The organism is Pandoraea sp. NPDC087047, from assembly GCF_044745225.1.
Taxonomy (GTDB): domain Bacteria; phylum Pseudomonadota; class Gammaproteobacteria; order Burkholderiales; family Burkholderiaceae; genus Pandoraea.
On record NZ_JBIUZU010000002.1, the window covers coordinates 402,299 to 516,136 of the forward strand.

General features: G+C 62.9%; 107 protein-coding genes and 1 pseudogene (2 of these 108 only partly in view). 34 read left to right on the top strand and 74 right to left on the bottom strand.

The annotated features are described in order from the left end of the window. Positions 1–698, top strand: the 3' portion of a protein-coding gene (locus tag ACIPHM_RS04500; protein ID WP_400324926.1) for a JmjC domain-containing protein. It extends 523 nt beyond the left edge of the window; 698 of the gene's 1,221 nt are visible here — the last part of the coding sequence; the start codon falls outside the window, past its left edge; its stop codon occupies positions 696–698. A 179-nt stretch (positions 699–877) separates the two neighbouring features. Then, the gene (locus ACIPHM_RS04505; protein ID WP_072617452.1) at positions 878–1,135 is read left to right on the top strand and encodes a hypothetical protein; all 258 of its coding nucleotides are present in this window, start codon (positions 878–880) and stop codon (positions 1,133–1,135) included. Between the two features lie 122 nt (positions 1,136–1,257). On the opposite strand, the gene ACIPHM_RS04510 is transcribed toward ACIPHM_RS04505, so the two are convergent. The 10 genes and pseudogenes from ACIPHM_RS04510 to ACIPHM_RS04555 form a co-directional block, all read right to left on the bottom strand. Beyond that, positions 1,258–2,052, bottom strand: a complete 795-nt coding sequence (locus ACIPHM_RS04510) for an MBL fold metallo-hydrolase (RefSeq protein ID WP_400324929.1) — start codon at positions 2,050–2,052, stop codon at positions 1,258–1,260. A gap of 8 nt (positions 2,053–2,060) precedes the next feature. Then, on the bottom strand, positions 2,061–3,203 hold the full coding sequence (gene bamC, locus ACIPHM_RS04515; protein ID WP_400324931.1) for an outer membrane protein assembly factor BamC: 1,143 nt from the start codon (positions 3,201–3,203) through the stop codon (positions 2,061–2,063). Positions 3,204–3,254: 51 nt separating this feature from the next. Then, the gene (gene dapA / locus ACIPHM_RS04520) at positions 3,255–4,172 is read right to left on the bottom strand and encodes a 4-hydroxy-tetrahydrodipicolinate synthase (protein WP_400324933.1); all 918 of its coding nucleotides are present in this window, start codon (positions 4,170–4,172) and stop codon (positions 3,255–3,257) included. Positions 4,173–4,214: 42 nt separating this feature from the next. Next, positions 4,215–4,814 carry a class I SAM-dependent methyltransferase gene (locus ACIPHM_RS04525; protein WP_400324935.1) on the bottom strand — a complete coding sequence of 200 codons (600 nt, stop codon included), beginning with the start codon at positions 4,812–4,814 and terminating at the stop codon, positions 4,215–4,217. Next, the gene (locus ACIPHM_RS04530) at positions 4,811–6,013 is read right to left on the bottom strand and encodes a tryptophan--tRNA ligase (RefSeq protein WP_400324937.1); all 1,203 of its coding nucleotides are present in this window, start codon (positions 6,011–6,013) and stop codon (positions 4,811–4,813) included. The genes ACIPHM_RS04525 and ACIPHM_RS04530 overlap by 4 nt, the downstream gene beginning before the upstream one ends. 25 nt (positions 6,014–6,038) lie before the next feature. Further along, positions 6,039–6,704, bottom strand: coding sequence for a site-2 protease family protein (locus ACIPHM_RS04535; RefSeq protein WP_400324939.1), 666 nt, complete (start codon positions 6,702–6,704; stop codon positions 6,039–6,041). Positions 6,705–6,777: 73 nt separating this feature from the next. Beyond that, the gene (locus tag ACIPHM_RS04540; RefSeq protein ID WP_400324941.1) at positions 6,778–7,404 is read right to left on the bottom strand and encodes an L-threonylcarbamoyladenylate synthase; all 627 of its coding nucleotides are present in this window, start codon (positions 7,402–7,404) and stop codon (positions 6,778–6,780) included. A gap of 12 nt (positions 7,405–7,416) precedes the next feature. Next, complete coding sequence (locus ACIPHM_RS04545) at positions 7,417–8,250, bottom strand: 3',5'-nucleoside bisphosphate phosphatase (protein WP_400324943.1); 834 nt, start codon at positions 8,248–8,250, stop codon at positions 7,417–7,419. Positions 8,251–8,385: 135 nt separating this feature from the next. After that, a complete protein-coding gene (locus tag ACIPHM_RS04550) occupies positions 8,386–9,276 on the bottom strand; it encodes an alpha/beta fold hydrolase (protein WP_400324945.1) in 891 nt (296 codons plus the stop codon). A 233-nt stretch (positions 9,277–9,509) separates the two neighbouring features. After that, positions 9,510–10,465: pseudogene (locus ACIPHM_RS04555) on the bottom strand (ferritin-like domain-containing protein). Between the two features lie 49 nt (positions 10,466–10,514). Here ACIPHM_RS04555 and ACIPHM_RS04560 point away from each other — a divergent pair. The 3 genes from ACIPHM_RS04560 to ACIPHM_RS04570 all read left to right on the top strand — a co-directional run bounded on the left by ACIPHM_RS04560 (position 10,515) and on the right by ACIPHM_RS04570 (position 12,826). Then, entirely contained in the window at positions 10,515–11,039 is a 525-nt protein-coding gene (locus tag ACIPHM_RS04560) for a gamma carbonic anhydrase family protein (RefSeq protein WP_400324947.1), read from the top strand. A 258-nt stretch (positions 11,040–11,297) separates the two neighbouring features. Next, positions 11,298–12,233, top strand: a complete 936-nt coding sequence (gene hslO, locus ACIPHM_RS04565) for an Hsp33 family molecular chaperone HslO (RefSeq protein WP_400324948.1) — start codon at positions 11,298–11,300, stop codon at positions 12,231–12,233. A gap of 233 nt (positions 12,234–12,466) precedes the next feature. Further along, positions 12,467–12,826 (top strand): hypothetical protein, encoded by a 360-nt coding sequence (locus tag ACIPHM_RS04570; RefSeq protein ID WP_400324950.1) that lies wholly within the window; start codon positions 12,467–12,469, stop codon positions 12,824–12,826. A 152-nt stretch (positions 12,827–12,978) separates the two neighbouring features. On the opposite strand, the gene ftsB is transcribed toward ACIPHM_RS04570, so the two are convergent. The 9 genes from ftsB to ACIPHM_RS04615 form a co-directional block, all read right to left on the bottom strand. After that, positions 12,979–13,410 (bottom strand): cell division protein FtsB, encoded by a 432-nt coding sequence (gene ftsB / locus ACIPHM_RS04575; protein ID WP_400324952.1) that lies wholly within the window; start codon positions 13,408–13,410, stop codon positions 12,979–12,981. Between the two features lie 73 nt (positions 13,411–13,483). Beyond that, the gene (gene eno / locus ACIPHM_RS04580; RefSeq protein WP_400324954.1) at positions 13,484–14,767 is read right to left on the bottom strand and encodes a phosphopyruvate hydratase; all 1,284 of its coding nucleotides are present in this window, start codon (positions 14,765–14,767) and stop codon (positions 13,484–13,486) included. A gap of 411 nt (positions 14,768–15,178) precedes the next feature. After that, positions 15,179–16,033, bottom strand: a complete 855-nt coding sequence (gene kdsA / locus ACIPHM_RS04585; RefSeq protein ID WP_400324956.1) for a 3-deoxy-8-phosphooctulonate synthase — start codon at positions 16,031–16,033, stop codon at positions 15,179–15,181. Between the two features lie 31 nt (positions 16,034–16,064). After that, entirely contained in the window at positions 16,065–17,723 is a 1,659-nt protein-coding gene (locus ACIPHM_RS04590; RefSeq protein WP_400324958.1) for a CTP synthase, read from the bottom strand. A 299-nt stretch (positions 17,724–18,022) separates the two neighbouring features. After that, complete coding sequence (locus tag ACIPHM_RS04595) at positions 18,023–18,853, bottom strand: alpha/beta fold hydrolase (protein WP_400324959.1); 831 nt, start codon at positions 18,851–18,853, stop codon at positions 18,023–18,025. A gap of 167 nt (positions 18,854–19,020) precedes the next feature. After that, on the bottom strand, positions 19,021–22,020 hold the full coding sequence (locus tag ACIPHM_RS04600) for a DNA internalization-related competence protein ComEC/Rec2 (RefSeq protein ID WP_400324960.1): 3,000 nt from the start codon (positions 22,018–22,020) through the stop codon (positions 19,021–19,023). A 44-nt stretch (positions 22,021–22,064) separates the two neighbouring features. Continuing rightward, entirely contained in the window at positions 22,065–22,940 is an 876-nt protein-coding gene (locus ACIPHM_RS04605) for a TatD family hydrolase (protein ID WP_400324962.1), read from the bottom strand. A 199-nt stretch (positions 22,941–23,139) separates the two neighbouring features. Continuing rightward, positions 23,140–23,844 carry a lipoprotein-releasing ABC transporter ATP-binding protein LolD gene (lolD, locus tag ACIPHM_RS04610; RefSeq protein ID WP_400325336.1) on the bottom strand — a complete coding sequence of 235 codons (705 nt, stop codon included), beginning with the start codon at positions 23,842–23,844 and terminating at the stop codon, positions 23,140–23,142. 22 nt (positions 23,845–23,866) lie between these two features. Next, positions 23,867–25,120: a lipoprotein-releasing ABC transporter permease subunit gene (locus ACIPHM_RS04615; protein ID WP_400324964.1), complete on the bottom strand. Its 1,254-nt coding sequence runs from the start codon at positions 25,118–25,120 to the stop codon at positions 23,867–23,869. Between the two features lie 182 nt (positions 25,121–25,302). Here ACIPHM_RS04615 and ACIPHM_RS04620 point away from each other — a divergent pair, with 182 nt between their 5' ends. Both ACIPHM_RS04620 and recJ read left to right on the top strand, forming a co-directional pair. After that, positions 25,303–26,382: a regulator gene (locus ACIPHM_RS04620; protein WP_400324966.1), complete on the top strand. Its 1,080-nt coding sequence runs from the start codon at positions 25,303–25,305 to the stop codon at positions 26,380–26,382. Further along, positions 26,379–28,076 (top strand): single-stranded-DNA-specific exonuclease RecJ, encoded by a 1,698-nt coding sequence (gene recJ, locus ACIPHM_RS04625; protein ID WP_400324968.1) that lies wholly within the window; start codon positions 26,379–26,381, stop codon positions 28,074–28,076. Before ACIPHM_RS04620 ends, recJ begins: the two co-directional genes overlap by 4 nt. A 205-nt stretch (positions 28,077–28,281) precedes the next feature. On the opposite strand, the gene ACIPHM_RS04630 is transcribed toward recJ, so the two are convergent. Next, complete coding sequence (locus ACIPHM_RS04630; RefSeq protein ID WP_400324970.1) at positions 28,282–29,178, bottom strand: LysR family transcriptional regulator; 897 nt, start codon at positions 29,176–29,178, stop codon at positions 28,282–28,284. Positions 29,179–29,424: 246 nt separating this feature from the next. On the opposite strand from ACIPHM_RS04630, the gene ACIPHM_RS04635 reads away from it, so the two are divergent. The 4 genes from ACIPHM_RS04635 to lysS all read left to right on the top strand — a co-directional run bounded on the left by ACIPHM_RS04635 (position 29,425) and on the right by lysS (position 32,887). Continuing rightward, positions 29,425–29,646: a hypothetical protein gene (locus ACIPHM_RS04635; protein ID WP_400324972.1), complete on the top strand. Its 222-nt coding sequence runs from the start codon at positions 29,425–29,427 to the stop codon at positions 29,644–29,646. A 100-nt stretch (positions 29,647–29,746) separates the two neighbouring features. After that, positions 29,747–30,851 (top strand): peptide chain release factor 2 gene (gene prfB, locus ACIPHM_RS04640; protein WP_400324974.1). Its coding sequence is split into 2 segments (ribosomal slippage): positions 29,747–29,818 and positions 29,820–30,851, totalling 1,104 coding nucleotides; the frame shifts between segments, so codons are not numbered across the junction. A 3-nt stretch (positions 30,852–30,854) separates the two neighbouring features. Next, positions 30,855–31,334 carry an Ivy family c-type lysozyme inhibitor gene (locus ACIPHM_RS04645; RefSeq protein WP_400324976.1) on the top strand — a complete coding sequence of 160 codons (480 nt, stop codon included), beginning with the start codon at positions 30,855–30,857 and terminating at the stop codon, positions 31,332–31,334. Between the two features lie 14 nt (positions 31,335–31,348). Beyond that, positions 31,349–32,887 (top strand): lysine--tRNA ligase, encoded by a 1,539-nt coding sequence (lysS, locus tag ACIPHM_RS04650; protein ID WP_400324978.1) that lies wholly within the window; start codon positions 31,349–31,351, stop codon positions 32,885–32,887. 80 nt (positions 32,888–32,967) lie between these two features. Here lysS and ACIPHM_RS04655 read toward each other — a convergent pair whose 3' ends face one another. The 3 genes from ACIPHM_RS04655 to ACIPHM_RS04665 all read right to left on the bottom strand — a co-directional run bounded on the left by ACIPHM_RS04655 (position 32,968) and on the right by ACIPHM_RS04665 (position 36,137). Further along, the gene (locus ACIPHM_RS04655) at positions 32,968–34,068 is read right to left on the bottom strand and encodes a hypothetical protein (RefSeq protein WP_400324980.1); all 1,101 of its coding nucleotides are present in this window, start codon (positions 34,066–34,068) and stop codon (positions 32,968–32,970) included. Positions 34,069–34,187: 119 nt separating this feature from the next. Next, a complete protein-coding gene (locus ACIPHM_RS04660; RefSeq protein ID WP_400324982.1) occupies positions 34,188–34,790 on the bottom strand; it encodes a hypothetical protein in 603 nt (200 codons plus the stop codon). Positions 34,791–34,838: 48 nt separating this feature from the next. Then, positions 34,839–36,137, bottom strand: a complete 1,299-nt coding sequence (locus ACIPHM_RS04665) for a glycosyltransferase family 87 protein (RefSeq protein WP_400324984.1) — start codon at positions 36,135–36,137, stop codon at positions 34,839–34,841. Between the two features lie 279 nt (positions 36,138–36,416). Here ACIPHM_RS04665 and ACIPHM_RS04670 point away from each other — a divergent pair, with 279 nt between their 5' ends. After that, entirely contained in the window at positions 36,417–37,109 is a 693-nt protein-coding gene (locus ACIPHM_RS04670) for a glycine zipper 2TM domain-containing protein (protein ID WP_400324986.1), read from the top strand. 161 nt (positions 37,110–37,270) lie between these two features. On the opposite strand, the gene iscX is transcribed toward ACIPHM_RS04670, so the two are convergent. The 13 genes from iscX to uvrB all read right to left on the bottom strand — a co-directional run bounded on the left by iscX (position 37,271) and on the right by uvrB (position 48,669). Beyond that, positions 37,271–37,471 carry a Fe-S cluster assembly protein IscX gene (iscX, locus tag ACIPHM_RS04675; protein WP_400324988.1) on the bottom strand — a complete coding sequence of 67 codons (201 nt, stop codon included), beginning with the start codon at positions 37,469–37,471 and terminating at the stop codon, positions 37,271–37,273. A 46-nt stretch (positions 37,472–37,517) separates the two neighbouring features. Beyond that, positions 37,518–37,859, bottom strand: a complete 342-nt coding sequence (fdx, locus tag ACIPHM_RS04680) for an ISC system 2Fe-2S type ferredoxin (RefSeq protein ID WP_400324990.1) — start codon at positions 37,857–37,859, stop codon at positions 37,518–37,520. A 21-nt stretch (positions 37,860–37,880) separates the two neighbouring features. Further along, positions 37,881–39,758: a Fe-S protein assembly chaperone HscA gene (gene hscA, locus ACIPHM_RS04685; RefSeq protein ID WP_400324992.1), complete on the bottom strand. Its 1,878-nt coding sequence runs from the start codon at positions 39,756–39,758 to the stop codon at positions 37,881–37,883. A gap of 86 nt (positions 39,759–39,844) precedes the next feature. Continuing rightward, a complete protein-coding gene (hscB, locus tag ACIPHM_RS04690) occupies positions 39,845–40,375 on the bottom strand; it encodes a Fe-S protein assembly co-chaperone HscB (RefSeq protein ID WP_400324994.1) in 531 nt (176 codons plus the stop codon). Positions 40,376–40,493: 118 nt separating this feature from the next. Further along, the gene (locus tag ACIPHM_RS04695) at positions 40,494–40,703 is read right to left on the bottom strand and encodes a DUF3565 domain-containing protein (RefSeq protein ID WP_400325338.1); all 210 of its coding nucleotides are present in this window, start codon (positions 40,701–40,703) and stop codon (positions 40,494–40,496) included. Between the two features lie 34 nt (positions 40,704–40,737). Beyond that, a complete protein-coding gene (iscA, locus tag ACIPHM_RS04700; protein ID WP_400324996.1) occupies positions 40,738–41,061 on the bottom strand; it encodes an iron-sulfur cluster assembly protein IscA in 324 nt (107 codons plus the stop codon). A 31-nt stretch (positions 41,062–41,092) separates the two neighbouring features. Then, on the bottom strand, positions 41,093–41,500 hold the full coding sequence (iscU, locus tag ACIPHM_RS04705; RefSeq protein ID WP_400324998.1) for a Fe-S cluster assembly scaffold IscU: 408 nt from the start codon (positions 41,498–41,500) through the stop codon (positions 41,093–41,095). An 18-nt stretch (positions 41,501–41,518) separates the two neighbouring features. After that, positions 41,519–42,742: an IscS subfamily cysteine desulfurase gene (locus ACIPHM_RS04710; protein WP_400325000.1), complete on the bottom strand. Its 1,224-nt coding sequence runs from the start codon at positions 42,740–42,742 to the stop codon at positions 41,519–41,521. Positions 42,743–42,773: 31 nt separating this feature from the next. Further along, complete coding sequence (iscR, locus tag ACIPHM_RS04715; RefSeq protein WP_400325002.1) at positions 42,774–43,298, bottom strand: Fe-S cluster assembly transcriptional regulator IscR; 525 nt, start codon at positions 43,296–43,298, stop codon at positions 42,774–42,776. Positions 43,299–43,414: 116 nt separating this feature from the next. Continuing rightward, positions 43,415–45,529: a site-specific recombinase gene (locus tag ACIPHM_RS04720; RefSeq protein ID WP_400325004.1), complete on the bottom strand. Its 2,115-nt coding sequence runs from the start codon at positions 45,527–45,529 to the stop codon at positions 43,415–43,417. A 200-nt stretch (positions 45,530–45,729) separates the two neighbouring features. Continuing rightward, positions 45,730–46,206, bottom strand: a complete 477-nt coding sequence (locus ACIPHM_RS04725) for a low molecular weight protein-tyrosine-phosphatase (RefSeq protein ID WP_400325006.1) — start codon at positions 46,204–46,206, stop codon at positions 45,730–45,732. A 54-nt stretch (positions 46,207–46,260) separates the two neighbouring features. Next, a complete protein-coding gene (locus ACIPHM_RS04730; RefSeq protein WP_400325008.1) occupies positions 46,261–46,386 on the bottom strand; it encodes a hypothetical protein in 126 nt (41 codons plus the stop codon). Between the two features lie 195 nt (positions 46,387–46,581). Continuing rightward, positions 46,582–48,669, bottom strand: coding sequence for an excinuclease ABC subunit UvrB (gene uvrB, locus ACIPHM_RS04735; RefSeq protein ID WP_400325010.1), 2,088 nt, complete (start codon positions 48,667–48,669; stop codon positions 46,582–46,584). 319 nt (positions 48,670–48,988) lie between these two features. Here uvrB and ACIPHM_RS04740 point away from each other — a divergent pair, with 319 nt between their 5' ends. Further along, entirely contained in the window at positions 48,989–50,188 is a 1,200-nt protein-coding gene (locus tag ACIPHM_RS04740; RefSeq protein ID WP_400325011.1) for an amino acid aminotransferase, read from the top strand. Positions 50,189–50,407: 219 nt separating this feature from the next. Then, positions 50,408–51,649 carry a polyhydroxyalkanoate depolymerase gene (locus tag ACIPHM_RS04745; RefSeq protein WP_400325013.1) on the top strand — a complete coding sequence of 414 codons (1,242 nt, stop codon included), beginning with the start codon at positions 50,408–50,410 and terminating at the stop codon, positions 51,647–51,649. 112 nt (positions 51,650–51,761) lie between these two features. Here the strand turns inward: ACIPHM_RS04745 and ACIPHM_RS04750 are convergent, their stop codons facing one another. Beyond that, a complete protein-coding gene (locus ACIPHM_RS04750; protein ID WP_400325015.1) occupies positions 51,762–52,400 on the bottom strand; it encodes a TetR family transcriptional regulator in 639 nt (212 codons plus the stop codon). A 104-nt stretch (positions 52,401–52,504) separates the two neighbouring features. On the opposite strand from ACIPHM_RS04750, the gene rsxB reads away from it, so the two are divergent. Together rsxB and nth are read left to right on the top strand one after the other, a co-directional pair. Continuing rightward, positions 52,505–53,440 carry an electron transport complex subunit RsxB gene (rsxB, locus tag ACIPHM_RS04755; protein ID WP_400325017.1) on the top strand — a complete coding sequence of 312 codons (936 nt, stop codon included), beginning with the start codon at positions 52,505–52,507 and terminating at the stop codon, positions 53,438–53,440. 89 nt (positions 53,441–53,529) lie between these two features. Then, complete coding sequence (gene nth, locus ACIPHM_RS04760; RefSeq protein WP_400325019.1) at positions 53,530–54,174, top strand: endonuclease III; 645 nt, start codon at positions 53,530–53,532, stop codon at positions 54,172–54,174. 115 nt (positions 54,175–54,289) lie between these two features. Here the strand turns inward: nth and ACIPHM_RS04765 are convergent, their stop codons facing one another. Both ACIPHM_RS04765 and ACIPHM_RS04770 read right to left on the bottom strand, forming a co-directional pair. Further along, positions 54,290–54,883 carry a malonic semialdehyde reductase gene (locus ACIPHM_RS04765; protein WP_400325021.1) on the bottom strand — a complete coding sequence of 198 codons (594 nt, stop codon included), beginning with the start codon at positions 54,881–54,883 and terminating at the stop codon, positions 54,290–54,292. 124 nt (positions 54,884–55,007) lie between these two features. Then, the gene (locus ACIPHM_RS04770) at positions 55,008–55,961 is read right to left on the bottom strand and encodes a DMT family transporter (protein ID WP_400325023.1); all 954 of its coding nucleotides are present in this window, start codon (positions 55,959–55,961) and stop codon (positions 55,008–55,010) included. 159 nt (positions 55,962–56,120) lie between these two features. Here ACIPHM_RS04770 and ACIPHM_RS04775 point away from each other — a divergent pair, with 159 nt between their 5' ends. After that, positions 56,121–56,552 (top strand): DUF1841 family protein, encoded by a 432-nt coding sequence (locus ACIPHM_RS04775; RefSeq protein ID WP_400325025.1) that lies wholly within the window; start codon positions 56,121–56,123, stop codon positions 56,550–56,552. Between the two features lie 105 nt (positions 56,553–56,657). Here the strand turns inward: ACIPHM_RS04775 and ACIPHM_RS04780 are convergent, their stop codons facing one another. Next, complete coding sequence (locus ACIPHM_RS04780; protein ID WP_400325339.1) at positions 56,658–57,059, bottom strand: c-type cytochrome; 402 nt, start codon at positions 57,057–57,059, stop codon at positions 56,658–56,660. 47 nt (positions 57,060–57,106) lie between these two features. Then, positions 57,107–57,472 (bottom strand): c-type cytochrome, encoded by a 366-nt coding sequence (locus ACIPHM_RS04785; protein ID WP_400325026.1) that lies wholly within the window; start codon positions 57,470–57,472, stop codon positions 57,107–57,109. A 281-nt stretch (positions 57,473–57,753) separates the two neighbouring features. Between ACIPHM_RS04785 and ACIPHM_RS04790 the strand changes: the two genes are divergently transcribed. From ACIPHM_RS04790 to ACIPHM_RS04805, 4 genes are all read left to right on the top strand, one after another. Next, on the top strand, positions 57,754–58,596 hold the full coding sequence (locus ACIPHM_RS04790; protein ID WP_400325028.1) for an AAA family ATPase: 843 nt from the start codon (positions 57,754–57,756) through the stop codon (positions 58,594–58,596). A gap of 13 nt (positions 58,597–58,609) precedes the next feature. Then, on the top strand, positions 58,610–59,785 hold the full coding sequence (locus tag ACIPHM_RS04795) for a VWA domain-containing protein (protein ID WP_400325030.1): 1,176 nt from the start codon (positions 58,610–58,612) through the stop codon (positions 59,783–59,785). Positions 59,786–59,872: 87 nt separating this feature from the next. Next, positions 59,873–61,069, top strand: a complete 1,197-nt coding sequence (locus ACIPHM_RS04800; protein WP_400325032.1) for a benzoate/H(+) symporter BenE family transporter — start codon at positions 59,873–59,875, stop codon at positions 61,067–61,069. Between the two features lie 110 nt (positions 61,070–61,179). Then, positions 61,180–61,518, top strand: coding sequence for a DUF2322 family protein (locus ACIPHM_RS04805; RefSeq protein ID WP_400325341.1), 339 nt, complete (start codon positions 61,180–61,182; stop codon positions 61,516–61,518). A 110-nt stretch (positions 61,519–61,628) separates the two neighbouring features. On the opposite strand, the gene ACIPHM_RS04810 is transcribed toward ACIPHM_RS04805, so the two are convergent. The 5 genes from ACIPHM_RS04810 to ACIPHM_RS04830 form a co-directional block, all read right to left on the bottom strand. After that, positions 61,629–62,471, bottom strand: coding sequence for a spermidine synthase (locus ACIPHM_RS04810; protein ID WP_400325034.1), 843 nt, complete (start codon positions 62,469–62,471; stop codon positions 61,629–61,631). A 117-nt stretch (positions 62,472–62,588) separates the two neighbouring features. Then, positions 62,589–63,122, bottom strand: coding sequence for a DNA-deoxyinosine glycosylase (locus ACIPHM_RS04815; protein ID WP_400325036.1), 534 nt, complete (start codon positions 63,120–63,122; stop codon positions 62,589–62,591). A gap of 5 nt (positions 63,123–63,127) precedes the next feature. Further along, positions 63,128–63,730: a chorismate--pyruvate lyase family protein gene (locus tag ACIPHM_RS04820; protein ID WP_400325038.1), complete on the bottom strand. Its 603-nt coding sequence runs from the start codon at positions 63,728–63,730 to the stop codon at positions 63,128–63,130. A 216-nt stretch (positions 63,731–63,946) separates the two neighbouring features. After that, the gene (gene htpG / locus ACIPHM_RS04825; RefSeq protein ID WP_400325040.1) at positions 63,947–65,833 is read right to left on the bottom strand and encodes a molecular chaperone HtpG; all 1,887 of its coding nucleotides are present in this window, start codon (positions 65,831–65,833) and stop codon (positions 63,947–63,949) included. Positions 65,834–66,019: 186 nt separating this feature from the next. Beyond that, on the bottom strand, positions 66,020–67,465 hold the full coding sequence (locus ACIPHM_RS04830; RefSeq protein WP_400325042.1) for a PLP-dependent aminotransferase family protein: 1,446 nt from the start codon (positions 67,463–67,465) through the stop codon (positions 66,020–66,022). A 191-nt stretch (positions 67,466–67,656) separates the two neighbouring features. Between ACIPHM_RS04830 and ACIPHM_RS04835 the strand changes: the two genes are divergently transcribed. The 5 genes from ACIPHM_RS04835 (at position 67,657) to ACIPHM_RS04855 (ending at position 71,761) form a co-directional block, all read left to right on the top strand. Beyond that, a complete protein-coding gene (locus ACIPHM_RS04835; RefSeq protein WP_400325044.1) occupies positions 67,657–68,013 on the top strand; it encodes a DUF2917 domain-containing protein in 357 nt (118 codons plus the stop codon). Positions 68,014–68,164: 151 nt separating this feature from the next. Further along, the gene (locus ACIPHM_RS04840; protein WP_400325046.1) at positions 68,165–68,851 is read left to right on the top strand and encodes a VOC family protein; all 687 of its coding nucleotides are present in this window, start codon (positions 68,165–68,167) and stop codon (positions 68,849–68,851) included. 75 nt (positions 68,852–68,926) lie between these two features. Continuing rightward, positions 68,927–69,823 (top strand): DMT family transporter, encoded by an 897-nt coding sequence (locus ACIPHM_RS04845; RefSeq protein WP_400325048.1) that lies wholly within the window; start codon positions 68,927–68,929, stop codon positions 69,821–69,823. 141 nt (positions 69,824–69,964) lie between these two features. Then, the gene (locus ACIPHM_RS04850) at positions 69,965–71,155 is read left to right on the top strand and encodes a PLP-dependent aminotransferase family protein (RefSeq protein WP_400325050.1); all 1,191 of its coding nucleotides are present in this window, start codon (positions 69,965–69,967) and stop codon (positions 71,153–71,155) included. A 150-nt stretch (positions 71,156–71,305) separates the two neighbouring features. Next, entirely contained in the window at positions 71,306–71,761 is a 456-nt protein-coding gene (locus ACIPHM_RS04855; RefSeq protein ID WP_400325052.1) for a RidA family protein, read from the top strand. A gap of 249 nt (positions 71,762–72,010) precedes the next feature. Here ACIPHM_RS04855 and ACIPHM_RS04860 read toward each other — a convergent pair whose 3' ends face one another. After that, positions 72,011–73,279, bottom strand: a complete 1,269-nt coding sequence (locus ACIPHM_RS04860) for an MFS transporter (RefSeq protein ID WP_400325054.1) — start codon at positions 73,277–73,279, stop codon at positions 72,011–72,013. Positions 73,280–73,410: 131 nt separating this feature from the next. On the opposite strand from ACIPHM_RS04860, the gene ACIPHM_RS04865 reads away from it, so the two are divergent. Then, a complete protein-coding gene (locus ACIPHM_RS04865) occupies positions 73,411–74,334 on the top strand; it encodes a LysR substrate-binding domain-containing protein (RefSeq protein ID WP_400325056.1) in 924 nt (307 codons plus the stop codon). Between the two features lie 119 nt (positions 74,335–74,453). On the opposite strand, the gene ACIPHM_RS04870 is transcribed toward ACIPHM_RS04865, so the two are convergent. The 9 genes from ACIPHM_RS04870 to ACIPHM_RS04910 all read right to left on the bottom strand — a co-directional run bounded on the left by ACIPHM_RS04870 (position 74,454) and on the right by ACIPHM_RS04910 (position 85,190). After that, positions 74,454–74,906, bottom strand: a complete 453-nt coding sequence (locus ACIPHM_RS04870; protein WP_400325057.1) for a CopD family protein — start codon at positions 74,904–74,906, stop codon at positions 74,454–74,456. Between the two features lie 12 nt (positions 74,907–74,918). Further along, positions 74,919–77,255: a DNA topoisomerase IV subunit A gene (gene parC, locus ACIPHM_RS04875; RefSeq protein ID WP_400325059.1), complete on the bottom strand. Its 2,337-nt coding sequence runs from the start codon at positions 77,253–77,255 to the stop codon at positions 74,919–74,921. A 258-nt stretch (positions 77,256–77,513) separates the two neighbouring features. Then, a complete protein-coding gene (locus ACIPHM_RS04880; protein ID WP_400325061.1) occupies positions 77,514–78,461 on the bottom strand; it encodes a lytic transglycosylase domain-containing protein in 948 nt (315 codons plus the stop codon). Continuing rightward, positions 78,442–78,861 carry a DUF4399 domain-containing protein gene (locus ACIPHM_RS04885; RefSeq protein ID WP_400325063.1) on the bottom strand — a complete coding sequence of 140 codons (420 nt, stop codon included), beginning with the start codon at positions 78,859–78,861 and terminating at the stop codon, positions 78,442–78,444. Before ACIPHM_RS04885 ends, ACIPHM_RS04880 begins: the two co-directional genes overlap by 20 nt. Before the next feature lie 140 nt (positions 78,862–79,001). Then, complete coding sequence (locus tag ACIPHM_RS04890) at positions 79,002–80,981, bottom strand: DNA topoisomerase IV subunit B (RefSeq protein WP_400325065.1); 1,980 nt, start codon at positions 80,979–80,981, stop codon at positions 79,002–79,004. Between the two features lie 324 nt (positions 80,982–81,305). Further along, complete coding sequence (locus ACIPHM_RS04895; protein ID WP_400325066.1) at positions 81,306–83,237, bottom strand: ATP-binding cassette domain-containing protein; 1,932 nt, start codon at positions 83,235–83,237, stop codon at positions 81,306–81,308. A gap of 90 nt (positions 83,238–83,327) precedes the next feature. Continuing rightward, positions 83,328–83,807, bottom strand: coding sequence for a GNAT family N-acetyltransferase (locus ACIPHM_RS04900; protein ID WP_400325067.1), 480 nt, complete (start codon positions 83,805–83,807; stop codon positions 83,328–83,330). Between the two features lie 100 nt (positions 83,808–83,907). After that, positions 83,908–84,141, bottom strand: coding sequence for a hypothetical protein (locus tag ACIPHM_RS04905; protein ID WP_400325069.1), 234 nt, complete (start codon positions 84,139–84,141; stop codon positions 83,908–83,910). 533 nt (positions 84,142–84,674) lie between these two features. Further along, complete coding sequence (locus ACIPHM_RS04910) at positions 84,675–85,190, bottom strand: hypothetical protein (protein WP_400325070.1); 516 nt, start codon at positions 85,188–85,190, stop codon at positions 84,675–84,677. Positions 85,191–85,347: 157 nt separating this feature from the next. On the opposite strand from ACIPHM_RS04910, the gene ACIPHM_RS04915 reads away from it, so the two are divergent. The 3 genes from ACIPHM_RS04915 to ACIPHM_RS04925 all read left to right on the top strand — a co-directional run bounded on the left by ACIPHM_RS04915 (position 85,348) and on the right by ACIPHM_RS04925 (position 88,640). After that, positions 85,348–85,539: a hypothetical protein gene (locus tag ACIPHM_RS04915; RefSeq protein ID WP_400325071.1), complete on the top strand. Its 192-nt coding sequence runs from the start codon at positions 85,348–85,350 to the stop codon at positions 85,537–85,539. Positions 85,540–85,696: 157 nt separating this feature from the next. Next, positions 85,697–87,415, top strand: a complete 1,719-nt coding sequence (locus tag ACIPHM_RS04920; RefSeq protein WP_400325073.1) for a glutamine--tRNA ligase/YqeY domain fusion protein — start codon at positions 85,697–85,699, stop codon at positions 87,413–87,415. 307 nt (positions 87,416–87,722) lie between these two features. Next, complete coding sequence (locus ACIPHM_RS04925) at positions 87,723–88,640, top strand: urea transporter (RefSeq protein ID WP_400325075.1); 918 nt, start codon at positions 87,723–87,725, stop codon at positions 88,638–88,640. Positions 88,641–89,095: 455 nt separating this feature from the next. Here ACIPHM_RS04925 and ACIPHM_RS04930 read toward each other — a convergent pair whose 3' ends face one another. Beyond that, positions 89,096–90,592: a cryptochrome/photolyase family protein gene (locus tag ACIPHM_RS04930; RefSeq protein ID WP_400325077.1), complete on the bottom strand. Its 1,497-nt coding sequence runs from the start codon at positions 90,590–90,592 to the stop codon at positions 89,096–89,098. 145 nt (positions 90,593–90,737) lie between these two features. Here ACIPHM_RS04930 and ACIPHM_RS04935 point away from each other — a divergent pair, with 145 nt between their 5' ends. Beyond that, a complete protein-coding gene (locus tag ACIPHM_RS04935) occupies positions 90,738–91,193 on the top strand; it encodes a hypothetical protein (RefSeq protein WP_400325079.1) in 456 nt (151 codons plus the stop codon). A gap of 264 nt (positions 91,194–91,457) precedes the next feature. On the opposite strand, the gene ACIPHM_RS04940 is transcribed toward ACIPHM_RS04935, so the two are convergent. From ACIPHM_RS04940 to ACIPHM_RS04985, 10 genes are all read right to left on the bottom strand, one after another. Then, the gene (locus ACIPHM_RS04940) at positions 91,458–91,967 is read right to left on the bottom strand and encodes an MgtC/SapB family protein (protein WP_400325081.1); all 510 of its coding nucleotides are present in this window, start codon (positions 91,965–91,967) and stop codon (positions 91,458–91,460) included. Positions 91,968–91,992: 25 nt separating this feature from the next. Continuing rightward, entirely contained in the window at positions 91,993–93,123 is a 1,131-nt protein-coding gene (dinB, locus tag ACIPHM_RS04945; protein ID WP_400325083.1) for a DNA polymerase IV, read from the bottom strand. Positions 93,124–93,216: 93 nt separating this feature from the next. Continuing rightward, the gene (locus ACIPHM_RS04950) at positions 93,217–94,011 is read right to left on the bottom strand and encodes a hypothetical protein (protein WP_400325085.1); all 795 of its coding nucleotides are present in this window, start codon (positions 94,009–94,011) and stop codon (positions 93,217–93,219) included. A gap of 136 nt (positions 94,012–94,147) precedes the next feature. Beyond that, positions 94,148–95,248 (bottom strand): CaiB/BaiF CoA transferase family protein, encoded by a 1,101-nt coding sequence (locus tag ACIPHM_RS04955; RefSeq protein WP_400325087.1) that lies wholly within the window; start codon positions 95,246–95,248, stop codon positions 94,148–94,150. Between the two features lie 107 nt (positions 95,249–95,355). Further along, the gene (locus ACIPHM_RS04960) at positions 95,356–96,639 is read right to left on the bottom strand and encodes a CaiB/BaiF CoA transferase family protein (protein ID WP_400325089.1); all 1,284 of its coding nucleotides are present in this window, start codon (positions 96,637–96,639) and stop codon (positions 95,356–95,358) included. 3 nt (positions 96,640–96,642) lie between these two features. Beyond that, positions 96,643–98,670 (bottom strand): aconitase family protein, encoded by a 2,028-nt coding sequence (locus ACIPHM_RS04965; RefSeq protein WP_400325091.1) that lies wholly within the window; start codon positions 98,668–98,670, stop codon positions 96,643–96,645. 128 nt (positions 98,671–98,798) lie between these two features. After that, complete coding sequence (locus ACIPHM_RS04970) at positions 98,799–99,875, bottom strand: ABC transporter substrate-binding protein (protein WP_400325092.1); 1,077 nt, start codon at positions 99,873–99,875, stop codon at positions 98,799–98,801. Between the two features lie 209 nt (positions 99,876–100,084). Beyond that, positions 100,085–101,008: a LysR substrate-binding domain-containing protein gene (locus tag ACIPHM_RS04975; protein ID WP_400325094.1), complete on the bottom strand. Its 924-nt coding sequence runs from the start codon at positions 101,006–101,008 to the stop codon at positions 100,085–100,087. Between the two features lie 306 nt (positions 101,009–101,314). Next, entirely contained in the window at positions 101,315–101,443 is a 129-nt protein-coding gene (locus ACIPHM_RS04980; protein ID WP_400325096.1) for a hypothetical protein, read from the bottom strand. A 248-nt stretch (positions 101,444–101,691) separates the two neighbouring features. Next, a complete protein-coding gene (locus ACIPHM_RS04985; protein ID WP_400325098.1) occupies positions 101,692–103,263 on the bottom strand; it encodes an ABC transporter permease in 1,572 nt (523 codons plus the stop codon). A gap of 503 nt (positions 103,264–103,766) precedes the next feature. Between ACIPHM_RS04985 and ACIPHM_RS04990 the strand changes: the two genes are divergently transcribed. From ACIPHM_RS04990 to ACIPHM_RS05000, 3 genes are read left to right on the top strand one after another with little or no spacing between them, the layout of a single operon-like run. Continuing rightward, a complete protein-coding gene (locus ACIPHM_RS04990) occupies positions 103,767–104,876 on the top strand; it encodes an ABC transporter ATP-binding protein (RefSeq protein ID WP_400325100.1) in 1,110 nt (369 codons plus the stop codon). Between the two features lie 59 nt (positions 104,877–104,935). Next, positions 104,936–105,730, top strand: a complete 795-nt coding sequence (locus ACIPHM_RS04995; protein WP_400325102.1) for a thymidylate synthase — start codon at positions 104,936–104,938, stop codon at positions 105,728–105,730. Further along, entirely contained in the window at positions 105,727–106,215 is a 489-nt protein-coding gene (locus ACIPHM_RS05000) for a dihydrofolate reductase (RefSeq protein ID WP_400325104.1), read from the top strand. The genes ACIPHM_RS04995 and ACIPHM_RS05000 overlap by 4 nt, the downstream gene beginning before the upstream one ends. 30 nt (positions 106,216–106,245) lie before the next feature. Here ACIPHM_RS05000 and ACIPHM_RS05005 read toward each other — a convergent pair whose 3' ends face one another. The 7 genes from ACIPHM_RS05005 to pmbA form a co-directional block, all read right to left on the bottom strand. Next, the gene (locus ACIPHM_RS05005) at positions 106,246–107,694 is read right to left on the bottom strand and encodes a GGDEF domain-containing protein (protein WP_400325106.1); all 1,449 of its coding nucleotides are present in this window, start codon (positions 107,692–107,694) and stop codon (positions 106,246–106,248) included. A gap of 419 nt (positions 107,695–108,113) precedes the next feature. Continuing rightward, positions 108,114–108,827 carry an ABC transporter ATP-binding protein gene (locus tag ACIPHM_RS05010; RefSeq protein WP_400325108.1) on the bottom strand — a complete coding sequence of 238 codons (714 nt, stop codon included), beginning with the start codon at positions 108,825–108,827 and terminating at the stop codon, positions 108,114–108,116. Then, positions 108,824–109,624 (bottom strand): ABC transporter ATP-binding protein, encoded by an 801-nt coding sequence (locus ACIPHM_RS05015; protein WP_400325110.1) that lies wholly within the window; start codon positions 109,622–109,624, stop codon positions 108,824–108,826. The genes ACIPHM_RS05010 and ACIPHM_RS05015 overlap by 4 nt, the downstream gene beginning before the upstream one ends. 18 nt (positions 109,625–109,642) lie before the next feature. Beyond that, on the bottom strand, positions 109,643–110,518 hold the full coding sequence (locus ACIPHM_RS05020) for a branched-chain amino acid ABC transporter permease (protein ID WP_400325112.1): 876 nt from the start codon (positions 110,516–110,518) through the stop codon (positions 109,643–109,645). A 13-nt stretch (positions 110,519–110,531) separates the two neighbouring features. Beyond that, positions 110,532–111,413, bottom strand: a complete 882-nt coding sequence (locus tag ACIPHM_RS05025) for a branched-chain amino acid ABC transporter permease (protein WP_400325114.1) — start codon at positions 111,411–111,413, stop codon at positions 110,532–110,534. A gap of 129 nt (positions 111,414–111,542) precedes the next feature. Further along, positions 111,543–112,694, bottom strand: a complete 1,152-nt coding sequence (locus ACIPHM_RS05030; protein WP_400325116.1) for an ABC transporter substrate-binding protein — start codon at positions 112,692–112,694, stop codon at positions 111,543–111,545. Positions 112,695–112,912: 218 nt separating this feature from the next. Next, positions 112,913–113,838: the 3' portion of a metalloprotease PmbA gene (gene pmbA, locus ACIPHM_RS05035; RefSeq protein ID WP_400325118.1), read on the bottom strand. 433 nt of this gene lie beyond the right edge of the window; 926 of the gene's 1,359 nt are visible here — the last part of the coding sequence; the start codon falls outside the window, past its right edge — the gene reads right to left on this strand; its stop codon occupies positions 112,913–112,915.

Here is a 113,838-nt window from a genome sequence, read left to right on the forward strand (position 1 = left end):
CCGAAGAGGAATGGGTGCTGGAGCCGGGCGACATGCTGTATCTGCCGCCGGGTTATGCCCACGATGGCGTGGCCGAGGGCGAGTGCATGACATATTCCATCGGTTTTCGTGCACCGCTCGAACAGGAGATGCTTCAGAACTTCCTGTACTACCTCGCAGAAAACGCTGCGGAGTTGCCGTTCGCACGTCATTTCGCTGGCCGATACGCGGACCCGGGACAGTCGGCGGTCAAACACCCCGCGGCACTCCCCGAGGCCATGATCGACGCGCTCGTCTCACAGCTCGAGCGAGTGCGTTGGGGACAGAAGGAGGTGGAAGATTTTCTCGGGCGCTGGCTGAGCGAACCGAAGTCTCACGTGTTCTTCGACTCGCCGGAAAAGCCACTGTCGATGTCACGTTTCGTGCACGAAGCATCTTCTAGAGGTGTCGCGCTCTCAGCAAAGTCCCAATTGTTGTATCGACGCAACCGATGCTACGTCAACGGCGAGCCGCTCGAAGTCCCTGTCACCGCACGCTCGACGTTACGGCGACTCGCCGACCAACGTGAGCTGAACGCAGAGGAATGTGCGAATTTCGAGCAAAAAGGCCAAGAAATCGTTGAAATTCTGTACGATTGGTATGCTTCGGGATGGCTGCAACTCGGACCAGACTCGAAGTCGGTGCGAAAGTTGCGCACCGTAAGGAAAAAAGCGGGGTAATTACGCGAGATTGACGTGACGCGTTGGGGAAAACCCAATATAATTTCTCGCCAAGCAGCTTGCATGACCAAGGGTAATCCTCAATTGCCAATGTCTCGCAATCGGCTTTGCGCTGGCAAGAGCGTATTACCGTAACTAATTATTCATTCGCTTGTCTTCTACCATAAAAGGACGTGATCATGAAGAAGTCTCTCCTCGTCGCTTCGTTGTTGGCTATCGCCCTGACCGCCTGCGGCAAGAAGGAAGAAGCCGCTGCTCCGGCTGCTGACGCTGCCGCTTCGGCTGCTACGGCTGCTTCGGACGCCGCTTCGGCTGCTGGCGCTGCTGCTGATTCGGCTGCTTCGGCTGCTGGTGCTGCTGCTGACACGGCCGCTTCGGCTGCTGGTGCTGCTGCTGACGCCGTTGCTTCGGCTGCTGACGCTGCTGCCAGCAAGTAAGCTCTCGCTGCCGCAAGGCAGTTGAGCAAAAAAAGCCGGTCTTCTGACCGGCTTTTTTGCGTCTGCACCACGGACACCTTTCGTATCGTGCTCCGCATCGAGACAGTGCCGCCTTCACGCCGCTAGCACATCAACCAATCGAACCCACCCGCCTGCGTTGCCACGAGAATCTCCGTCGCTTCGCTGCCGATCACGGCTGACATCGCCGCCATCGCCAATTCCGGCGTATTGTTCTGCTCGCTCAGATGCGCACAAACCACGCGCTGAAGTCTTGCCCTATCGATCCCGCCCAGAATCTCGGCCGCCGCATCGTTCGCCAAATGTCCATAAGTCCCACCAATACGCGCCTTAAGTGATGCCGGGTACCTGCTGTTCGCCAGCATCTCTCGATCATGGTTGCATTCGAGCACCAGGGCGTCGCACCCGCCGAGCGTGGCGATCAAATGTGCCGTCGGACATCCCGCGTCTGTGAGCACACCCAGCCGGCGCGCGCCGTCGGAAAACACGAACTGCAGCGGCTCGCGCGCGTCGTGAGGCACGGTATAGGGATGAAGTTCGATGCCGCCCACGCTCAGCCGCTCGTCGGAGCGGCACCAGCGCACGAGCGTATCGTCACCCTCGGTGATTTTGAGCGTGGCATGGGCCTTGACCGCCTGCCCCGTCCCCCAGCTCATGATGAGCGGGATTCGATACTTGCGAGCAAGAGAGAGTGCACTGCCGATGTGGTCGGCGTGTTCATGCGTGATCACAATGGCGTCGAGTGACGCCACGTCGACCGAGCGCGCCGTCAGGCGACGCTCGATCTCTCGCATCGAGAATCCGCAATCGAGGAGAATGCGTGTCGTGGAGGCGCCTTCCGACGCCTCCACCAGCAGGGCGTTACCTTCGCTGCCGCTGCCTAGACTGGCGAACCGCACACCCCGCCTTAACGGAGCTGGTTGCCGATCACGCTGATGATCGTCTGAGCGATCTGCGAGTTGTCGACGTTACCCTTGTCGTCGAGCACCTGCACACGCGTCTGGCTATCGCCACGCCCCTGCACGTTCACGCTGTACTTCTTGGCCTTCTTCTGGTCCTGCACTTCCTTCGCATGGAACAGGCTGTAGAAAAAGCCATTGTCCTTGGCAAGCGATGCCGGATCGACATAACTCACAAAGTACAGACCCTTCGCGCGGTCACGATCGTCCACGGTGAAGTTACCGCGATCGAGCGCCACGCCCACACGGCGCCATGCACGGTCGAACGGCTCGTTGATGTCGAGGTACGAAGCGTCAGCCGTTTTCACGACCTGGCTCGTCGGACCGCCGGCACGAGCGTTCTCCACTTGCGCCTTAGCCTGATCGGCCTGCGCACCGAAGCGCTGCATCAGCTTGGTCAGCATGATCGCTTCGAGACCCGGATCGTTCGGCGCCGGCTCCCACTTGGTCGTGTCCTTCTGCGAGTTCGTGAACACTTCCACCATGCGACGGTGCGTGATGTAGATGTCCGTGCCGCCGTTCGGATCGCGCTCCACACGGGTGCGGAAGCGGTCGCGTTCGCCGGTGGAATACAGACCGTCGAGCACCTTGCCAAGCAGATCGCGGATGATGTCCTGATTCAGCTTGGCGCGGTTTTCCGCCCAGTCGGTTTCCATCACGCCCGTGTCCGACGAGTCGATCGTCAGCACGAAGCCGTTTTCCTGCCAGAACTCACGCAGTGTCGGCCACAGGTCGCCGGCCGGCTTCTGAATCACGAGCCAACGCTCGTTGCCGTCGCGCACGACCTTCATGCCCGGCACGTCCGGCAGCACCGTGTCGGCCGGATTCGCCGCCACGACCTTCTGCTGGTTTTCGTAAGTCGACAGGGTGGCGGTGCCGCCCGGCGTCACATACTTGCGGTCGGCGGCCTGAACATTCGTCAGATCCGGCGGAACGTCGAGCGAGGGGCCGGTCTTCGAGCTTTTGTAGTCGACCTTATCGGACGACAGGGCGCTCGACAGCGAGCTACATCCGGCGACGAGCGCCAACGAGGCAATAGCGGCCCATGCCAGCACGGGACGAGCTACGGAATTACTGACGATTCGTTTCATGAGTCGCAAAAAAATGGGTGGGCAATCGAACCCGGGTGCCTTAACGACAGCTTAGACAACGGCGATATTGGCCGACTTGAGGGCTTCGAGCACCGTGTCCTGATACGGCTGCGCAAGGGGCGTAAGCGGCAGGCGGATGCCCGACGCGATCATGCCCATCTTTTGCAGCGCCCACTTCACGGGGATCGGATTGGCTTCGACGAACATGGCACGGTGCAGTTCGAACAACTTGAATTGCAGTTCCCGTGCCTTGGCCACGTCGCCGGCCAGCGCAGCCGCGCACAACTCGTGCATCGCACGCGGCGCCACGTTGGCGGTGACCGAGATATTACCCTGACCGCCCATGAGCATGAGCGCAACAGCCGTCAGGTCGTCGCCGCTGTACACGGCGAAGTGCTTCGGGGCGCGCCGGATCAGGTCGATGCCCCGATCCAGATTGCCCGTAGCATCTTTCACGCCAACGATGCCCGGCACTTGCGCCAGGCGCAGCAGCGTTTCGTTGCTGGCGTCTGCCACGGTACGGCCGGGCACATTATAGAGAATGACCGGAAGCTCGACGGCTTCGGCAATGGCGCGGAAGTGTTGGTACTGACCTTCCTGCGTCGGCTTGTTGTAGTACGGCACGACTTGCAGCGATGCATCGGCGCCTACCTGCTTCGCGTGCTTCGTCAGCTCGATGGCTTCGGCCGTCGAATTGCCGCCGGTGCCGGCGATCACGTGCACCTTGCGTCCGCGCGACTCACCGGCTTCTGCGGTTTGCTTGACGGCGATCTCGATGAGTTCGCAGTGCTCTTCGACGTTGACCGTCGGCGATTCACCCGACGTACCGACGATCACGATACCGTCCGTGCCTTCGTCGACGTGCCAGTTGATCAGGTTACGCAGTGCTTCGCGGTCAAGGCTGCCATCCTCTGCCATCGGCGTGACAATCGCGACGATACTGCCTTGAATCGGAGTTTGGGTAGTCATGGTTGATCGAACAATTCAGCGATAAGGGTGGATTGTAGCGGATTACGCCGCCGGCTCGTACAGGGCGGCGGTGCCGGGGTTTTCCCCGGGGACAGCAGCACGTGCGGCACACAGACGCTGCACGCATGCCGCACGCGGTGCCGGCAGCGTCACGTCTTCGAAGCCCGCAACGCGCAAACCCGCCTCGCGCGCCACGTCCAGCAATTCCCCCGGCGCCAGCAGAAACAGCGGATTTGACGGCTTCCCGTACCTTTCGTTTCCCTGCGCAAAGGTTTCGTAAATCAACACACCGCCCGGCGCCACGCTCGCGGCAATTCGCGGGAACAGCGGCCGGTGCAGATAGTTTGTGACGATGACCGCATCGAACACGACATCGACCGGAAACGGCCAGGCCGCGCCCTCCAGGTCCGCGGCCAACGTCGTGACGTTCGCAAGCGTTGACATCGTGGCAAGCGCGGCCGCGTCGCGGTCGACTGCCGTGACGCGTGCGCCGCGATCGACAAGCCAGCGCGTGTGACGTCCGTGACCGCACGCCAGATCGAGCACACGGGCACCCGGCCCAATCAGATGCGCCCAGCGCATCAGCCATGACGACGGTGCGCCGGTGCCATGCACCACGCCGGATGCGGCCGCCTCCGTCATGAATACTGAAGTCCCATGGCTTCGCGCACGTCGCGCATGATTTCCTGCGCGGACTTGCGGGCCTTCTCGCAGCCGTCGGCAACGATCGCGCGCAGCAGCGACGGATCGTCCATGTACTTCTGGGCGCGCTCCAGCATGGGTTGCTGCTCGCGCAGAATGCCCTCGATGACCGGTTGCTTGCACTCGATACAGCCGATACCGGCGCTGCGGCAGCCCTTCTGGACCCACTCGCGCGTGTCGTCGTCGCTGTAGACCTGATGCAGTTGCCACACCGGGCACTTGTCGGGATCGCCCGGATCGGTGCGACGCACGCGCGCCGGGTCCGTCGGCATCGTGCGCACCTTCTTGGTAATCGATTCCGCGTCTTCGCGCAGGCCGATGGTGTTGTTATAGGACTTCGACATCTTCTGCCCGTCGAGCCCCGGCATGCGCGAGGCCGGCGTCAGCAGCGCCTGCGGCTCCACGAGAATCAGCTTGCGGGCGCCCTCCAGATAACCGAACAAACGCTCACGGTCTCCCATCGACAGCGACTGCGATTCGGACAGCATCGCGCGCGCCTGTTCGAGCGCCTCGTCGTCGCCCTTTTCCTGATAAGCCGTGCGAAGGTCCAGATAGAGCTTCGAGCGCTTGCCGCCGAGCTTGCGCGCCGCCGCGATCGCCTTCTCCTCGAAGCCGGCTTCGCGGCCGTAAAGATAGTTGAAGCGCCGCGCGATTTCGCGCGTCATTTCCACGTGCGGCACCTGATCTTCACCCACCGGCACGTGCAGTGCCCGATAGAGCAGGATGTCGGCGGCCATCAGCACCGGATAACCGAGAAAGCCGTACGTCGACAGATCCTTTTCCTTGAGTTTCTCGATCTGTTCCTTGTACGTCGGCACGCGCTCGAGCCAGCCCAGCGGCGTGCTCATGCCGATGAGCAGTGCCAGTTCCGCGTGCTCGGGCACCTTGCTCTGGATGAACAGCGTGGCCTGATTCGGATCGATCCCTGCGGCCAGCCAGTCGATCAGTACGTCCCATACGTTCTGTTCGATGACTTCCGGCGTTTCGTAGTGTGTGGTGAGCGCGTGCCAATCGACCACGCAGAAGTAGCACGGATACTCCGACTGGAGTTGAATCCAGTTCTTGAGCACGCCGTGATAGTGGCCGAGGTGCAGGCGACCGGTCGGTCGCATGCCGGAGAAAACGCGTTCGGGGTACATGGTCTCGTTATGTTCTGCAAAAACTTCAGGAAATCAGCGACAGCAACGGCGTGAGCATCCAGACAATCAGGTCACGCCCCCACTGGATCAGCGGCCACAGCCAGACACGGCCCAGCACACCGCTGACCACCAGCGCCATCACGATGAAAAAGCCGTAAGGTTCCAGGCGCGAGAGCGTATACGCTGCGCGTGCGGGCAGCAGCGACACCAGCACGCGTCCGCCGTCCAGCGGCGGCAACGGAAACAGGTTGAACATGCACATCACGAGGTTCACCAGGAGACCGGCCTGCGCCATCATCATGAAGAACGGTTCGCGAACGCCAGCGATTTGCAGCCCGACGCCGAACAAGGCCCACAGAATCGCCTGCGCGAAGTTGCACAGCGGCCCGGCGAGTGCCACCCAGATCGTATCGACGCGCGGATTGCGCAGACTGCCGAACGCGACTGGCACCGGCTTGGCGTAACCGAACAGAAATGCCCCGCTCGTCATGAAATAAAGCGCGAGCGGCACGATTACCGTGCCGATCGGATCGATGTGCTTGAGGGGATTGAGCGTCACGCGCCCCATCAGGAAGGCCGTAGGGTCGCCGAAATACTTCGCGACATAGCCGTGCGCAGCCTCGTGCAAGGTAATCGCAAAGAGGACCGGGAGCGCGTAGACCGCAATGGTCTGGATCAGATCTGCATTCATAGCCGACTATTGTAACAAGCAGACCTGCACGCCAGTATTTCCTAACCTTACAAAGATTGAGAGGCTCACCCGGTCACGACAGGCCAAATGGCGCGAGCGAGCCTCGCCCGCGACGCAGCACTTCGGGTGGTGTCACCGTCAGATCGACAACCGTCGACGGCTCCTTGGGACACGCCCCGCCGTCGATCACCAGATCCAACTGCTTTTCGAGCCGTTCGCGAATCTCTTCCGGGTCGTTCAGCGGCTCGGTTTCGCCCGGCAGAATCAGCGTCGTGGCGAGTAGCGGCTGGCCCAGTTCTTCAAGCAATGCCAGCGTGATGGCATGCTCCGGCACCCGCAGCCCGATGGTCTTTCTCGACGGATGCGAGAGGCGTCGCGGCACCTCTTTCGTCGCTTCCAGAATGAACACGTACGGGCCCGGTGTCGTCGCCTTGATCAGCCGGTATTGCCGGTTGTCGACCATGGCGAACTCGGCCAGCTCCGACAGATCGCGCACGAGCAGGGAGAGCAACTGCTTCTCGTCGAGCCCGCGAATGCGGCGCAAACGGTCGACGGCCTGCTTATCGTCGATGTGACAGGCAATCGCATAGCTCGAATCGGTCGGCAACGCGACAATACCTCCCTTGTCGATGATCTGGATGGCTTGCTTGATAAGACGTGACTGCGGATTTTCCGGATGAATCTGGAAGAATTGCGACATATTGTCGGAAGGTTACTGCCAGCGGCTCCAGACCGGGGTGAGATCGTCGGGCAACGGTGGCAGCTTGCCGAGCAGCGCGCGGCTCTCGGTCGGTCCATGGAAATCCGAGCCGCGCGACGCCAGAAATCCGTACTGACGCGCGACATCGGCATACTCGCGGTACTGATCCGGCGTGTGGCTGCCGGTCACGACTTCAATCGCTTCACCGCCCAGTTCGCGGAACTGATCGAACAGCGCGCCGAATTCGAGCTGCGTGAATTTATAGCGGCCGGGGTGCGCCACGACCGCAATGCCCCCCGCGCCCCGGATCCACTTCACGGCATTCTCGAGCGTCGCCCAGCGATGCGGCACGTAGCCCGGACGGCCTTCCGAAAGATACGTCGCAAACACGTCGGAGACCGATGCGCATTTTCCGATTTCCACCAGAAAGCGCGCAAAGTGCGTGCGTGAAATCAGATCGGGATTGCCGACGAATCGCAGCGCACCTTCATAAGCGCCCGGTATGCCGGCTGCCGCCAGTTGCTCGCTCATCTGCTGCGCGCGCTCCGCACGACCGCCGCGTGTGGCCGCCAGACCGTCGATCAGCGCCGGATTATCGGCATCGATATTCAGTCCGACGATGTGCACCGTGCGGTTCGCCCACGTGATCGAAATCTCGACGCCGCTCACATAGCGCATGCCAAGGGCCTCTGCCGCCGCGCGCGCCTCGCGCTGACCGCCGATCTCGTCGTGATCCGTTAGCGCCCAAAGGTCGACGCCGGCCTCGAATGCGACCTGCGCCACTTCGGACGGCGTGAGCGTGCCGTCCGACACCTTGGAATGACAATGAAGATCCGCGTTGAGCATGATGAGCCGCCGGGCGATGGCACCGCTGCATCTCGGGCCCTTCCGACACCGGACACCGGCGTGTGACGTGATAATGACGCTTTCATTCTACCGCTCAAGTGCACGCAACGCGAGTTGCCTGCACGCTCACTGCGCTCACTCGCGGCAGAAGTCGTCGATCAGCCGCGCCACGGCTTCCGGCTGATCGTGATGCAGCATATGCCCCGCATCGTCGACGAAGGCCTCCGTCAAATTCGGAAAGACCTTGAACCGTTCCCGGAAGATGTCCTTACCTTGCGCACCGGCGAAATGCTGCAGAACGTCCGAATCGTTCGCTTCGACATGCAGCACGGGCGCCGTTACCTGACGCCATACGGCCATCGCCTCGTCCAGACGATAGGGGTATGGGTTCGCGATCTTGTGGGCCGCGTCGGCCAGCAGATGCCATTGCCCGTCGCGCGCCTGACGCGCCCAACGCTGCGCCAGCCATTCGGCACGCGCCGGGGTGAGACGCGAGTTCGTCTTGCGCAAGCGCGCCGCCACGTCTTCGAGCGACGCGTAGGGGCGCAGCGTCGGCATCGTCTGCAAATCGTCGAGCCAGCGGCCGAGTTGACGAATCGCGGCAGTCGGCAACGAAGCCGGCAAGCCGAAACCCTCCAGATTCACGAGACGCCGCACGCGCGTTGACCGCACACCGGCGTACAGGCAGGCGACGTTGCCACCCATGCTGTGGCCGATCAGGTTGATGGCTTCGCCGGGCTCGGTGTAGACATCGAGCAAGGCGTCGAGATCGGCGAGGTAGTCGGGGAACCAGTAGCTACCGGCGCGGCCGTCGGCGACCGGCCAATCGGTGAGGCCGAAGCCGCGCCAGTCCGGCGCGAGCACATGCCAGCGCGGCGCGAGCGTTTGCGCCACGAACTGGAAAGACGCCGCTACGTCCATCCATCCGTGAAGCGCAAACAGCTTCGGCGCGCCGGGCGTGCCCCACTGGCGGACATGGTGGCGCAGGCCGCGCACTGTCAGAAACTCGGAACGCGAATCGATCATGACGCAGATGGAAAGTGAAGAGGCGAACGATGGGGGAACGTCGAGTATATCGGCTGACATCGACGCACCAGAAGCCGCGTCAAAAAGGGTACCCGGCATGCCGCGTGACGGGGCGGCGATCTGTGGCGATCCGGCGGTGATGGGGTGGCGATGGGGTGGCGATGGGGTGGCGATGGGGTTGCGATGGGGTGGCGATGGAGTGGCGATGGAGTGGCGATGCACCTGCGGCAGCATCACTCGCTGGCCAGAAGCGCGGCAAGTTCGTCGTCATCGAAACCTGCCGCCCGGCGTGCTTCCAGGTTGAACGGCCCACGCAGGCGCGGCGCACCGTACTGTACGGCCAACCGGGCATAGGTTTCGATTGGCGCGCATCCGGCGCGCTCGCAGCCCCAGCGGTACCACCGGTTCCCGATGGCGACATGGCCGATTTCGTCACGCAGGATGATGTCGAGAATGGCTGCGCCAGCCACATCGCCCGCGCTCGCGAGCTTGGCCCTGATCGGCGGACTGGCGTCGAGGCCTCGCGCTTCCAGCGTACGCGGCACGAGCGCAAGGCGGGCCAGCCAGTCGCCGGACGTGCGGCGCGCCATGTCCCAGAGGCCGTCATGCGCGGGGAAGCAGCCATAGCCGTACTCGTCGCCCAGCGTTTTCAAGTGCGCCGCACAAGCAGCGAGAAGTGATACGCCTCTTCGGCGGCGACCTGAAGCCAGTCGTCGTAGTAGTCGGCGGGCAGGCCGTCGAAGCGCCACACGGCGTCGAGCGCAAGGTTGATCGCGTTGAATTCGATGTGAGCGAGCGCGTGCAGCAGCGCGGCGCGTCCCGCGACCGACGTCACGGCACGTTGCTTCAATTCGCGTGGCGACACCAGCTTCGGTGCGCTCGGACGCCCCGGGATGCTGGCGTCGTCCTCATGGCCCTCGCCTCCCTCATTGCCCTCCCCGCTCCCTGCCGCGCCGTTCGCTAGCGCGAGGCGTCGTTCCGGGTACCAGCGCGCGCGACCTTCTCGCACGCTGTCGCGAAGCGCCGTGACGCCGCCGGCCTTATCGAACGGATCGCAGCGTCGCAGCAGCTCAAGGGCGTGGGCTCGGGCACAGTCGGACGGGCCGTTCGGCGCGCAAGCGTCGGTGGAATTGCCGGAAACGGCGAGGTGCGCGGCATGAGCGCCGGGCGCAGGAGTGAAATCGGCCATGACGTTACAATAGCTGTTTCGTCGATTTTAACCGCGAACCGAAGCCGCTATGCCGATCTATAAACTTGGAGACAAGACCCCGCAGATCCACGAGAGTGCTTTCGTGGCCGACACCGCCACCATCATCGGCGAGGTGATTCTCGCCGAGAACAGCAGCGTGTGGCCGGGGGTTGCGATTCGCGGCGACAACGAGCCGATCAAGGTCGGCGCGGGCACCAACGTGCAGGAGGGCGCCGTGCTGCACGCCGACCCGGGCTTTCCGCTCACGTTGGCCGAGGGCGTAAGCGTCGGCCATCAGGCCATGCTGCATGGGTGCACGGTGGGTGAGAACTCGCTGATCGGCATTCAGGCCGTACTGCTCAACGGTGCCGTCATCGGTCGCGACAGTCTGGTGGGCGCAGGTGCGCTAGTCACCGAGCGCAAGACCTTCCCGGATCGCTCCCTGATTTTGGGCGTGCCCGCCAAGGTCGTACGCGAGCTCACGGACGAGGAAGTCGCCAACCTCAAGCGCAATGCCGACGTCTATGCAACGCGCCGGCAAGTCTTCAAGGAACAACTGGTGCGCATCGGCTGAACGCGCCACCCGCGGCGGTGCGCGTTGGCAGTCCGGCGCGCGAGCCTTCGCCGCCGGCAGGTTGAAAATGCGGTGCGCGCCCCCAGATAACGCAACATTGACGCGCCAATCGTCGGTTTTCTGTGGAAAGCCGGGACCGCGTGTACGAGCCAATGTTCGACGATTTGTGCGATTTGCGCCCCACATTCGTCATCTCGTCGCGTTGTCCTGCCGCCCGCTCCACTCACCGCCGTGGCCGCATTTTTCAGGAATTCGACCGTGTCCGATCAGCTTCAGAAATTCATGTTCGACGCCGCCCCCGTGCGCGGCGAGTACGTCAGCCTCGACGCCACCTGGCGCGCCGTGCTGGAACGTCACGACTACCCGGCGCCCGTGCGCCATATGCTCGGCGAGATGATGGCCGCCGCAGCACTGCTCACCGCCAACGTCAAATTCGACGGCGCGCTGGTCCTGCAATTGCACGGTGACGGCCCCGTCAGCATGGTCGTCGTCGAATGCAATGCCGACCTGACCATGCGCGCGACCGCGAAGTACAGCGGCGAGATTCCCGAAGACGCGACGCTCAAGTCGATGGTCAACGTGAACGGCCAGGCGCAGTTTGCCATCACGCTCGATCCCCGCATCAAGCAACCGGGCCAGCAACCCTATCAGGGCGTGGTGCCGCTCTCGGACGAGCACGGCCCGTTGCCCGACATCGCGTCGGTGCTCGAGCACTACATGCACCATTCGGAGCAGCTCGATACGCGCCTGTGGCTCGCGTCGGACGATCACCATGTGGTCGGCGTGCTGTTGCAGAAACTGCCGCAGCATGGCGGCACGGCAGGCAGCGGTGCCGAGCGCGCTCCGGAAGATGAGGAAGAGACGTGGAATCGCGTTTGCCAATTGGGCAACACGCTCAAGCGCGACGAAATGCTGAGTACCGACCGCGAGACGCTGCTGCATCGCTTGTTCTGGGAAGAAGCGGTGCGCGTGTTCGACCCGCTGCCCACGGCATTCCGGTGCACGTGTTCGCGCGAGCGCGTCACCAACATGCTGCGCACGCTGGGTGAGGCGGAAGTCATGAGCGTGTTCGACGAGCGTCCGAATCTGGAGGTGGCGTGCGAGTTCTGCCGCCAGACGTATCACTTCGACAAGGTCGACGCTGCTCAACTCTTTACGGAGCAGTTGCATGCTGCGCCGGCCGTACAGCACTAAAAAACGGAAAGATGTGGAATCACCGGCGCACGGAACGACCGGCGCGCCGGTGAATCTGAGCTCACATCCGGTGAGGGGGAGCGCATCGCCGCCGCCTCCTCGCCTGCTGGCACCGCTGTCAATCCACGGGTTATTGCGCCATGTCCCGAGTCGCTTTCAACACTGCCCTGAATACGTCTAACGACGGCGATACGCGTTCCCCGCGGAAGCGGCCGGCTCGGGCATCGCAACCCTTGCGGTCTGTCGCTGGCGCCCTCGGCACTCTGGTGCTGACGTTCGCCTCCGGTTGTGCGCAACTTCAACTGCCGCCGCCTGACGTCCCGTCGGCGCGTTTGCCGCAAACGCAGCAAGACGCTCCGGCGATGACCGATGCGCAGAAGCAGGATCTAACACGTCTGAACAAACGCATTTACGACGAGCAGGAAACGACCATCGAGCGCGAACGTGCGCAGCGCGCCCTCGACGACGCAATACGCAGCCGCAACCCGTACTTTTACGGCGGCTGGGGCGGCCCGGGTTGGTACGGCCCGGGATGGTATGGGCCGGGCGGGTACGGCCCGCGCTCGTCGGTGGGTGTGAGCGTCGGCTTCTGAGTGGCAACAGCACAGAAAACGGGCAGGACACCCCGGCACGCAAGGTCGAGGATGGAATAAAAAAGGCGCTCCCGAAGGCGCGCCTTTTCGTTTTACCGTCTACGCTTCATTGCCAGCAGCGGCCAGTACCGTTCAAGAACCGTCAGCGGCGATCAGTGATGCTGTGCCTTGTGCGCCGACTGCGCCCTGCCCTTCGTCTGCGACGGCGGCACGGCGGCTGGCGGCGCAGCAGCGACCGTCTTGTGAGCCGGCTCGGTCGACGACACGAGCGGCACACCGGCACCGGACGCGCCCTGCGGACCGCCAGAGCCATCCGCGCCCACAAACTGCACGAACACTTCGCCGTCCTTGACCATGCCCAGCTCGAAACGAGCGCGCTCTTCGATCGCTGCCGTGCCGTCCTGCAAATCCTGCACTTCGCCGGCAAGGCGATCGTTACGTTCTTTCAACTGCTCGTTTTTCTGCTGTTCGGCGCTCAGCTCGTCGCGCAGTTCGTGCACGTACAACCAACCACCGTGGCCGAACCAGAGCGGATACTGGATCACTACTAATAGCAGCACCAGTACCAAGGTCACCATTCGCATGCTTTCGCCTGGCAAGAATTCCGGGAAGACGCCCCTGACCGGAATCAGGGTTTAACTTCCCGGGGAAACGGAATTAGCGCAGATTGTAAAACGTTTCCTTGCCCGGATACGAAGCGATATCGCCGAGATCCTCTTCGATGCGCAGAAGCTGGTTGTACTTGGCAATACGATCGCTGCGCGAGAGCGAGCCGGTCTTGATCTGACCCGCATTGGTGCCCACGGCGATATCGGCAATCGTCGAGTCTTCGGTTTCGCCCGAACGATGCGACACCACGGCGGTGTAACCGGCACGCTTGGCCATCTCGATGGCAGCGAACGTCTCGGTCAGCGTACCGATCTGGTTGATCTTGATGAGGATCGAGTTGGCCACGCCCTGCTCGATACCTTGCTTCAGGATCTTCGTGTTGGTCACGAACAGGTCGTCGCCGACCAGTTGCACCTTCTTGCCCAGCTTGTCCGTCAGGACCTTCCAGCCAGCCCAGTCGTCTTCCGACATGCCATCTTCGATCGAGACGATCGGGAACTTGTCGCACAGATTGGCCAGATAGTCGGCGAACTCTTCCGAGGTCAGCGACAGGCCTTCACCGGCCAGTTCGTACTTGCCGTTCTTGTAGAACTCGGTCGAAGCGCAGTCCAGCGCGAGCAGCACGTCGTCGCCCAAACGGTAACCAGCCTTTTCGACCGCTTCCTGAATGGTCGTGAGGCATTGTTCGTTCGACTCGAAGTTCGGTGCGAAACCGCCTTCGTCGCCCACGGCCGTGCTCCAGCCCTTCTCGGCGATCAGCGACTTGAGTGCGTGGAAGATCTCGGTGCCGCAGCGCAGCGCTTCGCGGAAGCTCGACTGGCCAACCGGCATCACCATGAATTCCTGGATGTCCAGGCTGTTGTTGGCGTGCGCGCCGCCGTTGACGATGTTCATCATCGGCACCGGCATTTGCATGGCGCCCGAACCGCCGAAGTAGCGGTACAGCGGCAGGCCGGCTTCTTCGGCGGCGGCCTTGGCCACGGCCATCGACACGGCCAGCATGGCGTTCGCACCGAGGCGCGACTTGTTGTCCGTGCCGTCGAGCTCGATCAGGGTCTTGTCCAGAAAGGCCTGTTCAGCAGCGTCCAGGCCCATGATCGCTTCCGAAATCTCGGTATTGATGTGCTCGACCGCCTTCTGCACACCCTTGCCGAGATAGCGCGACTTATCGCCGTCGCGCAGTTCGATCGCTTCGCGCGAGCCGGTCGATGCACCCGACGGCACTGCCGCCCGGCCCATCACGCCCGACTCCAGCAGCACGTCGCACTCGACCGTCGGATTGCCGCGCGAGTCCAGCACTTCGCGCCCGATGATATCTACGATTGCACTCATGTATTCCTCGGTATCTATATGACAAAAACGCTAAAGGGAACCTGCTGCGCGCCGCGGCTCTGCCTGCGACCTGCCGCGCCCACGCCGGGCGCTGGACACGAACGTGCAGCGCGCCGAATCCTGACGTGGACACCGATGCAGCGCTTGCACGCGCACCGGATGGGCAATACGTAGACGGGGGAACAACGGCGCCTCGAAATGAGGCACGGCGGCCTGAGGGATGACATCGATGTCGACGGTGCGCTCGGCGTACTGCACGCGGGCATCTCCTGGAGGGCTCGCCCTCGCGGCGGCCATTGACGACCGCTGCGCGATAAGCTTAACGACTCGACGCCGTGCTGCCAAGGCGTCGGACCGCTATACCCGTCCTGTGGGCGTGCTGATAGTGGCCCCAGGACGGTGTGCTTCATTTCAGTTGAAATTGGTTTCCAGAAACTCGCCCTGCTTCACCGCCGCATCAATGGTCTTGAGCGTGGTGAGCAATTCGCGCATGCGCTTGAGCGGCACGGCGTTCGGACCGTCCGAGAGGGCGCAGGCCGGGTCCGGGTGGGTCTCCATGAACAGACCAGAGACGCCCACGGCAACCGCCGCACGCGAGAGCACGGGCACGAACTCGCGCTGACCACCCGAACTGGTGCCTTGCCCGCCGGGCAACTGCACCGAGTGCGTGGCATCGAACACGACCGGCGCACCGGTCTCGCGCATGATCGCCAGCGAGCGCATGTCCGAGACCAGATTGTTGTAGCCGAACGAGACACCGCGTTCGCAGGCCATGAACACGTCATCGGGCAGACCGGCTTCGCGCGCAGCGTCGCGGGCCTTGTCGATGACGTTGATCATGTCGTGCGGCGCGAGAAACTGCCCCTTCTTGATGTTCACCGGCTTGCCCGATTGGGCGCAGGCACGGATGAAATCGGTCTGGCGGCACAGGAAGGCCGGCGTCTGCAACACATCGACGATCGGCGCGGCCACGGCCACGTCTTCCTCGGTATGCACATCGGTGAGCACCGGCACGCCGAGTTGACGGCGAACTTCCTCAAGGATCTTCAGGCCCTGCTCGCGGCCGGGGCCGCGATACGACTTGCCCGAGCTGCGATTGGCCTTGTCGAACGACGACTTGTAGATGAACGGAATGCCCAGCGCGCTCGTAATTTCCTTGAGCTGACCCGCGACGTCGATCGTCATTTGCTCCGACTCGACGACGCAGGTACCCGCGATCAGGAAAAACGGCTTGTCCAGGCCAACATCGAAACCGCACAGTTTCATGGGAACTCCTTGTGCTCGCTCGCTACGCGTCTCAGGCGGCCTTCTTGCGCGCTTGCTGACCTGCCAGCGCTGCTTCGACGTAAGCCTTGAAGAGCGGGTGGCCGTCGCGCGGCGTCGACGTGAACTCGGGGTGGAACTGGACACCCACAAACCACGGGTGCACCTGTTGCGGCAGTTCCATCATCTCCGGCAGGTTCTCGGTCGGCGTGCGAGCCGAGATCACCAGACCAGCGGCTTCGAGCTGCGGCACGTAGTGGTTGTTGACTTCGTAACGGTGGCGGTGACGCTCGTTGACCGTCTCGCCGTAGATGCGCGACGCCAGTGTGCCGGTCTTGACCGGCACACGCTGCGAGCCCAGGCGCATCGTGCCCCCCAGATCCGAATCTTCGGTACGCTGCTCGACCTTGCCACCCCGGTCCTGCCACTCGGTGATGAGGGCGACGACCGGATGCGGCGTCGACGGCTCGAATTCCGTACTGTTGGCTTCGCCCAGCTTGGCGACGTCGCGCGCGAATTCGATCACGGCGAGCTGCATGCCGAGACAGATGCCCAAATACGGCACACGGTTTTCGCGAGCGTAGCGGATCGCCTTGATCTTGCCTTCGGTACCGCGACGGCCGAAACCGCCCGGTACGAGAATGGCGTCCAGATGCTTGAGTGCATCGGTGCCGTCCTTCTCGACCTGCTCGGAATCGATGTACTCGATGTTCACGCGCGTTTCCGTGTGGATGGCGGCGTGACGCAGCGCTTCGATCAGCGACTTGTACGACTCGGTCAGATCGACGTACTTGCCGACCATACCGATGGTGACCTCGTGCTTCGGGTTCTCGACCGCGTGCACCAGACGCGTCCACATGGACAGGTCGGCCGGCTTGGCTTCGATCTTCAGCTCGTCGCAGATGATCTTGTCCATGCCCTGGTCATGCAGCATTTGCGGAATCTTGTAAATCGTGTCGACGTCCCACACCGAGATCACGGCGTCTTGCGGGATGTTCGCGAACAGCGAAATCTTGGCGCACTCGTCTTCCGGAATCTGGCGGTCCGCGCGGCACAGCAGCACGTCCGGTGAGATACCGATTTCGCGCAGCTTCTGCACGCTGTGTTGCGTCGGCTTGGTCTTGAGCTCGCCGGCCGTCGCGATATACGGCACGAGCGTCAGGTGCACGAAGGCCACGCTGTTGCGGCCCAGGCGCAGGTTCATCTGACGTGCGGCTTCGAGGAACGGCAGCGACTCGATGTCACCGACCGTGCCGCCGATTTCGACGATGGCAACGTCGGGATGGCCGTCCCACGTCGAACGCGCACCGCGCTCGACGAAAGCCTGAATTTCATTGGTGATGTGCGGAATGACCTGAACGGTCTTGCCGAGATACTCGCCACGGCGTTCCTTGCGGATCACCGACTCGTAGATCTGGCCCGTCGTGAAGTTGTTCGCACGACGCATCTTCGCACTGATGAAGCGCTCGTAGTGACCCAGATCGAGGTCGGTTTCCGCACCGTCCTCGGTCACAAACACCTCGCCGTGCTGGAACGGGCTCATCGTGCCCGGATCGACGTTGATGTAGGGGTCAAGCTTGAGGAGGGTGACTTTTAGGCCACGCGATTCGAGAATCGCGGCCAGAGATGCGGCAGCAATTCCCTTACCAAGAGAGGAAACCACGCCGCCCGTGACAAAAACGAATTTGGTCATCGCAGTAATTGCTCGCGGGAAAGCCGGATTATACCCGAAAGCCGTCACTCCCTCGACGTGCAGCGCGGCAAATTTTGGCCTTGACAGGTGCTGCGCGCGGCGTCCCGTCACGACCGGCGCGCCCCCGGCCGGAATCCCCTCGCGTCTTAAGGCTTGTCTGCGCAAAACGCTCCCGGCTGAACTCGGCGGTCGCTCCTGGGTCGCGCGTCCGCCGTTCGGCCGCCGCTCCGTCAATCAATCGTCCGGTGAGTCGATCGATCTGCCACGGCGACGACTCGCCCATGTATCGCCGCTGGCGCTCAGGCGGCGAGCGGACGGCGGTGCTCGCCACGTAGTTCCGCGAGCATGCCCCGCACCGCAGCGGCCGTTTCCAGCGGACGCTCCATCGGGAAGAGATGGGTGCCGGGCACATAGTGCAGATGAGTGCCGACAATGCGGCGCGTGGCCCCAATACCGGCCTGACGAAGTTCGCGCGATTCGGTGCCGGCAAGGAAACCGACCGGCACCGGCACACCACGCATGGCACGCACGGCCAGCAGCGGCGGCAGCGTCAGATAGATCCGATATTCGATCTCCCGGGCGAACGCCAGACGCCGGGCTTCGCCCTCGCCCGTCGGCAAGGTGCCGCAGTCGATGTAATCGCGCAGCACGTCCGGGTCCCAACTGGCGAACGCCGGTTTGCTCGCGAAGTGCTGCCAAGCGCTTTCCCAATCCGGCCATTGATCGCGACGCCGCTTGGTCACGCTGGCAGGCGACATCCGCTCGTACAGCCCGGTGAGCATGCCCAGACGGAGCATCTGGGTGCGCCAACCTGGTGTCACGATGGGCGAGTCGACCATCACCACGCCGCGCACGCACTGCGGCGCCTTGAGCGCAGCCATCAGGCTCAGAAAGCCGCCGAGCGAGTGTCCGACGAGCCAGACAGGCTCGCCGCGATACTGGCGCACGAGCGTATCGACCAGTTCGTTGCGCAGATAGCGCCAGCCCGGCGTTACGGGGTAACGCGGATCGTGACCGATACGGTCGATGGCTCGCACGTCGTACTCGTCGGACAGCGCGCCGAGCATCTTGCGATAAACGCCCGCCGGAAAGCCGTTGCCGTGCGAAAAATGGATGATGTCTCTTGTCATGGAATTCATTGTCATGGCGAGCTTGCGACATGCGCGATGATCCGGCCGCATGACACTCGCCGGACCATTCTAGCGAACCGCTTATCAATTACCGGTAGAGGTTTCCGTCGAATGGCCTGCCATTGCCTCCCGGACACCTTCGCGCTGCCCCGCCGTTCATCTTCGTCCTATGACGTATCCGGCAACTCCGCATGCCAGTAGCGCCGGTATTGCTCACGGTAGGCCCGCGCTTCGATCCCGTCGGGCGTGCTCGAAAACCGGATGCCCCCATGCGTCACGTTTTGCCAAATCCGCGCACCTGCCACTCGATAGCGCGCGACTACGGGAGCTTTCGGATGGCCGAACCGGTTGCGGTAGCCCGTTTGAAACACCACATGCCGGGGCGATATGGCCGCGACGAACGCCTGCGTCGACGACGTCAGACTGCCGTGATGCGGCACCAGCAGAATATCCGAGCGCAATGCGGCCCCGATTCGAGCCACCATCGCGCGCTCCTGCGGTGCCTCGGCGTCTGCCGCGAGCAACGCGCTATGCCGCCCGTTCGCGATTCGCAGCACACAACTGACCGTATTGGGTCCGGCCCGCCCGCCCCATCCTTCACGCAGCGTCGCCCGGTCCGGGTGCAGGAAACGAAAGGTGACTCCATCCCAAGTCCAGTGCTGTCCGGCAAGACAGGTTCGATGCGCCTTCGCCGCGCGGCGCACACGATGCCCGAGAGGCAGCGACGAAAACACCTCGGCCGACGGGAAGGCACGCAGTACGCTAAGCGCCCCGCCAAAATGGTCGTCGTGCGCATGGCTGACGACGAGCCGGTCAAGTCGCGCTACTCCATGCGCGCGCAGATAGGGGACGATCACCCGGCGTCCCGCGTCGCCGCGTCTTCCTAACGGCGGCCCCGTATCAAACAGCAGCGTGCGAGTTGCAGTTTCGACCAGCACCGCATTGCCTTGCCCGATATCGAGCATGGTGACGCGAAACTCGCCCGCGTCGGGCCGGGGCGACGACGCCAGCATCGCCGGCCCCATCAACGCCAGCCCCGCGAGACGAATGCCGATCAGCCACAGTCTCACGCCGATCCCGCGCATCCATTGCCGCAGCGGCATCAGACAGACGATCACCCCGACCACCGCCGCTATCTGCGCCCAGACAGGCGCAACCGGCGCACGCCACACAGCCCACGGCAGCGCAGCGAGCCACCCCAGCCAATCGGCCAGCCAGACGACAATCGTGTGCGCTACGGCAAGCGCCCACTCCGCCACGCCAGCCGGCAGCAACAAACTCGCCAGCGCCAGCGGCGTAACGAACAGCGTCATGACCGGAATGGCGACGGCATTGGCCAGTGGCCCGAGCAGTGGCACGGCGCCGAACCAGGCAAGCGTCAATGGCACCAACCCGATCGTGACCGCGTATTGTGCGCGGGCCGCCTGCGCCAACCGCTCGCCCAATGCCGAGCGCCAGCGCCCGATCGCCCCCTGTGCGAGACTGCCGTCCACCGGAGCATCCCTGCTCGAAGCCCTACCATCCGGGCGCGCCGTCGCGTGGCCGGATTCCCTGTAGGCGCCCTTTTCTGCGCGCCGACCCACGCCTGCGCCGACGCGCGCACCCGCGCTCGCCCCAATCCCATCAACGACACTATCAGCGACGTCCCCCTCCCCGACACCCGAGCGCTCCCGCCCCGTCGACGGCAGTGGTTCGCGACGCGCCCCCGCCATCACGAGCGCCGCCACTGCGCCGAACGAGAGCCAAAGGCCGGGCGTGACAACAGCCCATGGGTCGAGTGCGACGACCACAGCCAGCGCCCACGCCAGTACATATGAGGGCGCAGCGAACCGTCCGCTCAGCAGCGCGAAGACCAGAATCGCGACCATCCCGACCGCGCGTCGCACCGGCACACCCCACCCGGCGATCGCCCCGTAGGCCAAAGCGGCCAGCAGGCCTGCCACCGCGGCCGCCTTGGGCGCTGGCCACCACAACGGCAAGCTGAAGCGGCGGTAGCACGCTCGTCGCCACAGTACCCCGACGAGCGCCGCGAACGCCCCCGCGACGAGCGACACGTGCAGGCCGGAGATCGCCAGCAAATGGCTCACGCCGGTATCGGCAAACACTTGCCAATCGGCGTCCGCGATATCGCCACGCTCTCCCAGCGCCAACGCCATCAGTACACCGCCATATCTCGCCGATGGCCCGAGCGCTGTTCGAAAGTCGTCTCGCAGGCGCTCGCGCCACGCGGCAAATCGATACCCCAGCAGCGGCCCGGCATGCAGACGACGCGATCGGCTATCATCCCGACCTTCCCGAAACGCGTTGCCTTCGCCGTTCGACGTACGCACATACCCCGTCGCCCGAATCCCTCGGACAAGCGCCATCAACTCGGCATCGAAGCCGTGCCAATTGGCAAAGCCTCGCGGCGCACTCAAACGCACCAGAAATCGCCACCGCTCCCCGGCGCGAGGGCGTCTCGCACTCGAAAGCGCTTCTCTGTCCCTTGAAGCCGCCCCGACCTTTAAGCCCGCATCGACGCCTGCGCCCCCTCTCTCACCGAAGGACAAACGTCCAGGCCACACAAGCTCGATATGCCTCGGCACGCGCACCGACCGGCACGGGGCATCGTCGGCCCAAGTCTCCTGCCGGCCGCCCGAAGCACCTGAAGGCGACATCGCCGTTACCCCGGACGAAGCCAGCTCGCACCCCTTGCCCGCGACGAAAGCCTGCTCAACATCGAACGCGAACCTCGCCCCGTCCTGCGTGGAAGTCGGCAACCCGGCCACCACGCCGACGACTGTCACTTGCTGCCCTTCAAGCCGAACGGGCAAACTGTCGCTCAATCGTGCTTCCGCACGAAACGCCGCCCAAGCGTAGCCGCCTATCGCCGCGCAGACAGCGAGCACCAACACCGCAAAGCGACGACGCCAATCGCCGACACCGAACACCCCGCGACGCTCACGGCGACCGCCACGGCCTCTGGCCAATCCCCCGGCGTCCGTGCCACACGCGCCCAGCCGTCTATCGACCGACGCCACCGCAACCGCAACGGCCCACACCGCCCCCACAACAAACACACACCCAGCCACACCCACCGCAACGGCGAATCCCCGCCCCGCCGGCAGCACCGATGCCTGTTGCAGCCACCAGATGCCGGCAACCCAGCAAAGCAGCACAACTCTCATGACGTCACCACGCCACGGTTGGAGATCCGCGCAACGCCGCAGCGTCAGCGCGATTGCCCGGGGGGGGTTTCGGAAATAGGAGAAGTCAGCGAGGTAAGCGAGACGTCGGCGGCGGGCCCATCGCCTGGCGTCATGGCCATGGCGCCGGACAAGCGCGGCAGCGCGCGGCACGCATTGGTGCACGTCGCCTGCGACAGTGCATCGAGCGAAACGTCGCGCAGTTGCGCCAGCACTTGCGCAATGCGCGGCAGTTCGACAGGACTATTGCGCTGCTTGTAGCGCCATTCCGGCGCGATGTCGGGAGCGTCGGTCTCCAGCACGATGGACGTCAACGGCATATCCACCGCCAGGCGTCTTATCTGCAACGCACGATCGAACGTCATCTGCCCGCCGAATCCCAGACAGAAGCCGCGCTCGACGAACATGTCCGCCTGCTGACGGCTGCCGTTGAACGCATGGGCAATACCGCCGCGCGGCGTAAAGATGCGCAGTTGCTTGAGCAAGGCATCCTGCGAGCGACGCACATGAAGAATGACCGGCAGATCGAAGTCGCGGGCGATCTTCAACTGCTCGACATAGAAGAACTGCTGACGCGCCGGATCGAGCGTTCTCACGAAGAAATCCAGACCGATTTCGCCGATACCGACAAAACGCGGATCGCCCATCGCGGCCTCGACGGCGCGGCGCAATGTCGCGATGTCCTCGTCGCGCGCCCGTGGCGTGTACAGCGGATGAATACCGAGCGCATAAGCCCCGCCGGGAATCGCCCGTGCCGCCGCGCGCGCCGCATCGAATGTGGCGCACTCAACGGCGGGCACCACGAGCCCCGCCACACCGCCGGCAACGGCGTCGGCAATCACGGTCGAACGGTCGGCGTCGAACTCAGCCGCGTCGAGATGGCAATGGGTATCGATCCACATGGTCAGGTGTCCTTGAGCGTCAATTCTACGGGTCGATGACAAGGCTCGCACGTCGGCTTCGTTATGACCATCGGACAACACCGCATCAAGGTCTAGGACGTTGCCGAAAATCGCGGCGTCCCATCGCCCCCCCCCAAAAAGAAAACGCCGGGGAATCCCCGGCGCTTCTCCTTGCCCTGTCACGTGACAACCCCAACCGTCACGCCGACTCCAGGATCCCTTCCCGCAGCCGCAAAGCGCGATCACAACGCTTGGCCAGATCGATATCGTGCGTAACGATCACAAAGCTCGTCTTGAGCGTCTCGGACAACTCCAGCATGAGTTCGAACACGGTCTCGGCGGTATGCCCGTCGAGGTTGCCAGTCGGCTCGTCCGCCAGCACACAGGCCGGTTGCGTGACTAGCGCACGCGCCATCGCCACGCGCTGACGCTCGCCGCCCGACAACTCCGAGGGCCGGTGCTTCATGCGCGAGCCCAGCCCCACGCGCTCGAGCATCACCTGCGCTGCGGCACGCGCCTGCTCGGTCGGCAAACGTCGAATGCGCAGCGGCATCGCCACATTGTCGAGCGCCGAGAATTCGGCCAGCAGATGGTGGAACTGATAGACGAAACCGAGCGACTGATTGCGCTGCGAAGTCTTCTCGCGTTCGCGCAGCGCCGAAAACGGCTTGCCGAGCAGCGACACCTCGCCGCGCGACGGATCGTCGAGCCCGCCCAGCACATGCAGCAGCGTGCTCTTGCCCGAGCCCGACGCCCCCACGATCGCCACTTTCTCGCCGGGCGCCACGTCCAGACTGGCACCGTTAAGCACCGTCACGTTCAACTGTCCCTGCTTGAACGTCTTGTGCAGATCGCGCGCGCGCAGTACGGGGCCGTCATAGGCCAGATTCGACACCGGGGCCATCGATTGATTGGCGTGATTCGGGTTACTCATAACGCAGGGCCTCCGCCGGTTTGACGCGCGAGGCACGCCAGCTCGGATAGATCGTCGCCAGCGCCGAAAGGATGAAGGAAATCACCCCGATACGGATCACGTCCGACGATTGCAGATCCGAGGGCAATTCGGAAATGAAGTAGATGTCCTGCGGCAGGAAGTGGATTCCCAGCAGGCGTTCGATAAACGGCACGATGGTGCCGATATTGACCGAAATCAGACAGCCGAGGCCCACACCGAGCAACGCTCCGGCGAAGCCGATGGTCACCCCCTGCACGATGAAGATCTTCATGATCGAGCCGGGCTGCGCGCCGAGTGTGCGCAGAATCGCGATATCTGCGTACTTGTCGGTCACCGTCATCACGAGCGACGACACGAGGTTGAACGCCGCGACCGCAATGATGAGCGTCAGGATGATGAACATCATGCGCTTCTCGGTCTGCACGGCGACAAACCAGTTCTTGTTCTGCTGGGTCCAGTCGCGTACCCACATATTGCCGGTCAGGGTCTTGGCCAGCTCACGCGCCACGAGCGGCGCCTGCTCCATGTCCTGAATTTTCAGACGTACGCCCGTCGGCCCGTCGAGACGGAACAGGGTTTCCGCATCGTGCAGATCGATCAACGCGAGCGAACTGTCGTATTCATAGTGCCCCGCCGTGAAGACCGCCACCACGGTGAACTGCTTCACGCGCGGCAGAACGCCCGCCGGAGTGATCGTTCCCTGGGGTGCTACCAGCGTAATCTTGTCGCCAATGCTCACGCCCAGCGCCCGCGCCAGTTCGCGTCCGAGCACGATGCCGAAGCTCCCCGGCGTCAGGTTCGCGAGCGTGCCGTCGGTGATCTGCTTGCCGAGATCGGAGACTTTGGCCTCTTCACTGGGGACGATGCCGCGCAGCACCACGCCGCGCACGTTGTCGTCCCGGGTGAGCATGGCCTGCTCGCCAACATACGGGGCCGCCGCAATGACGTTCTTGTTCTGCAGCGCCTCGGCGGCCGTGCGCTGCCAGTCAGGCAGATTGCCATCGACCGCAAAGACTTCGATATGTGCCAGCACGGAAAGCATGCGGTCCCGAACTTCCTTCTGAAAGCCGTTCATCACCGAGAGCACCACAATGAGCGCCGCCACGCCCAGCGCAATGCCGGCCATGGAGATGAAAGAGATGAAGGAAATGAAACCGTTGCCGGATGATCGCTTGCCGGTGCGCGTATAGCGCCAGCCGATCTGCCATTCGTATGGGAATTTCAAGCGGATTCCTGATTCTTGATAAGGATCGATCGGAACGTACTGGCGCCGGCCTTCACCGGCGCGGGTCAAGTACCCGAGCCCCGCACCCGGCCCCTGCCCGGTGCGACGCACGGTACGTTCCGTACCTGACGTCAGGGTCACCCAACTGCCAGCGCGAAGTTTGCCATACAATTCGCCTCGACATGGATACACCTGCCCTGCACTTTCTCTTGCCGTTCGCGCTCCCCGCGTCGGCCCATTTGCCCGCACTGCTGGCCGAATTGGAGTTGCCCGCGCTCGAAAAGTTGCTCGCGCGCGGTGTCCAGTCGGCGCAGGACGTGCCGGAAGACCCCTTCGTCCCCACGCTGCCGCACGAGCGCTGGCTCGCCGACGCCTTTGGCCTGCCCGGCGGCCCGGCGCGCGCCCCGCTTGCGCCGTTCATGCTGCTCGACGACAGCGGCTCGCTCGACACCCGTTTCTGGTACTGCGCGCAGCCCGCGCATATCCACATCGCCACCGATCATCTGGTGCTGACGGACCCGGCCGAGCTCGAACTGAGCACCGAGGAGTCGGCGGCCCTGTTTGCCACAGCGCATACGCTGTTTGCGGAAGAAGGTGGCGAGTTGATTGCGCCGCGTCCCGACCGTTGGTATCTGAGCGCCCCGGCGCTAGGCGACCTGCTCACGGCGTCGCCCGCCCGCGCGGCCGGGCGTAACGTCGATATCTGGCTGCCCCAGGGCAACGCGGAACTGCTGTGGCGCAAATGGCAGAACGAGGTGCAGATGGCGTGGTACGACCACCCGGCCAATCAGGCTCGCGAAGCGCGCCGTCTGCCGCCGGTCAATGCCATCTGGTTGTACGGCGGCGGTCAGCGTATTGCCGCGCCCCGCATGAACCGGCCGTGCGTGAGCGTTCTGGCCGACGCCCCCGCCACACGCGGACTGGCAACCCATATGCAGATCGACTTGCACCCGACGGCTGCCGGCATCGACGCTGCAAACGGACGCACGATCGTGCAGATCGACACCCTTACACCGCATTTCCTGATGGAAGACTGGGCGCGCTGGCGCGATGCCCTCGTCGAGATCGACCGGACGTGGCTCGCCCCCGCGCTGGAGCGCGTGACCAAAGGTCAAGCCCGTGAAGTCGCCCTAACCCTGTGCGGCGACAGCCACAGCGTGACTATTCGCGCGCGCGGCGGCGACCTGCGCAAGTTCTGGCGCCGTCAGCCGCTCACCGCGCGCCTGGTGCCGCTCGCCCGGCTTGGCGAGGAGGTGGCATGACCGATATCGTCACCCGCCATGTCGACGACTCGACCGCCGACACGCTCTCGCGTGACGGCATCCATCCCGTGCTCGCCCGCCTGTTCGCATCGCGCGGCGTGGCCGAACGTGCCGAGACCGAGACGGCCCTCGCCCGCCTGATACCGCCTACGCAACTCAAAGGGGCGCAAGACGCGGCCGTCTTTCTTGCGGACGCCATCGCCAGCGGCAAGCGCATGCTCGTGGTCGCCGACTATGACTGCGACGGCGCTACGGCCTGCGCCGTGGCCGTACGCGGACTGCGCATGTTCGGGGCGAAGGTCGAGTATCTGGTGCCGAACCGCTTCGAGTACGGCTACGGCCTTACGCCGGAGATCGTTGCGCTCGCGGCACAGGGCAAGCAAGGTCCGCCGGACGTTCTGATTACCGTCGATAACGGCATTGCCAGCCTGGACGGCGTCGCTGCCGCGCAGAGGCTCGGCATCGAGGTCGTGGTCACCGACCACCACTTGCCCGGCAACGCGTTGCCCAACGCGCGCTGCATCGTCAACCCGAACCAGCCCGGCTGCGAATTCCCGAGTAAGAATCTGGCCGGTGTCGGCGTGATGTTCTACGTGCTGCTCGCGCTGCGCGCCGAATTGCGTACCCGCGGCGCCTTCGATGCCCAGACGCAGCCGCGCCTGGATACGCTGCTCGATCTCGTCGCACTGGGCACCGTTGCCGACGTGGTCAAACTCGACGCCAACAACCGCATTCTGGTGGCGCAAGGGCTCTTGCGTATGCGCGACGGGCGTATGCACCCCGGCATTAACGCCCTCTTTCGTGCGGCGGCCCGCAATGCGCGGCAGGCAGGCAGCTTCGACCTCGGCTTCGGTCTGGGCCCGCGCCTGAACGCCGCCGGACGCCTCGCGGACATGTCGCTCGGCATCGAATGCCTGCTCACCGACGACGACGCCCGCGCCTGGATGCTTGCGCAGGAACTCGACGCAATGAACCGCGAACGCCGCGAAATCGAAGCCGGGATGCAGCAAGAAGCATTAGCGGATCTGGCCCGCTTCGACCCGCGCGCCGCGACTACGCTGTGTGCGTTTAACGAGACATGGCATCAGGGCGTGATCGGCATCGTGGCCGCGCGTCTCAAAGAGAAGTTCTACCGGCCGACCATCGTGTTCGCTCCGGGCGACGACGGCCAGATCAAGGGCTCCGGCCGCTCGATCCCCGGCTTCCATCTACGTGACGCCCTCGACCTCGTCACCAAGCGCGAACCCGGTCTGATCGGCAAGTTCGGCGGTCACGCGATGGCCGCGGGGCTCACCATCGCAGCCGACGCCCTGCCGCGTTTTCAGGCCGCGTTCGAAGCTGTTGGACAAGCGTGGCTCGACGAAAAGGCGCTCTCACGCGTGATCGAAACCGATGGCGACATCGGCGACGATTGCTTCGTGCCGCCGTTCGTCGCCATGCTCGATGCGCAGGTGTGGGGACAAGGCTTTCCGCCTCCCGTGTTCTCGGGCGAGTTCGACGTGCTCTCGCAGGCCATCCTCAAGGACAAGCACCTGAAGCTGCAACTCGGCCGCGGGCGCATGCGCTTTAACGCCATCTGGTTCAATCATGCCGATACCCTGCCAAGCCGCGCGCAATTCGCGTATCGCCTGGCTGCGGACACCTTCAATGGCGTATCTCGCGTCCAGATGATCATCGAGCACGCACAGGCCTGAAGCCAAGACAGCGACGGTGCCCGCGCCATACCGGCCATAACGTCCATCACGGCCGCACCGCCGAGATCGACGTCGACGACATGCCGTCATGGCTCAGAAGCGACCATTGACGGAAAGTCCGAGCATCACGCAATGAAAAGGCCGCCCTTCCCGTGGGGTGGAACGGCAGTAAGAACGTGCAGGACGTACAGCCGCGACTACGCAGCTACGCGGGTTGCGCCTCGGCCACGTACTCACGCATCACACGTAGGAACGCTTCGCGCGCCGGATGTACGTCGACGCCACGATGGCGCACGAAGAAGTTCGGCACGGCTGCCAGATCCTCCATCGCGTGACCCACAATGTTGGCCTCCTGACGGTAGCGCAGGTAAATCCCGCGCGGCACCAGCGAATAGCCGACGCCCGCGCCCACACACGCCACGATGGTGGCGTAGCTGCCGTAGCTCAGGATGCGCCCCGGCGTGACCGCATTCGCCGCGAGCCACTGCTCCATCGTGCCGCGATAAGGACAGCCAGGCGGCCACATAAGCAGCGTTGCGCCCGCCAGGTCGGACGCTTCGTGCACACGCCCGGCGCGTGCCGGCGCCACGAGCACGATCGGCTCCCGGTAGATTTCGTCAGCCACGACCGACGTCTGCGTTTTGGCTTCCAGGCAGGCCGTACCCGCGATCAACGCCGCATCGACACGGCCGTGCTGGATCTCATCGAGCAGATTCAGCGACGTATCCGTCACCAGATTCAGACGCACCTTCGGATACGCTGCGTGAAACCGCGCCAGTACCGCAGGGAGTCGCGACGTGGCCGACGATTCGATCGCGCCCAGTGAGAAGTCGCCGGACGGCTCGTTGGCCGGATTCAGTGCAGCACTGGCCTCGCGCGAGAGCGACAGAATCCGGTCCGCGTAACCGAGCAGCGTGCGCCCGCTCGGGGTGAGTTGCAGCCGTCGCCCCTGCCGGTGAAAAAGCTTGACGCCTACCGTGTGTTCAAGCGCCCGGATACGCGCCGTGACGTTCGACTGCACGCAATGCAGCGTCTCGGCGGCGCCCAGCACACTGCCTTCGTCCACGATGGCCTTGAAGGTCTGGAGTTGCAGAAAGTCCATGGAGAGGCTCCGGGGCCAGATCGCAAGACGACGGCAGAAAAGAAAGTAAGCGCGGGGCAGTGGGGCGAACGTTCGCATATTAAGCGACGCCCGCTGATACTTCAATAATAGTGAACAAAATCGCCCAAACAATTCACTTTTTCAGCGCACGGGAAAGGCATAGACTTCGGGTAATCCCTAATGCGACGTCAGCCATGGCATCCTGCCTCCGGTCCGCACGCCGCACCTTGTGAAGGAAGTCACATCATGTACCGCCCTCTGTCCGCCGCTGCCAACATCAACGCATCCGCTCCGGTCGTTGCTGCGCCGGTCACCCCGCTCGGCCTGTTCTTCCGTGCCGTTGACCAATGGCGCGTGCATTACGAGCAAAAGCTCCAGGCGGAAGCCCTCGCGTCGTTCGACGACACGTCGCTTGCCGACGCCGGCTTTGCCCGCGACGCCTTCGGTCTGCGTCACGCATCGCGCTGAGCGACTGTCCGAAAGTCGTCGAAAGCCCTCGAAAAGTGAGGGAAACAGGGGCTTCGCTGCGCTATAATTGCGGTTTTCACGAATTCGCAATTCATAGCTCATGGAAGCCGAACGCCTCAACGCTCTAGAATCCCTGCTCGCCGACCTGCGCACCCGCGTTGGCGAGCTCAGGGGGTATCTTTGACTTCGATGTCAAGCAAGCTCGCCTGACGGAAGTCAACAAAGAACTCGAAGACCCCAATATCTGGAACGACGCCAAGCGTGCGCAGGCACTGGGCAAGGAAAAGAAGTCGCTCGACAGCGTAGTCACCAACCTGACTGAACTCGACGCTGCCCTTTCCGATACGCAGGAACTGTTCGACATGGCCCGCGAAGAGGGCGATGAAGACTCGTTGCTGTCGCTCGAAAGCGACACGCAGGGTCTCGCCGCGCGCGTGGACGAAATGGAGTTCCGCCGGATGTTCAACAACCCGGCCGACCCGAACAACTGCTTCATCGACATCCAGGCGGGTGCCGGCGGCACCGAAGCGAACGACTGGGCCGGCATGCTGCTGCGCCAGTACCTGCGCTATTGCGAACGCAAGGGCTTCAAGGCCGAAGTCCTCGAAGAGTCCGATGGCGACGTCGCAGGCATCAAGAGCGCCTCGCTGAAGGTCACGGGCGACTACGCCTACGGCTATCTGCGCACCGAAACCGGCGTACATCGTCTGGTGCGCAAGTCGCCGTTCGACTCGTCGGGCGGCCGCCACACCTCGTTCGCCAGCCTGTTCGTGTACCCGGAAGTGGATGATTCGATCGACATCGAAATCAATCCGGCCGATGTGCGTACCGACACGTATCGCGCCTCCGGTGCGGGTGGTCAGCACATCAACAAGACCGACTCTGCCGTTCGTCTGACGCACATCCCGACCGGCATCGTCGTGGCCTGCCAGAACGACCGTTCGCAGCACCGCAACCGCGCCGAAGCGTGGGACATGCTCCGCTCGCGCCTGTTCGAACACGAGATGCGCAAGCGTCGCGCCGAGCAGGACAAGCTCGAGTCAAGCAAGACCGATGTGGGCTGGGGTCACCAGATTCGCTCGTACGTGCTCGACCAGTCGCGCGTCAAGGATCTGCGCACCAGCGTGGAAACCGGCAATACCGGCAAGGTGCTCGACGGCGATCTCGACGAATTCATCTCCGCGAGTCTCAAGCAGGGAGTGTAAGGAATGGCGTTTGTCCGCACGCTAGCCGTGTGGGTGGTGAGCGCGCTGTGCGTGCAGCGCGCCGCCGTTGCCGCCCCGGCCAGCACTCCGGGCGCACCCGGTGCAAATCCCGAGACGGGACCGTACCTGCATGAACTGCTCAAGCGCCCGGATTTCTCGGGCGCTTATGCACGCATCGTCGCACCGCGTAATGTGCCCGCGTGGGTGCGTCAGGGCGGCACGTCGACGCCGTCGCAACGGGTGAGCGTCGCAGGCAAGCCCTGGTTGCTGGTGCAGAGTTGCAAGCCGCACGACTGCCCGAGCGAGTATGTCCACATTTTGTACGAGCCGCGCTCGCAGGCGATCGCGGCGCTGTTCGTGCGGGACCCGAGTGCGGTGGCCAATGCCGGCCCGCGCCAGGATCGCACCGAACTGATCTGGCTGGGCGCGCCCGACGGCTCGCTCAAGAATGCCCTGCTGCACACGCTGCGTTTTACCGAATAACCTCATCGCTCATCATGACCGATCAAAACACACCGGCCCAATCATCGGCCAACGACTTGCCGCAGGACGACAACAAGCTCATTGCCGAGCGTCGCGACAAACTCACGGCGATTCGCGCCAACGGCGTGGCGTTTCCGAACGATTTCCGTCCGGAGCAGCACGCGGGCGATCTGCAAGCGCGTTATCAGGACGTGGATAACGAGACGCTCGAAGCCGAACCTGTCGCCGTGTCGGTGGCCGGTCGCATGATGCTCAAGCGCGGGATGGGCAAGGCCGCTTTCGCCACCGTTCAGGACGGCAGCGGTCAGATCCAGTTCTTCATCGGCCGCGACGACGTCGGCGCCGACTCGATGACCGCCTTCAAGGGCTGGGACATCGGTGACATCATCGCCGCGACCGGCACGCTGTTCCGCACCCGCACCGGCGAGCTGTCGGTCAAGGTCAAGGAACTGCGTCTGCTCGCCAAGGCGCTGCGTCCGCTGCCGGACAAGTTCCACGGCCTGTCCGACCAGGAAACGAAGTACCGCCAGCGTTACGTCGACCTGATCACCTCGCCGGAGACGCGCAACACCTTCCGCGCCCGCGCGAAGGCCATCGCTTCGATTCGCCAGTACATGACGGACGCCGACTTCATGGAAGTCGAAACGCCGATGCTGCACCCGATTCCGGGCGGCGCCGCGGCCAAGCCGTTCATCACGCACCATAACGCGCTCGACATGCAGATGTATCTGCGTATCGCGCCGGAACTCTACCTCAAGCGCCTGATCGTCGGCGGCTTCGAGCGAGTGTTCGAGATCAACCGTAACTTCCGTAATGAAGGCGTGTCGCCGCGCCACAATCCGGAATTCACGATGATGGAGTTCTACGCGGCCTATACGGATTACCGTTGGCTGATGGACTTCACCGAAGCGCTGATCCGCCGCGCCGCCATCGACGCGCGCGGTACCGCGACCATCGAATATCAGGGCCGCGAACTGGATTTGTCCAAGCCGTTCCATCGCCTGACGATTGTCGAAGCCATCCGCAAATACGCGCCGGAGTACACCGATGCGCAACTGGCCGACATCGAGTTCGTGCGTGGCGCACTGGGCAAGTACGGTGTGAAGGTCGATGCACCGCAGTTCAAGAACGCCGGCCTCGGCGCACTGCAACTGGCGCTGTTCGAAGAAACGGCCGAGAGCCAGTTGTGGGAACCGACGTTCATCGTCGATTATCCGGTGGAAGTCTCGCCGCTCGCCCGCGCCTCGGACACGCTGCCGGGCATCACCGAGCGCTTCGAGCTGTTCGTCACGGGCCGCGAAATCGCCAACGGTTTCTCGGAACTGAATGATCCGGAAGACCAGGCCGCACGCTTCCGCGCTCAGGTGGAACAAAAAGACGCCGGTGACGAAGAAGCCATGTACTACGACGCCGACTACATTCGCGCGCTCGAGTACGGCATGCCCCCGACGGGTGGCTGCGGTATCGGCATCGACCGTCTGGTCATGCTGCTCACCGACAGCCCGAACATTCGCGACGTGCTGCTCTTCCCGCACCTTCGTCGCGAAGACTGATGGTTCGGCGCGTCATGCGCCAAAAATCAAGCCGCAGCCCTCATACGGAGGCTGCGGCTTTTTCATGCCGATGCCGAACCTCAGCGACGCAAATCCGTTATCGGCATGGCATCGTCGGGACGTTCGGTATCTTCCACGATCGTCGGAGGCATGGGCGCAAACGTCGAGGGACGCGCGCAAGCCTCTCGACGCCGTGTCAGCGCATCCTCACCCGGTCTGGTAATCAACGCCTGCCGCCAGTCCGGACCCGCACAATCGCGTATGAAATCGACGATCTCGATGGCCGCAACCGACCTCGGCTGTCCATCTGACCCGGTACGCTCGACCACTTGCGTGACATTCGTCAGACAATTCGCAAGGCCGCCGGCATGCATGTGGAACGACAGGATACGCTCGCATAATTCGTCCATCACCTTCCCGGACGAAGTCGTCGCGAGATGAGGCAAGACAGCGCGTCCGACGGTACGAAACAGCTCGGGATTCGGATTCGCTGCCCACAAGGCCTCGTCGATCACGGGCATCACCGTCTGCCATGAGGGGGCCAGCGCCCGCCATCCCAGATCGTATTCGAGCGCGGCCACGGTACCCGGCTCGAACCCCGCTTCCCGGATGTAGACCGAGGGCAACGCCAGCGCTGCGACTGAAGGGAACTCGCTGGTATTCAACGGCGCCCTTGCCTCGCGAGGCCCGTCGACCTCCGACACCACACTTTCCTCCACAGACGGCGGAGGTGTCGCCTCGGACTGCCAAAGCTCGGCGACGCCGATACCCAGACACGACATGCGCGCCTCGATGTCGGAAGTCACGGCAGCCGAAGAGGTCTCTGCCGGGCAACCGTCCACGGCGCGCACGGCGTCGAGCATCTCCATCCAGAGCGCATTCGCCCGGTTATCCTTCAGAAACCCGACACGATCCGGCTCGGAGTACAAATGCATGACGGTGCGCCCATTGATCTGCACTTCGATGGGCGACGCCTGTGGCAACAGCGTTCTACATTGCTCACGTGCGATGGGCTCCGCGACGGCGCGAAGGACCCGAGCACCGGAAAACTCCCCTGCCCACTCGGCACCTGACAGCGAGACCGAGGAGACAGGCGAGACGAACGCAGATGGGGTATGGGCAGCAGACGAGGGAGAGAAAGGCGCGTAGGAACTTGCTGCGTAGGGCGCTAACGATGGCATACGTAGTCTCCGATGACGGCAACGGAATGTGCCATCAACGAGTCTAGGGAGTCGTCAACGTTACGCTTTCGGGTCGCGAGCGGGGCCTATGTGAAACGAGACAAAAACGGAAACCCGTTTCAGAAAGCCGGAATTCCGCGATAAGCGGACGGCCAGTCGCCATCGAGTCGCAACCAGCTACGCGAGATGGGGAGAATCGCCCCGTTCGACGCGCCCTCGATCAACTGCCGCAAGGCAAGTGACGACAATGTCCCGGCGTCCGTCGGGAATGCGACAAGAAACGTACGATTCACGGCAATCGCCGCAAACTCCTTGCGCTCAAAATGCTCCACCATCGACTGATAGAGATTGCCCAGCACCAGCGCACCCGCCGGGGCCATCCAGTTGCCACGAGAGCCGCCGACGAGCGTACCGTCGTCGAGCCGGGCGATGCCGAACTCGAAGTGCTTCGCGGTCCAGGCGCGCGAGAGATTGGAAGCCGCCTGGGCAAATGCCGCTTCGAACGTCAGCCCGGCGGCTTGCAGGTCCTGACCCCGCAAACGCCGAAGCCCCGCCGGGCCGTCAAGCACCAGCGTAACGAAGACGTCGTCGGAAAACGGCTCACTGGCATCACCTGCGGGATCGTGCGTATCGACCCATGTGCGCGGCACAACGTACGGATACACATGCAGATGGTTGGCAGTGTCGAGCGGCCTTTCGAGAGGCGGGAGCATATCGATCATGACGTTGGGACAAGTCGATGGGAAGACGTTCACAGACAATGCGTGCCATTATGCGCGCGTCGCTCGGGCAATGCGCGCGTCCGCGATCGCACGAGCGCCAATCAGTACCATCAGCGCGGGTAATAGCCAAACGCCCCACTGCCCCATGGGCGTCCAGAGCACTGCGAGGTACGCTTGCAGCGGCAGCAACCATGCGGCAGCAAGTAACCGGTCCGCGAGCCACGTCGACGGTCCGCCCGTCGGCCCATTCCGTTCATTCCGCTCGCGCCCTCTGCGCCCATCGCGCAACGTCGCCAGACATAGCAGCGGCACGATCAGCCACACCAACTCGTAGTACAGCAGATACGGTTGGAAGAGTAATGTTGCCGTCATGGCAGCGGCGACCCTGAGTGACAACGGTGCCCGCCTGGCCCATAGCCACGCAGCGAACAGCACCGACGGCACTGCCACAAGGGCGTACAGTGCGTACGCCACAGATAACGGTGCCCCGTGCAGACGTGCCAACGCGAACACCGTTGGCATCGCATGCCAGATGCCGTCCGCCCCCTGCTGTACGACTTCCACGTTGAACCGAGACACCGCCGTGAAGAACACCTCCCACAGCGACCATCCGCCCCACGCCAGCGAGAGAGCGCAGCTGACGCCTCCCGTGAACACCATCGCTGCCAACGCACGCCACTGCCTGCCGCATAGCCACCACAGGGGCAGCAGCACCGCCAATTGCGGTTTGATCACGAGCAGCCCGCCGCATAGCCCCGCAAGTAAAGGACGAGTCCCCGAATACGTGAGCGCGACGGTCATGAGCAACAACGTGACGACCGAGTTCTGACCGGCCAGCACAGCCACCCATAAGCCGGGAAATGCCATGACGACGAGCCAGGGCCAGCCCGACCTTCGTCGCCATTGGCATGCCGCAACCGCAAATACCGTGACGCTGACAATCACGTACAACGCGTACACCCACGGATAAGCCAGCCGTGACAGCGGTTGAATCGCCCATTGCAGCGGTGGCGGGTATAGCCAGCGCCCGACTTCCGGATAGGCCGGAAAGAATTGCAGTTGGATGGTGAAAAGCGTCGCTGCGTCGAAGGCGGCAAGTGCGCCGAGATGCGTCGTGATCCAGGAGACGGCCCAGAAGACACGCAGGTCGTGCCCCAGCGGAGGCATGCCTTCCGTGCCCCGGCGCTCGCTCATCAACCAGCTAACGGCCCACGCACCCAACGCGAGCCATTGCAGGAGCATCACGCCGGCCGCCGCGACGACAACACCGCGCGAGAGCTTGGCACCGGTGCCTGCAACGCCTCCGGACGTCAGCGTAAATTCGGAGGCTGGGGTCAGGCGATTCACGTCACGCCTCCCGGTCGACTTGTTTCTTTTGTTAAGCCCGTGCCGCGAGGTCGGCATGCCACGCAGCCTCAATCAACGAAAATATCTTTATTTTTCATTAGGTTAGAACACCACCGAACGTCTCACAAATGACGTTTTTCCGATGCACATCTTACATCGCGTTACAAAATGAAACGCACGCCGCGCTTGCCGTGACGGAAACTTTTCCCATGCGAAACCGCCCGTGCACGCCAGCACGCAGAAGGGGGTTCGCACTCACCGCACGATGGAGAAAACAACATGGATAACGATCTGCAACCACGTCGCATGCATCCTTTGGCCGCGGCCGCCGCCGGCAGCATCGTCGTCGTCAGCTTGCTCGGCGTAGCCGCTATTACCGGCGTACTGCCCGTGGCCAAAAGTACGGACGGCCCCGCACCGGGGAGCAATAACTCGCAGTACGCGTTGACGTCACCGCAACAAACGGCGCCGTCGGCGCAATCGCAGCAGATGGCGTCGGCACCGGCTCCGCAACAAGCCCAACAAGCCCCTCAAACCCCGTACGCATCGCAGCAAGCGCCAGCACAACGCGCCCCTGCCCCGCAACCGTCGTATGCGCAACAAACGGCAGCACCAACGCAGCAGCAAGCCGCCACATGCTCGACGTGCGGCACCGTGCAGTCGGTGCAGCCGATTCGCACGGAAGGTCATGCCACGGGTCTGGGCGCCGTCGGGGGCGCCGTTGCAGGCGGCCTGCTCGGCAACCAGTTCGGCGCAGGTAACGGCCGTACGGCGATGACGGTGGTCGGCGTACTCGGCGGCGGTCTGGCCGGTAACGAAGTCGAGAAACGTGTCCGCTCCGACACCGTGTATCGCGTCTACGTGCGTATGGATACGGGTAAGACACGCTATTGGACGTATCAGTCGGCGCCGGGCGTCCAGCCGGGCGACCGCGTACGCCTGGAAAACAACGGACTGGTGCGCGCAAGCTGAGCCTTGTACAACTCACATAATCTCAGACGTGGTGCCTAAGTGTCATACGCAGGCATCGCAGAAACACAAAAGCCGCTCGAAAGAGCGGCTTTTGTTTGGGATGCTTCGTCAAATGAGTAGGTCGAGCGGCGTCGTCGCCGTCCGTCGATCGAAACGTCCCCTCAGTCGGCTTCGTCCATCCACGCCGACTGAATGGCTTCCAGAATCTTCTCGCCGGAACGCTCCGGTGCATCGGTGAAACCGGGGAGTGCCACCACCCACTTATGCAGGTCGGTAAAGCGTACGTACTGCGGGTCGACTTCGGGATGCGCTTCCGTGAGCGCAATCGCGATTTCCAGGCTGTCGGTCCATTTCATGGGCAAGCTCCTCTGTTCTGTCTCGTCACCTCACGACGCCAGACGGCATCGATCAGTGATTTTCCTTGGCATGGTTGATCGTGTACTTCGGAATCTCGACAACCAGATCCGTATCTGCGGGCATCAGCGTCTGGCACGACAGGCGCGACGTCGGCTCCAGGCCCCAGGCCTTGTCGAGCAGATCTTCCTCTTCGTCCTCGGCCGGCTCCAGCGACTCGAAACCCTCGCGCACGATCACGTGGCAAGTGGTGCATGCGCACGACAGCTCGCAGGCATGCTCGATTTCGATGTGGTTATCCAGCAAGGCGCGGCACACGGACGTACCCGGCGCAACCTCCAGCACAGCGCCCTCCGGGCACAGCTCGACGTGAGGCAATACAACGATTTGAGGCATGGCTTTGATTCCGTGTGTGTCTTACAGTTTGTCGATGTCCGCCACGCGCCGGCCGGCCAGCGCCGCGCGGATGCTCTTGTCCATGCGACGTGCGGCGAACGCATCGGTCGCGTGCGAGAGTGTCTCGGTCGCCGCCTTGATCGCGGTCTGATCGTCGCCGGAGGCCTTTTGACGCAGGTCGGCCAACAGGCCGTCGATCTGCGCACGCTCGTCGGCATCGAGCAATTCCGGATCGGCCTGCAAGGCGCTGTCGATCGCCACGAGCAGACGCTCCGCTTCCACCTGCTGCTCACGCAGCGCGCGGGCACGCATGTCCTCCTCGGCCGAACCGAAGCTGTCCTGCAACATGCGCGAGATATCTTCATCGGCCAGACCGTAGGACGGCTTGACTTCAATGGAGGCCGCCACGCCCGAGTGCATTTCCTGCGCGAAGACGGAAAGCAGGCCGTCCGCATCGACCTGATAGGTCACGCGAATGCGCGCGGCACCGGCGGTCATCGGCGGGATACCGCGCAGCTCGAAGCGCGCGAGCGAGCGGCAATCGGACACCAGTTCACGCTCGCCTTGCAGCACGTGAATGGCCATCGCCGTCTGGCCGTCCTTGAAGGTCGTGAACTCTTGCGCACGCGCGACCGGGATGGTCGCATTGCGCGGGATGATTTTCTCGACGAGACCGCCCATCGTCTCGACGCCGAGCGAGAGCGGAATCACGTCGAGCAGCAGCCAGTCGTCGCCTTCCGCCTGATTGCCCGCCAGCAGATTCGCCTGCACGGCGGCACCGAGCGCGACCACCTGATCGGGATCGAGGTCGATGAGCGGCTCGCGACCGAAAAAGCTCGCCACGGCTGCACGTACTTGCGGCATGCGCGTTGCGCCACCCACGAGTACTACGCCCTTGACGTCCTCCGGTCCCATACCTGCATCGCGAAGCGCCTTACGCATCGGGCCAATCGTACGTTGTACGAGGGGCGCACCCAGCGTCGCGAACTGCTCGCGCGTCAGTTCCAGTGCCACCTGGCGCTCGCCCGAGAGCGTGAGCGCGATGGCGGCCTGTTCGGCATCCGTGAGCGCTTCTTTGGCCGTGCGGGCATGATCGAGCAAGCCGCGTACGTCTTCCGGCGTAAGCGATGCCGCATCAAGACCTGCTGCCTGCACCGCCCAACGATAGATCACCTGATCGAAGTCGTCTCCGCCGAGTGCCGAATCGCCGCCTGCGGCAAGCACTTCGAACACCCCCTTCGTCAGGCGAAGAATCGAGATGTCGAACGTGCCGCCCCCCAGATCGTAGACAGCGTAGAGACCTTCCGCGCTGTTATCCAGACCGTACGCAATCGCTGCTGCCGTCGGCTCGTTGAGCAAACGCAGCACGTTCAAACCGGCCAGACGCGCGGCGTCCTTGGTGGCTTGTCGTTGCGCATCGTCGAAGTACGCAGGTACTGTAATCACGGCACCGACCAGGTCGTCACCGAGCGTATCTTCGGCGCGCTGACGAAGCGTCGCGAGAATCTCGGCGGACACCTCCACCGGGCTCTTCACACCGCCAGCCGTGTTCATCTGGACCATGCCGGGCGCGTCGACGAAATCGTACGGCGCGTTGTCTGCGTGCCCGACGTCAGCCAGGCCACGGCCCATAAAGCGTTTGACGGAGACGATGGTGTTGCGCGGATCGGTGGCAGCAGCCGCCTTGGCGTCGTAGCCGATCTGCGTGCGGTGGCCGCCCAGATAACGTACGACGGACGGCAGCAACACGCGGCCCTGATCATCGGGGAGGACTTCGGCCACACCGCTGCGCACGGAGGCCACGAGCGAGTGCGTCGTGCCCAGGTCGATGCCCACGGCGAGTCGCCGTTGGTGCGGCGCGGGGGACATGCCGGGTTCGGAAATTTGCAGAAGGGCCATGACTTTGCAATACGGACGACGCGCTCGCGCGTGCGCCCTGTTCTCAAGCAGTTCTCAATGACATGTGACGGCGCCGCACCGGGCCGTCACGCGTTTTCCAGCATTTCGATGCGCTGCGCAATGTCTTCTTCGGCACGCGCAATGAACATCAGTTGTCGCACGGCTTCCGCCGCCGGCTGCCATGCGGCGCTATCGAGCCAGCCGCCCAGCTTGTCGAGCCGCGCACGACGGTCGTCGCGCAACGATCTGGCGAGCGCATCGAGGGCGCCAATGTTGCGCGCGGCAACGGCATCGTCGATGGCTTCACGCCACTCCATCTGCTGCATCAGGAAATCGGGGGCCATCGCGGTGTTGTTCTCCGCGCCCACGTCGATGCCCTGCAACGTCAGCAAATAAGTCGCACGTTGTAACGGATCACGCAGCGTGCGGTAAGCGGCGTTCGCCTGCGCAGCCCATTGCATGGCCACACGGCGCTCGGCATCGCTCGCGCTCGCAAATCGATCCGGGTGCACGCGCGATTGCACGGCACGGTACGCGGTTTCGAGCGCTTCGGTATCGATCGCGAAGCCCCGCTTCAAATCGAACAGCGTGAAATAGTCGTCAGTCAGTGCACTCATCGCGCAAATTCACCCGCGTTTGATCCACATTCGGGCCACCTTCGGCCCGTAAAAAAAGCGGCTCGCGCCGCCTTGCTGCCTACGCTACTACGTGACACCGGCTTCCCCGGCGTGCCGCTCACTCATCGGACGGCTCGCCGCGTTCGCATTTACGGCAGGGAAGCTCGCTACCGAGCATCGCCTCGCGACCTGCGGGATGTTGCGTCCATGTCCGGATCTGCCACGGGGGGAGATGCCGGACATGTTGCCCATGCCCACACGCCAGACGTGCGACCCAGTGGCCTTCGTCGTCTTGCCGAAAATCGACGATCGCGCGTAATGGCGGCAATGCGGGCGGCAATGCCGACAGCAAAGCCCCGGCGTCAGACGCGGAACGACTCACCGCAGCCGCACTCGTCCTTCACGTTCGGGTTGTTGAAGCGAAACCCTTCGTTCAGGCCTTCGCGCGCGAAGTCCAACTCGGTGCCGTCGATGTACGGCAGACTCTTCGGATCGACGAGCACCTTCACGCCGTGACTCTCGAAGACCGTGTCTTCGCCCGCCACTTCGTCGGCATACTCCAGCTTGTAGGCCAAGCCCGAGCAGCCGGTCGTCTTCACGCCCAGTCGCAGACCCACGCCCTTGCCGCGCCGCGTCAGATAACGCGAAACGTGCTGCGCGGCCTTCTCGGTCAATGTAATGGCCATCTTTGCCTGATTCCTTTATCCGTCGCGCCGCTTACGCAGCCTTTGCCGTCTCGGCCGTCTGGCCGTGCTTCTGCTTGTAGTCGGCCACGGCCGCCTTGATGGCGTCTTCGGCCAGAATCGAGCAGTGAATCTTCACCGGCGGCAATGCCAGCTCTTGCGCGATTTCCGTGTTCTTGATCGAGAGCGCCTGATCCAGCGTCTTGCCCTTGACCCATTCGGTCACCAGCGACGACGAGGCAATCGCCGAGCCGCAGCCGTAGGTCTTGAACTTGGCGTCTTCGATCACGCCGGCTTCATTCACGCGGATCTGCAGCTTCATCACGTCGCCGCAGGCCGGTGCGCCGACCATGCCCGTACCGACGGCGTCGTCGCCCTTCTCGAACGAACCGACGTTACGCGGGTTTTCGTAGTGATCCAGAACTTCTTTGCTGTACGACATGGCTAACTCCTTGAATGCTCAGTGTGCGGCCCACTGGATCGAATTCAGATCGACCCCGTCCTTGTACATTTCCCACAGCGGCGACAAATCGCGCAGCTTGCCGATCTTGCCCTTGAGCAGTTCGACCACGTAGTCGACTTCCTGCTCGGTCGTGAAACGACCCACCGTGAAGCGAATCGAGCTGTGCGCCAGTTCGTCGTTGCGACCCAGGGCGCGCAGCACGTACGAAGGCTCGAGCGAGGCCGACGTGCACGCCGAACCCGACGACACCGCCACATCCTTGATCGCCATGATCAGCGATTCGCCTTCGACAAAATTGAAGCTGATGTTGAGGTTGTGCGGCACACGTTGCTCCATGTCGCCGTTCACATAGACCTCTTCCATTTCCGTCAAGCCGGTCAGCAGACGATCGCGCAACATACGCACGCGGTCGTTCTCAACAGCCATCTCTTCACGGGCCAGACGGAACGCCTCACCCATGCCCACGATCTGGTGCGTGGCGAGCGTACCCGAACGCATACCGCGTTCATGACCGCCACCGTGAATCTGGGCTTCGATACGCACACGCGGCTTGCGGCGTACGTACAATGCGCCGATACCCTTCGGGCCATACGTCTTGTGCGCCGAGAACGACATCAGGTCGACCTTCAGTGCGGCCAGATCGATCGGCATCTTGCCGGTCGCTTGCGCAGCGTCGACGTGAAAAACGATGCCCTTCTCGCGGCAGATTTCGCCAATGGCAGCGATGTCCTGGATCACGCCGATTTCGTTGTTCACCGCCATGATGGACACGAGAATCGTGTCCGGACGCAGTGCATCCTTGAAAACTTCCAGATCCAGCAGGCCGTCGTCCTTGACGTCCAGATAGGTGACTTCGAAGCCTTCACGCTCGAGCTCACGCATCGTGTCGAGCACAGCCTTGTGCTCGGTCTTCACGGTGATAAGGTGCTTGCCCTTGCCCTTGTTGAAGTGCGCCGAGCCCTTGATGGCCAGGTTGTTCGATTCGGTCGCGCCGGAGGTCCAGACGATCTCGCGCGGATCGGCGTTCACCAGCTTGGCCACTTCCTCACGTGCCTCTTCCACCGCCTGCTCGGCAGCCCAGCCGAACGAGTGGCTGCGCGATGCCGGGTTGCCGAACTGCTCGCGCAGGTAGGGCAACATCTTGTCCACGACGCGCGGGTCAATCGGCGTCGTGGCGCTGTAATCCATGTAGATGGGGAGGTTGAGGGTGTCGTTTTTCATGGGGTGCTCCAGGATCGTGCCGTGGCGCCTGTTATGAACGGGCCATATCAAAGACCGAATTGGGGATGCGCGTCGTGATCGTCTGGTTGTTACCGGACTCGCGCGTGTCGCGCAGCACAGCCTGCTGGGCCTGCTTGCTGCGCTGCTGCTCGACGAGGTCGCGCAGCGAAACGGAATCGAGATACTCGACCATCTTCTGGTTGAGTGTCGCCCACAGCTCGTGCGTCATGCAGTGGCCGCGATGGCCGTCCTGGCCCTTCTCGCAGTTGCCCTTGCTGCCGCACTGTGTAGCGTCGAGCGGTTCGTCGACCGCAATGATGATGTCGGCGACGGTCACCTCTTCTGCGCGGCGCGCAAGGCTGTAACCGCCCCCCGGTCCGCGTACGCTTTCCACGATTTCGTGGCGACGCAGCTTACCGAACAGCTGTTCCAGATAAGAGAGCGAAATTCGCTGACGCTGACTAATGCCCGCAAGCGTCACGGGACCCGCGTCCTGGCGCATGGCCAGGTCGATCATCGCCGTGACGGCGAAACGGCCTTTCGTGGTAAGTCTCATGATGATGCAGGGGATTAATCTCGACTATTTTCGTCAAGTATAAATTCCCTACGAATTTAGTCAAGTACTTCTGGCCCATTTTTTGCGGAAGTTCCCACGTCCGGCTATGAAACTTCTTATTTTTCGGGACGAAGGTCCGTTTGCGGGGAGCGCATCGGGAACAGCAGCACCAGAGGATTGCGCATCACGGCGCGCCAGATGGCACGGTGGATTTGCCGACGGTCGCCCAATCGTAATGGACGCGATCGGAGCGCCATATGGAATGCTAACGCAAAACTGACACCAACGTTGAGCAGGGCCATCGAGCCGACGCCGGCCACGGCGAGCCAAAGCGCCGGATCACGCAGCACGGGCATTCCCAACACTCCGATGGACGTGGCAATCGCCCCCGTCGACAGCGTGACGTGACGGACCTCGAACGGCAACGCAAAGGCCGTCAACACCGCAGGCACCAGCCCCAGCATGAAGCCGAGCGCCAGGTTCCCCAGCACCGGCGCGATGTGACGGCGGCACCAGTCGGCAAATCGCGCCGCCCCGTTGCGTCCGAACACGAAACGCAGACGGCGGTTATACGCAAGCACGTCGCCAATACCGTGCAACGCAAACCAGTTGTCCGCCCACCCCGAGATCAGGCTGGAGCACCACAGCAGCACCCCGGTCAGGGCCGCGAAGAACGGTGTCACCCCCAGGATCGAGAACGAACTCAGCGTAGCGTGTGCTTTCTCCGGCGGGATCGTATTGACGCCCAACGCCGCAGACACCGCCCATTGCACCAGCAGGCAAAACGGGAAAACCATGGCCAGATTGCCGAAGATCGCCGCCGCTTGCGTACGCACAAGGGCGATCACCTCACCGACGAACGCATCCATGCCGGCGGGGGTGTCAACGTCATCGAGCTTGCTGGCGATGGCCGGCGCCGTCATCGCCGGTTGCTTGGTCGCCAGCGTGAAGTGGCAGAAGTGCATGAACAGGAAGCACAGCGCATAGTTGGCCCCGGCGAGGAATCCTTCCACGATCGTCGGCAGGTGAACGCTCACGATCAGAAACTTGATATAGACGGTCACGACCGTCACCAGCCCGCCACCGCAGGCCATCTTCAACATGGAAAAGTACTCGCTGCGGTTGCGCGCGATGTAGTGCTCGCCCGTCTCGGCGCTACGCTCAACGACCTTGCGCGCCAGCAGCCCGAACGACGTTCGCGCCAGTTCACCTACGCTCTGGCTCGCCTGGTTGGCTCGCACGAGATCCGCCAGCAGACGAACGCGAGCTGCGGCCCGATCACCGCGATCACCGTGCGTCAACCAGGCTTCGAGCAGACGTTCGAGCCGGCGAATCCGCGCCTTGGCCCGCTCGACCTGAAACACGATATCCACGCTCACGCCGTTCTCGTCCAAATGCGCGTACACCTGACGCACCGCACGCGCGCAATCGTCCAGCAGTGCGCGAAAAACGTTGATCTGTTGTACGAACGTCTGCGACGGCGGCGCCCCTAACGAGAATGCCTGACCGGCATCCTCAAGGGCTTGCATGGCGCGTCCGAGCCGGTAAAACGGCGAATCGGTGATACGCGAATAAGTCAGACGCGAGCGCACCGCCTGCGACAGTCCGGTCGATGCGATCTGGTCGACAAGATGATGCATGGCAGCGAGCAGATCTTCGGCGAACGGGTTCCAGTCGGTATCGGTCTCGGCGTCCTCGTCCTCGCCGTAGTGCAGCAACGCGATGAGATCGGCCAGAAGGTCGGGGGGCATCACGGCAATCCAGTCGGCCGCATCTCCATCGGGGAACATCAGCGAACACAACGCGGAAAGATCGCGTCGCGTGGGCGGCGGCGGAATCAACGCCTTTTCGATGCGCTCGACCAGCGCGCCCCAGAATCCCGGACGCACCGGCATGCCGGTATCGCAAAGCAACGAAATTGCATCGCTCTCGGTGATGACGCTACGCAGCGTGCGCGCCACCGGCAATCGCCACGCCGGATTGCGGTCGAGCATTTGCAGCAAATAACGTAGGCGCGTATGCGGACGATATCGCACCGCCCCCCCTTCCCCGCGGTCTTCGTTGACAAGCGCACCGCGCTTTTGCACCCAATGCGCCAACTCGATCAGCCATTGATTGCGGACGGCCAGAGGCGCTGCCGGATCGGCGTGCGCGAGCAGTTCGTCGAGCTGATGGCCGGCATGACGCGAGGCGCGCCATTTACGCCAGTACGAATTGAGCGAATTGAGCATCGATTGAGAAAACGAGAAAGCGAGTCAAGGGGGGGAAAAGCAGAACCCGGCGTTCCGGGAAAGACAGGCAGTCGCACCGAACCATCAACATGACGGCAGCGATGGGGCGAATCATAGCGCTAACGACGCACCTCGCGAAAGGGACTTTCTCCTGCTTCGCGAGTCCCTTTCCGATCTGTCATGCGCGGCTCGGCAGACGTTCAGACGGCTTTATGCAATTGCGCGAGCAGGCCATCGAGGCCGTCTTCTATATAGTCGAGCACTGTCTCGAAACCTTGCGCGCCGCCGTAGTACGGATCGGGCACTTCGGTGGCGTCATGGTGCGTCGCGAAGTCCATCAACCGCACAATCTTGTGACGAAACTCGGCCGGACAACGCGCCGTGAGTTCGGTGACGTTCGCGTCATCCATCGCCACGATCCATTCGAAGCGCTTGAAATCGCTGGCGTCGACGCGACGCGCCCGCAAGGCGCTCAGGTCGTAGCCCCGCCGCTCGGCCGCGGCTTGCGTGCGGGCGTCCGGTGCGTGGCCGATGTGATAGCTGTGCGTACCCGCCGAATCGACCTCGACGAGGTCCGCCAACCCGGCCTCGGCCAGACGGTGGCGAAAAATGCCGTCAGCGCTGGGGGAGCGGCAAATGTTGCCCATGCAGATAAACAGAACGGAGGTCTTTTTCATGAATTTGGCAGATCAGTTCCCGGTCGCTCCTGCGTCCCGGATAATCCAGACAGTTCAGCCAAGGAGGCGTCCGAGATCGGCGAGCACCATGAGGCCCATGTTCGCCATTTTTGCGAGCGGCGAAAGGACCTGAGCGCAAACATCACCGGGCACCCGCTGAATCAGTTCATACAGTTGCATATGAATCTCTCCCTAACTTATAGCGACGCGAAACGAAGGTGCCGAGAGTCGCCCCACACGTCTGGTATCCGGTTGCGCCTCGAACGTGCTTGGTCGGTTGCCCGGCATGACTGCACTATAGGGTGCCGCCGACCTGGCGAAAACTGCGACAAATACGGGACGACCGTCCGATCGATATGACTGCCGCCCCTCGCGTCACCCCTTCGGCCCCAACTCCGCCTCGCTGGCACCATCGGTACCGAACACCAGCGCCTTCACGTGCAGCAACTGATCGCGCACCTTCGCCGCCTTCTCGAACTCCAGATTGCGGGCATGCTCCTGCATCTGCTTCTCGAGCTTCTTGATCTCGCGAGCCAGTTGCTTCTCCGACATATCCTGGTAGTGGGCTTGCTCTTTGGCTTCGGCCAGTTCCGCCTTGGCGTCCTGCGGATCGTAGACACCGTCGATGATGTCCTTGATGCGCTTCTTCACGCCCTGCGGCACGATACCGTGGGCTTCGTTGTGCGCCATCTGCTTGGCGCGGCGACGCTCCGTTTCCCCGATAGCGCGCTTCATCGATTCGGTCATCTTGTCTGCGTAGAGGATGGCCGTCCCGTTGACGTTACGCGCTGCGCGTCCGATCGTCTGAATCAATGAGCGCTCCGCACGCAGGAAGCCCTCCTTGTCGGCATCCAGAATCGCCACCAGCGACACTTCCGGAATATCCAGCCCCTCACGGAGCAAGTTGATCCCGACGAGTACGTCGAAGGCGCCCAGACGCAAATCGCGGATGATCTCTACGCGCTCGACGGTGTCGATGTCGCTGTGCAGATAGCGGACCTTCACGCCGTTGTCCGACAGGTAGTCCGTCAATTGCTCGGCCATACGTTTCGTGAGGGTCGTCACGAGCACACGCTCTTCCACTGCTACGCGCTTGTTGATTTCGGATAGGACGTCATCAACCTGCGTACGCGCCGGGCGCACCTCGATGATCGGATCAATCAACCCGGTCGGACGCACCACCTGCTCCACCACCTGCCCGGTACGCTTTGCTTCGTAATCGGCGGGCGTCGCGGACACGAAGATCGCCTGACGCATCTTGCGTTCGTACTCCGCGAACTTGAGCGGACGGTTATCCAATGCCGACGGCAAACGGAATCCGTAGTTGACGAGGTTCTCCTTACGCGCCCGGTCGCCGTTGTACATGCCGTTGAACTGGCCGATGAGCACGTGCGACTCGTCGAGGAACATCAACGCATCGGGGGGGAGGTAGTCGACGAGCGTCGGCGGCGGCTCGCCAGGCGCGGCGCCGGACAGATGACGCGAGTAGTTTTCAATGCCCTTGCAAAAGCCCAGCTCCTGCAACATCTCCAGATCGAATCGGGTCCGCTGCTCCAGACGCTGCGCCTCGACCAGCTTGCCGTCCTTATAGAAAAAATCGAGCCGCTCGCGCAGTTCGTCCTTGATCGTTTCGATGGCGCGTAGCACCGTATCGCGCGGGGTGACGTAGTGTGAGGACGGATACACCGTGAATCGCGGCACTTTCTGGCGCACCCGCCCTGTGAGCGGATCGAAGAGTTGCAGCGTGTCGACTTCGTCGTCGAACAACTCCACGCGCAGCGCCAGTTCGGCGTGTTCCGCCGGGAAGATGTCGATGGTGTCGCCGCGCACTCGGAACGTGCCGCGCCCGAAATCGGTTTCGTTACGGGTGTACTGCATCGCGATCAGACGCGCGATGATTTCCCGCTGCCCAAGCTTGTCGCCCTGGCGCACCGTCAGAATCATCTGGTGGTATTCGCTCGGATTACCGATACCGTAGATCGCGGAGACCGTTGCCACGATCACGACGTCACGCCGCTCCAGCAAGCTCTTGGTCGCCGACAGACGCATCTGTTCGATGTGCTCGTTGACCGACGAATCCTTCTCGATGAAAAGATCGCGTTGCGGAACGTAGGCCTCGGGCTGGTAATAGTCGTAGTACGAGACGAAGTACTCCACCGCATTTCGCGGGAAGAACTCACGAAATTCCGAGTACAACTGCGCAGCCAGCGTCTTGTTCGGCGCGAACACAATGGCCGGACGGCCCATGCGGGCAATCACGTTGGCCATCGTGAACGTCTTGCCCGAGCCGGTCACACCGAGCAGGGTCTGAAAAGCGAGCCCGTCGTCAATGCCCTCCGTCAATTGGGAGATGGCCGTGGGCTGGTCGCCTGCGGCCGGGAACGGGCAGTAGAGCTGATAAGGCGAATCCGGGAATGTCAGGAACTTGCTTTCGTCGAGATCGTTGTCAGCCGCAGGGGTCATGGCGGGGGCGCGAACATGAGAGACGTAATCCGGCATTTTAGCGCGTCGGACGATTCCCTGAGTCCGATGGGTGACAACCCCGCCGCCGACGTCATGACCGGCGCGGGTGGGGTGTCATGCTCGCGACGTTCGTGGTGCTTTCGTCAAATTCTGGCAATCCGTGGCACTTTTCGTGCCGAAAAGGCAGGAATTCGCGCGCCGCGGGCCGGTGTTTACCACAAGCGCGGGTAATCTTCGCTAAAATAGCCCGCCGGGCCGATCCTGCGTAAGTTGCGGCCGCCCCGCTGCATTTTCCTACTACCTGCCTCGAGCCGTCGAAATGACTCTCTTTTCCGCTGTCGAACTCGCCCCGCGCGACCCCATCCTTGGCCTGAATGAAGCCTACAACGCCGATCACCGCACCGATAAGGTGAACCTGGGCGTCGGCGTGTATTTCAATGCGGAAGGCAAACTGCCCCTGCTCAAGGCCGTGAAGGCAGCGGAAGAACAACGCGTGGCGGCCGGCCTGCCGCGCGGCTATCTGCCGATCGAAGGCATTGCCGCCTACGACAAGGCCGTACAGGAAATGCTGTTCGGCAAGGATTCGCCCGTGCTGGCCGAAGGCCGCGTGATTACCGCCCAGGCCCTGGGCGGCACCGGCGCGCTGAAGATCGGCGCCGACTTCCTCAAGCAACTGAACCCGAACGCGACCGTCGCCATCAGCGATCCGAGCTGGGAAAACCACCGCGCCCTGTTCACGACGGCCGGCTTCAACGTCGTTTCGTACCCGTACTACGACGCCGAGTCGCATGGCGTGAACCTCGCCGGCATGCTGGCCATGCTCGACAAGGAACCGGAAGGCACGATCGTCGTGCTGCATGCTTGCTGCCATAACCCGACCGGCGTCGACCTGACGACGGATCAGTGGGCGCAAGTCGTGGAAGTCGTGAAGTCCCGCAAGCTGGTGCCGTTCCTCGACATCGCCTACCAGGGCTTCGGTGACGGCATCGATACCGACGCCGCCGTGGTGCGCCGGTTCGCCGACGCCGGCCTGAACTTCTTCGTCTCCAGCTCGTTCTCCAAATCGTTCTCGTTGTACGGCGAACGCGTTGGCGCCCTGTCGATCGTGACGGGTAGCAAGGACGAATCGACCCGCGTGCTCTCGCAGCTCAAACGCGTGATCCGCACCAACTACTCGAACCCGCCGACGCACGGTGGCTCGGTCGTCGCCGCCGTGCTGGGCAACGCCGAACTGCGCGCCCTGTGGGAAGAAGAGCTGGCCGAAATGCGTGAGCGCATCCGTGCAATGCGTTGGTCGCTGGTGGAAAATCTGCGTACCCAAGGCGTGGAACGCGACTTCTCGTTCGTTCTCAACCAACGCGGCATGTTCTCGTACTCGGGCCTTACCGCCGATCAGGTCGAGCGTCTGCGTGAAGCGTTCGGCATTTACGCCGTGAGCACCGGCCGTATCTGCGTCGCAGCACTCAACGACAAGAACATCAAATATGTGGCGTCGTCCATCGCGCAAGTGCTGCGCTAAACGCCTGATTCGCAGCTAACGAGAAAGCCCGCCCTTTCGGCGGGCTTTTTTTCCACCTGAAATTGTTGCGTTGCAGCAACGATAGCTAATGACAATGATGCGAATAAGTTAAGACTATCGGGATGATGCGGAAATGCCATATATCAGGGTTATGCTGCGTTGCACCGCCGTGATAAACGGTTGCATAATTCCCCCACCATTCGCCTCAGGGCACACAACATGCTGTATCAGATTCATGAGTACAACCGCGCGTGGTTGAATCCCCTCACCACGTGGGCAAAGGCGGCGGCGACGACTTTCGTCAATCCGGGCAGCCTGCTTGCCATGATGCCGGGCGCCCCCCGCATTGCCGCCGGATACGAATTGCTCTACCGGCTCGGCAAAGATTACGAAAAACCCGAATTCAATATCAAGGCTGTCGAGGTCGACGGACATAACATCCCGGTCGTGGAAATGACCGCGATGGAGAAGCCGTTCTGCCGTCTTCTGCGTTTCAAGCGCTACGCAGATGACGCCAGCGCCGTCGGACAGCTCAAAGACGATCCCGTCGTGCTGGTCGTGGCGCCGCTCTCGGGGCACCACGCTACATTGCTGCGCGATACCGTCTCTACGTTGCTCAGGGACCACAAGGTCTACATCACCGACTGGGTCGATGCGCGCATGGTGCCGCTCGAAGCCGGGTCGTTCCATCTGGACGACTACGTTGCGTACATTCAGGAATTCATTCGCCATATCGGCGCAGAAAACCTGCATGTCATTTCGGTGTGCCAGCCAACCGTGCCGGTACTCGGTGCAATCTCTCTCATGGCCTCGAACGGCGAAAAGACGCCCAAGACCATGACGATGATGGGTGGCCCCATCGACGCACGCAAGAGCCCGACCTCGGTCAACTCGCTTGCTACGAACAAGTCGTACGACTGGTTCGAGAACCACGTGATTCATGCGGTGCCGTCGAACTACCCTGGCTCGGGCCGGCTCGTCTATCCGGGCTTCCTGCAGCACGCAGGCTTCGTTGCCATGAATCCGGATCGCCATCTGAAGTCGCACTGGGACTTCTATCTGGATCTGATGCGCGGCGACAGCGACGACGCGGATTCGCACCGTCGCTTCTACGACGAGTACAACGCCGTGCTCGACATGGCGGCCGAGTACTATCTCGACACGATCAAGACGGTGTTCCAGGACTTCAGTCTCGCGCGCGGTACGTGGGATGTGGCCGGCAAGCGCGTGCGTCCGCAGGACATCAAGACCACCGCGCTCTTTACCATCGAAGGCGAGTTGGACGACATCTCCGGTAGCGGCCAAACGCAAGCCGCTCACGAGTTGTGCACCGGCATCCCGGTCAAGCGCCGTGCGCATTTCACCGCGCCGAAGTGCGGGCACTACGGGATTTTCTCGGGCAGCCGCTGGCGTAACGTGATCTATCCGCAGATTCGCGATTTCATCGCAAAGAACACCTGACCGTCATTTCTCAATTCCGACGGCCATAACAAAACCGCCGCGAGAGCTCAGGCCCTCGCGGCGGTTTTGTTTCTAGACCCGGCTTGAGATGCCGCAAGTCGCGGCCATCCGATCAGCGCGTACGTAACGAATCCAATAGCATCTGCGTATTGAACGACGAGTACGTCTTTCGCGCCTCACCGCTCATCACGTCACGCCCCATCACGATGGATAGCGTATGGCGGTTCGACATCACGTAATAGCCCATTGCCGAGATCGTCACATACAGATCGACGGCATCGATGCCCTGGCGAATCTCGCCGCTGACCTGACCGCGCTTGAGCGTCTGCGCCAGCAATTCGACGATCGGCGAGACCTGTTGACGAATTTCCGTCGACTGACGCATCGACTTCGCTTCGTGCAGATTTTCGTTGTTGATAAGCTGAATCAGTTCCGGATGATCGGCGTAGTAGTCCCACACGAAGTGGGCCAGTTCGGCCACCGCGTCCAGCGGCGCGAGCAGATCGAGCTTGAGCGCATGTTCGGCACGGTTGAATTCGCCATAGACTTCTTCGAGCACCGCGAGATAGAGCTGGTCCTTGTTGCCGAAGTAGTAATAAAGCATGCGCTCGTTGATGTCGGCTCGGCGTGCGATGCTGTCCACGCGTGCACCACTTGAACCACGTTCCGCAAACTCCTCGATCGCAGCAGCAAGAATGCGCTGGCGGGTGCGTTCCGGGTCACGTTTGATCTTGGTTTCTGGTGTTGTCATGATCGGCCGGTCGTTCTCATCGGGCGGAATTATGGCACAACGGTTTCAGTGTTTCCGCAAAATGCAGGATAATTCCAATTTCCGCCGAATCCCCCACAAAAGACGTGTCCGAAGTCAACGCGCTCGCCCAGCGCATCGATGCCCTATTGCCCCAGACGCAGTGCACCAAGTGCGGTTACGCAGGTTGCCGTCCGTACGCTGACGCCATCGCCAGCGGGCAAGCCAGCTACAACCAATGCCCGCCGGGCGGTGCCGAAGGCGTCGAACGTCTTGCCAACCTGCTTGGCCGCCCCGTCATCCCGCTCAATCCAGAGAATGGCGTAGAACGCCCGCGCCCGCGTGCCGTCATCGATGAATCACTGTGTATCGGCTGCACGCTTTGCATCCAGGCCTGCCCTGTCGACGCCATCGTTGGTGCCGCCAAGCTCATGCATACGGTGATCGAGGACCGCTGCACGGGCTGCGATCTCTGCGTACCGCCCTGCCCCGTCGACTGCATCGACATGGTGCCGGTCACCGGCGAACGCACGGGCTGGGATGCCTGGTCGCAAACACAAGCCGACCAGGCCCGGGCTCATTTCGAGACACATCAGGCACGTCTGGACAAGGATAAGGCCGAGCGCGAAGCGCGTCTGGCTGCCCGTACAGCACGCGTTGCAGCGGGTACGCAGGCAGTACAAACCGTAGAAAACGGTGAGACGAGGGTTGCGCAGGCCGTAACGACAACGTCGCCCGTTTCACACGGTGGTACGGACGCTTCCGCTAAGCCGCTCCTTGCCACGGACAAGGCAAACGAGGCGGATGAAGCCGCCGCGGCAGCAGCCCGCAAACAGGCCATCATTCAAGCTGCCCTGGAGCGCGCGCGTCAGAAGAAGGCGGCGCTGGCCGCCGAAGGCCTCGGACCGAAGAACACCCAGAATGTCTCTGCATCAGTGCAGGCACAGATCGACGAAGCCGAAGCCCGTCGCAAGCGGCTGGGTATCGGCACCGGAGCAGGCGGCACCACACCCACGCCCGACGACGACGCCAACGAGACCTGAACCCGCGGCTTTACCCCCGCCTCCGCCGTCCCCGCCGTCCCCGCCGTCCCCGAAAACGAGAAAGACGCTACCTCTTACGCGCCACCGCCATGAACGACGCCAAACGCCGTGCTCTGTTCGAGACGCTGCAAGCACTCAATCCGACGCCCACGACCGAACTGGAATACACCTCGCCTTTCGAGTTGCTGATCGCCGTGTTGCTCTCGGCGCAAGCCACCGACGTCTCCGTGAACAAAGCCACGCGCAGGCTCTACCCGGTGGCGAACACGCCCGCGAAAATGCTCGCACTCGGTGAGGCCGGTGTGTCCGATTACATCAAGACAATCGGCCTGTATCGCACGAAGGCCAAGAACGTCATTGCCACCTGCCAGTTGCTGCTCGACGTGCACGGCGGCGAAGTGCCCCGCTCGCGCGAAGCGCTCGAATCGTTGCCCGGTGTCGGCCGCAAGACCGCGAACGTCGTACTGAATACAGCGTTTGGCGAGGACACGATTGCCGTCGATACGCATATCTTCCGTGTGGCCAACCGCACGGGCTTGGCCCCCGGCAAAGATCCGCTGGCGGTGGAACTGGCGCTGGAGCGCGTCACGCCGCGTGAGTTCAAACACGACGCGCATCACTGGCTCATCCTGCACGGTCGCTACGTATGCAAGGCACGCAAACCGGAGTGCTGGCATTGCGCCATCGAGCCATTGTGCGACTTCCGTCCCAAGACGCCCGCGCCGAAGGCCTGACGCTGCGTACGCACCTCGGCATCATCACCAAACGACAACGGGCGGCCCGATAGCGGGACCGCCCGTTTTGTCTTGCATCCCTCAAAAAGCGTAGGGAAGCACATTCCAGATAGCGTCAGATGATGCGTGCCGCCTCGTCGAACGACAAACGCGGATTGCGTGGGAACAGTTTGCCGTGATCGCCGTAGCCCAGATTACAGATGAAGTTCACGCGCCACTCCGTGCCCGCGAAGAACGCATCGTTGACCTTTTGCGCGTCGAAACCGGCCATCGGACCGCAATCGAGGCCCAGCGCACGCGCGGCCAGAATGAAATAACCGCCTTGCAGCGAGCTGTTCATATGTGCGGCGCCGGCAGCCTTGGCCGCATCGCCCGAGAACATCGGCACCATTTTCTCGGCACCGTTCGGGAACAGCTTGGGCAGGTGTTCGTAGAACTTCAGGTCATACGCAATGATGGCCGTGACCGGGGCCGTACGCGTCTTTTCGACGTTGCCCGGCGCCATGCATTCAAGCAGTTTTGCCTTCGCCTCCGGACTCCTCACGAACACGATGCGAGCGGGCGTGGTGTTGGCCGACGTCGGCCCCCACTTCACGAGGTCGTACAGCTCGCGCAGCGTGTCGTCGCTGACCGGCTTGTCGAGCCACACGTTGTGCGTGCGGGCGTCGGTGAACAGTTGGGCGATGGCTTCTTTGGCAATGGTGCTCATGACGATTGACCTCAGGTGATGACCGACAAACGAATGGCCGGCAAATGACTGACGAATGGCAGACGATGCGCGATTGTACCGTCGGCGCAAGTCAGGTGCTGACGAGGCAAAAATCCCCGCAGGATCAGGCGTTTGCCGCCGTGCCCCGCGCGGACAGCCAGACCACGCCCAGGAGGATCAGCACCCCGCCACCAAGCTGAGTCGCGCTCAGCGTTTCGCCCAGCAGCATGGCCGCGAGCAGCACCGTGACGACGGGCTCAAGCGTGGAGAGCATCGAGGCGCGTCCGGCGCCGAGACGTTGCAGACCGGCGAAGAATGTCAGGATCGCGACGACCGTCGAGCATACGGCAATCGCGGCAAGCGCCGCCCAGCCGCCCGCACCGGCCGGCCAGTGCAGCGTGAGCCCCTGCGACGCGCGCACCGCCGCCATCACCCCGAAGGAGACGGTCGCGGCAAGGCAGACGAGGGTCGCCGTCGCCCGCGCATCGACACCTCGCGTCAATCGCGCACCCACGACGATGTACCCTGAATAGATCAGCGCCGCCGCCACTGCCAGCATCATGCCCAGCGGCTGCCCCTGCCCGCCGCCCACTGTGAGCGCCGTCCCCAACGAACAGAGCACGAGCGCCCCGAGCTTCACGGGCGTGAGACGCTCACGCAGGAAGATCGCCGCCAGAATGGTCACAAAGACCGGGTACAGATACAGCAACAGCGCGACGAGCGACGCCTGCGCATATTGCAACGCCCCGAAATAGCACAGCGACTGGCCGACGTACCCGATGCCGCCCATCAGCGCGATATGCAGCGACTGACGGCGCGACGGGAAGCGCACTCGCTGCAACCGGCACCAGCCAAGCAACAGGACAGCGGCGACGACGAAGCGAAACAGCAGCATCGCGAAGATGTCCGCCCCGGACGCGGCAGCGGCCCGCGCGAAGATCGCCATGGCACCGAACGCCGATGCCGATACGGCGATCAGCGCAACACCGCCCCACGCCGACGGCGGCGGTGCGGGATGTATGACGGGAGCGTCGTCAGTGACGACGGCAACGGCTGGGGGACGAGGGCTTTGCGACATGATTCGGCGAATTGAGCGACAATACGGCGTGTTTTCCATGCGTTATCGGCGCGTTCCGTCCACAACCGGCCCGCCCGGCACACTGCGGCAACTGATCCGCCATTGTAGTCACGGCAAGGCGCGCCGCAAGACGCCTCAAAAGAACCCCACGGAGTCCTCATGTTCAATCCGAGCCGCGACGAAGTCCGGCAATTCTTCTGCACCACCTGGCAAAAGCAGCGCGGCGGCAGCATTCTCACGCCGCTCGAGACGATTGCGGCCGACTGGATCAACGAACATCCCGAGTATCACGACGCCCTCACCGACGCCGAGGAAGCCAACGCCCGCGATTACTCGCCCGAGGCCGGCCAGACCAATCCGTTCCTGCATCTGTCGATGCATCTGGCGATCAGCGAGCAGGTATCGATCGACCAGCCGCCGGGCATTCGTGCCGCCTACGAAAAACTGACCCACCGCCTCGACTCGCCCCACGAGGCACAGCACCGCATCATGGAATGTCTGGGGCAGACGCTGTGGGAAGCGCAGCGCAGCGGCCAGCCGCCCGACTCCGACGCCTACCTGCAACGCATCGAGCAACAGGCGTCGCGCTGAACGCTCACCGGAACGGCAAGCCCCCGTGCATGCGCCGAACCGGACGAAAACAAACGACGGTTGCCCTCACAGCAACCGTCGTTTTTTATGTCGACGCCGAAACGCTTACTTCTTCGTGACGAGATCGCCGGGCAGCGATTCGATATAGGCCGAGATGTCCTTCAACTCCTGCGACGTGAACGGACGCGGCTTGCCGTCCTTGCCGATCGTCGCCGGATTGGACATGACCTGCGTCTTCATGATCGCGTTGCTGCGGCCATACACCAGACTGGTTTCGTTCTGATACGCACGCAGCGCGTTGTAGATGTAATCCGCGTACTGGCCCGCCAGCTTCGGGTATTCCGGGGTGATCGGCGCGTTCAGATTGGCGCCATGGCAACTCACGCACATGCCCTTGTCGACCAGCGCCTTACCGTTGGCGACGTTACCTGCGGCGACTGCCGCCCCGCTCACCCCGGCGAGCAACGCACCCAGCGTCAGGGATACGGCCGCAGCGGCGTTTGCCATCGAATGCATCGAATGCTTCATCGTGTTCTCCTCAGCCACGCACGTTTTTACTTCTGGGGATTGACCGGCGTCGACGCCGTCTGCGCCGCGTAGTAAGCGGCAATGTCGACAATGTCCTGATCGGTCAACGTGGCTGCGATGCCATGCATCGTCTGGAACCTGCGGTCTCCCTTGGCGTACTCTTTCAGCGCGTTTTCGATGTACTTCGCGTTCTGTCCGCCGATTTTGGGTACGTGGTACACCTCGGGGAACGCGGTGCGGTAGTCGGGAATGCCGTGGCAGCCGATGCACATGGCCACCTTGCCCTTTGCCGCCTCCATGTCAGGCTTGAGTTCGGCCGCATGAAGCGCACTGAGCGACATGAGCGACGTGCTGCCAAGCGCCAGCGCCATCATCGTGAGGAACTTTTTCATGGTCTTCTTGGGAACGTTTTTGGTTGGAATACCGGCCCGCAACACGCAGATCGACGTCCCGTCTCCAAGGCTGTCGACCTGTGAAAAAAGCAATCGATTGTAACCCACACCCTCCCGTGCGCAAACTCGGTGCTGACCCGCACAGTTCTCCGAAGTTTTCCCGCAAGCCTTTGATGTAGATGCACATTTTCGGCGCACGAGCGAGCCTTATGCGCAATGTCTTATACTGAACTTTTTCCCTGCCCGGCCGGTTGGCCGGCTGTTTGCGGACGGCTCAGACAATGCGCTTTGAAGGCTCTTCCCAATACGTCGCCACCGACGACCTCAAGCTCGCCGTGAACGCGGCGGCCACGCTGCAACGACCGCTGCTCATCAAGGGCGAACCCGGCACCGGCAAGACCATGCTCGCCGAGGAAGTCGCCGCCGCCCTCGGCATGCCGCTGCTCCAATGGCACGTGAAGTCGACCACCAAGGCGCAGCAAGGTCTCTACGAGTACGACGCCGTCTCGCGTCTGCGCGATTCGCAACTGGGCGACGAGCGCGTGCGCGATATCGCCAACTACATCGTCAAGGGCGTGCTCTGGCAGGCCTTCGAGGCGGACGAGCCAGTCGTGCTGCTCATCGACGAGATCGACAAGGCCGACATCGAATTCCCCAACGATCTGCTGCGCGAACTCGATCGCATGGAGTTCTATGTGTATGAGACGCGCCAGCTCGTGAAAGCGCGCCATCGCCCACTCGTCATCATCACCTCGAACAACGAGAAGGAACTACCCGACGCCTTCCTGCGCCGGTGCTTCTTCCACTACATCAAGTTCCCCGAACCGGCGACGATGCAGTCGATCATCGACGTACATTTCCCAAACATTCGCCGCGAACTGGTGAACGCCGCCATGGCAACGTTCTTCGAAGTGCGCGACATGCCGGGGCTCAAGAAGAAGCCATCGACCTCTGAGCTGATCGACTGGCTCAAGCTGCTCATGGCCGAGGAAATCGGCCCCGAAGCGCTGCGCAGCGCCGACAACAAACTCGCGATCCCGCCGCTCGCCGGCGCGCTGCTCAAGAACGAACAGGACATGCATCTGTTCGAGCGCCTCGTCTTCATGAATCGCGCCAACCGGTAAGCGCACCCACGTCATGCTGATCGACTTCTTCTACACCTTGCGCGCGGCAAAACTGCCGGTCTCGGTCAAGGAATATCTGACGCTGCTCGAAGCACTGCAGCGCCAGGTCATCGCGCCCTCGCTCGACGAGTTCTACTATCTGGCGCGCCTCTCGCTCATCAAGGACGAGAAGCACTACGACAAGTTCGATCAGGCGTTTGGCGCGTATTTCAAAGGCGTGCAGCAGATCGTCGACGCCTCGGGTGAAGTGCCGCTCGACTGGCTCAAGAAGCGTATGCAACGCGAGTTGTCCCCCGAAGACAAGGCGCGCATTCAGGCGCTCGGCGGCCTCGACAAGCTCATGGAACGTCTGAAGCAGTTGTTCGACGAACAGAAAGGGCGTCACGAAGGCGGCAGCAAGTGGATCGGCACGGGCGGCACATCGCCCTTCGGCAACGGCGGATTCAACCCCGAAGGCATCCGCATCGGCGGCGAGAGCAACGGCAATCGCAGCGCGGTGAAGGTGTGGGACCAGCGCACCTATCGCGACTACGACGACACCGTCGAGCTCGGCACCCGCAACATCAAGGTGGCGCTGCGGCGTCTACGCAAGTTCGCGCGCGAAGGCGCCGCCGAAGCGCTGGATCTCGACGACACCATTCGCTCGACGGCCGCCAACGCCGGATGGCTCGATCTGAAACTCGTGCCCGAGCGTCACAACAACGTGAAGGTGTTGATGTTGCTCGACGTGGGTGGCTCGATGGACGACCACATCGCGCGTACGGAGGAGTTGTTTTCGGCGGCAAAATCCGAATTCAAGCACCTCGAGTTCTACTATTTCCACAACTGCGTCTACGACTACCTCTGGCGACAGAACCGGCGCCGTCACAACGAGCGATTCGAGACGTGGGACGTGCTGCGCAAATACCCGTCCGACTACAAACTGCTCTTCGTGGGCGACGCGACGATGAGTCCGTACGAGGTACTGCAACCGGGCGGCTCGGTCGAATACAACAACAAGGAAGCGGGCGCGGTGTGGCTGCGGCGGTTCATCGACCGGTTCCCGCATCATGCCTGGCTCAACCCCGAGCCCGAAGCGATATGGCAGTATCGTCAGTCGATTTCGGTCATCCGCGAGCTGTTCGCGAATCGCATGTATCCGATGACGCTCGCCGGGCTGGAATCGGCCATGCGAGTTCTGAGTAAATAAGCATCGCGGTGGACCCGACGCCGGCTGATGCGGCCAAACTGCAGCAAAACATCACAACAACAACGTAACAAGAGACAGCTTTCCACCATGACTTCCAGTTCCACTCCCCTGCCGCCGCTGCGGCCGTTGGCGGATACCTCGCCGTCGGCCATCGTCGCCGGCTTCGTGGCGATGATGACGGGCTACACCAGTTCGCTCATCCTCATGTTCCAGGCCGGGCAGGCCGCGCATCTCACGCCTGCGCAGATTTCGTCGTGGATCTGGGCGCTCTCCATGGGCATGGGGGTGACGACCATCGGCCTGTCGTTGCGCTATCGCACGCCGGTCGTCATTGCGTGGTCAACGCCGGGCGCGGCGCTCCTGATCACGTCGCTGCCGGGCGTGCCCTATAGCGAAGCTATCGGGGCGTTCATCGTCTGCAATGCCCTCATCGCGATTTGCGGGCTGACGGGCGGCTTCGAGACGATCATGCGGCGCGTGCCACCGGCGCTGGCATCAGCGCTGCTTGCGGGGATTCTGTTTCGCATCGGACTGGAGATTTTCGTCGCCGCCCAGCATCAGACGGCGCTCGTGCTCTCGATGTTCTTCTCTTATCTCGTCGTCAAGCGGTTCGCCGCACGCTACGCCATTCTGATTGCGTTGATCGTGGGCACGGCCGTCGCCGGCGGACTCGGTCTGCTCGACTTCAGCCACTTCAATGTGTCGCTGGCCAAGCCCGTGTGGACGACCCCGTCGTTCTCGTTATCGGCAACGATCAGCATCGCGATTCCGTTGTTCGTGGTGGCGATGGCGTCGCAAAACGTGCCTGGGCTGGCCGTGCTGCGGGCACACGGCTACGACGTTCCGGCGTCTCCGCTGATTTCGACGACCGGCATTGCGTCGGTGCTGCTCGCGCCGTTCGGCTCGCACGGTATTCATCTGGCGGCGATCACCGCGGCCATCTGCACGGGACGCGAAGCGCACGAAGATCCCGCCAAGCGCTATACGGCGGCGGTGTGGTCGGGCGTCTTCTATCTGATTGCGGGTACGTTCGGGGCCACCATCGCCGCGCTGTTCGCAGCGTTTCCGAAGGCGTTGGTGGTCTCGATCGCCGCCCTCGCCCTGTTCGGCTCGATCATGAACGGCCTGGCCAACGCCATGCACGACACGCAGCAGCGCGAAGCGGCGCTCATCACGTTCATGGTGACGGCGTCGGGCCTCACGTTGCTCTCCATCGGTTCGGCATTCTGGGGCCTGATCGCGGGCGTGCTGACGCTGGCGATTCTGCAATGGCGACGTGCTTGAAGTCGGTTCAGATCCGCATGAACCCTCGACGGGCCGAGGTGATAACATTCGGCCCGCACCGATTTTTCCTCCACCTCTGACGTAACCGCAGGAGCAGCAGCACCATGGCAGTGATCGACCCGACCCCTGTATTCAAAGACAACCTCGCGCAAATGGCCGCCATCGGCAGCATCGAAGGTATTGCCCGCATCGAACTGCGCGACGGCGGCGGCGCGGTCGTGGCGACGATCGAAAATGCACCGGGCAAGCAAGGTTCGCTCGCCGTGTACCACTACATCAAGCAAGCCTTCGGCACGCTCGACGTCAAAGCCGCCGAGCACGCACTGGCCATCTTCGGCGAACACACGGCCGACGCACGTAACCGTCCGGGCGCTCACCCGAACGTCGACCGTCTACTGGCCATCGTCGCCGGCAGCGAGGCGCTGACGATCGACGAAATCGCGGCCTGAGACTGCGTCGTCCGCCGCAACGCAAAAAGCCAGCCTCACGGCTGGCTTTTTTGCGTCTATCGCAATCTGCGGTGCTCGCAGTATTTGCGGTGTCGGCTACGCAGGTGACGTTAGATCGTCAGCACCGGCCCACCGTCGCCGTTGGCTGCACGAAGCTGCTTGACCCAACGCTTGGCGGGCAAGCCGGTGGCCGCTTCCACGACCTTGGCGCGCGCTTCCACGTCCTTCCATTCCACCGACAGCAGCGGGCCGTTAAAGGCCAGCACGATCACGTTGCCGTCGTGCACCTCCGGGAATTCGATCACGCGGTTATCGAACGCCTGACGCAGGCGACGGATGTTCTTCGGATAGCTGTCGTGATCGCCGAACAGATTCATCGTGAGCATGCCCGGCTCGCGCAGCGTGGCGCGGCAAGCCTTGTAGAACGCGGGCGTGTCGTGCACCGGGCCGCGCGCGGTCGCGTCGTAGAGATCGACTTGGAGCACGTCGACGGCACCGTGATTCGCGGTGTCGGTAACGAAATCCCAGGCGTCCGCTTCCAGCACTTTCAAGTGACGCGAGTCGCTCGGCAGATCGAACATCGTACGTGCGGCGACGACCACCGCCGGGTTCAGTTCGACAGCCGTGACTTGCGTGCGCGGGAATTGCTTGGCGGAGAACTTGGTGATCGAGCCCGTGCCGAGCCCCAGTTGCACCACGTGCTTCGGTGCGCGCATGAACAGCAACCACGCCATCATCTGCTGCGCATATTCGAGTTCGATACGGTCAGGCTTGGACAGACGCATCGCCCCTTGCACCCATTCCGTGCCGAAATGCAGGTAACGCACGCCACCGATTTCTGAGAACGTCACCGGCGCAAATCGCGGCTTATAGGCGGGACGCGGGGAGCGGGCGGTACGTTCGTCGGCGACGAACGCTTCGGCTTCAATGGATTTGCGTTTGATGAGGGTCATGTGTCCTTCAGTAAAGCTCGGGAAATTCCGATGGGTTCGCATTGTACCGGGTTCACGCGCTCCGGCTGTCAGGCCAGGTGCGCGGGCCCCTCGGATATTGCTGAGCGCATCGGGAAATCAGGCGGACGGCGTCCGTGCAAGCGGGCCGAGCCACTCGCGTAGTGCGAGCCAGGTATCGCGCTTGGTCGCATACGGAATCGTATAGGCGGGACTGCTCGATGGCAGCAGCACGACCGGCACCGTCACGCCGCCTTGCGCCAGCGCGCGCTGGCCAATGCGAGCAGCCGTCCCGCCGTTGAACGCCACCGCCCGCAGCAACGGCAACGTGGCGATGAGCCCCGCCAGATCGCTTTCTGTGTGCAAACGAATATTGCTGTCGAGACTGCCCTCGCGACGCGCTTGCGCCACGACATCCCATAGCCCCACGCCGTGGGCTCGCACCATGTCGAGCCGCGCTTCGTAGGCAAGCGTCGGCAACGGCTCGCCGATCACCTCACCGACCAGATGCCAGAAACGATTCTGCGGATGCGCGTAGTACTGCTGATGCGCGAGCGACACTTCGCCCGGCAGGCTGCCGAGAATCAGGACACGCGTCTGCGCATCCACCACGGGCGGAAAATTGCGCTTCAGATCGGGGACAGAGGAGGACATAGCGCTCAGTCGTGCGCCTTTTCGTTTGCGCCCTGCGCCGCTTGCAGGCGCCGCCAGAATCGCGGGAGAAACGCTTCGGTCACGAGCAACGGCGCGCCGTGCCGCAGGAACACCGAGCGACGCGCCCACAACCGCGCACGCGGATTGGCGCCGACGAGCGGATCGCGCGCATCGTGGCGAGCACGTCCATGCAGCAAGTGACACGGCCCCAGGGGGCTCGACACCAGTACGGAGCGCGTCACCGTGGGATCGTGATAAAGCAGATCGGCCAGCGGACGCGTACGCAAGCGACGCATCGCCTGCCAAATCGACCGGCTGTACGCGAGTGGCGTCACGCTATGGGCCACGACAACCGGTTCGTCGTCGACCAGCAGGATGACGTCGCGTGCCCACATCGGTGTACGCAGCGGCACACCGATAGCGCGGCACTGATCCGCGTCGGCAGGCATCACCCGCTCGGCCACGACACGCACGCTCACCCGGCCGAGCGCCGACAGATGGCGCGTGAGTGCGCCGCCCCGGGTCAGCCAGTCCTTATGACGACGCGAAAGCGCCGGTGCCGGGACAGCCTGCCAGCGCCGCCCGCTTACATCGAATCGGAAAGTCATGGCTCGGCATTATAAAGGCGCAACATGGCAGCGCGCCGCCCACCCAACCCGCGTCGTAACCCATGGGGATCGTGTCGGAAATCACCTAGAAATCCCGCAGATACCGGTCACGAGTGCCGGGCGACGTGTCCGCACTACGCAAAAGGGCCCCCGCGACATATCGTCACGGGGGCCTCTCAAGCTACGCATGCAGCGCAACCCATACAAACAACGTAATCAGCGTGCGGCGAGCAGCAACGCGTTGGTACGCTTCACGAACTCGGCCGGATCTTCGAGACTACCGCCCTCGGCCAGCAAGGCCTGATCGAACAACAGATGCGTCCAATCGGACAGATCCGCGCTCTCCGCACTCAAACGCTTGATCAGCGCATGCTCCGGGTTGATTTCCAGGATCGGGCGGAACTCGGGCATCTTCTGCCCGGCGGCCTTCATCAGACGCTGGAGCGTACCGCTCATGTCGTTCTCGTCCGACACCAGGCACGAGGGCGAATCGGTCAGACGGAACGTCACGCGCACGTCCTTGGCCTTGTCCGCGAGGACTTCCTTCATCTTCTCGACGAGCGGCTTGAGGTCGTCGCTGGTTTTCTCCTGCGCTTGCTTCTCGTGCGCATCTTCGAGCGCCCCCAGATCCAGATCGCCACGCGCCACGCTCACGAGCGCCTTGCCGTCGAAATTCTGTACATATGAAAGCATCCACTCGTCGACACGATCGGTCAGCAGCAGGACTTCCACCCCCTTCTTGCGGAATACCTCAAGATGCGGGCTGTGACTTGCGGCCACCCAACTCTCGGCCGTGACGTAATAAATCTTTTCCTGACCTTCCTTCATGCGGCCGACGTAATCGGCCAGCGACACATTCTGCTCGGCCGAATCGTTGTGCGTGCTCGAAAAACGCAGCAGCTTGGCAATGCGTTCGAGGTTGGGCTGGTCTTCGCCCGTGCCTTCCTTTAGCACCTGACCGAACGCACCCCAGAACTGCGTGTATTTGTCTTGCTGGTTCTCGGCCAGATCTTCGAGCAGACCGAGCACGCGCTTCGCACAGCCTTCGCGAATGGCCTTCACGTCGCGGCTTTCCTGAAGAATTTCGCGCGAGACGTTCAGCGGCAGATCGGCGGAATCGACCACGCCACGCACAAAACGCAGGTAGTTCGGGAGAAGCTGCTCTGCGTCGTCCATGATGAACACGCGCTTGACGTACAACTTCAGGCCACCTTGCGAATTGCGATCCCAAAGGTCGTACGAGGCATGACCTGGCACGTACAGCAGTTGCGTGTATTCGCTGAGGCCCTCTACGCGATTATGCGTCCACGCAAGCGGCGGCTGCATATCGTGCGCAATGTGCTGGTAAAACTGCGTGTACTGCTCGTCCGTAATTTCGCTCTTGCTGCGGGTCCACAGGGCGCTTGCCTGATTGATGGTCTCGTCCGTCTCGGCGGGCACCATCGCCTTCTTTTCTTCGTCCCACGTCTCGCCGCGCATCACGATCGGCAGCGAGATGTGATCCGAATACTTGCGGATGATCGATTGCAGTTGCCACGACGACAGCAGCTCGTCTTCGCCCTCGCGCAGATGCAGCGTGATCGAGGTGCCTCGCTGGGGACGCTCGATGGTCTCGACCGAGAAATCACCCTCGCCAGCGGACGACCAGCGTACGCCGTCTGCGGCTGGCAGTCCGGCACGGCGTGATTCGACCGTCATGCGATCCGCGACGATGAAGCCCGAGTAGAAGCCCACGCCGAACTGACCGATGAGGGCGGCGTCCTTCTGCTGGTCGCCCGACAGGCGCGAGAAGAACTCCTTCGTGCCGGACTTGGCAATCGTGCCGAGGTGCTCGATGGCCTCATCGCGGCTCATGCCGATGCCGTTGTCTTCGATGGTGACGGTGCGCGCGTCCTTGTCGAACGACACGCGAATCTTGAGTCCCGGATCCTGCTCGTACAGCGCGGCATCGTTGATGGCTTCGAAGCGCAGCTTGTCGGCGGCGTCCGAGGCGTTCGAGATCAGCTCGCGCAGGAAGATTTCCTTGTTGCTGTACAGCGAATGAATCATCAGTTGCAGAAGCTGTTTGACTTCTGCCTGAAAGCTCATGGTTTCTTGCGCCATGGTCGGGAACCCTCGTGAATCGGTGAGATGAATGGAATATCGACACGGACCGCCGCCCGGCGCACTCGCGCGAGCGCTGCCGCAACGGCGGTACAGGTCCGAACATAGGGTCGGGCGGCCCGCATTTCAAGGCCACCAGAAGGGTTATTTTGATGGGAAATTGCGCGACGTTGCGTCGAGAAGCGCTCAGGCAGCCAATTCGAGCTGCCGCGAGAGGAACTGCAGCATGGACGGATCGCTGGAGCAGGCGATGTTCATGCGCATCCAGGTGCTGGGCGTCTGACGCGGCGAGAACAATGCCCCCGGCGCAAACAAGAAACCCGCCTCATGCCCGGCCGCGGCCACCGCACTCGTGTCGACCCCCGTATCGACCCAGAAAAACATGCCCGATGTCGGATCGCCGAACATGCGCAGGCCGATGCGTTCCAGATGCCGCCGCGTGCTGTCGCGCACCTCGTCGAGACGCGAACGCAGCCGCTCTACGTGACGCCGGTAATGCCCCTCGGTCAGCGCCTTGTAGACGATCCGCTCGTTGATCTCCGGCGTGGTCGAGCCCGACAGCATCTTGTGGTCGACGAATGTCTTCGCCAGCGCCGGCGAACAGGCCACGAACGCGACCCGCAAGTTGGCGGCGAGCGTCTTCGAAAAACTGCCCATGTAGATCACGCGCTTGAGCTGATCGAGACTCGCCAGACGCGCCACCTGCTGATGCGGCGGACACAGGTCGCAGTAGATGTCGTCTTCGAGCACCATGAAATCGTATTGCTCGGCCAGACGCAGAATCTGGAACGCACGCGCCGGGGTAAGCGACGTGCCGGTCGGGTTCTGAAGGATCGAATTAAGGATCAGCAGCTTGGGCCGGTGTTGCTGCACCAGACGCTCCAAGGCCTGCATGTCGAGCCCATCCGGCGTGTACGGCACACCAACGGTATGCGCGCCCTGCGACGCAATGCGTCCAAACATCACGAACCACGCCGGATCGCCGACGAGCACCGTATCGCCCGCCCTTACGTACAAACGCAGCAAGAAGTCCACAGCCTGCGTGATGCCCGACGTCAGCACGATCTGCTCGGGACGCGCACCGATTTCAAGTTCCGCGAGCTGCGTCTGAAGCTGCACGCGCAACGGCAAAAAGCCGTGCGGATTCCCGCTCTGGAGCAGATGCAAGCTGGATTGACGGCTCATGGAGCGCATGGCCGACGTCATCATGTCGGCGTCGAGCCAGCCCTGCGGCAGAAAGCCCATGCCCGGACCGCGCTCCGGCGCCACCGAATGCAGCATGCTGCGAACGAGCCACGCCACGTCGAGAGGACCTTGCGCGACGATCGGTGCGGCCGCGTTCTGCGGCGGCATCACCGGACGCTCACGCACGTAAAACCCCGAACCCCGGCGCGCTTCGAGATATCCCTGCGCGACCAGCCGTTCGTAGGCTTCCACCACGGAGAAACGCGAAACGCGTTTGTCCTCCGCCAACGAACGGATCGACGGCATACGCATACCCGGCAGGAATACACGTTCCTCGATACGCAGGCTCGCCCAGTGCACGAGTTGATCGACGAGCGTCATGCGCGCCGTGTCCAGCGCGGCGTTATCCGCCAGCACCAACGGAGAAATGCGGTTGGGTGTCGTCATCGTTTGTCCATCTTAGCTGTGCTGACTGGCACAGCATGACCAAAGTGTCTGCTCTGTATTACTCATGGGTCGCCACTCTACGCCAGCCAAATTCCCTGTCAATCCAGAACTGTACCGAAAACTCCCTCGATATTTGTACCGGTACTGTACCGGAGATAACCGATAAAGTGTCTACTCAACTGGAGACCGTCATGCGTGAAATCCGACTCTTCGAACTGGACAGGGGACAGACCGTCTTCTGGCAGAGCCCGGCTGCCGAGTCGCCACAGTCGTTGCAAGTCTTGCAGGGCCTGCTTTGGCTGACTGTGGAGGGCGAACCCACCGACCATTGGCTGCGCGCGGGTGAGAGTTTCGAGATTCGCGGCGGTCAGCGCGTATGGCTCGGCACATGGCAGGATGGCGCGCGTATGCGTGTGAGCCAACCCGCGAAGACGCTTTCTGCGTCTGGCCGCAACCGCACCGCACGCACCACACGCCCCGCCTGGCGGCTGGTGTGGCGTGATCTTGCTGCCCGCATGACGAACCGGACGGGACTCTTTCGCGGCTGAGCCGGCGAACAGGCGCATCACGAACGGATAGCAGACGGATGACGGACCGACAGCAGGCGAATAGACCGCCGAAGGCACCGACGCGTGGCGCTAGCGTGGAGGCGGAGTAAGCTATCGGTTTTGCCGCCCGCCTTTGCTGCCTGAACTCAATATGACCGCACTTCACGCCCTGAAACTGGATCACCTCGTTGTTGCTGCACAAACGCTGGAAGCGGGCGAAGCGCATGTCATCGAGCAACTCGGCCTGACCGATGTCGTGCCACAGCGCGGGGGGAAGCACGCCCGGATGGGGACGCACAACAGTTTGCTGGGGCTGTGGGGCGGTACGTACCTTGAGATCATCGCTATCGATCCGGACGCCCCGGCGCCCGATCGTCCGCGCTGGTTCGGGCTCGACGATGACACTGTTCAGGCGCGCCTCGCCCGGGGGCCGTACCTCGCGCATTGGGTCGCACGCGTCGATCGTCCGCGGTCCTTGCCGCGCTGGCAGGCACAGTATCCGCGACGCCTTGCACCGGTGATGGCGATGCAGCGCGGCGCACTGACATGGCAGATCGGCGTACCTGACGACGGCAGCCTGCCGTCATGGCAAGGTGCCGGACAAGGGCTGTTGCCGACGTTGATCCAGTGGGATTCGTCGCAGCACCCCAGCGATTCGCTGCCGTCCGCCGATTGCGCCGTCACCTTGTTGCGTGGCTTCCATCCGCAAGCGACGGCGATCGCAGAACAATTGCAGTGGCTTGGCGCGGATACCCTCGTCAACGTCGAAGCGACGTTGGTCGAGCCGTCGCTCGCCGCAGAAATCGTAACCCCTGACGGTCTCCGCACCTTGCGTTAGACCGACGGGGTTGCCCCCCACGCCCGGCACAGAGCATGGCGGGCGGATAACCAAAGAGAACCACGAGGCGACACCATGAATTCGCGCGAATCCCGGGGCATGCTGATCGGATTGATCGGCGTGCTCATCTTCAGTCTGACGTTGCCGATGACGCGCATCGTCGTCGCAGAAGTCAATCCGCTGCTCAATGGATTGGGACGCGCACTGGTCGCCGCGATTTTCGCGGGGGCCTTGCTCTGGTGGCGCAAGGAGCCGTGGCCGACGTGGCCGCAACTCAAGAGCCTCGCCATCACGTCGCTCGGTGTGATCGTTGCTTTCCCGGTGTTCTCGGCATGGGCGATGAAGACGATTCCGGCGTCGCACGGCGCGGTCGTCAACGGCTTGCAGCCGTTCTTCGTCGCGATCTACGCATACTGGCTCGGCGGGGAGCGTCCGTCGCGCGGCTTCTGGGTCTTCGCCCTGCTCGGTAGCGCGCTGGTCGTCGCTTTCGCGCTGCGCGCCGGGGGCGGCGCGCTGCATGCCGCCGACGGGCTGATGCTGCTCGCCGTGGTCATTGGCGCGCTCGGCTATGCCGAAGGCGGCAAGCTCGCCCGCGAAATGGGCGGCTGGCAGGTCATCTGCTGGGCGCTCGTGGTGTGTGCACCGGTGCTGCTGGTGCCCGTGGGCTGGCTCGCGTGGCAGCAGCCGTGGCCCGTGAGCGGCAAGGCTTGGGGTGCTTTCGCCTACGTCACCCTCTTCTCGCAGTTCATTGGCTTTTTCGCGTGGTACGCCGGTCTCGCCATGGGCGGGATCGCACGCGTGGGCCAAGTACAATTGCTTCAGATTTTCTTCACGATTGCACTGTCCGCCCTCTTTTTCGGGGAACAGGTCGATACGGCAACCTGGCTATTCGCCGCCGGTGTCGTGCTGACCATCGCACTCGGCAAAAATATGAAGATCGGCGCTTCGCGACTCACGGGCAAACCGATCTGACGACACCTCACGACGCATGCGATCCCTGCGTCGTGGCGTGTCCGCCCCCTGGCGTTGCGCCTGCCCCCAAGCGCTCGGCACACGCAACGCCGCGATACTCGCGGCCACTCTGAAAGGCCGCACTCTCAAAGCGAGACCATCATGCATGATTGGCAATATTCCGAACGCGCCCGCAATCTGACCAGCTCGGCCATTCGTGAAATTCTCAAGGTCACGGAGCGCCCCGACGTCATCTCGTTCGCTGGCGGCCTGCCCTCGCCCGCTACGTTCCCCGTAGAACAAATGCGTGCCGCCGCAGAGCGCGTACTCACCGAATCACCGCAAGCTGCGCTGCAATACAGCGCGACCGAAGGGTTTGCCCCGCTGCGCGAGTGGATCGCGAAGCGCTACTCGCGCGACGGCCTGAGCCTCGTTTCCGAGAACGTGCTGATCACCACGGGCTCGCAACAAGGTCTCGACCTGATCGGCAAGATATTCATCGACGAAGGCAGCCGCGTGCTTGTCGAAGCCCCGAGTTATCTGGGTGCGCTGCAATCGTTTTCGCTGTTCGCGCCGAAGTATGTGCCGGTGCCGACCGACGACCACGGCCTGCTCCCCGACGCGCTCACGCCGGACCTGGTAGCCGGGGCCCGCTTCCTGTATGCCATGCCGAACTTCCAGAACCCGACGGGGCGACGCCTGCCGATGGCGCGACGTGAGGCGCTCGCCGCCGTTGCCAAACGCGACGGCCTGGCGATCATCGAAGACGACCCTTACGGGGAACTCGACTACGAAGGCCAGCGTCTGCCGAGCCTCATGTCGCTCGCGCCCGAGCACGTGCTTCACATGGGCTCATTCTCGAAAGTGCTCGCGCCAGGGCTGCGACTGGGCTTCATCATCGGCCCGCAAGCCGTGATCGCCAAGCTCGTGCAGGCCAAGCAGGCGGCCGATCTGCACACGCCGAGCGTGACGCAGCGCATTGCGTACGAAGTCGTGAAAGATGGCTTTCTCGACACGCACATTCCGACGATTCGCACACTCTACGCCGCGCAGGCCCAGGCAATGCTCGCCTCGCTGAGCAAGCACATGCCGGCGCACGCCACGTGGACGACACCGGCAGGCGGCATGTTCATCTGGTTGACATTGCCCGCGGGCATCGACACCATGCAGTTGCTGGAAAAAGCGATCGCGCAGAACGTGGCGTTCGTGCCCGGTGCACCGTTCTATACCGGCACACCGCAATCGAACACGCTTCGGTTGTCGTTCGTCACCGTGCCGCCCGAGAAGATCGAGGCGGGGGTCGCGCGCCTTGGCGCATTGATCGCCGACGCGCTCACGCGCCGCGCCGCCTGATCCCGGCATTCCGACGGCTGGCCTGAAGACGATTCAGGTCAGTTGCCGACGGATCGACGCGGATCGGTGCGGACCGTCGCCCCAGCGTTTCACCGACCTTTCCGTCCGATCGCTCGGGCCGATTTCAACGCATCTGCAAGGAAGCCGTACATGTCCGTCTACGACAAACTGAAGCAACTGGGTATCGAACTGCCGAGCTCCGCCACTCCCGCTGCCGCCTACGTAATGGCGGCACAGACCGGCAACACCGTGTTCCTGTCCGGCCATCTGCCGAAGAAGGACGGCAAGGTCTGGACCGGCAAGCTCGGCAAAGACGTGAGCGTCGAAGACGGCAAGGCCGCCGCACGCGCCGTGGCCATCGAACTGATCGCCACGCTGCACGCACACACGGGCGACCTGAACAAGGTCACGCGTATCGTGAAGCTGATGAGCCTCGTGAACTCGACGCAGGAATTCACCGACCAGCATCTGGTCACGAACGGTGCGTCGGCATTGTTCGGGGAAGTGTTCGGCGACGCGGGCAAGCACGCCCGTTCGGCCTTCGGCGTTGCGCAGATCCCGCTGGGTGCGTGCGTCGAGATCGAACTGATCGCCGAAGTCGCTTAACCGCGTAGTGGGTACGTAGTCAGCACGTATTCGCTACGTATCAATTACGTATCAATTACGTATTAACTACGTTCGAACGACGCACCAACTACGTTATCCGCGTAACTGACGTTCGGATGGCTCGACGTAAAGCCAGTTTCGACGTAAATCGTCGTTCGCGGAATGCGGCAAGAATGCGACAAGGGCCACCCTCGAGTGGCCCTTGTTTTATTGGGATACGGGCTTGAACGCGACAGCGTCGCCCGGCGCTCAAACCGGCTGGGGGGTGCCGTAAGCGCGACGCATGGCAATCGCGACGGCCAGCGAGAGCACGACCGCGACCGACAGCAGCGCGACCACCCCGTGCCATCCGTGCGACTTGAGCATCACGCCCGAAAAGCTGCCAAGCAGGCTGGAGCCGACGTAGTAGAAGAATAGGTACAGCGCGGAGGCAATCGCCCGGCCTTCCGTGGCACGGCGTCCCACCCAACTACTGGCGACGGTATGCGCGCCGAAAAAGCCGAACGTAAAGATCGCCAGACCGATCACCACCCCCAGCACCTGCGACGACAGCATGGTGAAAAGCCCCACCATCGCCAGTGCGACGAGTACCCAGAGCAGGCGGGAACGTCCCACGCGATCCGACAGCGGCCCCGCGATGAACGAGCCGGCCACACCGATCAGGTACATCGTGAAGATCGCGCCAATGGCCGCATGCGGTAGATGGAACGGCGACGCAGACAGATGGAAGCCGAGATAGTTGTAGACACTCACGAAACTGCCCATCATCAGCCCGGCGAACAAATACAGACCGAGCAGCGCCGGGTCACCCAGATGTCGACGCGCGTGACCAAGGGCTTCGCGCACCGTCATTTGACGCGGGGTGAAGCGGCGCGAATGCGGCAGGCTACGGGCAAATTCGAGTCCCATCGCAAGGCAGACGAGCCCAATCAGACCCACCGACACGCGCCATGAGAACATATCCGCAACGAACGCGGCCATCACCCGTCCTACCATGCCGCCCAGGATGTTCCCACCGATATACAACCCCATCGACATGCCGAGCGAGCGCTGATCGATTTCCTCGCTGAGATACGCCATCGCGATTGCGGGCAGCCCCGACAGCGCGAGCCCCTTGAGCGCCGCCAGAATAACGATGGTTTCGAAGTTGGTGGAGAACGCGCTGGCGAGTGTGAGGACCGACGAGCTAAGCAGCGCAATCGTCATCATTCGCTTGCGGCTCACGCGGTCTGCCGCGACACAGGTCACGAGCAAGCCGAGCGCCATCATCATCGTGGCCGCCGACACCGACCAACTGGCCTGCGCCGGACTGATACCGAAGGTGGTGGTGAGCAGCGGCAACAGCGACTGCATGCAGTAGAGCTGCGCAAACGTCGAAAAACCGCCGAAAAAGAGGGCTCGACTGATGACGGCGTATTCACGCGTGCCGCGTGCAACGCCAACCGGGAGCTTGGGCGCGCACGCACCGCCAGCGGGCGCACCGCCGGAAGAAAGAGGTAGGGAGTTGGTGGATGCCATGACGCTGGCCCGCCTCGCACGAACCAAGGTTGAAATGTATACAACGAATGATAGATTTGCCGTTATCTCGCGTCCAATATATATTTAATCGAGATTTCTATATATAAAACAGATCAATCAAGGATCGAGGTATGGAACTACGTCATCTCCGCTACTTCGTGACCGTGGCCGAAGAACTGCATTTCAGCCGCGCCGCCGAGAAGCTCAATATCGGGCAGCCGCCGCTATCCATGCAGATCCGTGCACTGGAGGAGGAACTGGGCGTTCCACTTTTCGAGCGCTCGCATCGACGCGTCTTCCTGACCGCCGCCGGACGTGCGTTTCTCGTGCGGGCGCGTCAAATCCTGGCGGATGCCGAGGCGGCTCGTCTCGAAGTGCAGCAGATTGCGGGGCTCGATGCTGGCGAGTTGCGCATCGCGTTCACCACCTCTGCGCCGATGACGAACCTGATGAAACGCGTGCTCACCGGCTATCGCCAACGGTATCCACGCGTGACGCTGACGCTGAGCGAAGCGCCATCGGAGCGTCAGCGCGAAGCGCTCGTGGAACGCACGCTGGACATCGGCTTGCTGCGTCAGGCGGACGATTCGCCTGCCGTGGCCGGCCTCAGCTTCGAGACATTGATCGACGAGGCACTGGTCGTCGTAATGCATCAGGGACATGCGCTGGCGCAGCACAAGAGCCTGTCGATGGCGGATCTGGCCAACGAGGCGTTTATCATGCATCCCCACGGGGTGGGGACAGCCATCGACGGGCAAATCCGCCGGATGTGCGAGCGCGCCGGTTTTACGCCGCGCGTCGTTCAGGAAGCGCGCGAGTCGACGACCATTGTCGCGCTCGCAGCGAGTGGGCTGGGGGTAGCGGTACTGCCGGACGCCGTGCGCTGCATTCAGATCGAAGGCGCCCGCTTCATGGACTTCAGCGAACCCGATGCGCACTCCCCCCTGATGCTCGGCAAGCGTCGCGACGACAACAGCCCGTTGGTGCAGGCCTTCGTCGCCATGTGTCACGAAGTCGCCGGCCGGCTTCACGAGGAGAGCCGGCCCGGCGCATGAATCCCGTGCAGGGACGGATTGCGGCAGTAACGCGGCGACCGGCGTCAGTGGCCAGGTTGCCCACATTGCCATTCACCGGCAACCCGTGACCGACCGGCGGATGCCGAGACAAAAAGCGATCAGCTCCGCAGCGACGCTGCCAACCCAATCACGACAACACCCAGCACCAGATTCAGAATCACGAGCCGGCGGATGCCATTGACCGCGGCGGCGCCGTCCGGCCAAGACTGGGCCTGTACCGCACGTTGCAGACGCGGGAACAGCGCAAAACGGATGTGGCCGAAGACCAGCATCATCAGCACGCCGATCCCCGCCATCGCATGCACGGGCCAGCGGGCATGCAAACCGCCCATGCCCATCATCATGTGCCCCCCCGAGAGCAGGATCAACACGATGGCCACGCCCACCCACGTGAAGAAGCGCGTGAGGGCCGCCTCCCAGAGCGGCAGGCGTTGTTGCGGCGAGAGCTCGGACGACGCGGGACGCAGACACGCCAACGCGAAGAACATCCCCCCGATCCAGACGGCCACACTCACCAGATGCAGGAACAGGCTGAAGGCATAAACGCTCATGGTGACTCTCCGTCAGGATGCCTTCGGCGCGGCCGGCAATACCGGCTCGAGCGAACGCGGTTTGAACGTCGCGAACTTGACTGCCGGCGAACGGCCCTTGCGAGCACGCTTGCCGATGTTGGGGGTCAGCGAGTTGCCCGAAAGCGTCTCGGATTGCACCTTACCGCCCCGCACTTCGCCGTACACCGTGACACCGGCTTCGCTGATCGGCACCGCAGACACCAGCGTCTGCTTGGCCTCCAGGCCGATGAGCGTGACACCGCGTCCACCGCCCGTAAGCGACTTCATCTCGTCCATGCCAAACACGAGCAGACGACCGTCGCTCGACAGACACGCCACCGCACTTGCGCCCTGCCAGATCGGCGTGGGGGCCAACGGCTCGGCGCCATCGTCGATGGTCATGAACGACTTGCCCGCCTTCACGCGGCTGACCATATCGCCCAGTCTGGTCGTGAAGCCAAAGCCCGCGGAGGTTGCCAGCAGCAGCGGCTGCTCGCCCGACGCCGCGTAGTAATGCAGCAAACGCGAACCCGATTCGAGTTCGATCAGGGACGTGAGCGGCACACCATCGCCGCGCCCACCCGGCAACTGTGCCACCGCCACGGAATAAACACGCCCGTTGCTGCCCCAGGCGATCAGCGGATCGACGGTACGGCATTCGAACGCGCCATACAGCGAATCGCCCTGCTTGAACGAAAAGCCCTGTGCATCCAGACCATGGCCCTTGAGCGCGCGTACCCAGCCCTTGGCGGATACCACGACGGTCACCGGCTCATCGACCACGCGAGCTTCGGCCACGGCGCGCTTCTCTTCCTGGATCAACGTACGGCGCTCGTCACCGAATTGCTTCGCATCGGTTTCGATTTCTTTGATGATCAGGCGTTTCATCGTGCTGTCGTTGGCGAGCAAATCTTCGAGCTTCGCCTTCTCGTCGCGCAACGACGTGAGTTCCTGCTCGATCTTGATCGCTTCCAGACGCGCCAACTGACGCAGGCGAATTTCCAGAATGTCTTCCGCCTGACGCTCGCTCAACTTGAACGCACTCATCAGAGCGGCCTTCGGCTCGTCCGATTCGCGGATGATGCGGATGACCTCGTCGATATTCAGGAAGACGATCATCCGGCCTTCGAGAATATGAATGCGGTCGTCGACCTTGCCCAGACGGTGACGCGAGCGGCGCGTGACCGTCTCGAAGCGGAAGCCGATCCACTCGGTGATGATGTCGCGCAGCGACTTCTGCCCCGGCCGGCCGTCAGCGCCCACCATCACCAGATTGACCGACGCGCTCGACTCCAGGCTCGTGTGCGCGAGCAGCATCGTGATGAATTCCTGCTGGTCGATGCGGCTCGACTTCGGCTCGAACACCAGTCGCACCGGTGCGTCCTTGCCGGACTCGTCGCGCACGGCGTCGAGCATGGCGAGCATCGACTGTTTGAGGGTCTGCTGTTCGGGCGTGAGCGACTTCTTGCCGAGCTTGACCTTCGGATTGGTCAGCTCTTCGATTTCTTCGAGCACCTTCTGGCCAGACGTATTCGGCGGCAATTCATACACCACCGCCTGCCACTGACCCCGCGCCATTTCTTCGATCTTCCAGCGTGCACGCATCTTGAGGCTGCCGCGCCCGCTTTCGTAGGCAGCGCGAATCTCCGCCGCACTCGAAATCAACTGACCGCCGCCGGGGAAGTCCGGACCTTGCACGTACGACATCAGTTCGGCGTCGTCGAGCTTCGGATTGCGGATCAGCGCCACGGCCGCCGTGGCGACCTCGCGCAGATTGTGCGACGGGATTTCCGTGGCGAGACCCACGGCAATGCCCGACGCGCCGTTGAGCAGCACGAACGGCAGTCGCGCCGGCAACAACCGCGGCTCCTCGGTGGAACCGTCGTAGTTCGGCACGAAGTCGACAGTGCCCGCGTCGATTTCGTCGAGCAGCAGCCTTGCAATCGGCGTGAGGCGAGCTTCGGTGTATCGCATGGCCGCCGCACCGTCGCCATCGCGCGAGCCGAAGTTGCCCTGGCCATCGATGAGCGGATAGCGCATCGAGAAGTCCTGCGCGAGACGCACCAGCGCGTCATACGCCGACTGGTCGCCGTGCGGGTGAAATTTACCGAGCACGTCGCCGACCACACGTGCCGACTTCACGGGCTTGGCGTCGGCCGCGAGGCCCATTTCGTTCATCGCGAACAGAATGCGGCGCTGCACCGGCTTCTGGCCGTCGCAGACGTCCGGTAGTGCACGGCCTTTAACTACGCTGATCGCGTAGTCCAAATAAGCGCGCTCGGCATACGCGCCAAGCGTTAGCGTGTCGTCATCCGACGGTTGCGTAAAGAGATCTTCTGCTTGTTCCATAAAACCTGTGGGTTTGCTGCGAACGTTTGACGAGAGTTCGGGTGGACGTTGACCGCGAGATCATACCAAGCTCGCCGGTACATTTCGGCAAAAACGCGTCCGAATGGCAAAGCGAGGCGTGATTTAGGAGCCGAAGCACACGGCATGGCGGGAATTCCGCTCACGTTTCGGACGATTCCGAGAGACTTCCGGGGCAGCGCTCAACGTGACGACCGAGACCCGAGCTGCGAGAACCGGCGTGTGACGCCGTCCGTCGACTCAGTCTGTCGACGGTGCCGCTGACAGTGCCGGAGGCGCCGAGTCACGCACTGACGCGTTCGGCATGGTAGCAGGCACCACGGGCAGGCCGGACGGCGCACCCAGAATGACGTGAATGCGGCCATTGCGCGAGCCGCTGATCCGGGCGTTTCCGACCTTCCCGCCATCACCGCTGGCTCGGATGATGTCGCTTCCAGGGGCTGCATCGGGTGCGTCGGGGTTGAAGCGTCGATAGAGTTCAAGTACGGCGGCAACGTAGTCCCGCGTCTCCGCATACGGCGGGATCTGATCGGCATGACGCGCGACCGCCCCCTCCCCTGCGTTGTAAGACGCCAGCACGAGTTCGAGACGGTCGGGATAACGCGCCTGCAAATCACGCAGATAGCGGGCACCCGTCAGCACATTGGTACGCGGATCGGTGAGCTTCTCAGCAACGGTTGCGCGCGCATCGGCACGCACGCCGTAACGCTCGCCGGTCGCCGGGAGCACCTGCATCAGGCCCACCGCGCCTTTGGGCGACACCGCATCGCTATCGAATCCCGACTCGGCCGCGATGACCGCCTTGAGCAAGGCGGCGTCGACGTGATACTTTTGCGCCGCCTGTGCGATCAGGGGGGCGAGCTTTTTCAGACGCGGATGACGTGCGAGGGCGTCGTAAAGACGCGAGCGATCTGGGCCACTGACAACGCCAGCCTGCTGCTGCATACGCGGATCGACGTTGCTGTCGTTGCTTACGACAAGCCGATAACGCGCATCGATCTGGCGGGCAGCGAGATGGGCGACGCCGTTTTCGTCCACGTAACCGTAGAGTTCGGCGTGCGCGAGTGGCGCCGCCGCAAGTAGCGTAGCTACTAGCGCGGCGCCTGCGAACTGCCTCGCGAAGAGAGTTCGGCGCGGCGCGCGCAGGCGCAGCGCCATCGAAACTTTGTTATTGCTGACCTTTGACATGCACCTTGATCGTCTGGCTCATGGCCGGGCCGTACGACTGGTGCGCACCGTTGGCGAACTGCATCGTCAACGTGTGATCGCCCGGCGTCAGATTGACGGTCGTCTCGGTTTGGCCTTTGCCGAAATGCAGGTGCGAGACGTCGGTGGGAACGACCTGACCTGCCGGAATCGGATCGCCGTCGATGATGAGATGGTGATGGCCGGTGTTGGGCGTCATATCGCCCGCCGGTTTGATCGCCATGCCCTCGACGCCGAACTTGACCACTACCGGATTGGAAACCGTCGCGCCGTCGGTCGGCGCAACGAAAAAGACGCGCGGCTGGGCCGACTGTGCCAAAGCGGTGGCGCTTGCGCCAGCAAGCAGCAGCGGCACGAAAATGCAACGCATAGAACGCAACATAACGCGACTCCCGGTAGGGTGAAGCATGGATTATCCCACTATGTGAGCGCTCACGCTGGTTTGCCCCGCGTGAGCGCCGCCTGAGTGCTAACTTCCACGACACCGACCTCCGGCCGGTCGCGCCCACGGCACGACCCGGCTCAGATGTCGGCTTCTACTTCATTGCCCTTGGCCTCGAGCCAGCTACGGCGCTGCGCCGCCTCGCCCTTGCCCATGAGCATGTTCATACGCGCCACGGTGGCATCGAAGTCGAGATTGCCGAGCGCCACCGGGCTCAATCGGCGCGTGTCGGGATTCATGGTCGTTTCCCAAAGCTGCTCGGCACTCATTTCACCCAGCCCCTTGAAGCGGCTGATGGACCATGCGGCTTCACGCACACCGTCCTTGCGCAGCTTGTCGAGAATAGCCTCCAGCTCGCCTTCGTCCAGTGCGTAGAGCTTCTGGGCGGGCTTCTTGCCGCGCGCCGGCGCATCCACCCGATACAGCGGCGGGCGCGCCACGTACACGTGCCCCGTCGCGATCAACTGCGGGAAATGGCGGAAGAACAACGTGAGCAGCAGCACCTGGATGTGCGAGCCGTCGACGTCGGCGTCCGAGAGAATGCAGATCTTGCCGTAGCGCAGATTCGACAGATCGGGCGTATCGTTCGCGCCGTGCGGATCGACGCCAATGGCCACCGCGATGTCGTGCACTTCGTTGTTGGCAAACAGGCGATCGCGCTCGGTTTCCCACGTGTTGAGCACCTTGCCGCGCAACGGCAGAATGGCCTGAAACTCCTTGTCGCGGCCCATCTTCGCCGAGCCGCCTGCCGAGTCGCCCTCGACCAGAAACAGCTCGTTACGCGTAATGTCTTCCGTCTCGCAATCGGTCAGCTTACCGGGCAGCACGGCCACGCCGGAGCTCTTCTTCTTTTCGATCTTCTGGCCAGCACGCGTACGCGCCTGCGCCTGACGAATCACGAGCTCGGCCAGCTTCTTGCCATGCTCGACGTGATGATTGAGCCACAGTTCGAGCGCCGGACGCGTGAACGAGGACACGAGACGCACGGCGTCGCGGCTGTTCAGACGCTCCTTGATCTGGCCCTGAAACTGCGGATCGAGCACCTTTGCGGAGAGCACGAACGACACGCGCGAAAAGACGTCCTCGGGCAGCAGCTTTACGCCCTTGGGCTGAAGATTGTGCAGCTCGATGAAGCCGCGCACGGCCTGAAACAGACCTTCGCGCAGCCCCGATTCGTGAGTGCCGCCCGCGGGCGTCGGGATCAGGTTGACGTAAGACTCGCGCACCTGCGCGCCGTCCTCCGTCCACGCCACGACCCACGCTGCGCCCTCGCCTTCGGCAAAGCTGTCTTCGCTGCCGTCGGCAAAACGCTCACCTTCGAACAGCGGAATGAGCGGCTCGGCGCCACCCAGCGATTCGACGAGATAGCCGCGCAGGCCGTGCTCGTAGCACCACGTCTGCTCTTCGCCATTCTTTTCCTGACGCAGCGTGACGCGCACGCCCGGCAGCAGCACGGCCTTCGAGCGCAGCAACCGTTGCAGCTCGCCTAGCGGCAACGCCGGGCTGTCGAAATACTTGCCGTCCGGCCAGACGGTCACGCGCGTGCCGCTCTTCTTCTCGCCGCGTTGTGCCGCGCGCGAGTGGAGCGCCACGTTGACGTTGCCCCCGTCGGCAAATTCGAGCTCGGAGACCTGGCCATCGCGCCAGACCGTTACAGCCAGTCGCGTCGCCAGTGCGTTCGTGACCGACACGCCAACGCCGTGCAGGCCACCAGAGAACGTATAGGCACCGCCAGCGGCCTTGTCGAACTTGCCCCCCGCGTGCAAACGCGTGAACACGATTTCGACGACAGGCACGCCCTCTTCCGGGTGAATACCGACGGGAATGCCACGGCCGTCATCCTCGACACTCACCGAACCGTCCTTGTTCAGCGTGACGAGAATCTGCTTGCCGTAACCGCCCAGTGCTTCGTCCGAAGCGTTGTCGATGACTTCCTGAATGATGTGCAGCGGATTTTCGGTGCGAGTGTACATGCCCGGGCGCTGCTTGACCGGTTCAAGGCCCTTGAGCACCTTGATGGACGCTTCGCTGTATTGGGCAGGCGTATTTTTTTTCGACATAGCGTGACTGAATTGGGGTACGACACCCGGCGATTATCCACATTTCCTGTGGACAACCACGGGGAAAACCCATTAACACATGACAAAAGTGACGCCGGATCAACGACTTGTGTTGCGGCGCCCAGATAATGGGCACTCGGGGTGCGCTCTGCGCCGGCACAGGTGGTCCGGGAGGCAAGTCGCGCCCGATGAATCGCGGCCTATTGTACTGTCACTCGCGACGCACTCGAATGACATCCCAAGAAACCAACGAAATGCGGCCGGACATCCGGCCGCGCATTTCGACACCAGTGCTGACGGCGACGACGGCGACGCGGCGCCCCCTTACGCGCCTTCGCCGCGCTGCTTGGCTTCGAGCACTTCCCAGCGTTCGAGCGCTTCGAGCAATTCCAGTTCAATCGCGTCGAAACGTTCGGACAACGCCGCCCCCGCTGCCGGATCTTTCACAAAGATCGAACCGTCTTCGATCTTCGCTGCGGCGTCTTTTTGCTCGTTTTCGAGCGACGCAATGCGTTCCGGCAACCCGTCCAGCTCACGCTGCTCCTTGTAGCTGAGCTTGACGGTACGGTTCGCGCCGCGCTTGGACGTGCTCGCCGCTTCCTTCGCAGCGTCTTCCACTGGCGCGCGTTGCGCTGCAAGGGCTGCGGAGCGCTCGCTCTGCACCTGCCAGTCGGTGAAGCCGCCAACGTATTCGCGCCAGTTGCCGTCGCCCTCGGCCGCAATAACCGACGTCACGACGTTATCGAGGAACGTGCGGTCGTGGCTCACGAGGAACACCGTGCCGCTGAAGTCTTCGAGCAATTCTTCGAGCAGTTCGAGCGTCGGGATATCGAGGTCGTTGGTCGGCTCGTCGAGCACCAGCACGTTGGCCGGACGCGCGAACAGGCGTGCGAGCAGCAGACGATTTCGTTCGCCGCCCGAGAGCGACTTCACCGGAGAGCGAGCACGCTCCGGCGAGAAGAGAAAGTCGCCGAGGTAACTCATGACATGCTTGCGCGCGCCATTGATTTCGATCCAGTCGCTGCCCGGGCTGATGGTGTCGAGCAGACTACGCTCGGGATCGAGCTGCGCGCGCATCTGATCGAAATACGCCACCTGAAGATTCGTGCCGACGCGAATCTGCCCACTATCCGGGGTGATCTCGCCGAGGATGAGCTTGAGCATCGTCGTCTTGCCGACGCCGTTCGGGCCGACGAGGCCGACCTTGTCGCCACGCATGAGCGTCGCCGAGAAGTCGCGCACGATCACGCGCCCTTCGTACGACTTCGTCACGTTGGTGAGCTCTGCCACGATCTTGCCGGACTTTTCGGCCTGCGCCACGTCCATGCGTACGTTGCCCTGCTGCTCGCGACGCTCGGCACGCTCGTTGCGCATCGTCTTCAGACGCTCGATACGCGAGACACTGCGCGTACGGCGCGCCTCGACACCCTTGCGAATCCAGACCTCTTCCTGCGCGAGCAGCTTGTCGAACTTCGCGTTCTCTACGCGCTCGATCTCGAGCTGTTCGGCTTTACGTTCCTGATATTGCGTGAAATTGCCCGGGTACGAGAGCAGACGGCCGCGGTCGAGTTCGACGATGCGCGTCGCCACCCGGTCGAGGAAGCTGCGATCGTGGGTGATGAACAACAGCGCGCCGCGATAGCCGACGAGCAGCTCTTCGAGCCAGCGGATCGCGTCGAAATCGAGGTGGTTGGTCGGCTCGTCGAGCAGCAACACATCGGGCTTGGCGACCCACGCCTGTGCGAGCGAGACACGCTTTTGCATCCCGCCGGAGAGTGCGCCGACGCGCGCATGCCCGTCGAGTCCGAGCTGGGCGATGGTCGTCTCGACGCGGGTCTTGAGCTGCCACGCATCGGCGGCATCGAGCGACGACTGCAAAGTGTTCAGACGTGCCAGCAACGCATCGTGTTCGGCGCCTTCGGGGGCCACAGCCAGCGCTTCGGCGGTGCGATCGTAGTCGGAGAGCAGCACGTGCGCCTCACCGAGGCCAAGCGCGACGGCGTCGAACACCGACTGTTCGGGGTCGAATTCGGGCTCCTGCTGCACGTAGACCGTATGCAGCCCTGCCTGACGGGCCACGAGCCCGTCGTCAGGGACCGTCAGACCCGCCACGATCTTGAGCAGCGACGACTTGCCGGCGCCATTGCGCCCGATAAGTCCAACGCGCTCACCGGCTTCGAGCGAAAAATCGGCATTGTCGAGCAATGCCAGGTGACCGAACGCCAATTGGGCGCCGGTGATGGAATACAAGGCCATGTGTCGGGAAACGCGTGAACTTCGATGGGAGATATTGTAGTGCCGGGCGCGATGGCCCGGCCGATATTGCACTTCGGTACTGCGACGGTATTACGGCTGCGGTGCCGGCGCGCGCACCATTTCGATATGCATGATGCCGTCTTCGTCATACGGCTCGCTCGCCTTGACGAAGCCGAATCCGGCATAAAACGCTTCCAGATGGGCCTGCGCACCGATACGCAACGAGGCGCCTGGCCACTGCACGTCGGCAATCGCGACGGCGCGGGCCAGCAACTCGCGCCCGAGGCCTGTGCCGCGATGCGAGGCTGCCGTGATCACGCGTCCGATCGATGCTTCGTCATAGGCAAGCCCCGGCGGCAGCAATCGCAGATAAGCGGCGATCTGCGGCCCACTCGACGCATTCGTCGTGTCGTGCACTTGCGCGACGAGATGCAAGCTATGGAGATCGCGTCCGTCGATGTCCTGATAGGGGCATTGCTGCTCGACCACAAACACGGCGTTTCGCGCGGCCAGAATGCGGTAGAGCAATGCGCTGCCCAACTCGTCGAACGACTTGCACATCCATTCCATCAGCGACTCTCCAGCCTTGCAATGCGAAAGGCGGGACTATAGCACCGTCGCAAAGCGACGATGCCGGCATCGCACACATGAAATGGGGGAAGAATCGGACTTACTGGTAGTAGACGATGCCTTGCTCGATGTCGGCACGAGCGTTGCGCTCGGCGTCGTCGAGGGCATTACCCTGCGTGGCGAAGCCGTAGGCGCTCTGCACCTGATAGGCACCCACTTTTTCCATACCCTGATGCGTCGGGCGATGAATCTCGTAGAACGCGTCCCACCGGGCGTTGTCTCGTTCGACGGCTCGGACGCTGTACTGGAATTCTTGATATTGCGATGTTTTCATTTTGTATCCTTCTTTACTGCAAAAAATTTGACTAATAACTATCCCTCTCGAATCGGCTTACGGTGCTGAGAGTGCAAATTCGCACAAATGTTTCCGTGAAGTGCACGCAGCGTAGCTATCAAATATGACAGTAACGCGACACTCGCATGACTGACATACGACAGACGTCGCTGCTGAACGCGGCACACGGCGCAAGACCACGTGCGCGCCAACGTTGCGCAAAGCGAAGCGCAATTCGGGCGTTCTGTACAACTTCCTGTTTCGGGGAGCGATGGCCAGCCGTCTTGTCTTAACGGCGGCAGGAACGTCAAGCGTTCAAGGTGGCATGCGTCGGCACAAGCGAGGCGACACATCTGTAATGATTTTCGTGTCGCACACTAGCCGACGCCGGGCGGGTTCGGTGCCTGCCAGGCATTTCATACCACGGGAGACTGCACTCAATAAACCCGAATTTGGCGGGTGAATAAATGCAGTTGGCGAATATTAACAGAAAAATACGGCGCTTGCACCAAAGCGCGTCAACGCCCTCCGGATTAGGACATTGCCCGGCTGCCGTCCATCTTGCGAAGCACCCAGTACATATAGCCCGCGAACGCGCCGAAGATCACGTGACCGGCCACCATCGTCCAGCCGCGCGACTCGATGAACCAGGGGAACCACTGCGTCATCACATAGAAATTGACGGCGTAGACGATCAGCCCGAAAACGCCCCCCGCGATCGACACGGTGACGACATCCGAATCCAGCCGGAACGGCGCGATGATCGCACCGAGCACCAGGCCGAGCACGACACCGATGGCCGCGTGGACCATGAGCGCCATAGCGACGATCGAGACGTCGAACGTAGCCGGTTGCGACAGAATGCCCGGGCCGAGCACGATGGCGGCGACCATGCGGGGCGGCGCCCACGGGCTTTGGCCCGAGACGAGCAGCACCATGAGCATTTCCACGGCAGAGAAGAAGGCACAGGCGACAAAGCCGGCAACAGCGGCAGCGGCCCAGTCCGGCGAGCGGTGCGTATAGCGATGCGAGCTGAGATGCAGTTCCATGATCTCCTCCCTCGAGGGTGACTCACACAGCCGCCGGCAGCCCCGGCAGTGTTTCCAGAATAGGACACAATCCGGGAAGCGTCATGAGGCGTGCCGGCGACCTCTCTATACTTGACGGCACGCCCCGCTTTGGGCGGGACCTCCAGGGAGATATCTCATGACCAATCTGCTCACTCTGATCGTCGGAATCGTACTCATCGGTGTGCCCGTATGGCGCATTCTCGGACGGCTCGGTCTGTCGCCGTGGCTCACGATACTGGCCTTCATTCCGATCGTGAACATCATTTCGTTGTGGCTGCTCTCCTACGCCAACTGGCCGGCTCAGCGCACGCCGTCGAACACGCCCTGAGCATTCCGCTGAGCCTCCGCCCAGCCTCCACCGGCCTCAGATACAAGGCCTCACCCCCGCCCACCTCGCGATGCCGCACGGACGCTCGATGAGACGCCCGCCCATGGTGCAATGCGGTACGGTAGAATATTCGCCAAACTCCAAATAGTGGACAGGCATGAGCACAGAGCTGAACGCGGCATCCAATTTCATCCGCAACATCATTGACGAAGACAATCGTTCGGGCAAATGGGGCCAGCGCGTTGAAACGCGCTTCCCCCCGGAGCCGAACGGCTATCTGCACATCGGTCACGCCAAGGCAATCTGCGTGAACTTCGGCGTGGCGCGCGACTACGGTGGCGTGTGCCATCTGCGCTTCGACGACACCAATCCCGAGAAGGAAGAAACCGAATACGTCGACTCGATCATCGAGATGGTCAAGTGGCTCGGCTTCGGCTATCAGACGCCGCAAAAGGAACATCTCTATTTCGCTAGTGACTATTTCGAGCAGCTCTATCAGGCCGCCGAGATTCTGATCCAGCGCGGCAAGGCCTACGTCGACAGCCAAAGCGCCGACGACATGCGCACCAACCGCGGCACGCTGGTCGAGCCGGGCAAGGATTCGCCGTTCCGCAACCGCACGGTCGAGGAGAACCTCGATCTGTTCCGCCGCATGCGGGCGGGCGAGTTTGCCGACGGCACGCACGTGCTGCGTGCCAAGATCGACATGGCCTCGCCGAACATCAACCTGCGCGATCCGGCCATCTACCGGATCCGTCACGCCCATCACCACCGTACGGGCGACGCCTGGTGCATCTATCCGATGTACACCTACGCGCACCCGCTCGAAGACGCTATCGAGAACATCACGCACAGCCTGTGCACGCTGGAGTTCGAAGACCAGCGCCCGTTCTACGACTGGGTACTCGGCGAGTTGGCCGACGCGGGCATGTTCTCCCGTCCGACACCGCAGCAGATCGAATTCGCACGCCTGCAACTGACCTACGCGATCACGAGCAAGCGCAAGCTGCGTCAGTTGGTGAACGAGAACCACGTCGACGGCTGGGACGACCCGCGCATGCCGACGCTCGTGGGCCTGCGCCGCCGCGGCTTCTCGCCCGAGAGCCTCCAGTTGTTCTGCGAGCGCATTGGCGTGGCCAAGTCGGCGTCGTGGATCGACATGAGCATTCTCGAGCAGGCCCTGCGCGACGACCTCGATCCGAAGGCCCCGCGTGCCACTGCGGTGCTCGACCCGCTAAAGCTCATCATCGACAACTATCCGGAGGGCAAGCAGGAAGACTGCCAGGCCCCGGTGCATCCGCACTTCCCTGAGCGCGGCATGCGCACGTTCCCGATCTCGCGCGAACTCTGGATCGAACGCGAAGACTTCCAGGCCGAGCCGGTCAAGGGTTTCTTCCGTCTGTTCCCGGGTAACAAGGTGCGTCTGCGCTACGGTTACGTTGTGGAGTGCACCCGCTTCGATACGGATGCCGACGGCAACGTCACTGCCGTGCACTGCAACTACTTCGAGGACAGCCGTTCGGGCACGCCGGGTGCGGACAACTACAAGGTCAAGGGCAATATCCACTGGGTGAGCGCGCCGCATGCGCTGGCTGCGCAAGTGCGCATCTACGATCGCCTCTTCCTCGATCCGAATCCGGACGCCGGCGACAAGAACTTCCTCGACGCCATCAATCCGAACGCCAAGCGTGTCACGCAGGCCTATGTCGAACCGGGACTGCTGAGCATCGCGCCGGAGGACCGTGTGCAGTTCGAGCGTCACGGTTACTTCGTTGCCGACCGATACGATTCGGCACCGGGCAAACCCGTGTTCAATCGCATCGTCTCGCTCAAGGACAGTTGGGCAGTCAAACCAGCCAAGGGCGGCGGCAAGTAAGCATCGCGCCGCGACCATCGTCGGACAAAACCCGCGCCTTCGTGCGCGGGTTTTGCTTTTTGGACGGACGAAGCGCGCCGCCCCCAGACCTGGCCCGAACCCGAACCCGATTCCGCCCCCAATCCAAACCCAAATACCGGATATAACGCCCCGGCGTGCCCGGGGCCACCGGTTGGGCGTAAGCTCGCGCCCATCGCTCATCACCCCTCGCTCCGTTGTTGCCAGCGCCAAACCTATCTATGGCTTGCGGGCTCGTGAGCGCTTCGCCACGTCTGTTTGCGCTATGTCCCTGTCCCGCTCGTCTCCCATGTCAGCGTCGTCACCCGCATCGCTGGCCTCGCCGCCTACACTCGGACAACGCCACTGGTTGATCGGGGAGCTGCGCGGACTGATGGCCAACTTTGCGCAGATCTATTTCATCCCGTCGGCCGGCATCGGGGCATTGTTACTGGCGGTGCTCGCCCTCGCTGATTGGCCGGCGGCGATGATCGGACTGGCGGCGAGCGGTGCCGCGTCGTGCTTCGCCGTCCTGCTGCGGCTGCCACGCGACCAGCGCCGCACCGGCCTCTTCGGCTACAACGGGGCGCTGACAGGCATTGCGTTCGGTGCGTTGTGGCAGCCCGATGCTGTCTTTGCCGCGTGGCTGCCTGTTTGCGTCGGCTTTACCGTCGTCTCCACCGCCGCCCTCATGCGTTACAAGATCCCGGCATTGACCGGGCCTTTCGTGGCCGCCATGGCCCTGTCCTGGGCGGTGCAGCCGTGGCTCGCGCTGACCCCGCGCGCCGGGTCGCTTGCCTGCGACGCGGGCACGCCGGGCTTCATCTTTTGTGCCGTGGGACAGGTTGTCTTCGTGGCGCCGTTGGTGCTGGGGCTGTTGACCTGGTACGTGCTGGCACTGTGGAACGCCCGCGCGACCTTGTGGGCGCTGACGATGGCCGGCGTCGTTTGGACGGGGCTCGCTGCATTCTCCACGCTCTGGCCGTCGATGGCCGCGCAGGCGGGCGGCATCGGCGTCAATGCGTTTCTTGCGGCGCTGGGCCTTGGGGTTTTCGGACACCGCCCTGACACCCGTTTTTTGGGCGCGGTACTTGCAGCAATGATCTGCGTCGCACTGGGTGGCGTGCTGGGTCCGTCGGGATGGCCGTACTTCACGTTGCCGTTCAATCTGGCGGTATGGATGGTGCTGGGTGTGGCGACGTGGCGGCGGCGGACCGATCCGGTCTAGGGGCGGGATGGCCGTGAAACAGGCACGCGATGGGTGCTGAATGGGCTGGGAATGGGTGGAACGGGCGCGTTAGTGACGCGACGCCGGCGCAAAGAAGCCCACTGACATGGACGCACCGGGCGTCGGATAAAAAAATGCCCGGAACGTTCACGTTCCGGGCACTCGCTCAACGCGAACCCCGTGGTGCGAAGCTGCCGTCTACGCGGCAAGGATTTTCTCCCGCTTCTCGGTGTGGTTTTGGCCTGCCCTTGCTCATTCCAGAGCACTTTGAGCACATCTGCTGTTGTTGTACTGCTTCCTCCCTGACGCCCACTAACGCCCCCCGACGCTGCGAACCGATACCGAAGCCCAGGCCTCTTGCGTGCCATATCCGTATCAACGGCCGGACGCCGAAAAAGTTGACCGGGGTATACACCGATCGCGCCCATCGGCACCGCGCGGGAAAACCCGAACGGTCAGGCGCCATCAGCCTCGCCGTCGGCCTTAGCGGATACGGCAGGCGTTTTCACGACCGCATAACGCGCGAGCGTTTCCTTGCGAGCGACGTCATGGGCGACCAGCGGTTGCGGATAATCCTGTCCCAGCCTGACGTTGGCGTCGGTCAGCGTTTGGGCGTCAGCCCGCCACGGCGCGTGTAGCGCCCTATCGGGCAGATCGGCCAACTCAGGCACGTACTTCCGGATGAAGCGCCCCTGCGGGTCGAACTTCTCCGATTGCGTGACAGGATTGAAGATCCGGAAATACGGCTGGGCGTCGCATCCGGTGGAGGCCGCCCATTGCCATCCCCCGTTGTTCGCTGCCAGATCGAAGTCGTTGAGCTGACGGGCAAAATACGCTTCGCCGCGCCGCCAATCGATGCCGAGGTCCTTGACCAGAAAGCTGGCCGTCACCATGCGCAGCCGATTGTGCATATAGCCGGTCTGGTTGATCTGACGCATTGCGGCATCGACCAGCGGATAACCCGTGCGTCCGTCGCACCATGCCTGGAAATTCGCCTCGGCAGCTTGACCGGAAGCCCACTCGATGGCGTCGTACGCAGGCTTGAATGCGTTGCCCACCACCTCCGGGTGGTGATGCAGGATCATGAAATAGAACTCGCGCCAGATGAGCTCGCCCAACCAGGTTTTCGCGCCGTTACCGGCGTCACCGCCGAGCAGCATGGCGGCATGCGCCTCGCGGGCCAGCGTACGGATCGAAATCGTGCCGAAGCGCAGGTGCACCGACAGATAGCTCGGCCCGCGCACGCCGGGATAGTCGCGTCGTTCGTGGTAATGCGCCATGCGCGGCAGGAAATCGTCCAGCAACTGCCGGGCACCGGACTCGCCCGCCGGGATCGCCATCCGGCGTGATTCCGCCACGTCAAAACCCAACGACGCCAACGACGGCACCTTGTCTGCCCCCTGCGGCGGCTTCGCGAGACGTTGCAGATCCGATTTGCGGCCACGCGGTGCAAGATCGACCGGCCGCACCTGCTTGAGCCACGCACGCGAATATGGCGTGAAGACGCTGTACGGCTCGCTCTGCGCGGTGAGGATCTCATTGGTGTCGAAGATCACCTGGTCCTTGACCGCCTCGAACGCGATGTCCGAATCGTCGAGCGATCTCGCCACCGAGCGGTCGCGGGCCACTGCGACAGGTTCGTAATCACGCCCGGCGAACACGGCCTGCACGCCAAGCGACTTCGCCAACACCGGAATTTCCTCGACCGGATCGCCATGCCGCAAGATCAGCGCACCGCCGGCATTCGCCAGCGTCTGCGCCAACTCACTCACGCTGTCGTGAATGAACGCGACCCGGCGGTCGTCGCGCGGCAGCCCGGTCAGGATCGTCGTATCGAAGACAAACACGACATACACCTCGCCGCACGCCGCAAGCGCCTGAGCCAGCGTCGCGTTGTCCGAGCAGCGCAGATCGCGCCGCATCCATACCAGCCCTTTGTGGAATTCGCTCATGTCTGATTGGCGCGACAGATTCGTGCCATGATCGGGTTAAATCGGGTTAAGTCAGGGGGTGACGTCGACGGAATCCGGGACGGACTCGCCAAATCCCTTACCATAGCGAGATCGTGGACTTTACGCCATCGGCCTCGATTACCTCATGATTCGGAAGTTTCCGATTTTGGCCCGCACCCAGCTTGTCGTGCCGGTCCTGTGTAGCGTTGCAGCCGCTTTGCTCATCACCGGTTGCGCCACGCCGTCCCAACCTCACAACACCCCGAGCGCCGCGCATCCGGCAGCCCCTGACGCCGCCACCTTGCGCGAGCGCCATCTGGCCGCCGCCGATGCTGCGGCCGACCAATATCGCACTTGCCTTTACGGTCACGTCGGGCGCTACGTCAATCTTGTGCCCGACCCGGTCCGATTGGCCGATGAAGCTGCCGTCGAATGCGCCCCGATCACCGACCGGTTCCGGCGCGAGCGTCAGGCAGCCATCGTGACGTACACCTCACCATCGGACGCCGCCCAACAAGCCGACGCCGCCACCCTCTCCCTTCAGGCGGACGGTCTGCGTGTCGCGCGAGCAAGAGCGACAGAGTTGCGCGCGCTTCAATGAAGACAGGTGTGAACTTCACGTTGCGTCGCGTTTCGGTTACGTAGTCTCCCGAACGTGCTTTCCCTAATCGGGCAAGCCCCGATTGGCGAAAATCGGGCCGGTGACCAAAATGAAATCGCCCTCTTACGTCCTTTTGGGGGTACTGCGACAACGTCATTTGCCCGCTTCGGCGGGCATTTTTCTTCGGTATCCGCAGAAATTTTCCCCAAGTCGTTCAGGGCGAGGAGGCTGCGATGTGCGTCTTCTGCAAACCCAGCGTGAATGTCACTTGCCGTCGCGTCCATGCCGCGCCGACGCGTCCTCGTCAGACGAGTCCTTTGCCCGCTCGTCGTGCCCCAACCAGCGGTGCGCGAGCACCTCGAGGCGTCCGCCGAGCGCCAGCACAATAATCAGCAGCACCATCGCCACGAGCGCGATATGCCAGCGGCCGAGTCCGCAAATGATGCCGATACCCGTCGTACTCCAGAGCGCCGCCGCGGTCGTGAAGCCGTGCACCGATGAGCCCTGACTCGGCCGAATGATGCAACCCGCGCCAAGAAAACCGATCCCGGCCACGATACCCTGTATCACCCGGCTCACCGACGAGCCGTCATAGGGCAGCGTCGTTCCCGGAAACGGCACGACGGCGAGCACAAACAGCGCCGAACCGAACGACACGATGGCCAGCGTTCGCAAGCCGACGGACTTATGGTGCAAATTCCGGTTGAGCCCGACCAGTCCGCCGAGAAGCAACGCCGCTGTGAGCCGCAATGTGACTTCGACGATCTCTGCCATGCCTCACCTCATTCGCCTGCGCGATCTATGTCCGTGACGAGGCATTATCGCCCGGCGCGGGCGGCGTGAGCTGTGCGCCGTCATCCCAGTCGTCGAACAATCGCAACTGCCGCGTGGCCTGCGCTTCGAGCAGGCGAACGCCAACACCCATCAGGCGAACCGGACGACGCTTGCGCCCCACCGCCTCCGCCAGCAACTCGCGGCATTGCGCGGGATCAACGCCCAGCGCACCGGCCTCGGCCGTAGTCCGCGAAAAATCGGCAAAGCGAATCTTGACGAACACCTTGGCAATCGCCAGCGGCTCGCTGCGACGCGCCCGCCCGATCCGCTCCGACAACTGCTGGAGCAATGGCGCAAGCGCCGTCTCGCACTCCGCCAGGGTTCGCAGATCGCGCGTATACGTCGTCTCGACGCTGATGGATTTCCGCTCGCGATCCGGGCTGACCTCACGCGTATCGATGCCGCGGCAGCGCTCGAACAGACGCTGCCCGAATACCCCGAAACGCTCGGTCAGGTCGGTCAGCGAATGACTGCGCAGGTCGCCACAGGAATCGACACCGAGCGAGCGTAGTTTCTCCGCCGTCACCTTACCGACTCCGAACAAACGCTCGACCGGCAAGACGGCGACGAACGCGTCCACTTGTTCTGGCTTCACGACGAACATGCCATCGGGCTTGCGCCAGTCACTCGCGATCTTGGCAATGAACTTGTTGGGCGCGACACCGGCTGATACGGTCAGCCCGACTTCAGCCGCAATACGAGCACGAATCTCGCGAGCGATCAGCGTGGCAGAGCCGCCGCAATGTTCGCTGTCGGTGACGTCCAGATATGCCTCGTCGAGCGACAACGGTTCGACCAGGTCCGTGTAATCGCGATAGATCGCCATGATTCGTTTCGACGCCTCCTGATACCGATGCATCGACGGCGCAATGATGCGCAACTCGGGACAGAGCTTGAGCGCCTGCGCCGACGGCATGGCCGAGCGCACGCCGAAGGCCCGCGCCTCGTAGTTGCACGTGGCAACCACGCCCCGCTGATCGGGCTGACCGCCGACCGCCAGCGGAATGTCGCGCAACGACGGATCATCACGCATCTCGACGGAAGCGTAAAAGCAGTCGGCATCGCAATGAATGATCTTGCGCAGGGAGGATGTCATGATAGGCAGCGAAAACACTGTGCAAATATACAGCATTCAAGCGCTTTTCGCGTCCTATCCGTCACTCCATGGGCGTCATCGACATTGTCGACGTCATCGCACCGGCAGGAACTGGAGAAACTGCGCACCCAGCAGATTCTGAACGTAGCCGATGCCGGCCCGCCGGTACTTCTCATCGAGCATCTCCGCAAGGAGATCGAGGCGGCCGATGATCTTGCCGAACTCTCGCTCGAAACTCACGTTGCGCACGTCAGCCATTTCGTTGGCCAGCAACAACGGCTTGCCCGCCGTGTCTCGACGGCTCGCCAGCAACCACGCCGCGATCTCCACGTTGCGCGCTGCGTTGTAGATGCGCTGCGCGTCCAGCCCGTCGCTCAGATAGAACACGGTCGTGCCGCCATGCGCCGTGATGATGGTGTCTGAAAGACTGAAGACGAACGCCGCCACCCGGTCCCCGCCGAATGCCGGATCGAGCGATAACGACAATGCCCGGACATCGCGCAGGTCTTTCAACTCCGCCAGCGTGCGACGGCCTTCGATGGCGGCGCGCAACTGCGCCATCGCTTCAGCCTGCGTCGCCGCACCGCCCTTGCGCCATTCGCGCGGGTTGCGCTTGTAGAGCTTGTCGGCCAGCAGATACAAGCTTTCCAGATTCGCGCGCATGCCCAGCGTCGCCATGCGATTGATGTCCGTCTGCGCAAGATCGGCAGTCGTCATCGACGTCGAGCGAACCTGGCCGTGCGCTACCGGCGCAGCCTGATACGACACGCATCCGGTGCACATCGCCGCCGCTGTCGTTGCGCTGATGAGAGCGCCAAGCGCCAGCCGTCGCCGCGCGACGTGGGCGAACAAGTTGGGGCGTCGGGGCGAGGCAAGCCGTCGGGTCATGGGTATGTCGTGATCGGTAAGCAACGACTCTACGCGATCGACACCCGCACTTCGCGTCCCCCCAGCGCGAAAAATTGTGACATTCGGTAACGCGCCATCACGCCGAGCCCCCCCCCAATGCCCTCATGCATCGGCATCAGGGCAGCAGCGCCTCGCGAGTCTTCGCGAACAGCGGATGCGAGATGGCCTCCTCCAACCGCAGCACTGGCGTGACGCAGCAATCGGCCTCGGCGAAACGCGACGTCCACTCAGCCTGCGACGCGCTCGCAAACATCGCCGCCAGTTCCGCCTGCAACGCGAGTGCGTCCTCGCCGCCTATCGCTTGACCCAGCGACCAGTGCCGGGGCTTCCAATCGCTGCGTCCCAGCACATCGCACAGCGATTCCCAGAACTTGAGTTCAAGCGCGCCCACCGCCATGTAGCGCCCGTCGAGCGTGCGGTAGACCTGATAGCACGGCACACCGCCGTTGAGCAGATCCTTGCCCGCCCGCGAGACATGCCTCTGACGGTGCAACGCCACCGCGGGAACGATGTTCGAGCGGAACACCTCGTGGGTCATCGAGATGTCCAGCCAACGCCCGCGTCCGGTGCGTTGTGCTGCAACGAGTGCCGCCAGCACGGCTTGCACCGCCGCCTGTGCACCGCCGTACAGATCCCCAATCTGGAAGTTCGGCACGATGGGCGTATCGCCCGCGTCGCACAACTGATCGAGCACGCCCGCGTAACCGATGTAGTTGATGTCGTGACCCGCGGCCTGCGCCATCGGTCCTCCCTGGCCGTACCCCGAAATCGATGCCATCACCAGCGACGGCCTCACACGTGCCAGCGTCTCGTAATCGAAACCCAGGCGCGCCATCACACCGGGACGAAACCCTTCGAGCAACACGTCGGCATATGCGACGTGCTTGAGAAACTCGGCACGGTCGGCCTCTCGCTTGAGGTCGAGCCGCACCAGTGTTTTGCCGCGATTGAGCAGCCGCCAGAAGCCGCTCGGCGGTGACTCGCCCTCGGCCAGCATCATCTCGCGGGCGTAGTCGCCCGCTCCCGTATCTTCGATCTTGATGACGTGCGCCCCCATTTCTGCGAGCCGCAACCCCGCTAGCGGGCCAGGCAGCAGACGGGTGAGGTCCAGAACTGTCACGCCGGACAGCGGGGCATCCGGGGCATCCGGGGCATCGGACAATTGGGGGGACGCAGACGATTCACATGCTTTGGCAACGTCGGGCGATTCGGTCATGGCGGACTTGGAGTGGCGGCGAATGTCCACACCGTACCGCGCCGAGCCATCTGCCCGCAACCAGACAACACGCCGACTTCCTTCGGATTACGCCTAATTCACCCCGATCAACCCCGATGGGCGCTGTCCTTCCACAAGACGGGACCGGTAGCGTCGCCCGCGCCGGAGGCTTCGTCCGGCATCGGTTCGCCCGTCGGCCCCGCCACCACGCCCTCGCTCAGCAGACGCGCAATCTGGCTATCGAGATACCCCAGATTCCGCAGGATTTCATTCGTATGTTCGCCCGTCACCGGTAACGCACGTCGTGCGGGCAATCGTTGCCCGCCCATGGCGATCGGCAGCAGCGGCACTTGCGTATGCTCACCGTCGTCCGTCGTCAAATCCCCCAATCCGCCGCTGGCGAGCAGATGCGGGTCGTCGAACAGCGCTTCCGTCGTGACGATCGGCGCGAACGGCAAACCATGACGCTCGAAAGCCGCCGCCAGATAACTCGCATCGAAGCCCAGCATCATTTCGCGCAGCAACGGCAGCAGCCAGTCGCGGGCGAGCACCCGATCGTTGTTCGTCGCGAGCCTCGGATCTTCCGCCAGATCGTGACGACCGAACACGTCGCAGAAAATTCGCCATTGCGTGTCGCTCACGACGGCCAGAAAGATCTGCACGCCGTCGCGGGCCGTGAACACATCGTAGATCCCCCACGCCGACACGCGCGCGGGCATGGGGTCGGGCGCCACACCGGTCATTGCGTACTGCTGCATATGTTGCGCAGCCAGCAGTACGCAATTCTCGAAGAGCGCACCCTGCACTTCCTGCCCGCGTCCGGTCGTCTTGCGTTCATAGAGCGCCGCCATCGCGCCGAGCGCGCCGAACACGCCTCCCATGATGTCGTTGACCGACGTGCCCGCTCGCAACGGCTGTCCGGGTGGCCCTGTCATGTACGCAAGTCCGGCCATCATCTGCACAACCTCATCGAGCGCGGTGCGCTCGGCATATGGCCCCGGCAAGAAACCCTTGAGCGAGACGTAGACGAGCGCCGGATTCAATCGCGATAACGTTGCATAGTCCAGCCCGATCTGGCGCATGCGGCCAGGCTTGAAATTCTCCGTGAGCACGTCTGCCGTGCTCACGAGACGCAGAATCAGCTCGCGTCCCTCCGGGCGAGTGACGTCCACGGCAAGACTGCGCTTGTTGCGGTTGAACGCGCGGAAAAAGCCCGCGCCTGCGCCCAACAGACGCCGCGTAGCGTCGCCACCGACAGGCTCGACTTTGATGACATCCGCACCGAGGTCGCCGAGCACCATGCCGCACATCGGCCCCATGACCATGTGGGAAAACTCCACGACTCGAATGCCTTGCAACGGCGTCGGCGCCGCACCGGCTACGTCCTGCATCGACTAACCTCCCGAACCCGCTCGCGACGCCGCGTCACACCGCCGGTCCGGCGTGATCACGATGGGGGAAACGAATCCGTCGCGTCGTAATTGATCGAAGCCGACGATGTACCCCGCCAAGGCACTCGCCGCCACGGTGGCCGGACTGCCCAGCCACATTTGTCCGGGTCCGGAGCGCCCGGGGAAATTCCTGTTCTGGGCGCTGATGACCACGTCTGCCGAAGCCTTCGAGACACCGGGACCTGCGTTGACACACGCGCCGCAGCCCGGCGAAAGCACGGTGACGCCGGCCGCCTTGAAGACGTCCGCGTAGCCTTGCGCTTCGCACCATGCCCGCACGTCTTCGCTGCCGTATTGCAGATAGAAGCGCACGCCGTCGGCCACGCGATGCCCCTGCGACAAACCCCATGCAAGCACGTCGTGACACGCGCGCAGGTCATCGCGCTTGCTGCCTGTGCACGACCCGCCGTACGCAATGTCGATGGACACCGCCGCCGGCAGATCAGCCAGCGCCACGCCGTTGCCCGGGTCACCGGGACTCGCCACCATCGCCCCAACTTGCGTGCAATCGATCTCGATGACGTGCGCATACGAAGCCTGCGGATCACTCGTCATCCATGGCGCCAGCGTGAAATCGATGCCACGCCGCTCACGCAGATACCGGACGGTTTCGTTGTCGGGCACGATCAAACCCGTCAGGCCGCCGATCTCCGCGACCATGTTGGTGAGCGTGGCGCGTTCGTCAGTCGACAGATGCGCCACCGCCTCGCCGGAAAACTCGATGATCTGGCCGAGGGCCCGTCCGTCGCGGATATAGGGCAGATGCAGCAGATGCAAAGCAAGATCCTTCGCGCCGACGCCAGCCGGCAAGCGCGCGCGCAAGTGCACCAGACAGGTACCGGGCACCGCAAGTCGCGCATCCCCGGTGAGCCAGGCATTCGCCATCTCCGTCGCCCCTACCCCGAACGCGAAGGCGCCGACCGCGCCGCAATGGGGGGTGTGCGAGTCGGTGCCGACGATGGCCTGACCGGGCAACGCGTAGCGCTCAAGCATCAAGGCATGGCAGATTCCTTCCGATCCGCCGCCCGCAGCACGCCCATGCAGACGCAGATCGTGCCGCGCACAGAACTCGCGCTGGACCGCGCCCAGCCGTCGCGCCGCATCCATCAACAGCGGCGGGCGGCTGCCGTCGGCAGAGACCGCATCAAGATGGGTCAGATGATCCTCGAAGCACAGCAGCGACACCGGATCATGTAACGCCGGCACGGCGTCGCCAAACGCGTGGCGCAGGAAACTCACCGCCATCGGCGTCACATACTCGTGGGAGAAACGCCAGTTGACTGGCACGAAAACGGCATCGCCGACACGTACGCGAGGCACGTGCAACGCGCGCGCAATGATCTTCTCGCCGTAGGTCATCGCCCCCGGCGCATGCGCAGGCTGCGGCGGTACGATCTCTCCGGACAATCTTCGTTGCGTATAACCGAACAGCCCACCGCTACGTACGATGGCTTCGCCCAGCGAATCGCAGTCTTCGAGAAACGCGTCGATGGGGATCTCGTCGCCGTTCTGCAAACGCTCCACGAGCGTGAGATCGGTCGACATCCGCAACCCGAGGTTCTGGCAGTTCTGTGCGTAGCTACGCTCGAAACTCTCGGCGATCACGATGCGGATACCTGCACACCATTCGGCAAACGGACTCGCGTCGCTCGAGGAGCCCTTACCACGGCGCAGCCCTGCGACCGACAACGCAAAGCCCCCCTCGCGCACCGCCTTCGGCGTGACTGGAAAGCACCCCGCCGGGCCGGCCGAGTCCTCACTGCATCGCAGACCGACGTAGACGTAGTCGCCCAGCGATTCGTCAAATGCCAGACACGCCCGTGCGGGCGCGATCTCGTCGGTGGAAATCTGATCGCGCAGTGCACCGGCCTCGGCCCGCGTCAATACCTCGCCGGCCAGTTGCCGGCTCATCACCTCGGTCCGGTCGCTCAACCACAACACACGCCCGGTCAGTTGCACGGTGGCTTGCATGAGATCGCTCCTCGAATGGCCCCGCATGGACTCACCCGTTTCGATCGCAAGTGACGTGCCGCAGCGATGTGCGGCAACGAGGAGAAAGTGAAGTCATGACGTCCAAACGCGCGTTCGGTAGGCGTAGCTTACGGATACCGGCGATTCGCCTGCGTGGCGAACGCGTTGGTCCAGGTATCACCCAACCGGATCTGCGACGGCTTGATCTCGGGTGTGAACGACGCGAGCGCCCTCAGTGCCGTGGCCGGGCCGTCGGCAGGCATCATGCCGTCTGGAGAAAACGCCTCGCGACAATTGGCGAAGGCCTTCAGATAGAGCGACTTGTCACCGAGCAGATATGCTTCGGGCACCGTCTGGAGCAGTTGCGCGGCAGAGGCATGTTGCAGCCACTTGTCCGCACGCACGATGGCGTTGGCCAAGGCCTGCACCGTTCGCGGGTTCTTCTGGATGAAGCTCTGTGGTGCGTACATCACTGCCGCAGGCATCGGACCTCCGAACATTGCGCGGGTCCCTGCCTGCGTACGCGTATCGATCAGCACCTTCACGTCGCCCGACTCCTGCAACAACGTCATCATCGGATCCACGTTGGAAACGGCGTCGACCTGTCCGCCACGAGCGGCAGCCACCACCGTCGCGTTGCTCCCGACGCCGACGATCGATACATCGGTCGGCTTGAGTCCGGCTTTCGTGAGCGCCACGCTCACCAGCATGTGCGTACTCGATCCCGGCGCGCTCACGCCAACGCGCATGCCCTTCAGATCTTTGACCGACTTCACTTCGGCCGCCTTGGCCTTGACCACGCCCAAGACCAGTTGCGGCGCCGCACCCAGCACAACGAACGACTGATAGGTCAGCCCTTTGGTCTGCATGAGCAATGTGTGCTCGAAAGCGCCGGTGCCCACATCGGCACTGCCGCCAACGACCGCCTGCAGGGCTTTCGAGCCACCGGCAAAGTCGTCGATGGTGACGTCGAGGCCTTCGTCCTTGAAGTAGCCGAGTTGTTCGGCGATGGTCAGCGGCAGGTAATAGAGGCCGGGCTTTCCGCCAACGGCGATGGTGATCTGCGGTTTTTCGAGAGGCTGTGCCGGCGCGGCAGAGGCCGCGGCGCTCAGGCCCAACGCCACGAGACCCAACGCCATCAGCGTAAAGACGAGAATCAGGCGTCCCACGGCTTCGCGCACGCGGCGTGCTTCGGCATATGTCATCACGTGTCTCCTCCCGCAAGTTGCAACATACGGGTGCACTCCAGTTCGTTGGCCGGGATCGCACTCGGCTCCCAGAGCATCCGCTGCACCTTTCTCTGCGGCAAGAGGTGTTTCGGCATGCCAGACATCGCCGTTCGCGATGTTTGTGTCATATGCGATCAAGACGGTACGGTCCATGCGGTCAATGCCATTCGTATCCTTCGTGCCCGTTATTTGTTCCCCTCCGCTACGTTACGTGCGCACAAATGATCGACCAGCATGCGCGACGCGACCGGCAATGCGTCGTAACGGCGTACGCAGACAATCAACCGGCGCTCCGCCCACGGATCGGTGAGCGGCACGAGGCGTAGGGCCTCACCGTCCGTGACTTGCGAATAGATGCCGACGGCCTCGCGGGGCGCGATGGCCAGTCCGAGCTGAGCCCGCACCATGCGGCACACCGCTTCGAACGTCGAGACATGGATACGGAACTTGACCGTTTTGCCGTGTTCGGTGGCGAGGCGCCGGAATACGGTATACATGGCGCTGTCCGGGTGGACGCCAATCTGATCGAAGTCCAAGGTTTCGATGAACGCGAGCTGCGCTGCGCAGGCCAGCGGATGGTCGCGATGCAGCACGGTCACGATCTGGTCGTGGCGATAGGGAAAGACTTCGACATCGCGGGTATCGACGGCATCCCAGCAAATGCCGATGTCCGTGGCACCGTCTGCCACACCGCGCACGACCTGAGCGCTGGTGTGCTCCTCAAGGTCGACTTTCACCCCTTCATGGCGACGCAGGAAGGCACCGAGTTCGTCGGGCAATGTCTCGACGATGGAGGAAACGTTGGCGAAGATGCGAATGTGGCCACGCACACCACTCGTGTACTCGGACAGGTCGCCCTGCATCTTCTCCAGACTGCGTAGTACGTTGCGCGCGTGATGCAGCAGCGCTTCGCCCGCCGGCGTAGTCCGCACGCCCCACTTGTGGCGTTGCAGAAGTGCAGAGCCGACCAGAGATTCGAGGTCGTTGATCCGCTTGCTCACCGCCGAGGGCGCGATGAATTCACGCTCGGCTGCGCGGGCAATGCTGTTCTCTTCACAGACGGCGACGAACAGTCGCAACGAGACAAGATCGATCCGCCATAGCGCCATGCCTGTCTCCCGAAAGGCACTGCATTGACAGCGATTTTGCGGCGAGTGTGGCAAAAACGCCACCGGGCACCGCCCCTGGCGACACAGGAAAACAACACTGAAACGGTGATCAACGTTCGCGAACCGATGCGAAACGTTGCAAATCGTCGTGAATGCTTCGCAAACCGGGGAGACACGACTCAGGGGAGAAACGCGTGAAGCGCCGGATGGCACAAAACGGACATCGTGCCAACAGGTTGCACGTTCCCATCGGACGTCTTGCGTTCGGTGTGATGTCCTCGCGCCGGTCCCTCCCAGGACAACCGCCTAGCGCACCGCTCCCGTCAGCAACACGGCGTTCCAGCCGCCGTCTGCCGTATTGACCGGTGCCTCGGGCGGTGGTGCCGACGCCAAGGCCATGAACAGCCAACATTTGCAAATGACGATCGCAATCATTTTGTTGACGCTCAATCTTCCCGGCTGGTTGCCGGGTTTGATTTGACTATAGTGCGGCGCTATCGAGGAGGCAACCGGGAAACGTTTCTAGAAATAACAAAACCGGCGGTTGACTGCCATTGACCGGGCGACCAGGCACGCCGACCTTGCGTATGAGGTACATCAGGCACGGTGGGAACGAGAGCCCCTGACGTCACAGATAGGCGTCGGGAAACGGTGGCGCCCCGTGACGTCAGACCATCCGCAGATCAGGGACGGCGGGCAATCGCGCGAGCCAGCACCAGCACCGGCAGCAGGCCGACGAGCACCAACGTCAACGCAGGGACGGCGGCCTCGGCGAGCCGTTCGTCGGCCGCCAGATGATTGGTGACGACGGCCAACGTATCCATATTGAACGGCCGCAGCGCGAGGGTCGCGGGCAGTTCCTTCATGACGTCGACGAACACCAGCAACGCAGCCGTCAACACGCTGCCACGCAGCAGCGGCAGGTGCACACGGCGCAACATCGACCAGCCCCCAACGCCCAGGCTGCGGGCGCTGGCGTCGAGATTCGGGGCGATGCGCGCAAATCCGGCGTCCACGCTTTGCAGTGCCGCCGGGAGGAATCGTACGAGGTAGGCGTAGATCAGCACGCCCCCGGTGCCCGCGAGCACCAGACCGTCTGCCCCGGTGACATTGCCCAGCCAGGTGTCGAGATGCAGCACCGGCGTGAGAATGCCCAGCGCAATGACCGCACCGGGGATCGCGTAGCCAACACCGACCAGACGCACCGCGACGCGCGTGAATCGTCCCGGTGCGAGCCGCTGCGCATAGCCGAGCACGATGGCGAACACACTCGCGACGAGCGCCGCCATCGCCGCGAGACGCACGGTGTTGTAGACCCATTCCCCATAGCGCGGCCACGGCACCTGATCCAGCTCGGAGACCGCCAGCCGCAGCATGATCACCGCAGGGAGCGCAAAACCGATCACGAGCGGCAGCGCACAGCCGAGCGTGGCGAGCGCACCGCGTACGCCTTGCAGTCGGGTCCGGCGCGATGTCGTGGGCGCGCGCCCCGGTGCGCCGTAGTAACGCAATCGTGTCCGGCTGCGCGCTTCTGCCATCAGCAGGACAAGCACCGCAAGCAGCAGACAGGCAGACAGTTGGGCTGCCGCGAGGCGGTCTCCCATCGACAGCCACGCGCGGTAGATGCCGGTCGTGAATGTCGGCACGCCGAAGTACGCTACGGCGCCGTAGTCGGCCAGCGTCTCCATGAGAACGAGCGCGACGCCCGCCACCAGCGCCGGACGCGCAAGCGGCAATGCCACCCGCACAAACGCTTGCAACGGCGTACACCCCAACGTGCGTGCGGCTTCGAAGAAACGCTGGCTGTGCTCGAGGAACGCCGTACGAGCCAACAGGTATACGTAGGGATAGAACGCCCCCGCGAAGACCCATGCTGCGCCGTACCACGAGCGAATTTCCGGAAACCACGTCACACGGTCAACGGCGAGCATCGTGCGCAACGCGCTTTGCACTGGCCCGGCGAATTGCAGAAAGTCGGTGTAGGCGTAGGCCGTGACGTAGGCGGGCATTGCCAAGGGTAGGATCAACGCCCACTCAAATATGCGGCGGCCGGGGAATGCGTAGTGAACGACCAGCCATGCACTTGCCACGCCCATCACCAGCACCCCCGCGCTCACTGCGAGCGAAATGCGTAGCGAATTGAGCGCGTACTCGGGCAGCACCGTACCGAGCATGTGTGTCAGCACAGCGCGCGTGTCGGCATCCCCCGTCCCCAGTGCTGCCACCATCCCGAGCATCGGAACCAATACGATCATTGCGGGAAGCCATGCGACAAGCCGCCAACCCCACGCCCCTGAGAGACGCACACTGCGTCTACGACGCCGAAGAACGACCGAATGACCAAGGGATGGACCTGCCGCTGTCGGCGCAAGGGGCGAAACCACGGGGTTCACCAGCCCCTCCATCGCCCCGGACGGAAAATCGGTAGAGACAGAATCGGCGGCGGCGCGTGACTGGGTCGTCGATGACATCGGCAAGTCGTGAGGGGAGCGGGTAAATGGGTGATCAATGGGAAACGAACAGACGGAGAAAACGCGCGCAAGCCGGCACAAACATCATTGGCGGCGGCCTCATGGGTCGTGCGCTCGAAACCTCACTTCTTGTCTTGCACTATGGAACCAGAAGGCATTATCCGGTCTAAAGCGTTGTAAATTATACGCATTCGCAATTGCGTCTCTGACGCGGCCGGCCGCAGAAAGTGCCCGGCCGCCTCGCAAAGATCGTTTCTCTTGCGCCGACACACGCCATCCCAACGCCGATGCCTCTGCCCTATCTGCTGCTGGACCACATCTCCGTGAATTACGACGCCGCAGGTCACGTCCACACGGCCGTACGCGATCTTTCGCTCTCACTCGCGCGCGGTGAAATCGGCTGCTTGCTTGGTCCGTCCGGTTGCGGCAAGACGACAGTACTTCGCGCCGTATGCGGCTTCGAGCCGCTCGCGGGCGGCCGCATCGTGCTCGATGGTCACGAAGTCGCCAACGCGCAGTCAAGCGAGCCACCGGAGCGCCGTCATGTCGGCGTGGTGTTTCAGGATTACGCGCTGTTCCCGCATCTGAACGTGGCGCAGAACATCGGCTTCGGCCTTGGGCGTTTTTCGCGGAGTGAACGTCAGGCTCGCGTAGAGATGCTCGCCGAGCGCGTCGGGCTGGCCGGCGTATTACGCAAGTATCCGCACGAACTGTCGGGCGGGCAGCAGCAACGTGTGGCCCTCGCCCGGGCGCTGGCCCCGTCCCCAGCGCTACTGTTGCTCGACGAACCTTTCTCGAACCTCGATCTGGATCTGCGCGAACGGTTGGCCGTAGAAGTGCGCGAGATCATTCGCGCCAGCGGTGCGACGGCGATTCTCGTCACCCACGACCAACACGAGGCGTTCGCGATGGCGGACCGCATTGGCGTGATGCATGCGGGCGCGATTGCACAGTGGTCCCCCGCACGCGAGTTGTGGCGCACGCCCGCCAACCGCGTGGTGGCGGACTTCATCGGTCGCGGTACGTTGATTCCCGGCATCTTCCGGGGCAATGCCAATGGCGGGGGCATCTCCCTCGAAATCGGAGAAATCCCCGTGACTGCGGCGCAAGCCGACAAATTGCTTCGAAGCGCCGCCACGGATACCTATCCCGTGAGCGTCGACGTGCTACTGCGGGCGGACGACATTGCTCACGACCCGGCGAGCCCGTTCGAAGCGACGCTCGTCAGGCGTGCATTCCGCGGGGCCGACCAGCTCTATACGCTGCGTCTGACATCTGGCCTGGAGGTGATTGCCCGGGTGGACGGCGAACTGGCCCATGAAGCCGGTGACCGTGTCGGGGTGCGGTTGTCGGTGCAGCATCCGGTGGCATTCACGGCGACTGCCGCCCCCACCTGACGCATCGACAGCGCACCGATACTCAGAGGCTGGTAAAATCCGCCAAAACGGATGGGCCTATGAAACAGTACCTCGACTTCATGCGCCATGTACTTGAACATGGCACAGACAAGACCGACCGCACGGGCACAGGCACGCGCTCGGTGTTCGGCTACCAGATGCGCTTCAACCTGCAAGACGGGTTCCCGCTCATCACCACGAAAAAAGTGCACATCAAGTCCATCGTGCACGAGCTCCTGTGGTTCCTGCAAGGCAGCACCAATGTGCGCTATCTGCAGGAAAACGGCGTGTCCATTTGGAACGAATGGGCCGATGCCGACGGCGAGCTCGGCCCGGTCTACGGGGCACAGTGGCGCTCATGGCCGACGCCCGACGGCGGCCATATCGACCAGATTACGCAGCTTGTGGACCAGATTCGCTCGACGCCCGATTCGCGTCGTCTGATCGTCTCCGCTTGGAACGTGAGCGAGATCCCGCGTATGGCGTTGCCGCCGTGCCATGCGTTCTTCCAGTTCTACGTAGCGGACGGCAAGCTGTCGTGCCAGCTTTACCAGCGCAGTGCCGATATCTTCCTCGGCGTGCCGTTCAACATCGCAAGCTACGCACTGCTCACGCACATGGTGGCGCAGCAGACGGGCCTGAAGGAAGGCGACTTCATCTGGACAGGCGGCGACTGCCATCTGTACAGCAATCACCTCGAACAGGTGGGCACGCAGCTTGGGCGCAAGCCGTTCGCGTTGCCGAAGCTCGAGATCTCGCGCAAGCCCGAGTCGATCTTCGACTATCGGTTCGAGGACTTCCATATCACCGGGTACGAAGCGCATCCGCACATCAAGGCACCGGTGGCCGTATGACGATTCTGACTTTGGTGGTCGCCCGCGCCGAAAACGGCGTGATCGGGCGCGACAATCAATTGCCGTGGCGTTTGCCGGAAGACCTCGCGCACTTCAAGCGTACGACGCTCGGCAAGCCTGTCGTGATGGGACGCAAGACGTACGACTCGATTGGCCGTCCGCTGCCGGGACGCCGCAATATCGTGGTGTCGCGCAATCCGGATCTGAAGATCGAAGGTTGTGACGTGGCCGGCTCGCTCATCGATGCGATGCGGCTTTGCGTCGGCGTGGAAGAGATCTGCCTGATTGGCGGCGCGCAACTGTATGCGGAGTCGCTGGCCAGCGCGGACAAGGTGATCGTGACGGAAATCGCCAAGGCCTTCGAGGGCGACGCGCATTTCCCCGATCTCCCCGCCGCGCAATGGCGGGAGACGGCACGCGAGACACATCACTCGCCTGCCCCGAACGATTTCGATTATTCGTTCGTGACTTACGAGCGGGTCTGATTCCGCTCACTTAGGTGTCTGGGTACAAACTCAGGCGCTCAGGTTCGTGCGCGGCACATGCGTTGCCGCGCCACCCACCCCACCTTCCCCGCCAGATGCCGGCGGCATACCCTTCGATACCTGTACACGATCGCGGCCAAGTCGCTTGGCAGCGTACAGCGCCTCATCCGCCAACGCGATCAGACGCTCCTGTGTGTCGCGGATATCCCCTTGCTGCGGCACGTGCGTTGCGCACCCGACACTGACGGTGACGAAACCTTGCGGACCCGGGCCAGGTTTCCCCAGCGCCCGAACGCTCTCCGTTACGCGCGTAGCCACAAACTGCGCCCCTTTCTCATCCGTTTCGGGCAAAACGATGACGAACTCCTCGCCGCCGTAGCGCGCCACGAGATCGGTCGGACGATGCGTCGCGCGCATGAGGGCGAGCGCCACCTGCTCAAGGCATGCGTCACCGACCGGATGACCGTATTCGTCGTTGTAGCGTTTGAAGTGGTCGACGTCGACCATCAACAGCGATAGCGGATGGCCAGACCGGCGCGCCTGCTCGAAGTCTCTCGGGAAACGGTCGTTGAAGTAGCGTCGGTTGTAGATGCCGGTGAGCGCATCGCGGTTGCTGTATTCGATCAAACGTAGATGGGCGCGTGTGAGTTCGCGATACAACCGCGTGACTTCCCATACGAGTACGCAGACGAGAAGCCCTGGCGCGGACATGCTGAAAAAGCGTGCAAGATACCAACCCAACGAAAATCGGACGGTACTCATCAGGCTGAGCGTCGTATCCGTCACGCAGGCCAGGACGGCCAGCGCTACCCACAAGTCGAGCACGGTTCTCAAACGGCCGATCCCCAGCACGGCCCCCAGTGCGACGAGATTCAGCACGAGCAGCACGATACCGATGCCGCTGGCAGAGAAGTCGCCCGGCGCGGTGGCAGGCCATAAGGCGGGGGGGAGCGGTACCGCCAACGCCGTCAGACACAGCAATATGCCCACTATCAGCGGGAGACCGACGTAGAGCGACATCGCTTGCCCCACTGGGGGCAATTTAGCGACGGATTGGGGAGTGAACAGCCGTCGCGAGATCATGGCGATCAGGACGAGCGTGGGGAACCCGGCGTGCCAGAAGACCCAGATCCAGCCGGACGTCGTAGGGTACGCGCCAAATAACCCCTTGGGCGCGAAAAGTCCCGGGAATGTCAGCAGTTGCATCGCGACGGTCAACGCCGTAAAGGCATAGGCGCCGGCCAACAGCCCGAACACGGGCAGACGACTCACCTGAAACTGTGCGCAAAGCAGATACGACGCAATCGTCGCGGTCGTAAAAACCGTCAGCCCGCACATGGGCAGGAATGGGGCCACCGCAGGAAGCACGGTCGTGGCCTGAGGTGCCGCCAATATCAAGGCGGCAACGATAACGATCGCCAGACAACCGGCAAATGCCCGCTGCCCTCGCGACGCGTGTTCCATCAGAAAACCATCCATGAAGGTTCCTTAAGTCCCTCGCGGGTCGGTGTTGTGGCGGTGTATGGGATGACACATGCCAGCACTGTACGACCAGGTCTCTGTGTGGGCCGGCGATTCGGGAAGCATGCACCAATTCTCACTAGATGCCAACGGGCGGAGCGGCTGGATGCACGCTCGGCTTGAGGCGTCTGAAACGTGACGGTCGATATTCTGGCTGAATTTCGGAAGTTTCTTGATGACATCCCGGGTTCTACCCAGAATTCCCGCGCCGCGATTCATTCGTCAGTTGTCGCACGTACCGAGTTAGCGCCAGGACGATCGCAGGATTGCGCGTAAAAAACAAAACGCGCCGATCAGCCCCTCAGGACCCATCGACGCGCTTCGTTTTCATACAGACGGATATGCCGCGTACGGCAAGCCCCGTCAGCCACGCAACATCAGCCGCCCAGATACGCCTCCAGCACGCGCGGATTACCCAGCAAATTGCGGCCGGTGTCCTCGAGCACAACCTTGCCCGTTTCCAACACGTAGCCATGCTGCGCGATCTTCAGCGCCTGACGTACATTCTGCTCCACCAGGAAGATGGTCAGGCCGTCCGCATTGATCTCTTTCAACGTGCTGAAAATGCCTTGCACGATGATCGGCGCGAGACCCATCGACGGCTCGTCCAGCAGCAACAGTCGCGGACGCGCCATCAGCGCCCGGCCAATTGCCAGCATCTGCTGCTCGCCACCGGACAGATTGCCCGCCATCTGGTCGATACGCTCGGCCAGTCGAGGGAAGCGTTCCAGCACCTTGTCCAGGTCAGGCTTCACGTTCTGCTTGTCACGTCGCGTGTAGGCCCCCAGTTCGAGATTCTCACGCACGGACATGGTCGTCAGTGTGGCGCGGCCTTCGGCCACTTGCACCAACCCGCGCTGCACGATCTTGTTGGGTGCCAGACCACCGATGTCCTCGCCTTCGAAAACAATGGTGCCCGCCTGCTTCTTGACGAGACCGGACAACGCGAGCAGCGTCGTCGACTTGCCCGCACCGTTGGCCCCCACGAGCGAGGTGATTTCGTGCTCGCGCAACGTAAAATCGACGCCCTTCACGGCCTCGATATGCCCATAGGCCACTTTCAGGCCCTTCACTTCGAGCAGCACGCTCATGCCTTGTCCTCCGCACCAGCCGCCAAAGCAGCCACATCGTCGTCGTCATCGCGCCCCAGGTAGGCTTCGATGACCTGCGGGTTGTGCTTGATCTCGTCCGGATTGCCTTCGGCAATGATGCGGCCGAAGTTCAGCACGGCAATCCGCTCGCACAAGCCCATCACGAAACGCATGTCGTGCTCGATCATGAAGATCGTGTAACCGCGCGCCTTGATGTTCTCGATCTCACTCATCAGATCGACCTTCTCGCCCGTGTTCATGCCCGCGACCGGCTCGTCGAGCAGCAGCAGCTTGGGCTCGGTCGCCAACGCGCGCGCCAGTTCGAGCTTGCGCTGATCGCCATACGAGAGGTTGTCGGCAATGTCGTATGCCTTGTGGTCGAGCTTGACCCACGACAGCAGTTCGTGAGCACGTTCTCGCGAGCGCTTCTCCATGTCCCGGAACCCCGGCAGCGAGAGCAACAGCCCTGCCGGACCATACGAGAGATGGCGGTGCATGCCTACCACGACGTTCTCGATCAGTGTCATCTCCTTGAAGATGCGAATGTTCTGGAACGTACGGGCAACGCCGCGCTGCGTGATCCGGTGCGGCTTTTCGCCGACCAGACTCTCGCCGTTAAACGTGATGTTGCCGCCCGTGGGCTGCAACAAGCCGGTGATCAGATTGAAGACGGTCGTCTTACCCGCACCGTTCGGGCCGATCAGGCCGAAGATGGTGCCCTGCGGCACTTCGATGTTCACGTCCTGCAGAACATGAAGGCCGCCGAATCGCTTGGAAATATTGGAAAGCTTGAGCATGTCGTGTCCCCCGTCCGCTTACGTGGAAGAGGCCGAACGCGTCTTGCCGGCACGGAACCAACGGCGAAAACGCATCGGATCCCAGATGCCCTTGGGCAGGAACAGCACGATCAGCACCAGAATCAGGCCGTTGACCACAAGACGGAAATCGTTGAACGCGCGCAGCAACTCCGGCAGAAGCGTCAGAATCGTGCTGCCGAGCACCGGGCCCACCAGACCGTTGATACCGCCGAGAATCGCCATCGTCAGAATCTCGACACCGCGGTCGAAGCCGAATTCGTTCGGTCCGATGAAGAACGTCAGATGCGCGTTGAGCGCCCCGGCGAGACCGGCCAGCACAGCGCCCAGCACGAACGCCAGCATCTTGTAACCGGTGACGTTGATACCCATGAGGCCCGCCGCCGTTTCGTCTTCCTTGATGGCTTCGAACGCACGTCCCACCTTGGAGCGGCGCAGACGCCACAGCACGGCGAGCGAGATCACGACCGCAGCCGCGACGTGCCACCACTGCGTGAGCTGCGGAATGCCGTTCAGGCCGAGCGCACCGCCCGTCAGGTCTTCGGTGTTGAGGATAAGCACGCGCACAACTTCACCGAAGCCGAGCGTAGCCATCGCCAGATACACCCCCGACAGACGCAGCGTCGGCTTGCCGATGATGAACGCGACCAGCGCCGGCGCGGCCATGCCGCCCGCGAGCGACACCGCGAATGGCGCGTCGTAGTTCATCGTGAGCAACGCGGCGGAGTACGCACCAATGCCCATGAACGCAGCATTGGCCATGGCCAGCATGCCGCACGAGAGCGTGAGATAAATCGACAGGGCGAGCAGCGCGTTAGTGCCAAGAGTCAGCACCAGATTGCTGTATACCGCCCAGAAATTATTGAACCAGTCCATTGCGCCCCCGTGATTACGCTTTGCGTTCGAGCACTTTGCCGAACAACCCCTGCGGACGCACCAGCAGGATCAGGAACAAAAGGCCGAACGCCACGGCGTCGCGCATGTTCGAGCCGATGTACGCCACCGACAACACTTCGGCAAAGCCGAGGAACAAGCCCCCGATCATTGCGCCACGAATGTCGCCCATGCCGCCCAGAATGATCACCGCAATGCCCTTGTGCAGCATCGGCTGCCCCATCAGCGGGAACACCGCGTTGGAGTACAGACCGATCAGCACGCCAGCCATGCCACCCAGACCAGCCGCGGCAAACGACGTGGCAAGGAACAGACCTTCGACGTTGATCCCGAGCAGATACGCAGCCTTCGGCGATTCGGCGATGGCGCGCAGTGCGCGGCCCAGTTGCGTCTTCTTGATCGTGGTGATGAGCACGGCCATGAGCGCAAAGGAAATGAAAATGATCGCGAGTTCGAGCACCGTCATGTGCACGCCGGCCACCGTGAGGGTGTCCTGCGAGACGATGTCGTACGGAAAACGCAGGTTCTCCGCACCGAAGATGCCCTGAACACCGTTGTTGAGCAGAATGCCCACGCCAATGGTGGCGATCATCGGAATCAGGTGGGGGGCACCGCGTTTGCGCAACGGTTTGAGCACCAGCACGTCGATGAGCAAGCCGAGCAGACCGGAGACGACGACGGCCGTCACGATGGCCGCCCACAGCGGCAGATGCAGATGCACGACGGCTTGCAGCGCCGCATAGGCACCGACCATGAAGACCGCGCCGTGCGAGAGATTGATGACGCCGAGGATGCCGAACACGAGTGTGAACCCGAGCGCGAACAAGGCGTACACGCACCCGAGGGAGAGCGCGTTGACGAGTTGCTGTTCCAGCATGGTGTGTATTCCAGCTTAGGGACGGAGGCACACGCCGTACGGGGGTGCGACGTGTGCCAGAAACGCCGATGGGCGTAGCGCCTTTCGGCCCTACGCCCATGCGGACTTCTTCAAGTACTGCCGGGCTACTTACTTCTCGATGACGTACTTGCCGCCCTTCGTCACACTGACGATAGGCGCTTGCTGTGCGTCGTAGCCGGCCGGCTTGCCGTTCTTGCCCGTTGCCTGACGGAACGCAAACTTGCCCGTCGCACCTTCATGCGTGACCTTCGGCAGCGCGTCGCGCAGGGCCTTGCGGTCGGCGTCCAGATTGCCCGAGATCTTCACGTTCTTGATCGCAGCAGCGGCGATATACATGGCGTCGTACGACTGGGCCGCGAACTGATCCGGCGCGACGTTGTACTTCGCTTTGTACGCAGCGATGAACTTCGTGTTGGCCGGGGTGTTGTTCTCGATCGACCACGGGCTACCCACCCACAGGCCGTCCGAGCTGCCCTTGGCCAGATCGAAGACCTTGACCGAGTTCATGCCGTTGCCGCCGATGAACGGCACGTTGATACCCAATTGACGCGCCTGCACCATGATCGGTGCGCCTTCGGCGATCAGCGCCGACAGAACGATGGCGTCCGGGTTGCTTGCCTTGATCTTCGTGAGCTGGGCCTTGAAGTCCACATCGCCCTTGGCGAACGTCTCGGTCGTCGTGACCGGGATCTTCAGGTCCTCGAGGGCCTTCTTGAAGTTGTCGTAGCCGCTCTTGGTGAACACGTCGTCGTTGCCGTACAGCACCGCGACCTTCTTGATGCCGGTGTGCTTGGCCGCGACCTTGATGGTCTCCGGCAGCACGTCGGCTTCGGTCACCGAGTTGCGGAAGATGTAGTCGCCGATGGAGGTGATGCCGTCAGCCGTGTTCGACGTGCCGAAGGCCACCGTCTTGCCCGCCTGCGCGATCGGATCGGCAGCCTGTGCCGAGTTCGACAGCGTCGGGCCGAAGACCATGAGCACCTTGTCCTGGAAGATCAGCTTCTTGAAGACGTTGATCGCCTCTTCCTTCTTGCCCTGCTCGTCTTCGATCTGAAGCACGAGCTTGTTGCCGTTGATGCCGCCCGCGGCGTTGATTTCGTCAGCGGCAAGCTGGAAACCGTTCTTGATGGCCGCGCCGTACTGCGCAGCGCCGCCCGACAGTGCTTCGGCCACACCGATCTTCAGATCGGCTGCGTGGGCCGCAGCCACCATCCCCGTAGCGACAAGTGCGCCCAGCAACTTGGTCATGGTGCTTTTCATGAGTCCTCTTCCTCCAATACCTAGTCTCTAGTTATGAGAAGGCGCGCCTTATGAGCGCGCCCATTACCCTAACTACCGTGTACGTTCTTAAGCCACGACTTAAGAAAACTCCTAAGCATATCGCAAACTGCCTGGGCCGGACACGATAATTGAGCTTTTGCCCCGCAATGGCGCACAAATGCAACGCGTTTGTGGCGCCATAACGGCTTTTGGCAGCATCAATGACCGGCAATGGTCATTTGTTCAATCAGGATTGACCCGACTTCCTTCGTGCCGCGCACTAGCGTGTCCGCCCCGATGGCGACGATCTGCCGGAACATGTCGTTCAAATTGCCTGCCAGCGTGATCTCCTCGACCGGGTACTGAATTTCGCCGTTCTCGACCCAAAAGCCCGACGCGCCGCGCGAATAGTCGCCCGTCACATAATTCACACCCTGCCCCATCAACTCCGTCACCAGCAGACCGGTGCCCAGCTTGCGCAGCATGGCGCGGAAGTCGTCGGTCGGTGCGGTGAGCTTGCTGTACATGCGCAAGTTGTGCGAGCCACCCGCGTTACCCGTCGTCTGCATGCCGAGCTTACGAGCCGAGTAGGTCGACAGGAAGTAGCCCTGCACCACGCCATCGCTAACCACGTCGCGGGCGCGCGTTTTCACGCCCTCTTCGTCATACGGCGCGCTCCCCATGGCGCGCGACACGTGCGGGTCTTCATGAATGCCGACGTGGTCGGCGAAAACCGGCTTGCCCAACGTGTCGACGAGGAACGTCGCCTTGCGGTACAGCGCACCGCCGCTCACACCCTGAACGAACGCGCCCAGCAGGCCCGCGGCGAGGGGAGCCTCGAACAACACCGCGCACTTGCGGGTGGAAAGCTTGCGGGCATGCAGACGCGCCAGTGCGCGCTCCGCGGCATACCGGCCGACCGCCTCAGGCGAGGCCAGATCGCCCGCTGCACGCTTGGACGAATACCAGTCATCGCGCTGCATATGGCTGCCCGAGCCCGCAATGGGCGAGACCGACAGGTAATGGCGCGAGTACGGATAGCCCGAGAGGAAGCCGCGCGTGGTGCCGAGCATGAACTGCGAGTGCTGGGCGGATACGCCGGCACCTTCGGAATTGCGAATGATCGGACTTACGTCGAGCGCCG

Bases quoted from the DNA above. Each gene is read 5' to 3' on its own strand.
- ACIPHM_RS04505 (WP_072617452.1), top strand. From the start codon at position 878: ATGAAGAAGTCTCTCCTCGTCGCTTCGTTGTTGGCTATCGCCCTGACC.
- bamC (WP_400324931.1), bottom strand. From the start codon at position 3,203: ATGAAACGAATCGTCAGTAATTCCGTAGCTCGTCCCGTGCTGGCATGG.
- dapA (WP_400324933.1), bottom strand. From the start codon at position 4,172: ATGACTACCCAAACTCCGATTCAAGGCAGTATCGTCGCGATTGTCACG.
- ACIPHM_RS04525 (WP_400324935.1), bottom strand. From the start codon at position 4,814: ATGACGGAGGCGGCCGCATCCGGCGTGGTGCATGGCACCGGCGCACCG.
- ACIPHM_RS04530 (WP_400324937.1), bottom strand. From the start codon at position 6,013: ATGTACCCCGAACGCGTTTTCTCCGGCATGCGACCGACCGGTCGCCTG.
- ACIPHM_RS04535 (WP_400324939.1), bottom strand. From the start codon at position 6,704: ATGAATGCAGATCTGATCCAGACCATTGCGGTCTACGCGCTCCCGGTC.
- ACIPHM_RS04540 (WP_400324941.1), bottom strand. From the start codon at position 7,404: ATGTCGCAATTCTTCCAGATTCATCCGGAAAATCCGCAGTCACGTCTT.
- ACIPHM_RS04545 (WP_400324943.1), bottom strand. From the start codon at position 8,250: ATGCTCAACGCGGATCTTCATTGTCATTCCAAGGTGTCGGACGGCACG.
- ACIPHM_RS04550 (WP_400324945.1), bottom strand. From the start codon at position 9,276: ATGATCGATTCGCGTTCCGAGTTTCTGACAGTGCGCGGCCTGCGCCAC.
- ACIPHM_RS04560 (WP_400324947.1), top strand. From the start codon at position 10,515: ATGCCGATCTATAAACTTGGAGACAAGACCCCGCAGATCCACGAGAGT.
- ftsB (WP_400324952.1), bottom strand. From the start codon at position 13,410: ATGCGAATGGTGACCTTGGTACTGGTGCTGCTATTAGTAGTGATCCAG.
- eno (WP_400324954.1), bottom strand. From the start codon at position 14,767: ATGAGTGCAATCGTAGATATCATCGGGCGCGAAGTGCTGGACTCGCGC.
- kdsA (WP_400324956.1), bottom strand. From the start codon at position 16,033: ATGAAACTGTGCGGTTTCGATGTTGGCCTGGACAAGCCGTTTTTCCTG.
- ACIPHM_RS04590 (WP_400324958.1), bottom strand. From the start codon at position 17,723: ATGACCAAATTCGTTTTTGTCACGGGCGGCGTGGTTTCCTCTCTTGGT.
- ACIPHM_RS04595 (WP_400324959.1), bottom strand. From the start codon at position 18,853: ATGACAAGAGACATCATCCATTTTTCGCACGGCAACGGCTTTCCGGCG.
- ACIPHM_RS04600 (WP_400324960.1), bottom strand. From the start codon at position 22,020: ATGAGAGTTGTGCTGCTTTGCTGGGTTGCCGGCATCTGGTGGCTGCAA.
- ACIPHM_RS04605 (WP_400324962.1), bottom strand. From the start codon at position 22,940: ATGTGGATCGATACCCATTGCCATCTCGACGCGGCTGAGTTCGACGCC.
- lolD (WP_400325336.1), bottom strand. From the start codon at position 23,844: ATGGCCCCGGTGTCGAATCTGGCCTATGACGGCCCCGTACTGCGCGCG.
- ACIPHM_RS04620 (WP_400324966.1), top strand. From the start codon at position 25,303: ATGGATACACCTGCCCTGCACTTTCTCTTGCCGTTCGCGCTCCCCGCG.
- recJ (WP_400324968.1), top strand. From the start codon at position 26,379: ATGACCGATATCGTCACCCGCCATGTCGACGACTCGACCGCCGACACG.
- ACIPHM_RS04630 (WP_400324970.1), bottom strand. From the start codon at position 29,178: ATGGACTTTCTGCAACTCCAGACCTTCAAGGCCATCGTGGACGAAGGC.
- ACIPHM_RS04635 (WP_400324972.1), top strand. From the start codon at position 29,425: ATGTACCGCCCTCTGTCCGCCGCTGCCAACATCAACGCATCCGCTCCG.
- ACIPHM_RS04645 (WP_400324976.1), top strand. From the start codon at position 30,855: ATGGCGTTTGTCCGCACGCTAGCCGTGTGGGTGGTGAGCGCGCTGTGC.
- lysS (WP_400324978.1), top strand. From the start codon at position 31,349: ATGACCGATCAAAACACACCGGCCCAATCATCGGCCAACGACTTGCCG.
- ACIPHM_RS04655 (WP_400324980.1), bottom strand. From the start codon at position 34,068: ATGCCATCGTTAGCGCCCTACGCAGCAAGTTCCTACGCGCCTTTCTCT.
- ACIPHM_RS04660 (WP_400324982.1), bottom strand. From the start codon at position 34,790: ATGATCGATATGCTCCCGCCTCTCGAAAGGCCGCTCGACACTGCCAAC.
- ACIPHM_RS04670 (WP_400324986.1), top strand. From the start codon at position 36,417: ATGGATAACGATCTGCAACCACGTCGCATGCATCCTTTGGCCGCGGCC.
- fdx (WP_400324990.1), bottom strand. From the start codon at position 37,859: ATGCCTCAAATCGTTGTATTGCCTCACGTCGAGCTGTGCCCGGAGGGC.
- hscA (WP_400324992.1), bottom strand. From the start codon at position 39,758: ATGGCCCTTCTGCAAATTTCCGAACCCGGCATGTCCCCCGCGCCGCAC.
- hscB (WP_400324994.1), bottom strand. From the start codon at position 40,375: ATGAGTGCACTGACTGACGACTATTTCACGCTGTTCGATTTGAAGCGG.
- iscA (WP_400324996.1), bottom strand. From the start codon at position 41,061: ATGGCCATTACATTGACCGAGAAGGCCGCGCAGCACGTTTCGCGTTAT.
- iscU (WP_400324998.1), bottom strand. From the start codon at position 41,500: ATGTCGTACAGCAAAGAAGTTCTGGATCACTACGAAAACCCGCGTAAC.
- ACIPHM_RS04710 (WP_400325000.1), bottom strand. From the start codon at position 42,742: ATGAAAAACGACACCCTCAACCTCCCCATCTACATGGATTACAGCGCC.
- iscR (WP_400325002.1), bottom strand. From the start codon at position 43,298: ATGAGACTTACCACGAAAGGCCGTTTCGCCGTCACGGCGATGATCGAC.
- ACIPHM_RS04720 (WP_400325004.1), bottom strand. From the start codon at position 45,529: ATGCTCAATTCGCTCAATTCGTACTGGCGTAAATGGCGCGCCTCGCGT.
- ACIPHM_RS04725 (WP_400325006.1), bottom strand. From the start codon at position 46,206: ATGAAAAAGACCTCCGTTCTGTTTATCTGCATGGGCAACATTTGCCGC.
- ACIPHM_RS04730 (WP_400325008.1), bottom strand. From the start codon at position 46,386: ATGCAACTGTATGAACTGATTCAGCGGGTGCCCGGTGATGTTTGCGCT.
- uvrB (WP_400325010.1), bottom strand. From the start codon at position 48,669: ATGACCCCTGCGGCTGACAACGATCTCGACGAAAGCAAGTTCCTGACA.
- ACIPHM_RS04740 (WP_400325011.1), top strand. From the start codon at position 48,989: ATGACTCTCTTTTCCGCTGTCGAACTCGCCCCGCGCGACCCCATCCTT.
- ACIPHM_RS04745 (WP_400325013.1), top strand. From the start codon at position 50,408: ATGCTGTATCAGATTCATGAGTACAACCGCGCGTGGTTGAATCCCCTC.
- ACIPHM_RS04750 (WP_400325015.1), bottom strand. From the start codon at position 52,400: ATGACAACACCAGAAACCAAGATCAAACGTGACCCGGAACGCACCCGC.
- nth (WP_400325019.1), top strand. From the start codon at position 53,530: ATGAACGACGCCAAACGCCGTGCTCTGTTCGAGACGCTGCAAGCACTC.
- ACIPHM_RS04765 (WP_400325021.1), bottom strand. From the start codon at position 54,883: ATGAGCACCATTGCCAAAGAAGCCATCGCCCAACTGTTCACCGACGCC.
- ACIPHM_RS04770 (WP_400325023.1), bottom strand. From the start codon at position 55,961: ATGTCGCAAAGCCCTCGTCCCCCAGCCGTTGCCGTCGTCACTGACGAC.
- ACIPHM_RS04775 (WP_400325025.1), top strand. From the start codon at position 56,121: ATGTTCAATCCGAGCCGCGACGAAGTCCGGCAATTCTTCTGCACCACC.
- ACIPHM_RS04780 (WP_400325339.1), bottom strand. From the start codon at position 57,059: ATGGCAAACGCCGCTGCGGCCGTATCCCTGACGCTGGGTGCGTTGCTC.
- ACIPHM_RS04785 (WP_400325026.1), bottom strand. From the start codon at position 57,472: ATGAAAAAGTTCCTCACGATGATGGCGCTGGCGCTTGGCAGCACGTCG.
- ACIPHM_RS04790 (WP_400325028.1), top strand. From the start codon at position 57,754: ATGCGCTTTGAAGGCTCTTCCCAATACGTCGCCACCGACGACCTCAAG.
- ACIPHM_RS04795 (WP_400325030.1), top strand. From the start codon at position 58,610: ATGCTGATCGACTTCTTCTACACCTTGCGCGCGGCAAAACTGCCGGTC.
- ACIPHM_RS04800 (WP_400325032.1), top strand. From the start codon at position 59,873: ATGACTTCCAGTTCCACTCCCCTGCCGCCGCTGCGGCCGTTGGCGGAT.
- ACIPHM_RS04810 (WP_400325034.1), bottom strand. From the start codon at position 62,471: ATGACCCTCATCAAACGCAAATCCATTGAAGCCGAAGCGTTCGTCGCC.
- ACIPHM_RS04815 (WP_400325036.1), bottom strand. From the start codon at position 63,122: ATGTCCTCCTCTGTCCCCGATCTGAAGCGCAATTTTCCGCCCGTGGTG.
- ACIPHM_RS04820 (WP_400325038.1), bottom strand. From the start codon at position 63,730: ATGACTTTCCGATTCGATGTAAGCGGGCGGCGCTGGCAGGCTGTCCCG.
- htpG (WP_400325040.1), bottom strand. From the start codon at position 65,833: ATGGCGCAAGAAACCATGAGCTTTCAGGCAGAAGTCAAACAGCTTCTG.
- ACIPHM_RS04830 (WP_400325042.1), bottom strand. From the start codon at position 67,465: ATGACGACACCCAACCGCATTTCTCCGTTGGTGCTGGCGGATAACGCC.
- ACIPHM_RS04835 (WP_400325044.1), top strand. From the start codon at position 67,657: ATGCGTGAAATCCGACTCTTCGAACTGGACAGGGGACAGACCGTCTTC.
- ACIPHM_RS04840 (WP_400325046.1), top strand. From the start codon at position 68,165: ATGACCGCACTTCACGCCCTGAAACTGGATCACCTCGTTGTTGCTGCA.
- ACIPHM_RS04845 (WP_400325048.1), top strand. From the start codon at position 68,927: ATGAATTCGCGCGAATCCCGGGGCATGCTGATCGGATTGATCGGCGTG.
- ACIPHM_RS04850 (WP_400325050.1), top strand. From the start codon at position 69,965: ATGCATGATTGGCAATATTCCGAACGCGCCCGCAATCTGACCAGCTCG.
- ACIPHM_RS04855 (WP_400325052.1), top strand. From the start codon at position 71,306: ATGTCCGTCTACGACAAACTGAAGCAACTGGGTATCGAACTGCCGAGC.
- ACIPHM_RS04860 (WP_400325054.1), bottom strand. From the start codon at position 73,279: ATGGCATCCACCAACTCCCTACCTCTTTCTTCCGGCGGTGCGCCCGCT.
- ACIPHM_RS04865 (WP_400325056.1), top strand. From the start codon at position 73,411: ATGGAACTACGTCATCTCCGCTACTTCGTGACCGTGGCCGAAGAACTG.
- ACIPHM_RS04870 (WP_400325057.1), bottom strand. From the start codon at position 74,906: ATGAGCGTTTATGCCTTCAGCCTGTTCCTGCATCTGGTGAGTGTGGCC.
- parC (WP_400325059.1), bottom strand. From the start codon at position 77,255: ATGGAACAAGCAGAAGATCTCTTTACGCAACCGTCGGATGACGACACG.
- ACIPHM_RS04880 (WP_400325061.1), bottom strand. From the start codon at position 78,461: ATGTCAAAGGTCAGCAATAACAAAGTTTCGATGGCGCTGCGCCTGCGC.
- ACIPHM_RS04885 (WP_400325063.1), bottom strand. From the start codon at position 78,861: ATGTTGCGTTCTATGCGTTGCATTTTCGTGCCGCTGCTGCTTGCTGGC.
- ACIPHM_RS04890 (WP_400325065.1), bottom strand. From the start codon at position 80,981: ATGTCGAAAAAAAATACGCCTGCCCAATACAGCGAAGCGTCCATCAAG.
- ACIPHM_RS04895 (WP_400325066.1), bottom strand. From the start codon at position 83,237: ATGGCCTTGTATTCCATCACCGGCGCCCAATTGGCGTTCGGTCACCTG.
- ACIPHM_RS04900 (WP_400325067.1), bottom strand. From the start codon at position 83,807: ATGGAATGGATGTGCAAGTCGTTCGACGAGTTGGGCAGCGCATTGCTC.
- ACIPHM_RS04905 (WP_400325069.1), bottom strand. From the start codon at position 84,141: ATGAAAACATCGCAATATCAAGAATTCCAGTACAGCGTCCGAGCCGTC.
- ACIPHM_RS04910 (WP_400325070.1), bottom strand. From the start codon at position 85,190: ATGGAACTGCATCTCAGCTCGCATCGCTATACGCACCGCTCGCCGGAC.
- ACIPHM_RS04915 (WP_400325071.1), top strand. From the start codon at position 85,348: ATGACCAATCTGCTCACTCTGATCGTCGGAATCGTACTCATCGGTGTG.
- ACIPHM_RS04920 (WP_400325073.1), top strand. From the start codon at position 85,697: ATGAGCACAGAGCTGAACGCGGCATCCAATTTCATCCGCAACATCATT.
- ACIPHM_RS04925 (WP_400325075.1), top strand. From the start codon at position 87,723: ATGTCAGCGTCGTCACCCGCATCGCTGGCCTCGCCGCCTACACTCGGA.
- ACIPHM_RS04930 (WP_400325077.1), bottom strand. From the start codon at position 90,592: ATGAGCGAATTCCACAAAGGGCTGGTATGGATGCGGCGCGATCTGCGC.
- ACIPHM_RS04935 (WP_400325079.1), top strand. From the start codon at position 90,738: ATGATTCGGAAGTTTCCGATTTTGGCCCGCACCCAGCTTGTCGTGCCG.
- ACIPHM_RS04940 (WP_400325081.1), bottom strand. From the start codon at position 91,967: ATGGCAGAGATCGTCGAAGTCACATTGCGGCTCACAGCGGCGTTGCTT.
- dinB (WP_400325083.1), bottom strand. From the start codon at position 93,123: ATGACATCCTCCCTGCGCAAGATCATTCATTGCGATGCCGACTGCTTT.
- ACIPHM_RS04950 (WP_400325085.1), bottom strand. From the start codon at position 94,011: ATGACCCGACGGCTTGCCTCGCCCCGACGCCCCAACTTGTTCGCCCAC.
- ACIPHM_RS04955 (WP_400325087.1), bottom strand. From the start codon at position 95,248: ATGACCGAATCGCCCGACGTTGCCAAAGCATGTGAATCGTCTGCGTCC.
- ACIPHM_RS04960 (WP_400325089.1), bottom strand. From the start codon at position 96,639: ATGCAGGACGTAGCCGGTGCGGCGCCGACGCCGTTGCAAGGCATTCGA.
- ACIPHM_RS04965 (WP_400325091.1), bottom strand. From the start codon at position 98,670: ATGCAAGCCACCGTGCAACTGACCGGGCGTGTGTTGTGGTTGAGCGAC.
- ACIPHM_RS04970 (WP_400325092.1), bottom strand. From the start codon at position 99,875: ATGACATATGCCGAAGCACGCCGCGTGCGCGAAGCCGTGGGACGCCTG.
- ACIPHM_RS04975 (WP_400325094.1), bottom strand. From the start codon at position 101,008: ATGGCGCTATGGCGGATCGATCTTGTCTCGTTGCGACTGTTCGTCGCC.
- ACIPHM_RS04980 (WP_400325096.1), bottom strand. From the start codon at position 101,443: ATGATTGCGATCGTCATTTGCAAATGTTGGCTGTTCATGGCCTTGGCG.
- ACIPHM_RS04985 (WP_400325098.1), bottom strand. From the start codon at position 103,263: ATGATCGTATTGGTTCCGATGCTCGGGATGGTGGCAGCACTGGGGACG.
- ACIPHM_RS04990 (WP_400325100.1), top strand. From the start codon at position 103,767: ATGCCTCTGCCCTATCTGCTGCTGGACCACATCTCCGTGAATTACGAC.
- ACIPHM_RS04995 (WP_400325102.1), top strand. From the start codon at position 104,936: ATGAAACAGTACCTCGACTTCATGCGCCATGTACTTGAACATGGCACA.
- ACIPHM_RS05000 (WP_400325104.1), top strand. From the start codon at position 105,727: ATGACGATTCTGACTTTGGTGGTCGCCCGCGCCGAAAACGGCGTGATC.
- ACIPHM_RS05005 (WP_400325106.1), bottom strand. From the start codon at position 107,694: ATGGATGGTTTTCTGATGGAACACGCGTCGCGAGGGCAGCGGGCATTT.
- ACIPHM_RS05010 (WP_400325108.1), bottom strand. From the start codon at position 108,827: ATGAGCGTGCTGCTCGAAGTGAAGGGCCTGAAAGTGGCCTATGGGCAT.
- ACIPHM_RS05015 (WP_400325110.1), bottom strand. From the start codon at position 109,624: ATGCTCAAGCTTTCCAATATTTCCAAGCGATTCGGCGGCCTTCATGTT.
- ACIPHM_RS05020 (WP_400325112.1), bottom strand. From the start codon at position 110,518: ATGGACTGGTTCAATAATTTCTGGGCGGTATACAGCAATCTGGTGCTG.
- ACIPHM_RS05025 (WP_400325114.1), bottom strand. From the start codon at position 111,413: ATGCTGGAACAGCAACTCGTCAACGCGCTCTCCCTCGGGTGCGTGTAC.
- ACIPHM_RS05030 (WP_400325116.1), bottom strand. From the start codon at position 112,694: ATGAAAAGCACCATGACCAAGTTGCTGGGCGCACTTGTCGCTACGGGG.